95 protein-coding genes, 1 tRNA gene, 1 pseudogene and 1 riboswitch (2 of these 98 running past the window's edge) are annotated in these 115343 nt (G+C 65.1%); of the genes and pseudogenes, 55 read left to right on the plus strand and 42 right to left on the minus strand.

Annotated elements, in window-relative coordinates; translation table 11 throughout:
* From G5C50_RS03825 to G5C50_RS03850, 7 genes and pseudogenes are all read left to right on the plus strand, one after another.
* Positions 1-754: the final stretch of a glycoside hydrolase family 71/99 protein gene (locus G5C50_RS03825; RefSeq protein WP_165065190.1), read on the plus strand. Its footprint begins 1001 nt before the window's first position; only the last 754 of its 1755 coding nucleotides appear in the window; its start codon lies beyond the left edge, outside the window; its stop codon occupies positions 752-754.
* Between the two features lie 30 nt (positions 755-784).
* The gene (locus G5C50_RS03830; protein WP_206107572.1) at positions 785-2311 is read left to right on the plus strand and encodes a sulfatase; all 1527 of its coding nucleotides are present in this window, start codon (positions 785-787) and stop codon (positions 2309-2311) included.
* 419 nt (positions 2312-2730) lie between these two features.
* A pseudogene (secA, locus tag G5C50_RS33135) lies at positions 2731-4968 on the plus strand (preprotein translocase subunit SecA); the annotation flags it as partial.
* Positions 4969-5520: 552 nt separating this feature from the next.
* Positions 5521-6312 carry an SEC-C metal-binding domain-containing protein gene (locus G5C50_RS33140; protein WP_407673484.1) on the plus strand — a complete coding sequence of 264 codons (792 nt, stop codon included), beginning with the start codon at positions 5521-5523 and terminating at the stop codon, positions 6310-6312.
* 285 nt (positions 6313-6597) lie between these two features.
* The gene (locus G5C50_RS03840; protein WP_165065195.1) at positions 6598-7908 is read left to right on the plus strand and encodes a 3-deoxy-D-manno-octulosonic acid transferase; all 1311 of its coding nucleotides are present in this window, start codon (positions 6598-6600) and stop codon (positions 7906-7908) included.
* A gap of 137 nt (positions 7909-8045) precedes the next feature.
* Entirely contained in the window at positions 8046-8393 is a 348-nt protein-coding gene (locus tag G5C50_RS03845) for a DUF3467 domain-containing protein (RefSeq protein ID WP_165065198.1), read from the plus strand.
* A gap of 343 nt (positions 8394-8736) precedes the next feature.
* Positions 8737-13374 (plus strand): hypothetical protein, encoded by a 4638-nt coding sequence (locus tag G5C50_RS03850; protein ID WP_165065201.1) that lies wholly within the window; start codon positions 8737-8739, stop codon positions 13372-13374.
* Between the two features lie 89 nt (positions 13375-13463).
* On the opposite strand, the gene G5C50_RS03855 is transcribed toward G5C50_RS03850, so the two are convergent.
* From G5C50_RS03855 to G5C50_RS03865, 3 genes are all read right to left on the minus strand, one after another.
* Positions 13464-15257 carry an L-fucose isomerase gene (locus G5C50_RS03855; RefSeq protein WP_165065204.1) on the minus strand — a complete coding sequence of 598 codons (1794 nt, stop codon included), beginning with the start codon at positions 15255-15257 and terminating at the stop codon, positions 13464-13466.
* A gap of 131 nt (positions 15258-15388) precedes the next feature.
* On the minus strand, positions 15389-16660 hold the full coding sequence (locus G5C50_RS03860; RefSeq protein ID WP_165065207.1) for a M24 family metallopeptidase: 1272 nt from the start codon (positions 16658-16660) through the stop codon (positions 15389-15391).
* Between the two features lie 194 nt (positions 16661-16854).
* A complete protein-coding gene (locus G5C50_RS03865; RefSeq protein ID WP_165065210.1) occupies positions 16855-17748 on the minus strand; it encodes an alpha/beta hydrolase in 894 nt (297 codons plus the stop codon).
* Positions 17749-17816: 68 nt separating this feature from the next.
* On the opposite strand from G5C50_RS03865, the gene G5C50_RS03870 reads away from it, so the two are divergent.
* The 3 genes from G5C50_RS03870 (at position 17817) to G5C50_RS03880 (ending at position 20541) form a co-directional block, all read left to right on the plus strand.
* On the plus strand, positions 17817-18308 hold the full coding sequence (locus G5C50_RS03870) for an L-2-amino-thiazoline-4-carboxylic acid hydrolase (protein ID WP_165065213.1): 492 nt from the start codon (positions 17817-17819) through the stop codon (positions 18306-18308).
* 116 nt (positions 18309-18424) lie between these two features.
* Positions 18425-19813, plus strand: coding sequence for a protein kinase domain-containing protein (locus tag G5C50_RS03875; RefSeq protein ID WP_165065216.1), 1389 nt, complete (start codon positions 18425-18427; stop codon positions 19811-19813).
* 47 nt (positions 19814-19860) lie between these two features.
* Positions 19861-20541, plus strand: a complete 681-nt coding sequence (locus tag G5C50_RS03880) for an HAD family hydrolase (protein ID WP_240906950.1) — start codon at positions 19861-19863, stop codon at positions 20539-20541.
* On the opposite strand, the gene G5C50_RS03885 is transcribed toward G5C50_RS03880, so the two are convergent.
* The 6 genes from G5C50_RS03885 to G5C50_RS03910 form a co-directional block, all read right to left on the minus strand.
* A complete protein-coding gene (locus G5C50_RS03885) occupies positions 20507-21409 on the minus strand; it encodes a purine-nucleoside phosphorylase (protein WP_165065222.1) in 903 nt (300 codons plus the stop codon). The two genes, G5C50_RS03880 and G5C50_RS03885, sit on opposite strands and share 35 nt — an antisense overlap.
* Positions 21406-22791 (minus strand): NupC/NupG family nucleoside CNT transporter, encoded by a 1386-nt coding sequence (locus G5C50_RS03890; RefSeq protein ID WP_206107573.1) that lies wholly within the window; start codon positions 22789-22791, stop codon positions 21406-21408. Before G5C50_RS03890 ends, G5C50_RS03885 begins: the two co-directional genes overlap by 4 nt.
* A gap of 43 nt (positions 22792-22834) precedes the next feature.
* Positions 22835-24154, minus strand: coding sequence for a thymidine phosphorylase (locus G5C50_RS03895; protein ID WP_165065225.1), 1320 nt, complete (start codon positions 24152-24154; stop codon positions 22835-22837).
* A 30-nt stretch (positions 24155-24184) separates the two neighbouring features.
* Positions 24185-24820, minus strand: coding sequence for a uracil phosphoribosyltransferase (gene upp / locus G5C50_RS03900; RefSeq protein ID WP_165065228.1), 636 nt, complete (start codon positions 24818-24820; stop codon positions 24185-24187).
* A gap of 172 nt (positions 24821-24992) precedes the next feature.
* Positions 24993-26414 (minus strand): arylsulfatase B, encoded by a 1422-nt coding sequence (locus tag G5C50_RS03905; RefSeq protein ID WP_165065230.1) that lies wholly within the window; start codon positions 26412-26414, stop codon positions 24993-24995.
* A gap of 3 nt (positions 26415-26417) precedes the next feature.
* Complete coding sequence (locus G5C50_RS03910; RefSeq protein ID WP_165065233.1) at positions 26418-27230, minus strand: DUF5131 family protein; 813 nt, start codon at positions 27228-27230, stop codon at positions 26418-26420.
* A gap of 185 nt (positions 27231-27415) precedes the next feature.
* Between G5C50_RS03910 and G5C50_RS03915 the strand changes: the two genes are divergently transcribed.
* The 3 genes from G5C50_RS03915 to G5C50_RS03925 are packed head-to-tail and all read left to right on the plus strand — an operon-like array spanning position 27416 to position 29785.
* Positions 27416-28372, plus strand: a complete 957-nt coding sequence (locus tag G5C50_RS03915) for an MBL fold metallo-hydrolase (protein WP_165065236.1) — start codon at positions 27416-27418, stop codon at positions 28370-28372.
* A gap of 31 nt (positions 28373-28403) precedes the next feature.
* Positions 28404-29156, plus strand: a complete 753-nt coding sequence (locus tag G5C50_RS03920; protein WP_165065239.1) for a UDP-2,3-diacylglucosamine diphosphatase — start codon at positions 28404-28406, stop codon at positions 29154-29156.
* On the plus strand, positions 29153-29785 hold the full coding sequence (locus G5C50_RS03925; RefSeq protein WP_165065242.1) for a PHP-associated domain-containing protein: 633 nt from the start codon (positions 29153-29155) through the stop codon (positions 29783-29785). Before G5C50_RS03920 ends, G5C50_RS03925 begins: the two co-directional genes overlap by 4 nt.
* Here G5C50_RS03925 and G5C50_RS03930 read toward each other — a convergent pair.
* The 7 genes from G5C50_RS03930 to G5C50_RS03960 all read right to left on the minus strand — a co-directional run bounded on the left by G5C50_RS03930 (position 29766) and on the right by G5C50_RS03960 (position 37673).
* Positions 29766-30947, minus strand: a complete 1182-nt coding sequence (locus G5C50_RS03930; RefSeq protein ID WP_165065245.1) for a rhomboid family intramembrane serine protease — start codon at positions 30945-30947, stop codon at positions 29766-29768. The genes G5C50_RS03925 and G5C50_RS03930 overlap by 20 nt on opposite strands.
* Before the next feature lie 54 nt (positions 30948-31001).
* Positions 31002-31589, minus strand: a complete 588-nt coding sequence (locus tag G5C50_RS03935; RefSeq protein WP_165065248.1) for a DUF1802 family protein — start codon at positions 31587-31589, stop codon at positions 31002-31004.
* Positions 31586-32584: an NAD(P)H-dependent glycerol-3-phosphate dehydrogenase gene (locus G5C50_RS03940; RefSeq protein WP_240906951.1), complete on the minus strand. Its 999-nt coding sequence runs from the start codon at positions 32582-32584 to the stop codon at positions 31586-31588. Before G5C50_RS03940 ends, G5C50_RS03935 begins: the two co-directional genes overlap by 4 nt.
* A 1-nt stretch (position 32585) precedes the next feature.
* Entirely contained in the window at positions 32586-33926 is a 1341-nt protein-coding gene (locus G5C50_RS03945; RefSeq protein WP_165065251.1) for a (Fe-S)-binding protein, read from the minus strand.
* 1 nt (position 33927) lies between these two features.
* Complete coding sequence (locus G5C50_RS03950; protein ID WP_165065254.1) at positions 33928-35184, minus strand: FAD-binding oxidoreductase; 1257 nt, start codon at positions 35182-35184, stop codon at positions 33928-33930.
* A complete protein-coding gene (locus G5C50_RS03955) occupies positions 35181-36095 on the minus strand; it encodes a hypothetical protein (RefSeq protein ID WP_165065257.1) in 915 nt (304 codons plus the stop codon). The genes G5C50_RS03950 and G5C50_RS03955 overlap by 4 nt, the downstream gene beginning before the upstream one ends.
* A gap of 108 nt (positions 36096-36203) precedes the next feature.
* Positions 36204-37673: an FAD-binding oxidoreductase gene (locus tag G5C50_RS03960; RefSeq protein WP_165065260.1), complete on the minus strand. Its 1470-nt coding sequence runs from the start codon at positions 37671-37673 to the stop codon at positions 36204-36206.
* 974 nt (positions 37674-38647) lie between these two features.
* Between G5C50_RS03960 and G5C50_RS03965 the strand changes: the two genes are divergently transcribed.
* Positions 38648-39913: a glycosyltransferase gene (locus G5C50_RS03965; RefSeq protein ID WP_165065264.1), complete on the plus strand. Its 1266-nt coding sequence runs from the start codon at positions 38648-38650 to the stop codon at positions 39911-39913.
* 7 nt (positions 39914-39920) lie between these two features.
* Here G5C50_RS03965 and G5C50_RS03970 read toward each other — a convergent pair whose 3' ends face one another.
* Positions 39921-43751: a HEAT repeat domain-containing protein gene (locus tag G5C50_RS03970; protein WP_165065267.1), complete on the minus strand. Its 3831-nt coding sequence runs from the start codon at positions 43749-43751 to the stop codon at positions 39921-39923.
* Between the two features lie 68 nt (positions 43752-43819).
* Positions 43820-44161, minus strand: coding sequence for a phosphoribosyl-ATP diphosphatase (locus tag G5C50_RS03975; RefSeq protein ID WP_165065270.1), 342 nt, complete (start codon positions 44159-44161; stop codon positions 43820-43822).
* 261 nt (positions 44162-44422) lie between these two features.
* On the opposite strand from G5C50_RS03975, the gene G5C50_RS03980 reads away from it, so the two are divergent.
* The 3 genes from G5C50_RS03980 to G5C50_RS03990 all read left to right on the plus strand — a co-directional run bounded on the left by G5C50_RS03980 (position 44423) and on the right by G5C50_RS03990 (position 47937).
* The gene (locus G5C50_RS03980) at positions 44423-44665 is read left to right on the plus strand and encodes a hypothetical protein (RefSeq protein ID WP_165065273.1); all 243 of its coding nucleotides are present in this window, start codon (positions 44423-44425) and stop codon (positions 44663-44665) included.
* Between the two features lie 339 nt (positions 44666-45004).
* A complete protein-coding gene (locus tag G5C50_RS03985; protein ID WP_165065275.1) occupies positions 45005-46564 on the plus strand; it encodes an oligosaccharide flippase family protein in 1560 nt (519 codons plus the stop codon).
* Positions 46565-46599: 35 nt separating this feature from the next.
* Positions 46600-47937, plus strand: a complete 1338-nt coding sequence (locus G5C50_RS03990) for a glycosyltransferase family 4 protein (RefSeq protein WP_240906952.1) — start codon at positions 46600-46602, stop codon at positions 47935-47937.
* An 87-nt stretch (positions 47938-48024) separates the two neighbouring features.
* Here G5C50_RS03990 and G5C50_RS03995 read toward each other — a convergent pair whose 3' ends face one another.
* From G5C50_RS03995 to G5C50_RS04005, 3 genes are all read right to left on the minus strand, one after another.
* A complete protein-coding gene (locus G5C50_RS03995; protein ID WP_165065278.1) occupies positions 48025-49356 on the minus strand; it encodes a protein-tyrosine phosphatase family protein in 1332 nt (443 codons plus the stop codon).
* A 98-nt stretch (positions 49357-49454) separates the two neighbouring features.
* The gene (locus G5C50_RS04000; protein ID WP_165065281.1) at positions 49455-50321 is read right to left on the minus strand and encodes a protein kinase family protein; all 867 of its coding nucleotides are present in this window, start codon (positions 50319-50321) and stop codon (positions 49455-49457) included.
* Positions 50322-50565: 244 nt separating this feature from the next.
* Positions 50566-50775, minus strand: coding sequence for a hypothetical protein (locus tag G5C50_RS04005; protein ID WP_165065284.1), 210 nt, complete (start codon positions 50773-50775; stop codon positions 50566-50568).
* A gap of 388 nt (positions 50776-51163) precedes the next feature.
* Between G5C50_RS04005 and G5C50_RS04010 the strand changes: the two genes are divergently transcribed.
* From G5C50_RS04010 to leuD, 6 genes are all read left to right on the plus strand, one after another.
* Positions 51164-52252 (plus strand): DHH family phosphoesterase, encoded by a 1089-nt coding sequence (locus G5C50_RS04010; protein ID WP_165065287.1) that lies wholly within the window; start codon positions 51164-51166, stop codon positions 52250-52252.
* Positions 52253-52649: 397 nt separating this feature from the next.
* The gene (locus G5C50_RS04015; RefSeq protein WP_165065706.1) at positions 52650-53696 is read left to right on the plus strand and encodes a DUF1559 domain-containing protein; all 1047 of its coding nucleotides are present in this window, start codon (positions 52650-52652) and stop codon (positions 53694-53696) included.
* 106 nt (positions 53697-53802) lie between these two features.
* Positions 53803-54522 carry a lipoyl(octanoyl) transferase LipB gene (locus tag G5C50_RS04020; RefSeq protein ID WP_165065290.1) on the plus strand — a complete coding sequence of 240 codons (720 nt, stop codon included), beginning with the start codon at positions 53803-53805 and terminating at the stop codon, positions 54520-54522.
* Entirely contained in the window at positions 54497-55438 is a 942-nt protein-coding gene (lipA, locus tag G5C50_RS04025; protein ID WP_165065293.1) for a lipoyl synthase, read from the plus strand. Before G5C50_RS04020 ends, lipA begins: the two co-directional genes overlap by 26 nt.
* Before the next feature lie 79 nt (positions 55439-55517).
* On the plus strand, positions 55518-56924 hold the full coding sequence (gene leuC / locus G5C50_RS04030; RefSeq protein ID WP_165065296.1) for a 3-isopropylmalate dehydratase large subunit: 1407 nt from the start codon (positions 55518-55520) through the stop codon (positions 56922-56924).
* A gap of 58 nt (positions 56925-56982) precedes the next feature.
* Entirely contained in the window at positions 56983-57645 is a 663-nt protein-coding gene (gene leuD / locus G5C50_RS04035) for a 3-isopropylmalate dehydratase small subunit (protein WP_165065299.1), read from the plus strand.
* Here leuD and G5C50_RS04040 read toward each other — a convergent pair.
* Both G5C50_RS04040 and G5C50_RS04045 read right to left on the minus strand, forming a co-directional pair.
* Positions 57626-58690: a cytochrome d ubiquinol oxidase subunit II gene (locus G5C50_RS04040; RefSeq protein ID WP_165065302.1), complete on the minus strand. Its 1065-nt coding sequence runs from the start codon at positions 58688-58690 to the stop codon at positions 57626-57628. The genes leuD and G5C50_RS04040 overlap by 20 nt on opposite strands.
* Complete coding sequence (locus G5C50_RS04045; RefSeq protein WP_165065305.1) at positions 58690-60021, minus strand: cytochrome ubiquinol oxidase subunit I; 1332 nt, start codon at positions 60019-60021, stop codon at positions 58690-58692. The genes G5C50_RS04040 and G5C50_RS04045 overlap by 1 nt, the downstream gene beginning before the upstream one ends.
* A gap of 483 nt (positions 60022-60504) precedes the next feature.
* Here G5C50_RS04045 and G5C50_RS04050 point away from each other — a divergent pair, with 483 nt between their 5' ends.
* The 4 genes from G5C50_RS04050 (at position 60505) to G5C50_RS04065 (ending at position 64110) form a co-directional block, all read left to right on the plus strand.
* Positions 60505-61227 (plus strand): phosphoadenylyl-sulfate reductase, encoded by a 723-nt coding sequence (locus G5C50_RS04050; RefSeq protein ID WP_165065307.1) that lies wholly within the window; start codon positions 60505-60507, stop codon positions 61225-61227.
* Positions 61228-61275: 48 nt separating this feature from the next.
* Positions 61276-61695 carry an RrF2 family transcriptional regulator gene (locus tag G5C50_RS04055; protein ID WP_165065310.1) on the plus strand — a complete coding sequence of 140 codons (420 nt, stop codon included), beginning with the start codon at positions 61276-61278 and terminating at the stop codon, positions 61693-61695.
* An 87-nt stretch (positions 61696-61782) separates the two neighbouring features.
* Positions 61783-63504: a bifunctional sulfate adenylyltransferase/adenylylsulfate kinase gene (locus tag G5C50_RS04060; protein ID WP_165065313.1), complete on the plus strand. Its 1722-nt coding sequence runs from the start codon at positions 61783-61785 to the stop codon at positions 63502-63504.
* Positions 63505-63822: 318 nt separating this feature from the next.
* Complete coding sequence (locus G5C50_RS04065; RefSeq protein ID WP_165065316.1) at positions 63823-64110, plus strand: hypothetical protein; 288 nt, start codon at positions 63823-63825, stop codon at positions 64108-64110.
* 79 nt (positions 64111-64189) lie between these two features.
* Here the strand turns inward: G5C50_RS04065 and G5C50_RS04070 are convergent, their stop codons facing one another.
* The 8 genes from G5C50_RS04070 to G5C50_RS04105 form a co-directional block, all read right to left on the minus strand.
* Positions 64190-64492 (minus strand): Dabb family protein, encoded by a 303-nt coding sequence (locus tag G5C50_RS04070; RefSeq protein ID WP_165065319.1) that lies wholly within the window; start codon positions 64490-64492, stop codon positions 64190-64192.
* 37 nt (positions 64493-64529) lie between these two features.
* On the minus strand, positions 64530-65648 hold the full coding sequence (mtnA, locus tag G5C50_RS04075) for an S-methyl-5-thioribose-1-phosphate isomerase (RefSeq protein WP_165065322.1): 1119 nt from the start codon (positions 65646-65648) through the stop codon (positions 64530-64532).
* Positions 65645-65956, minus strand: a complete 312-nt coding sequence (locus G5C50_RS04080; RefSeq protein ID WP_165065325.1) for a hypothetical protein — start codon at positions 65954-65956, stop codon at positions 65645-65647. Before G5C50_RS04080 ends, mtnA begins: the two co-directional genes overlap by 4 nt.
* A 120-nt stretch (positions 65957-66076) precedes the next feature.
* On the minus strand, positions 66077-67195 hold the full coding sequence (ald, locus tag G5C50_RS04085) for an alanine dehydrogenase (RefSeq protein ID WP_165065328.1): 1119 nt from the start codon (positions 67193-67195) through the stop codon (positions 66077-66079).
* A gap of 148 nt (positions 67196-67343) precedes the next feature.
* Positions 67344-69614, minus strand: a complete 2271-nt coding sequence (locus tag G5C50_RS04090; protein WP_165065331.1) for a helicase-associated domain-containing protein — start codon at positions 69612-69614, stop codon at positions 67344-67346.
* 20 nt (positions 69615-69634) lie between these two features.
* The gene (locus tag G5C50_RS04095; protein ID WP_165065334.1) at positions 69635-69859 is read right to left on the minus strand and encodes a hypothetical protein; all 225 of its coding nucleotides are present in this window, start codon (positions 69857-69859) and stop codon (positions 69635-69637) included.
* Between the two features lie 37 nt (positions 69860-69896).
* On the minus strand, positions 69897-71615 hold the full coding sequence (locus G5C50_RS04100) for a DNA repair helicase XPB (RefSeq protein ID WP_165065337.1): 1719 nt from the start codon (positions 71613-71615) through the stop codon (positions 69897-69899).
* Positions 71616-71737: 122 nt separating this feature from the next.
* Positions 71738-72484 carry a hypothetical protein gene (locus G5C50_RS04105; RefSeq protein ID WP_165065340.1) on the minus strand — a complete coding sequence of 249 codons (747 nt, stop codon included), beginning with the start codon at positions 72482-72484 and terminating at the stop codon, positions 71738-71740.
* Positions 72485-73241: 757 nt separating this feature from the next.
* Positions 73242-73360, plus strand: a riboswitch (SAM riboswitch).
* Positions 73361-73553: 193 nt separating this feature from the next.
* On the opposite strand from G5C50_RS04105, the gene thrC reads away from it, so the two are divergent.
* The 7 genes from thrC to G5C50_RS04140 all read left to right on the plus strand — a co-directional run bounded on the left by thrC (position 73554) and on the right by G5C50_RS04140 (position 81409).
* Positions 73554-74840, plus strand: a complete 1287-nt coding sequence (gene thrC, locus G5C50_RS04110) for a threonine synthase (RefSeq protein WP_165065708.1) — start codon at positions 73554-73556, stop codon at positions 74838-74840.
* Positions 74841-74912: 72 nt separating this feature from the next.
* Positions 74913-75182, plus strand: coding sequence for a MoaD/ThiS family protein (locus tag G5C50_RS04115; protein ID WP_165065344.1), 270 nt, complete (start codon positions 74913-74915; stop codon positions 75180-75182).
* 53 nt (positions 75183-75235) lie between these two features.
* Positions 75236-76291: a ThiF family adenylyltransferase gene (locus G5C50_RS04120; protein WP_165065347.1), complete on the plus strand. Its 1056-nt coding sequence runs from the start codon at positions 75236-75238 to the stop codon at positions 76289-76291.
* A gap of 23 nt (positions 76292-76314) precedes the next feature.
* Positions 76315-77469, plus strand: a complete 1155-nt coding sequence (locus G5C50_RS04125; RefSeq protein ID WP_165065350.1) for an aminotransferase class V-fold PLP-dependent enzyme — start codon at positions 76315-76317, stop codon at positions 77467-77469.
* A 118-nt stretch (positions 77470-77587) separates the two neighbouring features.
* Positions 77588-78811, plus strand: a complete 1224-nt coding sequence (locus G5C50_RS04130; protein WP_165065353.1) for a glycosyltransferase family 2 protein — start codon at positions 77588-77590, stop codon at positions 78809-78811.
* A gap of 265 nt (positions 78812-79076) precedes the next feature.
* On the plus strand, positions 79077-80081 hold the full coding sequence (gene gap, locus G5C50_RS04135) for a type I glyceraldehyde-3-phosphate dehydrogenase (protein ID WP_165065356.1): 1005 nt from the start codon (positions 79077-79079) through the stop codon (positions 80079-80081).
* 137 nt (positions 80082-80218) lie between these two features.
* Complete coding sequence (locus G5C50_RS04140; RefSeq protein WP_165065359.1) at positions 80219-81409, plus strand: phosphoglycerate kinase; 1191 nt, start codon at positions 80219-80221, stop codon at positions 81407-81409.
* Positions 81410-81490: 81 nt separating this feature from the next.
* Here the strand turns inward: G5C50_RS04140 and G5C50_RS04145 are convergent, their stop codons facing one another.
* Entirely contained in the window at positions 81491-81859 is a 369-nt protein-coding gene (locus G5C50_RS04145; protein WP_165065361.1) for a hypothetical protein, read from the minus strand.
* A gap of 104 nt (positions 81860-81963) precedes the next feature.
* A complete protein-coding gene (locus tag G5C50_RS04150) occupies positions 81964-82521 on the minus strand; it encodes a CAP domain-containing protein (protein ID WP_165065364.1) in 558 nt (185 codons plus the stop codon).
* Positions 82522-82635: 114 nt separating this feature from the next.
* Between G5C50_RS04150 and G5C50_RS04155 the strand changes: the two genes are divergently transcribed.
* Complete coding sequence (locus G5C50_RS04155) at positions 82636-83481, plus strand: exonuclease domain-containing protein (RefSeq protein ID WP_165065367.1); 846 nt, start codon at positions 82636-82638, stop codon at positions 83479-83481.
* Positions 83457-84155 (plus strand): (5-formylfuran-3-yl)methyl phosphate synthase, encoded by a 699-nt coding sequence (locus G5C50_RS04160; RefSeq protein ID WP_165065370.1) that lies wholly within the window; start codon positions 83457-83459, stop codon positions 84153-84155. Before G5C50_RS04155 ends, G5C50_RS04160 begins: the two co-directional genes overlap by 25 nt.
* Here the strand turns inward: G5C50_RS04160 and amaB are convergent.
* Complete coding sequence (amaB, locus tag G5C50_RS04165; protein WP_165065711.1) at positions 84152-85672, minus strand: L-piperidine-6-carboxylate dehydrogenase; 1521 nt, start codon at positions 85670-85672, stop codon at positions 84152-84154. The genes G5C50_RS04160 and amaB overlap by 4 nt on opposite strands.
* 122 nt (positions 85673-85794) lie before the next feature.
* On the opposite strand from amaB, the gene G5C50_RS04170 reads away from it, so the two are divergent.
* Entirely contained in the window at positions 85795-87105 is a 1311-nt protein-coding gene (locus G5C50_RS04170; RefSeq protein ID WP_165065373.1) for an SGNH/GDSL hydrolase family protein, read from the plus strand.
* Between the two features lie 413 nt (positions 87106-87518).
* On the opposite strand, the gene G5C50_RS04175 is transcribed toward G5C50_RS04170, so the two are convergent.
* The gene (locus tag G5C50_RS04175) at positions 87519-87941 is read right to left on the minus strand and encodes a secondary thiamine-phosphate synthase enzyme YjbQ (RefSeq protein WP_165065376.1); all 423 of its coding nucleotides are present in this window, start codon (positions 87939-87941) and stop codon (positions 87519-87521) included.
* Positions 87942-88129: 188 nt separating this feature from the next.
* Between G5C50_RS04175 and G5C50_RS04180 the strand changes: the two genes are divergently transcribed.
* From G5C50_RS04180 to G5C50_RS04195, 4 genes are all read left to right on the plus strand, one after another.
* Positions 88130-88273 (plus strand): hypothetical protein, encoded by a 144-nt coding sequence (locus G5C50_RS04180; protein WP_165065379.1) that lies wholly within the window; start codon positions 88130-88132, stop codon positions 88271-88273.
* Between the two features lie 325 nt (positions 88274-88598).
* Entirely contained in the window at positions 88599-89732 is a 1134-nt protein-coding gene (locus tag G5C50_RS04185; RefSeq protein WP_206107574.1) for a glycosyltransferase, read from the plus strand.
* Between the two features lie 4 nt (positions 89733-89736).
* Positions 89737-91512 carry a lipopolysaccharide kinase InaA family protein gene (locus G5C50_RS04190; protein ID WP_165065385.1) on the plus strand — a complete coding sequence of 592 codons (1776 nt, stop codon included), beginning with the start codon at positions 89737-89739 and terminating at the stop codon, positions 91510-91512.
* 27 nt (positions 91513-91539) lie between these two features.
* Positions 91540-92493, plus strand: coding sequence for a hypothetical protein (locus G5C50_RS04195; protein ID WP_165065388.1), 954 nt, complete (start codon positions 91540-91542; stop codon positions 92491-92493).
* A 4-nt stretch (positions 92494-92497) separates the two neighbouring features.
* Here G5C50_RS04195 and G5C50_RS04200 read toward each other — a convergent pair whose 3' ends face one another.
* The 3 genes from G5C50_RS04200 to G5C50_RS04210 form a co-directional block, all read right to left on the minus strand.
* A complete protein-coding gene (locus G5C50_RS04200; RefSeq protein WP_165065392.1) occupies positions 92498-92863 on the minus strand; it encodes a 4a-hydroxytetrahydrobiopterin dehydratase in 366 nt (121 codons plus the stop codon).
* Between the two features lie 74 nt (positions 92864-92937).
* Positions 92938-93738, minus strand: coding sequence for a 3-methyl-2-oxobutanoate hydroxymethyltransferase (gene panB, locus G5C50_RS04205; RefSeq protein ID WP_165065395.1), 801 nt, complete (start codon positions 93736-93738; stop codon positions 92938-92940).
* Entirely contained in the window at positions 93728-95215 is a 1488-nt protein-coding gene (locus tag G5C50_RS04210; RefSeq protein WP_165065398.1) for an ArnT family glycosyltransferase, read from the minus strand. The genes panB and G5C50_RS04210 overlap by 11 nt, the downstream gene beginning before the upstream one ends.
* A gap of 193 nt (positions 95216-95408) precedes the next feature.
* Between G5C50_RS04210 and G5C50_RS04215 the strand changes: the two genes are divergently transcribed.
* Positions 95409-95843: a CBS domain-containing protein gene (locus G5C50_RS04215; protein WP_165065401.1), complete on the plus strand. Its 435-nt coding sequence runs from the start codon at positions 95409-95411 to the stop codon at positions 95841-95843.
* A gap of 9 nt (positions 95844-95852) precedes the next feature.
* On the opposite strand, the gene malQ is transcribed toward G5C50_RS04215, so the two are convergent.
* Together malQ and G5C50_RS04225 are read right to left on the minus strand one after the other, a co-directional pair.
* Positions 95853-97478 (minus strand): 4-alpha-glucanotransferase, encoded by a 1626-nt coding sequence (malQ, locus tag G5C50_RS04220; protein WP_165065404.1) that lies wholly within the window; start codon positions 97476-97478, stop codon positions 95853-95855.
* 45 nt (positions 97479-97523) lie between these two features.
* Complete coding sequence (locus G5C50_RS04225) at positions 97524-98330, minus strand: alpha/beta fold hydrolase (protein WP_165065407.1); 807 nt, start codon at positions 98328-98330, stop codon at positions 97524-97526.
* A 192-nt stretch (positions 98331-98522) separates the two neighbouring features.
* On the opposite strand from G5C50_RS04225, the gene G5C50_RS04230 reads away from it, so the two are divergent.
* From G5C50_RS04230 to eutC, 11 genes are all read left to right on the plus strand, one after another.
* Positions 98523-98595: transfer RNA gene (locus tag G5C50_RS04230), tRNA-Glu, on the plus strand.
* Positions 98596-98780: 185 nt separating this feature from the next.
* A complete protein-coding gene (locus G5C50_RS04235; RefSeq protein ID WP_165065410.1) occupies positions 98781-100310 on the plus strand; it encodes a hypothetical protein in 1530 nt (509 codons plus the stop codon).
* A gap of 126 nt (positions 100311-100436) precedes the next feature.
* Complete coding sequence (locus G5C50_RS04240; RefSeq protein ID WP_165065413.1) at positions 100437-100994, plus strand: sigma-70 family RNA polymerase sigma factor; 558 nt, start codon at positions 100437-100439, stop codon at positions 100992-100994.
* Positions 100994-102670, plus strand: coding sequence for a LamG-like jellyroll fold domain-containing protein (locus G5C50_RS04245; RefSeq protein WP_165065416.1), 1677 nt, complete (start codon positions 100994-100996; stop codon positions 102668-102670). The genes G5C50_RS04240 and G5C50_RS04245 overlap by 1 nt, the downstream gene beginning before the upstream one ends.
* A 52-nt stretch (positions 102671-102722) precedes the next feature.
* On the plus strand, positions 102723-104855 hold the full coding sequence (locus G5C50_RS04250; RefSeq protein WP_165065419.1) for a family 78 glycoside hydrolase catalytic domain: 2133 nt from the start codon (positions 102723-102725) through the stop codon (positions 104853-104855).
* A 147-nt stretch (positions 104856-105002) separates the two neighbouring features.
* On the plus strand, positions 105003-105530 hold the full coding sequence (rsfS, locus tag G5C50_RS04255) for a ribosome silencing factor (protein WP_165065422.1): 528 nt from the start codon (positions 105003-105005) through the stop codon (positions 105528-105530).
* Positions 105531-105571: 41 nt separating this feature from the next.
* Positions 105572-107290, plus strand: coding sequence for an arginine--tRNA ligase (gene argS, locus G5C50_RS04260; RefSeq protein WP_165065425.1), 1719 nt, complete (start codon positions 105572-105574; stop codon positions 107288-107290).
* A 35-nt stretch (positions 107291-107325) separates the two neighbouring features.
* Entirely contained in the window at positions 107326-109155 is a 1830-nt protein-coding gene (locus tag G5C50_RS04265; RefSeq protein WP_165065428.1) for a beta-propeller fold lactonase family protein, read from the plus strand.
* Positions 109155-110570 carry an ethanolamine ammonia-lyase subunit EutB gene (locus G5C50_RS04270; RefSeq protein WP_165065431.1) on the plus strand — a complete coding sequence of 472 codons (1416 nt, stop codon included), beginning with the start codon at positions 109155-109157 and terminating at the stop codon, positions 110568-110570. Before G5C50_RS04265 ends, G5C50_RS04270 begins: the two co-directional genes overlap by 1 nt.
* Positions 110570-112078, plus strand: a complete 1509-nt coding sequence (locus tag G5C50_RS04275; protein ID WP_165065433.1) for an amino acid permease — start codon at positions 110570-110572, stop codon at positions 112076-112078. The genes G5C50_RS04270 and G5C50_RS04275 overlap by 1 nt, the downstream gene beginning before the upstream one ends.
* Positions 112075-112845: an ethanolamine ammonia-lyase subunit EutC gene (gene eutC / locus G5C50_RS04280; protein WP_165065436.1), complete on the plus strand. Its 771-nt coding sequence runs from the start codon at positions 112075-112077 to the stop codon at positions 112843-112845. Before G5C50_RS04275 ends, eutC begins: the two co-directional genes overlap by 4 nt.
* A gap of 4 nt (positions 112846-112849) precedes the next feature.
* Here the strand turns inward: eutC and G5C50_RS04285 are convergent, their stop codons facing one another.
* A complete protein-coding gene (locus G5C50_RS04285) occupies positions 112850-113986 on the minus strand; it encodes an ATP-grasp domain-containing protein (protein WP_165065441.1) in 1137 nt (378 codons plus the stop codon).
* A 76-nt stretch (positions 113987-114062) separates the two neighbouring features.
* Positions 114063-114410, minus strand: a complete 348-nt coding sequence (locus G5C50_RS04290; RefSeq protein WP_165065444.1) for a DUF6370 family protein — start codon at positions 114408-114410, stop codon at positions 114063-114065.
* A gap of 313 nt (positions 114411-114723) precedes the next feature.
* Here G5C50_RS04290 and fae point away from each other — a divergent pair, with 313 nt between their 5' ends.
* Positions 114724-115218, plus strand: coding sequence for a formaldehyde-activating enzyme (fae, locus tag G5C50_RS04295; protein ID WP_165065714.1), 495 nt, complete (start codon positions 114724-114726; stop codon positions 115216-115218).
* 80 nt (positions 115219-115298) lie between these two features.
* Positions 115299-115343 carry the beginning of an NAD(P)-dependent methylenetetrahydromethanopterin dehydrogenase gene (locus G5C50_RS04300; protein WP_165065447.1) on the plus strand. Its footprint extends 831 nt past the window's final position, so 45 of the gene's 876 nt are visible here — the first part of the coding sequence; it begins with the start codon at positions 115299-115301; the stop codon falls past the right edge of the window.

Genomic DNA, 115343 nt, shown 5'->3' on the forward strand with positions numbered 1-115343 from the left:
GGGGGGCGTGAAGGTCAAGCCGGGCGGCACCTTCTTCGTCGACCAGTTCTCGCCCGAGTACAGCCGCGACATCGAGCCCATGAAGGGGGGCTTCGGCGACGCGTATTACTACCAACTCGCCTCGGAGATCCGCCGTTACAAGGGAGTTCGCAAGCTGGATGACGTCTCCAAGGTGAAAGTCCGGATCGACGGCTTGTTCGAAGACTGGAAGGCCGCCTCGCCTGAGTTTCGCGACACCCTGGGCGATCCCGCCCACCGCCGACACGCCGGTTGGAAGAACGAGCCGGAGTTCGTCAACGAAACCGGCCGCAACGACCTGATGGCCGCGAAAGTCGCCCCCGGCGCGGAGTTCGTCGACTTTTACGTGAGGACCCGAGAGCCTCTGACGGCTCCCGGCGAGCACTGGATGACGCTCTTGATCGACGTCGACGCCGACGCTCGGACCGGCTGGCTTGGCTACGACCTCGTCGTGAACCGGGAAAAGCCGGCCAACGGAATGACCTCGATCGAGCGGTTGAAGTCGGACGGCTCCCGAGAGAGCTTAGAGGCGGCGGCGGCCGTCGCGTTTGCCGGGAACGAGTTGGAACTCGCTGTGCCTCGGTCGATCCTGAATACGGGCGACCGGAAACGCGTGGTCCTGGACTTCAAGTGGGTCGACGGTATCGTGATCGGCGGCGAGGCCTCCAAACTGACGAAGGATGGAGACGCTGCGCCGAACGACCGCTTCAACTACCGCGCAGCTTGGGGCGACTGAACTCAAGGATTCTCTGGCGAGGAGACGGTAATGAATCGAGGGATGGTCGGCTCCACATTCGCGGCGCTCGCCGTTGCGTTGGTCTGCGGTTCTCCCGCCCTGCTCGGCGAGGAACCCGCGAAGAAGGCCCAGCCGAATGTCTTGTTCATCGCCGTGGATGACCTGCGGCCGGAATTCGGGGCGTACGGCCAGTCGTACGTGAAGACGCCGAACATCGACCGCCTCGCGTCCCGAGGCGTGACCTTCGATCGAGCCTACTGCCAGCAGGCGGTCTGTTCGCCTTCGCGGTCGAGCTTGCTGACCGGGATGCGGCCGGACTCGACGAAGGTCTACGACCTCGTCACCCACTTCCGCGTCGCTCTCCCTGAGGCGGTGACGCTGCCTCAGTTCTTCAAGGAGAACGGCTATTTCGTCCGCGGCATGGGAAAGCTCTACCACCCGGGATACGACGATCCGAAGTCGTGGTCGGTCCCCTGGGAAACCGAGCAGGCCGTCGGCTACGCGCTTGAGGAAAACCGGAAGGCGCGTCAGGAGAGCGTCGCCGCGGCGAAGGCCGCGGGCAAGACGGCCAAGGCCGCCAATCAGGCCGGGCGCGGTCCGGCTTACGAAGGGGCCGACGTCTCGGACGAGACCTTCCTCGACGGCAAGATCGCACTGAAGGCGGTCAAGGCGCTTCAAGAGCAGGCGGATCGGCTGAAGACGGACGACGCCCGGCCGTTCTTCCTGGGGGTCGGCTTCGCCCGCCCACACCTGCCTTTCGTCTCTCCCAAGAAGTACTGGGATCTGTACGACGCTTCGACGATCACGCTGGCTCCGAATCCTTTCCGCCAGGAAGGCGCTCCGGAATACGCCGTGCTCGACAGCGGCGAGCTTCGAAACTATTACGGGATCCCGAAAAAGGGGCCGGTGCCCGACGACCTCGCCCGCACCCTCAAGCATGGCTATTACGCGTCGATCAGCTACATGGACGCCCAGGTCGGCAAGGTTCTCGACGAGTTGGATCGTCTCGGTCTGCGCGAGAAGACCATCGTCGTCTTCTGGGGAGACCACGGCTGGAAGCTGGGCGAGCACGCCGCCTGGTGCAAGCACTCCAACGTCGAGCTGGATACGCGCGTCCCCCTGATCGTCGCGGCCCCAGGCGTTGCTCCGGCCGGCGCTCACTCGAAAGGCCTCGTGGAGTTCGTCGACATCTATCCGACGCTCGCGGATCTCGCCGGTCTGACCCCGCCGAAGGAACTCGAAGGGGCCAGCTTCGCCCCCCTGCTCCGCTCGCCCGACCGGGCATGGAAGTCGGCCGCCTTCAGCCAGTATCCCCGTGGCCCTCAGAAGTTGATGGGTTACACGCTGCACACGGATCGCTACCGGTTGACCGAGTGGGTCGCTCAGGCGAACCACGCGAAGGTGGAGGCCGTGGAACTCTACGACCTCCAGACCGACCCGCAAGAAAACCACAACATCGCCGCCGACCCGGCGCAGGCTGAGACCTTGGCGAAGCTCACCGCCCAACTTCGGGCCGGCTGGCGATCGGCTGTCCCGGCCGTTGAGGTCAATCGCTGATCGGGTCCGTCGACCTCAGACGCGGGTCTGGCCGACGGCGACAAAACATCGCGTCAAACATGGGGCCATGACGGAACGCTGGTTCGTCGTGGCCTCTCTCATTGCACGTTGGGAAAGTGCCGCAAAGCGTCGCTCCGGTCTGGATCGGACGACGTAAGATTACTGAGGCGGCCGGGCCGGACCGTGGCGTCCGGGGTCTTGACGGGCGATGAATGATGCGCCAGACGTCCTATGAAGGGATCGGCGGCGCTTCAGACGCCGGCTCCGTCGCGATTGACGGATTCGGCGGCTCCGTTGTAAGATTCAGTATTGCAAAGACTTGTGCAACGTGTCATTCGCACGGGGATCATGCGGCAATGGAAGTGCTGACCGAGCTTTGGGATAAGACGACCGACGCGCTCTCCGCCCTGTCCGAGGGGGTGTCGGAAGGGCTCGTCCGGATCTTCGGCAGCTCGAACGAGCGACGCATCCGGCAGATGCGGCCGATCGTGGCTCGGATCAATGAGCTGGAACCCTCGTTTCAGACGCTCTCCGACGACGAGCTGAAAGCGCGGACCGAGGAGTTCCGCCGCCGCCGCGCCGCCGGCGAAACGCTGGACGAGCTGCTGCCCGAGGCGTTCGCCGCCTGCCGCGAGGCTGGCCGCCGCTACATGAACATGCGGCATTTCGACGTCCAGTTGATGGGCGGCATGGTGCTGCACGGCGGCAACATCGCCGAAATGGTCACCGGCGAAGGCAAGACGCTGGTCGCCACCCTGGCCGCCTACCTGAACGCACTCGACGGCAAGGGCGTCCACGTCGTCACGGTCAACGATTACCTGGCCCGTCGCGACGCCGAGTGGATGAGCCCGCTCTATCAGGGCCTGGGCATGTCCGTGGGCGCGATCCAGTCCGAAATGGACTCGGCCGAGCGCAAAGAGATCTATTCGCGCGACATCACCTACGGCACCAACAACGAGTTCGGCTTCGACTACCTCCGCGACAACATGAAGCCGACCGCGGAGTTGCAGTGCCAGGGCGTGCTCCACTACGCCGTCATCGACGAGGTCGACAGCATTCTGATCGACGAGGCCCGGACCCCGCTCATCATCTCGGGCCCGGCCTTCGACGACGTCCGCAAGTACGCCGAGGCCGACCGCATCGCCCGGCTGCTGAAGCGGGACTTCCACTTCGAGGTCAAGGAAAAGGAGCGGACCTGCCACCTGAACGACGCCGGCATCCGCGAGGCTGAGAAGATCGCCGGTCTGGAGAGCTTCTACACGCCCGGCAACATGGAGTGGCCTCACCTCATCGACAACGCCCTGAAGGCGCACCACCTCTATCGTCGGGACCGCGACTACGTCGTCCAGCAGAACGGCGAGGTCGTCATCGTCGACGAGTTCACGGGGCGCCTCATGGTCGGCCGCCAGTGGTCGGACGGCCTCCACCAGGCCGTCGAGGCCAAGGAACGGGTCCGGATCAAGGAAGAGAACCAGACCCTCGCCACGATCACCCTGCAGAACTTCTTCAAGCTCTACAAGAAGCTCTCGGGCATGACGGGCACCGCCATGACCGAGGCGAACGAGTTCTACAAGGTCTACGGGCTCGACGTCGTCGCCATCCCGACCAACCGCGGCCTGAGCCGCGTCAACTACCCGGACGTGATCTTTCGATTCGAGCGCGAGAAGAACAAGGCGCTCGTCGACGAGATCAAGGAAGTCCACGCCACGGGCCGCCCGATCCTCGTCGGCACGGTCTCGATCGAGAAGTCGGAGGAGTTGTCCGACTTCCTCAAGCGGTACGGGATCCCCCACGAGGTCCTCAACGCCAAGCACCACGAGCGCGAGGCCGAGATCGTCGCTCAGGCCGGTCGCCGCGGCGCCGTGACGATCGCCACCAACATGGCCGGCCGCGGCACCGACATTATCCTGGGCGGCAACCCCGAATTCATGGCCTGGTTCGACCTCAAGCGCGAGACGAACGAGGACGGCCGGCTCGTCTACGAGACGCGGCTCGACGTTCCTCACGACGTCTGGCACAGGGCCGTCGAGAAGTATGAGGCCGAGATGAAGTCCGAGGGCCGCGAGATCGCCGCTCTCGGAGGCCTGCACATCATCGGCACCGAGCGTCACGAGAGCCGCCGGATCGACAACCAACTCCGCGGCCGCTCCGGCCGTCAGGGCGACCCCGGCTCGTCGCGGTTCTTCCTGGCTCTCGACGACGACCTGATGCGGAAGTTCGCCGGCGAGTGGGTCTCCGCCGTTCTCACCCGGCTGGGCATGCAGGAAGGCGAGGCCATCGAAAGCAAGATGGTCAGCCGCCGCATCGAAGGCGCCCAGAAGAAGGTCGAGGAACGCAACTTCGACATCCGCAAGAACCTCCTCGAATACGACGAGGTCATGGACGAGCAGCGCAAACGCGTCTACTCGTTCCGCCAGGCTCTGCTGGAGGGGTCCTCCCCCAAGCAGCGGATCCTGGAGATGATCGACGGCCAGGTCGACGATGCCGTCGGCCGATTCCTGGCCGACGATTACGGCCAGGCCAGCTTCGCCGAGTGGGTCTCCCAGCGCCTCGGCGTGGACATGACGGCCCGCGACTTCCGGGGCGTCGATTTCGACGACGCCGGCGAGATCGTCCGACGTCGCGGCGAACGCCAGCTCTTCGAGTCGATCCGCGAGGCCATCGAGGAGAACCTCTCCCCCGACGCCGAGCCCGCCGACTGGACCTGGGGCGCCCTGGCGAACTGGGCCAACAACCGATACGGCCTCGACATCAAGGAAAAGGAACTCCGGAAGTTCGAGCACCGCGACGGCGAAGACGTCGACGTCGAGCGCCCCGAGCTTGAAGAGTTCATCCACGAACGGGCCAAAGCCTCGATCGACAAGCTCGACCTGAGCCCCGCCAAGGAGCTGCTGGCGCCGGACTGGGGCCGCCGCACCCTGGCGGACTGGGCCCACCACAAGTTCGGCATCACGGCGGACGCCGCGAGCTGGAAGGGCCTGGACCGCAATCAGATCGCCCGCGATCTCAAGAAGACGGCCCGCGAGGTCTACGTCACGAAGGAGGCGGAGCTTCCCGTCCGAATCGCGGCCACGCGGTTCCTCGGCGATCGCTCCCACGCCGCCTCGCAGACGCCCCGATACGACCGCGAAGGTCTGGCCGCCTGGGCCTCGGAGCGGTTCCACAGCGTCGTCGACGCGTCTGACATCCAGACGATGCTTCGGCCCGAGATGGAAGCGTTCCTGATCGACCTGGCCCGCAAGAAGTACGAGGGGGCGAAGCTCTCCGAGGAGCTGACGACCCGCCTGGACGCCGTCTTTCCGAAGTCGGCCTCTCGCGATAAGCACCCCATCGCAACCGACTCAAAGGCCATCGCCGGGCTGCTGGATTGGGCCCGCAAGGCGATCGGTTACTCGGGGACGGACGAGGAATTCGCGGCGCTTTCTCCCGAGGACGCCCGCGAGACCCTCGTCGCCGCGCTCGACGCCAAGATTCGGCCCGAGATGCGGGAGATGGAGAAGGTTCTGCTTCTCCAGATCCTGGACGCGAGCTGGATGGAACACCTTCGGGCGATGGACCACCTGCGGAGCTCGATCGGGCTGCAAGGGTACGCCCAGATCGATCCCAAGGTCGAGTTCAAGCGCGAGGGTATGCGGATCTTCGGCGAGATGTGGAACGGCATCGCCGACCGCGTCACCGACCTGATCTTCCGCGTCGAGCAGTTCGACCCCGAGTTCCTCTCGTACCTCGGCTCGCGCTGGAAGCTGGAGCGAGCCCAGACGATCCACGGCGCGGAGGCTGCAGCCTCATCGCTGGCCGCCACGCCCTCGCTCGACGCCGGCGACGGCGTCCGACAGGCTCAGGACGACGCCATCGAGGCCTCTCAGACCTCCGACAAGCGGAAGGAACCCGTCCGCAACGTTGGAAAAAAGGTCGGTCGGAACGACCCTTGCCCCTGCGGGTCTGGAAAAAAATTCAAAGCCTGCTGCATGCGGAAGGAGTCGTCGGTCGATACATTCTGATCGACCCGCGAACTTGTTGCAGTCGGGTGAATTCCACCGTGACGCGAACCTTCGCGTCACGGGAAATGGATCACTAGCCGTCTGGAACCAAGCTCTTAGGACGAATCAGCGGGCATCCAGGTTCGCTGATTCGGCCGCTTCGTCGCAACCCGCAAGGTCAACGTGCCTCGGTCTACGTTTCCGGCGACACACGGGAAACGAATGAGCTGGGCACGCTGATTGCTCTAGGAGCATGCGTCTCGTCGAGAGGACCCCTTGCTCTCTATCGGGAAAGGATTCCCCGGGATGCCGCTGGTCTTGAACGCGATCTACGTTGCGATGCTGGTTCTGCTCTCGCCCGTGCTTGGCTATCGAATGATCCGCTCGGGCAAGTATCGCGACGGGCTCTGGGAGAAGTTCGCGGGAGACGCCCCGAACCGGATCGGCGACGGCCCCTGTCTGTGGTTCCACGCCGTGAGCGTGGGCGAGGTTCTGCTGCTCCGTCCGCTGGTCCGTGAGATGGCCCGGCGGCGGCCGAACTGGCAGGTGGTGATCTCGACGACGACCCCCACCGGCCTGGCGGTCGCACGACGGACCTTCCCGGAGCTGATCACCTTCTACGCGCCGCTCGACTTCAGTTGGGCCACTCAACGCGCCGTTGGGCGGATTCGTCCCACCGTGCTGGCTCTCGTCGAGTTGGAAGTGTGGCCCAACCTGATTCGCTCCGCCAAACGGGCGGGGGCGAAGGTGGCGATCATCAACGCCCGGCTCAGCGAACGGAGCCATCGGGGCTACCGGCGAATTCGCGGCCCGCTCGGCCCGACGCTGCACCGAATCGACGCCGTGGCCGCCCAGGACGAGGATTACGCCCGTCGGTTCGTTGATCTCGGCATTCCCGCCGAACGGGTCAGCGTCACCGGATCGGTGAAATACGACGGCCTGGAGAGCGATCGCAACAACGCCCGTACCCGGGAGTTGCGCTCGGAGTTGGGGCTGTCGACCGCCGACCTCGTCTTTGTGGCCGGCAGTACGATGGAAGGAGAGGAGGCGGCTGCGCTCGAGGCTTATCGAGCGGCCAAGAAGGATCATCCTCGCCTTCGCCTGATTCTCGTCCCGCGTCATGCCGAGCGGTTCGACGAGGTCGCCCGCTGGCTGGAGACGGGGGGAGAACAGGTCGTCCGCCGCAGCGAAGGGCGGGTCGAGCCTTCGTCGCCTGGTCTCAACGCTCCGGTGGTTCTGATCGACACGATCGGCGAGTTAGGAGCCGTCTGGGGCCTGGCCGACGTCGCCTTCGTGGGCGGGAGCCTGCTGCCGGGCCGCGGGGGCCAGAACATGATGGAGCCGGCCGCCTATGGGGCGTCGGTGATGTTCGGTCCGCATACCGCCAATTTTCGCGAGACGGTCGCGCAACTCCTGGCCAGGAACGCGGCTCGGCGTGTGGCGGGGCCCCGTGAACTGGCGCTCCATCTCTGTGAGGACCTCGACGAACCGGAGGCTGCGGCGGCTCGCGGCGAGGCGGGGCGTCGGTTCGTTCTGGCCCAGCATGGGGCCTCGGGACGGACGCTCGTCGAACTGGATCGACTGGTGGAATCGTCGTACGCCCAAAAGTCGGCTTGATCGGTTTTTTTGTTTCGCGATAGTCTGCACTTGATATCGTGGACCCGGGACCGAGAGATCGCCGTGGGCTCTCCTCTCCTGGGCACGGGCCTGGATTCCCGCACGGCGGACCGAGACAGAGATAGGATGGAGCTGAGATGAGCGAGCCCGAATCCTCCCAGCAGCCGGTCACGACCGAGGTCATCGTCGACGATTCCTCGACGGTCCCCTCGTACTCGAACTTCTGCCGCGTGACGGCCACTCCCGAGGAGGTGATCCTCGATTTCGGCCTCAACCCGCAGCCGTTCGCCCAGGGTCGTCAGGACGTGAAGGCGAACCAGCGGCTGGTCATGAACTTCTACACCGCCAAGCGGCTCCTCACCGCGCTGGGGATGACCATCCAGCGGCACGAAGGGACCTTCGGCCAGATCGAGCTGGACGTTCGCCGTCGCGCTCACATTCCGCAGCCGGGCGCGCCGACCGGCCCGAAGGGCGTCGTCGAGTAAGCCGCTCTTCGCATCCGCCTTGCTGAGAAACCACGCCACGAGGCCGCGGCCGGGGAACCACCCCGCCGCGGCCTCGTTTGTTTCCCCTCGCCGCGGCATTTCTCCTCCTCACGTCGAATTTGTCGATAATTCGGCTTGCATCGTTCCTTTCGCTGATCGAGGTCGCCCTCTGCGGCCGATGCTGATGGTAAGAAAAGATCCGCGTGCGCCGGTTGCAGCCCGGGGTCGGGTCTTGCCGGATGTTTCGGCTCATCATCAAACGCCGGGTGCGCCGATACTGAGGACCGCCGGGTGTCTCGGCCTCGGTTCAGGACGGACGAGTCCAGCGTTAGGAGATAATGGAATGTCTCAGCCATCCCGACCGCGGGCGCAGAGCCCAGCGCAGCGGCGAAACCGCACCATCAAGCTTGAGGGAGCCACCCCGCTTGAAGCACGTCCCCTGATGGCTCCCGTCGTCCCAGTCTACCCGCTTGAAGCCACCTTCACTGCGGCGACGACCCCGACGAACTCGTTCCTGGGTACAGTGGTGGTCGACTCGAACACCACCGCGACCACCCTCAGCAGCCCAGCGCCGATCACCTCGGTGGCCGAGCTGACGCCGCTGTCGTCGTTCGGCGGCGACATGGTCAAGGTCGAGGCTGGGCCGGGCGGAGTCTTCGGCAACGGACTCTACGCGATCTCGCGAGGGGCCGGGGGCAACACGAACGCCGTCAACAGGCCGGGGGTCATCTACCGGGTCGACCCCGCCACGGGCAAGGCCAGCGTGTTCTTCGACCTGAACACGGTGATGAACCAGCTCGATCCCACCAACGCCCTGAACCGGGACGGCTCCAATCCTGCCGCCGCCTCGCTAGGCGGCGCCACGACCGGCGGGACCGACACGACGGGCTACGCCAACTGGTACGACATCACCTTCGACCGGGAAGGCGTCATCGACGGCACGCCCTCCATGTTGGTCTCGGTGGCGGACCGGAACGACCCGGCGAAGAACGCGGTCTACCGGATCAGCGCCGACGGCACCTTCCTGGGCGCCTACGTGACCCTGACCGACGGCCAGGCGGCGACCAAGTTCAACATCAACCCGACGGCCATTGTCGTCCCCAGCGCGGAGATGCAGAACACGATCCGAGGGCTGGTGGCCGGCAGCGGCATCAGCTCGACCGGCGGAACTCTGGCGGCTCTGTACTTCAACTCGAACGAGTACTCGTCAGGTCAGGTGATCTCGAACGCTTCCAGCCTCCCCAAGGGGGTGTCGGAGACCGGCCTGAGCGCCGGGACGATCGCGGGCATCACCCAGGCGAACATCGACTACTTCTCGCCGCTCTACTCGATCTTCACCGACTTCGGCACCCCGTCCGGCGGCGGAATCGTCGCCACGCCCGGAGTCAGCGGCGTCCAGGGCTCGAACGGCGAACTGCTGATCGCCGGCCCGGCCAGCTACGATCCGACCACCGATACACTGGTCCCCGACTACACGTCGTTCCTCACGACCCCCTTCCGGCGGTTTGAGGACATTGCATTCGACCAGTACAGCTACTTCGCGCAGGCGGTCCCCCTGACCGCGACGGCGGCCACGACCGGCGCGAGCTCGACGACGTATACGGTCTCCGGTACGGCCACCTACGCCGGCAACCTGTTCGTCAGCGACCTGGCGACCGGATTGTACGTCACGGTGACCTCGGTGGCCGAGGGCGACATCCCCGCCGGCGTGTCCGTGAACGTGCCCGTCCAGGGCAGCGGCGTGATCGGCATCCAGAAGGCCGACCCGTCCCAGCCTTACAACGCCGTCACGAATCCCCTGGTGCCGATCGTTACGAACGGCAACACCACCGGCGGCTCCAACATCGGCGGCCGAATCGTCCGGATCACCCCGGATGGCCTCATGACGACGTTCGCCCAGGGGTTCGACACCTCGGGAGCGCAGGACTACACCAGCTTCCTCGATTCCGAGTTGAGCATCACGTTCTCTGCGGACGGCACCGTGCTGTACGCCTCGGACGGCGACGGCATCTGGCAGTTCAAGACGACCTCCAGCCTCGCCGGGTCGACCTCCGGCACGATCGTCGGCCTGAACGACCTGCGGACCTTGGGCGTTCCCTACGACGGCCAGGGGAGCGCCGTAGCGGTTATCGACACCGGCGTCGACTCCCTCTCGTCTCCGTTCCGCGGTCGCGTCGCGAACGGCACGAACGTCTATAACAATGGAACCGGCACCCAGGACCTCGCCTCGGGGCCGCTCACGACGACCGGGAACAATAACAACAACAATGGAGGCAACACCGGAGGTAACACTGGCACCACCGGCGGTTCCACCAACCTGGCTAACACGTTCGACGGTCACGGAACGCCCGTCGCGGGCGTGGTGGCGCAGTTCGTCCCGCAGTCGACGATCGATCCTGTCTCGATCTTCTCGCCGTGGTTCGGGTCGGTCAGCTTCACGCAGACGGGAAGTACCAACAACGGCGGCAACAATAACGGCGGCGGCAACAATAACAACAATAACAACACGACCCTCTCGGCGACGGCCAACGCACTGACCTCGACCAATGCGGTCTACCAGGGGCTGGCTTACGTCGCGTCGCACCCGTACGTGAACGACCCGGTGCGGTCGGGCCAGGTCTCGCGCGTCATCGCCTCGACCCTGGCGTTCGGTACGACCCAGACGTGGACCAGCGAGGCGCAGGCGTATCGCAACTATCCGCAAATCGTCATCGCCTTGAAGCTGCAGCTCAAGAAGTTCCGCTCGCTGGGCATCGCCCCGATCGCGGCCGCCGGCCAGTTCGGCTCGCCTCTCGGCCTGACTTCGGGCGGCACGACCGGTAATACCGGCGGCGGCAACACCGGCGGCACGACCACCTCGAATGGCACCGGATTGTTCCGCAGCAATGCGGACAGCGCAGACATCGGCGACAACAACGGCATGTCGATGCCGGCGATCCTGAACGAGACGCTCTCGGTCACCGGCACCTATCCGTTCCCCTACACGACGGACGCGACGACCACCCCGTTGAATACTCCGACGGGTGTGATTCCGTACAATCAAGGGCCGGTCCTGGTCTTCCAGAACTCCTTGACGATCGGCGGAGGGTCGACGGACAGCAACGTTACCTCCGGCATCAGCGCCGGGACGAATAACACCAACGTCGCCGCAAACGTCACCGCCTTTGCCAACTCCGACTTCAACATCTGGGCCGACCGGATCCCCGGCTCTGTCAACAGAGGTATCACGACGGACTTCGCCGCTCCGTCGATCGACGTCCCGACGTTCCGTCGTCGATTGGACACCACGACGATCTCGGGCACGACGACCACGACCAACGACGATGCGAACCGCCTGACGTTCACTCAGGTCGGGACCTCGATGTCGACGGGCATCCTCACGGGCGCCTACTCCATGGTGTCCTCCGCCCTGAACTACTGGACGAACCTGAACAAGGCCCAGGGGCTCACGGCGGATGCCTACCTGACGACTCCGGTCGGCGTCAATTCGCTGAACTTCGGCGCCCACGGGATCGGCGACCTCTCGGCCTACAACAATCCCGACGGGATCAACGGCATCCTCGCCTGGACGGCCGTGCCTGTCTACGACGTGAACGACGGCTCCAGCGTGGCAACCCCCGCGCTGCTGAGCACCACGGACAAGCAGAACAAGTTCGAGGGCGCCAACGTGGCCCCGGCCTACGCCCGGGTCTCGATCAGCAACGCCATTGCCGCGATCGAGGGGACGGAGGCTCTCAATTACCTGATCTCCAACAACTACCTGACGCTGATCGACGCCAACAACGACGGCCTGATCACCGCCCAGGAAGTTCAAAGCTTCACCGATACGGCCGCTACGAAGGGGCTGGCCGAGGCCGGCGCCATGGCCCGCCTGCTCGGTGGAACGGCGTCCTACGCCCAGCCAGATGTGGGCATCAACAACACGGCCTTCAACGAGAACCCGGACCAGGCCGGCGCCCTTCAGCGTCGCTTCAACTTCTTCGACTACGTCGCCAACGGTAAGCTCAACGGCGCCGTCAGCATCGACAGTCTGAAGATGCTCGCCGGCACGCTGCTGCCTTCGGCGGACGCCTACGTGATCGTCGACCGTCAGCGGGCCTCGGCCAACGGCTTCCTGGTCGATCCCCAGGCCCAGCGGAACACAACGGCCCTGCAGCACAAACTCCCGCAGTTCATGTGGGTGTCCAAGGCGCAGGTCGCCAAGTTCCGCGGCATGAACCCCAACCGGTTCAAGATCAATCGGAACGAAGCACCAGGCACTTACCTGCCGTACTACACCCTGTTCGACTCGGGTGGTACGACCTCGAACCGGGTCTCCACTCCCGTCGTCACGACCAAGACGGTCAACGGCGAGACGATCCGGGTGCTCAGCTACAAGCAAGGCGCCGTCATCTCGAACAACACGTCGAGCAACTCGGGCACCACCACCTCGTCGACCGACACGTCGACGAGCACGAGCACGACGACGACCAACACGCCAACGACCGGCACGACCACGACCAGCACGACGCCGGCCACGTCGACCTCGACCGACAGCACGACGCCGACGACCACGACCACCTCATCCGACACGTCGACGAGCTCAAGCTCCTCGACGACGGACCAGAGCAATCAGGTTGTGGCGGCCTTGCTGGACCTGGCGAGCAAGAACTCGTCGACCGCCACTTCGACGACTCTGGGAACCGCCACGCCGATGGCGGCCGTCCAGTCCGACTCCCCGGCGACCACGGGCGTGGCCGCTTCGACCACCACCGCCGCGGCGACCTCAACGGCCGCCGTCTCGACCGAGGCCCCAACGACGCCGACCGTGACGACCACGCCGGCCGCCGCGACGACCTCGGCAGACCTGACCACCCAGCAGCAGGCCGCCGCCCAGGCCGCGGCCGCCAAGGCCCTGGCCTACAAGAAGGCCAAGGCCGCTCAGAACAGCAAGAGCACCCTCTCGAAGCTCTGGGACGACATCAAGAGCCCCTTCTCTTGATCCAGGCTTAGCGACTCTCGACGATCCGTCCTTCCGGCCGGCCCAGGTCCTTCGCGGACCTGGGCCGGCCGTTTTTCGTGGGCGAAGGCTCAGCCGTAGAGTGGGCCGAACGTCGCACACGCCCGGTAATCCGCGGCCTGAGGCTCGAGCGCTCCGTACAGGCTCCAGACGCTGGGGCGGAACAGCTTGTCGGCCGGAATGTTGTGCATCGCCACAGGGATTCGGAGCATGGACGCCAGCGTGATCAGGTCGGCTCCGATGTGGCCGTAGCTGATCGCGCCGTGGTTCGCGCTCCAGTTCGCCATGACGCTGTAAACGTCCGTGAACGGACCCTCGCCCGTGGTCCGAGGGACGAACCAGGTCGTCGGCCAGGTAGGGTTGGTCCGCTCGTTGAGCGTTTCGTGGACGTCGGGCGGAAGGTCGACCGACCAGCCTTCGGCGACCTGTAGCACGGGGCCCAGGCCCTGCACCAGGCTCAGTCGGTTCATGGTCATGGGCATTCCGCCCTTCGACAGGTAGCACGAGGAATAGCCGCCGCCTCGGAAATACTCCGAGATCGCGGGGGGCCAGCTCGTCGCCGTCAGGCAGGCGTTGACCTCGTCGGGGGTGATCTCCCAGAACGGCTTCATGACCGGAGCGCCGTTGCGGGTCTGCCGGCCGGTGCCGTCGAGCGTCGCCGCGCCCGAGTTGATCAGGTGGATGAAGCCGCCGGCGGCCAGGCCCTCCAGCGACTTGCCGGTCACACGACGGACGGCTTCCGCACTCCAGAACGTGCGGACGTCGGCGAAGATTTGCGCGGTGTTCGTCAGCAGATGGTTGAACAACATGCCGACGCCGTTGAGGCAGTCGTTCTCGGTCGCGAACATGAACGGGGCCCGAACGCCGTTCCAGTCGAAGGACGAGGTGAGGATGGCTTCTGGGAAGTCGCCGTTGGGGGAGTGGTCGGTCCACGCCCGCTGACCCTGGAAGCCGCCGGAGATCGCGTTGCGCCCCAGCGCCTCCTCGCCGTAGCCCAACTCGGCGAGTCGCGGATTGCCGATCATCAGGTCGCGGAAGATCAGCGTCATCTTGACGACGGTCCGCCAGTCCTCGGCCTTCGCCTCGGCTGACTTTCGCGACGCCGGCGGGTTGTAGTCCTTCCCCTCGGGGCAGTGTTTCTTGACCCAGGCGAGCGCCTTTTCGAACTCGTCCGGATCATAGATCTCTTCCTCGATCCGCCGCGTCACCTCGCTCATGTCGACGCACTCGACCCGCATGCCGAGGTGGCGTTCGAAGAGCGGTTGATCGACGATCGAGCCGGCGATGCCCATCGAGACGCCGCCGAGCGACAGATAGGACTTTCCCCGCATCGTGGCGACGGCCAGCCCCGAACGGGCGAATCGGAGGAGCTTCTCCTGAACGTCGTCGGGAATCGAGACGTCGCCCGCGTCCTGGACTTCGCGACCGTAGATCCCGAATGCCGGCAGCCCCTTCTGATTGTGGGCCGCGAGGACCGCCGCCAGGTAGACCGCGCCGGGACGCTCGGTGCCGTTGAAGCCCCAGACCGCCTTGGGCGTGAGCGGGTCCATATCCATGGTCTCACTGCCGTAACACCAGCAGGGAGTGACGGTCAACGATACGCCGACGCCTTCGCGCGCGAACTTATCAGCGCACGCGGCAGCCTCGGCGACGCCGCCGATGCAGGTGTCGGCCACCACGCATTGGACCGGCTCGCCGTTGGGGTGACGGAGCCGCGAGGTCAGGAACTCGGCCGCGTTGCGGGCCATCCCCATGACCTGATCTTCCAGCGATTCCCGCACGCCCCGACGCCGGCCGTCGATGACAGGTCGCACGCCGATCTTGGGAAGGCGACCGATCCAGGGGCTCTTGACGCTCGCGTTCATGACTCGCTTCCTCGGCTACGCCCAAATCGACGCGCGCAAGGTCACGATGGGAGTATCGCGGCCAGTCCGAGGCGCGTCTCACTCCCTTGTACCGGTGCGGAAGGCCGGTGGAAACCGGGTGGCGGCAGGGCTCAGCGTTCGAGGATGCCGGGGCGAGGGAGGAGGTAACCCTTAACGCAGACCTCGACCTGCGGCCACTGCTGAGCCGCCGTGACGACCTCGAAGCCGCGCGAGTCGACGACGATCGTGTCCTCCGACCGCGCCGAGCCGACGCTGGGATTCCAGCAGACGGCCATGTTCGGCTCCAGCTTCAGCGTGCTGTCGGGCGTCAACAGCGCCTCGCGGGGAGAGTAGCCGATCAACACCCCCTGATAGTCCAGGGTCCACTCATGGGGTGCGTTGAACTTCTCGTAGATCCGCCGAGCCCGGCGGAAGACTTCGGAGACCGTCTCTTCAGGACGTGAGAAGTAGATACACGTCGCGTCGACCATCGCGGCGAGCGTGTGGTTCGCCCGGAAGTCCTCTTCGGCCGGGCCAAACGACACGCTCCGCGTCACCGAGGCGCAAATTCCATGACGCCGGCCCGTGACGGTGATCGTCGCCCGCTTGAGAATCGGCTCGGCCTTGAAGGTCGGCTGGCGATACCGATTCAGGCGGTCGTCGCTCACGACGCGAAGATCGACGGGGGCGACCCCCTCGCGGATCAGCCTGTGGGCCAGGTGGCCGGCGACATCCGCCTCGCGTTCTCCGCGATCGAAGTTGCGACAGGTCGCCTCAACGGCCAGGCTCAGGGTTCGGCCAAGCTCCCGGAGCCGTTGTCGTTCCAGAGGCGTGAGTCGGCGGCGAAGATCACGAAGCGGGTCAAGCGCCCGCCGCCACTGGGTGCAGCCTTCCGAGCCCATGTCGGTGGCGTACCGCTTGTTGTGGCAGAGTTCCGCCACCACACGGTCGGGATCGTCGAACCAGGGACGCTCCTTGAGCTGGAACCCCAGACCCGCCAACTCTTCCTCGAAAACGCGGCAGCTCTGGACGTTGTCGGCGATGACAGCCCGACAGTCACGATTGATGAAGAGCAAGATCGAGCTGTTGTCCGACCAGTACTCCTGAGCCAGTTCGCCGCCCGAGGTGAACCAGGCGACCGAGTCGGACTTGCCCAGCACGACCGCGTCCTGGTTCGTGCGATCCAGGAACTCCCGGATTCGGTCGTGCTTGAGATCGACGTCCTCGCGACGACGCTTTCGCTCGACGTCGCCATGATCGCTGGCGGGGTCCGGGACCGCGGGGAGAGAACTCTTGGACGGACGATCGGCCGCCGTCTCCAGGATGCGGTCGACGACTTCCGCGTCGACGACTTCGTCCGCGACGAATCCGACCGGAGCGCCGATGTACAACTCGGTCGACACGACATCACCCCCAGCCCAACGCGAACCATGACCGTCAACGCCTCGAACGAGGCGGTCAGTCGAGGGGAAACCCTAGCGAGTTTGGTATCTTAAGGTCTTCGGGAATGGTGTTTCATATCCTTCCAATTGACACCGCCGATTGCAAGTACTTATTGCCTCCAATCGACAAAACCAGGAATGCACGCAAACAAGCGTCACGATGACGCGAGGCCGTCGTTCAAGGTCCGTTGTCGCCAGAAATCATTAAGAAAACCAAAGATTTCTGGTGTTAAATCGACCGCATTCGGCGCTCCCACCCGAAGCTCAAACCCATGGCGAGCCTCCGGGATGACTATGAGGCGATTGAAGGTGCCCTTCTCTTTCAGCCTTTCATGCATCTTTCGGGCCTGATCGACGGGCACCCAGGCGTCGTCGCCGCCGTGGATCGACAACGTCGCCGGCCCAGACGCCTCCACGTGATTCAGGGGCGAAGCCTCTTTGAACAGGGCTGGATCGTTTCCCAGGAACGTTCGGACCGGGTCGTGACGAAGCCGACGCTCGGAGACGAGATCCTCCAGATTGTAGGGCGTAGACAGACATACGGCCGCGGATACTTGTGGATCGATTTGAGCCGCCCGCGCCGCCAGGAGGCCGCCGGCTGAGGTTCCCAGCATGGCCACGCGGGTCGTATCGAGCTGGAATTCATCGGCTCGATCGAGAATGTGCTGCAAGGCGGACCGTACATCCTCAAGAGCCCCGGGCCAACTAGGCGCTCCCGGTCTGGCGAGTCGATAATCGACGACGGCGACCGCGAATCCCCCCCGCGCCAGGGGAGCGAACTGCGGGCCGTACTCCGTCCGCGAGCCACCCGTCCAGCTCCCGCCGTGGATCGCGACGACGAGCGGAAGCCGATGCGGATCGTCCGTCTGCTTTAGCGGGAGAAGGAGATCGTACCTGAGGGGCTCGCCGGCGATGGACTTGTAGGGGATACCCTGAATCACCCTAAGATCAGACGCCCAAGGGGTCTGCGGGTTCCGCGAACTCGCGGCGATGTGGACCGTAACCGCCAGCGTTAGGAGCCAGCCGATCCCTCGCAGGGTGGTTGCCATGGCCTCACCGACTTCCTGGGAATTCGATCTCGATCGTCCTACCTCAACCTTACTACGGAGTCGGCCCGATGGCGGATCAGAAACCAATCTTGCCGCTTCTCCAGCAGCGTGAGATCGAGGCCAGGATCGTCGGTCCGCTGATGCGGGCCTTCGCCGACGCTTTCGGCCGCGAGCCGACCCTGGAGGTCCTCCGCGGGGTGATCGTCGACCTGGCCCGCCAGGGAGGGGCCGACCTCGCCCAATCGCTCGGAGAGAGCTCGCTGGAGGCGTTCGCGACGACCCTCGGACGCTGGTGCGAGAACGACGCGCTGGAGATCGACGTGCTCGAGCAGTCGGACGAGCGACTCTCGTTCAACGTCGTCCGCTGCCGCTACGCCGAGATGTATCGTCGGCTGGGGCTCGAGGATCTGGGGGCGTCGCTCTCCTGCGTCCGTGATTTCGCCCTCGCCGAGGGATTCAGTCCTGAGATTCAACTCGAACGCACCCAGACGATCATGCAGGGCGCTCCATACTGCGACTTTCGTTTCCGCCGCGAGAAGCGCACTTCCGACCCGGCATGAGGCCTTCAAGACGATCGCGCGGCTTGTCGGTCGTGCTATAATGTGAACCGAAAACTCGCCGCGCCTCAGTTCCGGCGCTCGCCGGACGCCGCGGGATTCCCGGTGATTGGATCCCGATGCCCAGCACCTTCGTCGGAAACCCCGCCCCTCCCTTCGACCTTCCGTGCACGAGGCGTCCCGACCCGTCGCGGAATCGGGCGCGTCTGGTCGATTACAAGGGGCGATGGCTCGCGCTGGTCTTCTATCCACGTGACTTTTCGATGGTCTGTCCGACCGAGTTGATCGGACTCAGCCAGCGCGTCGAGGAATTCCGCGATCTCGGCTGCGATCTGCTCGGCGTCAGTTGCGATCCCGTCGAACTGCACGATCGCTGGATTGCGACGCCCAAGTCGCAGGGGGGGCTCGGAGGCTTGAACTTCCCCCTCGCCAGCGACGTCGACGGCGAGATCTCCACGGCGTACGGCGTTTTCGATCCCCGTCGGAACCTGGCCCTCCGAGGGACGTTCATCGTCGATCCCGAGGGGATCATCCAGTACGAGGTGATCCACAGCCTCAGCATCGGACGACGGAGTCAGGAGGTCCTGCGAGTCCTCACCGCGCTCCAGTCCGGCGGCCTCTGCCGCGAGGACTGGATGACGGACGGGTCGAACATCGACCCCTACCAGATCCTCCAGCCGGGCAACATCTTTTCCCACTACCACCTGGACTCGGAGATCGGAGCGGGGACGTTCGCGCGGGTTTACCTCGCACGCGACCTCCAACTCGACCGTCCCGTCGCGCTGAAGGTCTTCAATCGCGACTGTCCCGTCACGCCCAGCACGGCGCTGGCGGAGGCGCGATCGGTCGCCGCGCTGAACCACCCCAACATCTGCACGATCTATGCGGTCGACGACGCGGCGGGGTTGCCGGTGATCGCGATGGAGTACATCCAGGGACGAACGCTCTCATCTCGGCTGCGAATGGAGCGACCGCCGATCGACGACCTGCTGCATCTGGCCCGTCAGATTGCCGGAGGCGTCGCCGCGGCGCACGATGCGGGGATCATTCACGGCGACCTGAAGCCGGACAACATCATGGTGGCCGACGACGGGCTGGTGAAGGTCCTGGACTTCGGCCTGGCTCGTCGCGTCGACAGGCTCGGGCCGGTCCAGACGGATGAGACCAGCGAATTCGGCATCGCGGAGAACGGCGACGGCTTGTTCGGCACGCCGCGCTACCTGGCTCCCGAGCAGACCCTGGGCGATCCGGCGACGTTCGCCAGCGACGTCTTCTCCCTGGGGATCGTCTTCTACGAGATGGCCACGGGCATACCGGCCTTCACCGAGGGGAACGTCCTCCAGGTGATGCATCAGATCCGCAACATCGACGCCGACGCCATGGCCGTCGCCGCCGGCGAGCCCTTCACTCCCCTGCTCCGCTCGATGCTCGTCCCCGATCCCACCCGGCGCGACGTCCCGATGCGCCGAATCGTCGCCGAGATCGACGCCGTCTGCGAGTCGGTTTGACTCGCCGCAAGTCCCACTGTTTCGTCACTCCCACCCCGGAGCCCTCAGTGCCCCTCGCCATTTTCGACCACGACGGCGTTCTCGTCGACACGCTCAAGCTGCATCAGGACGCCTGGGTCGCCATGGGCCGAGAGTCCGGCCTGCCGATGACGCCGGAATTCATCCTCGAAACCTTCGGCATGACCAACGCGATGATCCTCCGGAAGGTCCGGGGCGAATCGCTCTCCGACGAGGAAGTTCTCGCGTACTCCGACCACAAGGAACAGCTCTACCGCGATCTGGCCCGAGGCACGATCGTGCTAATGCCGGGCGTTCGACCGTTTCTCGACGCCCTCACCGAGGCCGGCGTGGAGATGGCGATCGGCTCCAGCGGCGTCCGGAAGAACCTGGAGCTGACCGTCGAGGAGTGCGGGCTCCACGGTCGATTCAAGGCGATCGTTGCCGGCGAGGACGTCACCCGAGGCAAGCCCGATCCTCAGGTCTTCCTCCTGGCCGCCTCGCGTTCGGGGGCGAAGCCCGAGGAGACCGTCGTCTTCGAGGACGCCCCCGTCGGGATCCGAGCGGCGAAGGCGGCGGGGATGCTGGCTGTCGGAGTCACTTCCAGCCATGACGCCGACGCCCTGCAAGCGGCTGGCGCCGACCTGATCGTCGCCGACCTGTCGCAATGCGATGTCGCGGATCTGCTCGCCCGGCTCAGTCCGGCCGGTAGGTGGGATACTCCCCGCTGAGGCCCTCATTCCCCGGCGTGACTCCCGCGAGCCGGAGGACGACCCGACGAATCAGCTTGCCGATCATCGGCGTGGCCTTCTCGCCGGCCTCCAAGACGTCTTCATGGCGGATCGGCGTGGGGAGAACGCCGGCCGCTGCGTTCGTCACCAGCGCGAGGCCCAGAACTTCCATACCCCCGTGCCGGGCGACGATCGCCTCGGGGACCGTTGACATTCCCACCACGTCCGCCCCCAGGGCGCGGAGCATCCGGATCTCCGCCGGGGTCTCATAGCTCGGGCCGGGGAGGCAGGCATAGACGGCCGAGACCAGGTGCACTCCCAGTCGCTTCGCCTCCTCCTTGGCCATGTTCCGCAATCGCTTGGAATAGACCTCGGTCATGTCCGGGAACCGTTCACCGAGCCTGGGGTCGGCGGGACCTCGGAGCGGGTTCGCGCCGATCAGGTTGAGATGGTCCGACAGGCAGACGATGTTGCCCGGCCGTAAATCGGCCCGGACGCCTCCCGTCGCGGCCGTCAGGATGACCGTCTTCACGCCCAGCCGCTGGAGCACGCGCATCGGAAACGTGACGGCGCGGAGGTCGTGGCCCTCGTAGAAGTGGAACCTTCCCTGCAACAGGAGAGCCTCGGCGCCGTCGACCGAGCCGAAGACCACGTTGCCGGCGTGTCCCTGTACGGTCGTAACGGGGAAATGTGGGATCTGAGCGTACGGAATCACCTTTCGGTCGCCGAAACGCTCCACGAGCCCGTTCAATCCAGAGCCCAGTACGACGGCCACCTGGGGCGACCTGTCGCCGGCCGCCCTGCGAATGACCTCGGCCGCTTCATCGGCGGAGGAGAGCAAATCGTGGGGATGGCTGGACTGGCTCATAGAAGGACTCCCGCAATGCACGCCGAAAGGAAATTCGCCAGAGTGCCGGCCAGGAGCGCCCGGCCTCCAAGCCGCGCCAGATCCTTGCGACGCTCCGGAACGAGGGCTCCGATCCCGCCGATCTGGATCCCGATCGAGCTGAGGTTGGCGAAGCCGCAGAGGGCGAAAGAGGCGATGACGGCCGATCGCGGATCCAGGCTCGCTCGGATCCCGTCGAGCTTCTGAAACGCGATCAACTCGTTGAGCACGGTGCGCGTCCCCAGCAGACCACCCACAGCGCGGCAGTCGTCCCAGGCGACGCCCAGCATGTAGGCGACAGGCGCCATGATCCAGCCTAGTAGATCCTCCAGCGAGGTATTCAGCCGGCCCAGCCCGAGGTTCACCAGCGCGACCAGGCCCACGAAGGCGATCAGCACGGCGGCGATGTTGAGCGACAGGCTCAGACCGTCGCGAGTCCCCCGAGCGGCGGCGTCGAGGATGTTGGAGTCCTCGCGATCGTCATGGTGTCGGATGCCGCCGAGCGTTTCAGGCGTCTGAGTTTCGGGCACGAGCAGTTTCGAGAGCAGCACGGCGCCGGGGGCGGTCATGACGACGGCGGTCAGGACGTGCCGGGGCTCCACGTGGTAGGCGAAGTAGGCCGCCATCACGCCCCCCGACACGTGGGCCATTCCGGCCGTCATGACGGTCATCAACTCGGAGTTCGTCAGTCGAGCAAGGTAGGGCCGGATCGTCAGCGGGGCCTCCGTCTGGCCGAGGAACAACGAGGCCGCCACGTCGAGCGACTCCGCCCCGCTGATCCCCATCAGCCAGGCCATCGCCACGGCGAAGGAGCGAACGACCCACTGCATGATCCCCAGGTGATAAAGCACCGCGAAGAGCGCCGCGACGAAGATCACCGTGGGGAGCACGCGGAAGGCGAAGACGAAGCCCGCGGGGCCGTCCGCCTTCACCAGCGCCTCGCCGAACACGAACCGAGCCCCCTCCAGGGCGCATTCGAGGACGGACTCCACAAGCTTGCCGGCCTCCTGGAGCAATCGAACACCGGCCGGGGCGCGGAGGACCAGGATCGCGAAGATCCACTGCAGCGCCACTCCCCAGAAGAGGACTCGGCGCGAGATCGCCCGGCGGTTCTCGGAGAAGATCACGGCACCGACCAGGATGAGAGCCATCCCCAGCAGTCCGCGGAGCCGGTTCGCCCATTCGCCGAGACTGAGATCGCTCCTGACGTCCGTTTTGGGGGTCGCCTTGGAGACGTCGGCTGCTGGAGGATCGGCCGCGGACGGAACAGGGGCGGGAATCGTACGTCCTTCCTCGATGCTCGCTCCAACGCGCGGCGACATCGCCGCGGCTGCGAGGATCATGACGGCGATCAGCATTCGCATCGACCAGTTCCTCGCGAACGACCTTGAAACACTCGGCGAAACGTCAATCGACCCCAGCGACCAATCGGTCGACGATCGTCGTCGGCACGTCGACGCGGTCCGCCGAGAAGTGATAGGCGTCGGCGATCATCTCCGAGGCCCGTTCCAACTCCGCCTCGTCGTTGACGAGGATCGTGCAGAGCGATTCTCCGAGGTCGACGAGGTCGCCGACCTTCTTGTGCAGAATCACCCCCACGGCCGGATCGATCCTGGAATCGACCTTCGCCCGTCCTGCTCCGAGCAGCATGGTGGCGACGCCGATGGGACGGGAATCGAGCTTCGAGACCCGGCCGACCCGATCGGACTTCAATTCGATCGTCCGCTTCGGTTGCGGCAGCAGTCCGGGATCATCCACGATGCGGGGATCGCCCCCCTGCGCGGCGATCAGCCGACGAAGCCGCTCAAGCGCCGATCCGTCCTCGATCGTCCGCTCGCAGGCCCCGCGAGCCTCCTCGATGCTTTTCGCCAGGCCGGCGAGGAGGACCATCTCCGCGGCCAACTCGATCGACAGGCCCATGAGGTCGTCAGGCCCCTGACCGCGCAGGCATTCGAGGCTCTCAACGACTTCGACCGCATTGCCGACGGCCCGGCCGAGCGGCTGGTCCATTCGGGTGATGAGAGCGACGATCTTCTTCCCCATCTTATGGCCGACGTCGCACATCGTCTCGGCCAGGAGCATCGAGTCTTCCAGGTCCGGCAGGAACGCGCCGGAGCCCGTCTTCACATCGAGGACCAGGCCGTCGATCCCTTCCGCCAGCTTCTTCGACATGATCGACGCGGAGATGAGCGGGATCGACTCGACGGTCGACGTGGCGTCGCGCAGGGCGTAGAGGAACTTGTCGGCCGGGGCGATCTCCTTCGTCTGGCCGATCAGGACGAGGCCGGTTTCCGCGAGGATCTCCCGGTAGCGGTCGAGCGTCACGTCGACGCAAAAGCCGGGGATCGATTCGAGCTTGTCGAGCGTGCCGCCCGTGTGGCCGAGGCCACGGCCGGAGACCATCGGCACCATCACGCCGGCCGCGGCCGCGATGGGCGCGATGATGAGCGAGGTCTTGTCCCCCACGCCTCCGGTGCTGTGCTTGTCGATCTTCGGACCGGGAATCGCCGAGAGGTCGACGATGTCGCCCGACCGCATCATCGCGTCCGTCAGGGCGGCGGTCTCGGAACGATTCATCCCCTTGAGGACGATCGCCATCAGCAGAGCGGACCACTGGTAATCGGCCACGGCGCCGTTGGCGATCCCCTCGACCATCCAGTTGATCTCGGCCGTCGAAAGCGCTTCACCCTCGCGTTTCTTCCGGATCACGTCCACGGCGCGAACCATGTCGAACTCCTCGATGCGTTCCGACCGTCGTCAATGGTCCGGGCTGGTGGCGAACTGGCGGTCGCCGGCGTCGCCTAGACCCGGGTAAATGAAGCCGATCTCCGTCAGCCGCTCGTCCACCGCGCCGACGTGGATGGGGACGTCGGGCATCGCCTCGCGCATCCGGGCGATCCCTTCGGGCGCGGCGATGAGGGAGAGGAGCTTCAGTCGCGGCACCCCGGCGGACTTGAGGATCTCGCACGTCCGCACGGCCGAACCGCCGGTGGCGAGCATCGGATCCACGACCAGACCGATCGTGACGCGCGGCTGTTTGGGGAACTTGTTGTAATACTCAGTCGGCTTGAGCGTCGCCTCGTCGCGGAAGAGGCCGATGTGCCAGACCTCGGCTTCCGGGAGCAGCTCAATCAGGCCGTCCGCCATCCCCAGCCCGGCGCGGAGGACGGGGATGATCCCGACCACGTCGGCCAGCGCCTGACAGGGAGAGGGGCCGAGCGGGGTCTGGATGGTGACGTCGCGCGTCGGCAGATCGGCGGTCGCCTCCTGTCCTAGCAGAAGAGCGAGGCTTCTCACGAGCGACCGGAACTCGGGCGGTTTGGTGCGGGAGTCCCGCAGTGCCGCGAGCTTCTGGAGAACGATCGGATGCGACGACGCGAATACCGACGCCACGGGGCCCTCCTCTCACGTCGTTCCAGGCGCGAAAGAACCCCGACCGCGCGGAATCGCGGAAGAGACCAGGCCCGACGCGCCTTCTGGAAATGCGCTGGATCACGAGGGGAGTCGCGATCCTCGCATTCTGTCCTATTCGGCGCGCCGGTGCCAGGGGCATGAGCAAGCGAGATCAGTCGGTCTGACCCCAGACGCGAGGGGCCCGGAAACCGGGCGGCATGGGGGCGGCCTTCGGCGGAACGGCCTGAGCGGCCAGGGCGTCGTAACGCGCCCGCAGCTCGGCGACCTTCGCCGGATTCTTCGCGGCCAGGTCGTTCTTCTCGTAAGGATCGTCGACCAGGTTGAAGAGATGAGGGCGGTTGCGCTCCGCATCGGGTGCGGCGGCGGCGTCGTCGGCCTCGCCGTCGTCTCCGCCCGCACCGGCGGGGCGGCCGACGATCAGCTTCCAGTCGGCGACGCGAACGGCTCCGTTGCGCGGAGTCGTGTTCAGCAGGATCGCGTCGTGCGGGGTTCCCTTGCCCTCGGCGATCGCCGGCCAGGCGTCGCGACCGTCCAGCGGCAGGGACTGCTCGGCTGGCGCGCCGGCGAGTTTCATGAAGGTCGGAAAGAGATCGACCATGTGCAAGGCGGCGTCCACCGTTGAGCCGGCCTTGATCTTGCCAGGCCAGGTCGCGAACGCGGCCACGCGCACGCCGCCTTCGAAGAGTTGCCCCTTCGCTCCTCGGAGCGGGCCGTTGCTCGTCACCTTGCCCGGTTGCGGGCCGCCGTTGTCGCTGGAGAAGACGATCAGCGTGTTCCCGGCGATCCCCTTGCGATCGATTGCCTGGGAAATCTGGCCGACCGCCTCGTCAAGCGCCGCGAGCATCCCCGCGTAGGTCCGACGGGGCTCCGCGAGCTTGGCGTAGGGCTCTTTGTACTTCGCGGGGACCTGATGCGGCGCGTGGACGGCGTTGAACGGGACGTAGAGGAACAGCGGCTTCGTCGTGTCATGCTCGGCGACCAGCCGCGCGGCTTCCTCGCCGATCAGCGTGGTGCTGTAGCCCTTGTCGTGGTTCTCCTTGTCGTCGCGATGCCAGTCGTGGCCGCCGTCGCGCTCGTGGGTGTTGTAGTCGAGCGCTCCGTTGTAGTGGCCGTACTGGTGGTCGAACCCGCGATGCGTCGGCAGATACTCGGGCTGAAAGTGCCCGAGGTGCCACTTGCCCACAATAGCCGTCTCGTAGCCGGCTTCCTTGAGCGCCTGGGGAAGCGTCCGCTCATTCAGCGGCAGGCCGTAGCGCGCCCAGGGGCGGACGACCCCCACTTGAAGGCCGTGACGCATCGGGTAGCGCCCGGTCATCAAGGCGGCGCGGGTCGGCGAGCAGACCGGCTGGACGTAGAAATGCTCGAGCTTCGCACCGGCCGCAGCCAGTCGATCGAGGTTCGGCGTCTTGATCTCGGACCCATGCCAGCCGACGTCCCCCCAGCCCATATCGTCGGCCAGGATGACGACGATGTTGGGCTTCGGCGCGTCGGCTCCGAAGGCCGTCGCAGACGCCATGAACGCGGAGGCGAGCCAGGCCCACATCACCGGCCGACGTCGTGTCTCGATCCTCATGAATCAACTCTCCACTCTCGATGAAAACCCCTTCGACTCCAACTCGGCGATCAACTTCGCCCTGCATTCGCGATCGAGAATCGGGTGCGGGCTGGGCGGCGGAACCTCGTCGTAGGTTCGGCCGTCGATCTCCCTGCCGGTCCTTCCCTTGCGGACTCCGCCCCACTGTTTGAAGAAGAAACGAACTCCCGCCGCGGCGCATTGGTCGCGTAGAGATTCAACCCACTCCTTCGCCATTGGTCTCGCGCCATGACCGCTTTCGCCGCCCACGATCATCCAATCGATGCCCGACAGGTCGATCTCGCCCAGATCTTCGAGCAAGGGCTCGACCGACAGAAACCGGACGGCGGCGGGTGCGGAACGGAGGTGCTCGATCCGCGGTAAGCCATGACGGCGGTTCTCGACGCTCACGCCCCACCAGATGTGTCGGGCCGACGCAAGCTCGTGAAGAGGGCCCGAGAGCATCGCGGCGAGCCGCTCCGACCGCTTCGTCAGCACCTGGTACGTGTTCCAGTCGGCGGTTCGCATCACCTCGGCGACCTTCAAGACGTATTCGTCGGCGACGTCCTTGTGGAAGAGGTCGCTCATGGAATTGACGAAGACCATGCGGGGCTTCGACCACCGGAGCGGATCCAGCAGCTTGTGCGGGACCAATCGCAGATCGAAGCCCTGCTCATAGGGATGCCCGGGGACGCCTCGGAAGCGTTCCGCAAAGGTCTCGGCGTAGCAGTGGGCGCAGCCGGGCGTGATCTTGGTGCAGCCCCGGACAGGATTCCAGGTGGCGTCCGTCCACTCGATTTTGGTGTTGTCGCTCACCCGAGATCCCTCCGCAAAGGCTCCGGGGAGCCGCCGACATTGTACCAGGGAGGCGTCGCGGGAGGGCGCCGGCCGAGGGACCGGCCTTGTGAGAAACGGCTGGATCGATATACACTTGGTCCGTTCGTTCTGGACGGATCGCCCGGCCGCGCCGCGATGTTCACGGAGCGAGGTAGCAGCCTTTCATGACGTTCCAGTTCGCGGTACTCGGCAGCGGCTCAAAGGGCAACTCCGCGTTGTTCCGCCACGGCGGCGCGGGGATCCTGATCGACGCCGGGCTGGGCGTCCGCATGACGACGGAAAGGTTGGCGAGCGTCGGTTGCGACTGGTCTCACCTCGCGGCCGTCGTTCTGACCCATACCCACGGCGATCACGTCGACACCAGCGTCTTTCGCGCTCTCTCTCGTCGCGGCGTACCGCTTTATTGCCACGAAGGCCACCATCACGAGTTGGCCGGCGATCCAGGCTACGCGGCGCTCGACCGCCTCGGACTCGTCCGGTTTTACGACGAGCGTCCGTTCATGGCCCCGAGCGGGTTCCGCATCGAACCGGTCACCGCATGGCACGACGGCGGGCCGACCTTCGGCTTCCGCCTGGAAGCCGGCGCCGGCGGAAAGCGAAAGGGCATTTCGGTCGGCTATCTGACCGACACGGGCACCTGGAGCGATGAGACGGCCGAGGCCCTTGTCGACGTCGACGTCCTGGGCGTGGAGTTCAACCACGACGTGATGCTGCAGCGGACCTCGGGCAGGCACCCCGCTCTGATCGCGAGGAACCTCGGCGATCGAGGCCACCTCTCCAACCGACAGGCCGCCGACCTCGTCGCCGCGATCCTCTCGCGGTCGCGACGGGATCGGATCGCCCATCTCGTCCTCCTGCACCTGAGCGACCAGTGCAACCGGCCGGAGATCGCTCTCCGCGAGGCCGGAGAGGCGGTGCGCGAGAGTGGACGGCAGGTCTTCATCCACGCCGCCCGGCAATCTCCGGCGCACCCGGATCTGAGTTTGTCCCCGGCTCGCTCCAGGTCCCATTGGCGGCCGGACGTCGCCGGCGTCCAGGGTATCGCCCGATCGACCAAGTCGCGCCGGCGTCCGGCTGAAGCCTGTGCGTTCCTGCCCGGACTGAATCTCGAAAGTTCATGACCGTCGACGTCCGACGGCCGGAGAGCGTCCGTTGAGCGATTATTTCCTGAGCGACGTTCACCTGCGGGACGACCGCCCCGAACGTGGTCGCCGGCTCGTTCGTTTCCTTCAGCGACTGAAGCCAGGCGAGGACCGCCTGCTCATCGCCGGGGACCTGTGCGACTTCTGGATGGGCTCTCGCAAATCGTCCGAGGAACTCGCGCGCGACGAGGCGCTTTCCAGGCTGGCTGAGTTTTCCAGGGCTGGCGGCTCTCTCTCGATCCTTCCGGGAAACCACGACCGCTGGCTCGTCCCATTTTATGAATCATCGCTGCGGGCGACGATCTTGACCGAGCCCTACGAGATGGAGAGCTACGGCCTGAGAGTCCACATCGTCCACGGCCACCTGCTGGGCGCTCGGCGGATGTGGAAGGCCGCGATGGAGTCTCGCGAGTTCTTCCGGGCCTTCGGCGCCATTCCCTCGTCCATGGCGAAGCCGCTGGACGACCTTCTGGAGACGCGCAACCGACGTGGGCTGGAAGACGACGAACGACGCCATCTGGCCGTCTTCCGCAGCTACGCCGACAGCCTGAACGGAGTGGACCTGGCCGTTTTCGGTCACGTCCACCGCGCCGTTGACGAAGCGGGCTCTCCCCGGATGATCGTCCTCGGCGGCTGGCAGGCGCGTTTGAGTTATCTCAAGATCGACGCCGACGGAGCGGTCTTCCACGTCGAATCGGGCGAGGTCGACGAGCCGACCTCCACGGACTCCCAACGGGCTGAACCGAGCAACGTATCGCCATGAAATTCGATCACCACCTCCACACGTCCCGCCACTCGCCCGACAGCGTTATGGACCCCCTGGAACTGCTTGAACGAGCCCGGGAGATCGGCCTGGACGGCGTCGTCATCACGGAGCACGACCACCAGTGGGCTCCGGCCGAGTTGGCGGAACTGGCCGCCGAGGCGCGAGGACTCAAGGTCTTCTCCGGCGTGGAGGTCTCGGCGCGCGAGGGGCACTTTCTCGTTTACGGCCTGCCGGACCTGAGCGACGTGGGGCCTGGGATCAGCGTCGGAGAACTCCTCAAGGTCGTCAATCGCCGAGGCGCGGCGATCGTGGCTGCTCATCCGTTCCGATGGCTGCAGCCCTTCGACGAGATCGTCGGGAGGTACGGCCCGGCGTTTCACGGGGTCGAGTTCGTCAGCAACAACGTGACGGCTGAGACCCGAGCCCTCGCCGACGCCCTGTTGCAGGCCTCGCCGATGCCCCGAACGGGCTCGTCGGACGCTCACGACGTGGACACGTTGGGTTGTTACTACAGCGAGGTCGAAGGACCCGTGGAGACGATCGCGGATTTCGTCGCCGCGCTTCGGCGGGGAGCCGTGCAACCGCGTCACCGCAAAGGGGCGCGGCTCACTTCAGGGCCGGTTTGAACGGCATCCCCATCAGGTTCGAGCGGAACGATGACGCGTCGATCGCTCGAGCCGACGGCCGAGGTCCAAAGCTCGACGTCTTGACCGGGCGCTGCGTCCTGCGTCCGAGCCAGTAGGCTCTGAGCCGACCCTCGACCTCCTTACGGATCGGTATGCCGACGGCGTCCAGGTCGTTGCGGAAGGTCTCGATCTCGGCCTTCGTCGCCGGACGTCGACCGAATTCCCCTGCGAGGGCCAGCAACCGTCGATACGAGACGCGAGTCGGCGGTCGATCGAGAATCGGGGCCTGGTTCCGAAGCATCGATTCCAGGCCGCGCGCGTCGCCGCCGAACTTCGTCCAGAAACCGACGCCCTGAAGTACTCGGTAGGTCGTGAAGTAGGCGTCCAGCTCCTTGCGAAGCCGCAAGAAGGCTCGGTCGTCCTTCTCGAATCGGTCGGAACGGACCTGAGCGGCGACCCCGGCCATGATCAGCAGGAGCCAGCCGAAACCCACGAACCACGTCCAGGGGCGTCCCCTTCCGGCGAGCAGCCAGCGGTGCGCCAGGCCGATCGGCAGCCCGGCCAAGGCCCCGCCGGCGTGGCCCCAGTTGTCGATGTATCGCGGGAAGGCCAGCCCGAGCGCTCCCGTCATCATCAGAGCCTTCAGCATATACCAGGTCAACTCGCGGTCGCGGAGCGACTTCGACGCCCACCCCGCCGTCGCGAAGAGGCCGATCAGCCCCATGATGACGACCGACCCGCCCCCGGAATGGACCAGCGGACTCGCCCCCATGGCCTGCCTCGCCAGGGCCGAGAGGAGATTGCCCCCGACCCCGGTGATCCCATAGACGGCCGTCAGCGTCCACGGCCCGTACCATGACTCCAGCAGCGAGCCCAGCAGGTAGAACGCGAACAGGTTCATCCCGATGTGGATGACGCTGTAATGCACGAAGTTGCAGGTAATCAGCCGCCAGTACTCCCCCGCGGCCAGGTCCTGGAGCGTCAGGTCGCCGAAGCGATGGGCGTCCCCCATGCCCGACATCAGAACGCCCATCATCGAAGGGGCGGGGACGTCTCGCCGGTGGTCGGCCAGCATCGCAAGGAAGACGACGACCCAACTCAGGCTGAACAGCACTGTGGCGGGATAATCTCGGATTTCGCGGAGGACGAGGCGGGGATTCATGCCGTTCTCGGGAGGTCGCGAGGCCGATCCGGAAACGCCTTCCAGGTCGCAAACTTATTCTAGCTCACCGTCGCGACGATGCGACCCGATCGCGGCGCGGAGTCGCTCCTGGGCCGATTGCCATTTTTCGTCGCTGAGCGCCGAGACGAGTCCGCTGGTCGAGATCGGCGAGTCCAGATGAATCCACGTCTTGCAGCCGAGCTGTTCGACCGAGGGACGGATGACTTCTGCCTCGGCGCGGTCCCAGACGCGGACGCTCAACACCCACAGCCCCGGTCGGCGGTAATGGAACCGCTTGTGCACGGTTTCGTCGGTCCACACATGAAAAGGCTCCAGCCGGTCAAGCTCGTCCTCGCGCTCGATCAGGTGAACCGAGTCGACGACGGCCAGCGATCGGATCAGGACGAGCGAGGCGTCGGTTAGATTCTCAACCGGGGCCGGCTCCTCGCGAAGACCTTGTTGAGCCTCGTGGATTCGAGTGGGGTACAGCCAGAAGACGCGATGATCCGGCGTGAACCGCCCCCCCTCCTCGGCGATCCCCCCTTTTCGGAGGATCACCGTTTGTCGGCCCGAGGCGAGCGCCGCGCAGACGCCGCTCCATTCCTTGAACCCGACGTCGCACGTGGGAGGGACGTCATTCACAGTTGAGCCTCGTCCTTCGGGGTCCTGGTCATCAGGTCGACGACCGCGGCGTGGGGTTGTTTGCCCTCAAAGAGCACCTGATGCAGCTCATGGGTGATCGGCATGTCGACTCCCAACTGCAACGCCAGCGCATGGACGCTCCGAATCGTCGGAACTCCCTCGGAGACGTTGACCATGCTGCCGAGAATCGTTTCCAGAGACTCGCCCCGCCCGATTCGGGCGCCCACCTCGCGGTTCCGGCCGAATGGGCTGAAGCAGGTCGTGACGACGTCCCCGACGCCCGCCAGGCCGTAGAAGGTCTGGAGTCGGCCCCCCAGCCGAACGCCCAGTCGGGCGATTTCGACGAGTCCACGCGTGAGCAGGGCGGCCTTGGCGTTGTCGCCGATTTCCAGCCCGTCGCAGACGCCGGCTGCAATCCCCAGGATATTCTTGAGGGCCCCGGCGACTTCAGCCCCGACGGCGTCGCTGTTGCGGTAAAGGCGGAACGTCGCGTTGCTGAAGGCCGATTGAACCGACTCGCAAAACTCAGCCGACGGCCCCGCGACGACCAGCGAGGCCGGCAGACCTCGCGCCAGTTCCTCGGCATGACTCGGTCCGGTCAATACGGCCGTCTCGCGCGGGCCGAGGCATTCGGCGATGATCTGCGTCGGCCGCGCGAAGGTGCCGAACTCGATCCCCTTCACGACGCTGAGCGTCGGCACTTCCGCCGGTACGGTTGAAGCGAGAGCCGCTAGCGTTGACCTCAGGTAGGAGGTGGGAATCGACGCCACCAACAAATCCGCCCCTTCAACCGCCTCGGCCGGGTCGCCGGTGATGGTGATTTCCGCGGGGATGACGACCTCGGGAAGGTGGCGAGCATTGCGCCGCGTTTCCGCCATCAGACGGGCGCGTTCCGGCTCGCGGACCCAGAGCCGCGCATCGGCGCCGGCGCGGGCGAGGACCATCGCCATCGCCGTCCCCATGCCGCCGCCGCCGAGAATCGCCACCCGATGCACGTCAGGCCTCCCCGCGATAGGCTCGGTCGAGCAGGTCGACCGGATGCACGACCTCGATGGCGAGCCCTTGCTCGCGGATTTGACGGGCGATCTGAAGCGTACAGCCGATATTGCCGCTGGCGACGACCGCCGCGCCGGTCGACTCGATATTAGCCAGTTTACGACGTCCCAGCCGCTGCGACATTTCCGGTTCGGTCAGGTTGTACGTCCCCGCCGCGCCGCAGCAAAGCTCGCTCTCCGGGAGCGGGACCAACTCCAGGCCGGGAATCAACGACAGGAGTTGCCTGGGCTGGGCTCGGATCTGCTGGGCGTGGCAGAGGTGGCAGGCGTCGTGATACGTCACCTTCTGCGAAACCGCGTGCTTCGGCGCGATCGGTCCGAGTTCGACGAGGAACTCAGACACATCCTTCACCTTGGCGACGAACCGGGCGGCTCGCTCGTGTTCCTCGGGAGGCAGAATGTGCTCATAACCCTTGAACATCGCCCCGCAGCCGGCCGCGTTGACGACGACGGCGTCGAGGCCATCGACGTCGAAGGCGTTCATGTTTTGCAGTGCGAGGCTGAGCGCGGGAGTCTCGGCACCAGAATGGTAATGGATCGCTCCGCAGCAGGCCTGACTGCGAGGAATGACGACCTCACAGCCGTTCTGCTGAAGGACCCGTGCCGTGGCCGTGGTGGTCTCGGGCGTCATCACGTCGGTCACGCAGCCCAGGAACAGCCCGACGCGAGCCCGTCGAGGGCCGATCGCCGGCAAGACTTCGGGGAGGTTGGAAGCGGGGCCGAGAGTTGGAACCATCGCCGCCATGTTTCGAAGCGTGGGCGGCAGGAGGTTGAAGAGTCCGCTGCGTTCCAGAGGCTTCATCAACCCGAGCTTCTGGAGCAGCCGGACTGGCAGTAGCGCCACGCGGACTCGGCGGGCGTAGGGAAAGAGGCGATGCAGAACCAGTTTCTGGAGCAGGCTGAGGCCCGCGCCCGGAGGCGCGTCGCGGAGCATCTCGATCTTGAACGGCTCGATCAGCTTGCCGTATTGAACGCCCGACGGGCAGGCCGTTTCGCAGGCGCGGCAGTCCAGGCATAGTTCGAGGTGCTTGCGGACTTCGGGGCTCATCCCCAGGCGGCCGTCGACGACGGATCGCATCAGGTAGATCCGGCCTCGCGGGCCGTTGTTTTCGTCGCCAGTCTCGACGTACGTCGGGCAACTCGCCGTGCAGAGTCCGCAGTGGATGCACTGCTGGAATAGCGGATACGAGACCCGCTCGGAGAGCCAGGCCAGATCGACGCCCGACTCGCCATCGCTGGGGGCCGTGCGCGGGTTCGTCTCTGCGGTCGACTGCGTATTCATCTCAAGCCTCGCCGACGAACCGGCCGGGATTCATCAATCCGATAGGGTCGAGCGCCTGCTTCACGGCCTTCCCTAGAGCCCAGTCTGGCCGAGGATCGCCCCAGACCCGCAGCCGCGGCTTCCAGGCCGTCGGGCAGCACGTAACGACGAGCGCCCCCGAATCGCGCACAGCCTGAGCCCGGGCGGCGGAGACCGCCTCCACGGCCTGGTCCTCGTTCCAGTCGCCCCGAGCCCGCATCCGAACCACGCCGCTCCCCGCGTGAGCCTGCACGGCCCACCGCTCGGGATCGAGCGCCGCCATGAATCCGGCGACCCGCGACGGTCGCAGGTTCGCCGTGCAGGCGAGCAAGGCAGGACCCGCCTGGAAGTCGGTGAGGGCCGACCAGAGGGGGGGCGTCTCATCGTTCCGAAGGACGTCGACTCCGCTGGTCTTGCCGGACAGGAAGTGCTCGACCTGCCAATCGACCGAGGCGGCGTCGTCCTCGATTCCGAGCACGAAGGTCCAGGAGCCCCCCTTCAAGCCCAGGGCGTCGCCGATGATCGCCGCGGCCGAGGGATTCAGGAATTCGACGGCGACCGGACGAGTTGAGGAGGCGTCGAGCGAGGCGAGGTTGGCGTCGAGCGTCGTCGGCTCGTCGACCGGCAGCCAGATCAGGGCCGACCCGCCCGGTTTGGGCCGAACTTTTAGAGTCGCCTGAGTAATCACGCCGAGTGTACCGAGTGAGCCGGTCAGCAGCTTGGGGAAGTCGTAGCCCGCGACGTTCTTGACGACCCGACCGCCCCCCTTGACCTCCACGCCCTTCGAGGTGACGAACGAGACGCCGATGATCGAGTCGCGCGGCCTTCCCTGCCCGTATCGTCGGGGTCCGAAAACCCCCGTCGCCAGCGCCCCGCCGATCGTCGCCCGGTCGGCCGTTGGGACGTCGAAGAGGAGTCGCTGGTGATGTTCGGCGAGCACCGATTGGAGCGAGGCGACGTTGAGACCGCCCTGGACGGTGATCGTCATATCGGCGTGGGGGTAGTCGACGACCTGCTTGAGAGCCGTCAGATCAACCGCAACGCCAGGACGCGCAGGAGTTCCGCCGTAGTCGAGAGCCGTTCGGCCGCCCTGCGGGTAGACGGCCCCTCCCGCCTCAGCCTCGGAACGGACGACCTCGCAGAGGTCTTCGACGCTGTGAGGCTGATGAACGGCGAGGGCGCGGCGGCCGTCGCCCAGGGGCGGCAGGTCGGGAGAATCCGGCCAGGTCGATCGAGTCACTCCCCTTCCCCCCGCTCTTGCCCGGACGGAGCGGCTTCAGCTCCGGAGAGGATGCGCTCCACCTTGTCCTGGACTGCGCGGATCGCTGCCACGGTGGCGTCGTCGAACGCGCCGGGCCAGGCCTCGGTGAGCAGCACCTGAGACTCGAGCGCCAGCCGGTAGAGGGCGTAGGCCAGGCGACGATCGAGGCCCGCCGAGCCGCGGTTCTCCTCTTCCAGAATGCGCAGAGCGGCCAGCAATTCGGCCGTGGAGGCTGGGGGAACCTGTTCGCCGCGGCGCAGGTGGGCGAGGAACCCGTCGAGGTCTCCTCCGCCTTCGCCGACGTGTTTCCAAACGATGTCCATGGCGCGTCCGTCGGGGATTTCCGGTTCGTAGCTGCCAGCCACCTCGGGCTCGGAACGGGGGCCGATTTCCAGGCGAACCGTTTGAGGGGCTTCGGCCGGCGGGGTGGGCTCGCTCAGCAAGGCGTCGTCCGTTTCGATCGCCGGGATGTGGACCAGGGGAACGGTGAGCGCCGGAAGATTCTCCGCGTCGGCATCGTCGGGTCGTGACGATGACGCCGGCCGGCCGTCCTCGCGCCGCCTGTTCCACTCGGCCAGATAGTTCGGATCGTCGGCGATCTCATCCAGGCCCGAGAGCGGCGAGCCGCGCTTCTCTTCGACCTCTGTCACCTGCCGGCGCGTTCGCTCTTCTTCGAGAGCCTGGACCAGCAGCCGGGAACAGTATTCCTGAATCGTGGGGATCTGTTCGAGGCCGGCCAGCAGTTCAGCCAGGTCGAGGTAGCTGCCGGGAAGATAAAGCGTGAGCCGCTGGATCTCTTCCTCGAAGCCGGGGAGTTTGTGCTCGCGCGAGCCCGATCGAAAAACGGGGGGGAGCCGCCTCCAGCGCGAGAATCGATTCTTATCCCCCACGTCCGTCGTCCCTCCCCGGGGCGGCCTCTCACTGACCTTGTCGACGCAGTGAAGGTTGCGACCCATGAACATCATACGCGCTGCCGAGCCGACCGCGAAAGCCATGCGTTACGCGGGAGCGCGACGTCCCGGCGAACTGCGCTCGATGCAGTGGCCGCCGGTCGGAATCTTCTTGTGAGGGCTGCAACGATTCTCCCGATTCAGGGCGTCGTGCACCGAGGCCATCGCTTCGAGGTCGTCGGCGGAAAACAGCTTCGGCATCATCGCGAGCTTCTCCACGCCGATGCCATGCTCGCCCGTGACGCTCCCTCCCAACCGGATGCACTCGTCGAGGATTTCATGGCTGGCCTGAAGGGCGCGACGAACCTGGTCGGGATCCTGCTCGTCAAACAGAATGATCGGATGGAGGTTGCCGTCGCCGGCGTGGAAGACGTTGGCGATCCGGATATTGGTACGCTCGGAAACGCCCTCCATGAATCGGAGGATATGCGGCAAGGCGGTGCGCGGGACCACGCCGTCCTGGGTGCAGAACGTGGGGCTGACCCGGCCGATCGCGCCGAAGGCCATTTTGCGACTCTTCCAGATCGCCTTGTACTCGGGCTCTTCGCGAGTCCGCCAGGCGATGGCCTTCTCGACCTTCCCGTGGTGGGCCTGGACGATCTCGGAAACGGCCTGGGCCTCGTGATCGAGCCCGGCGTCGACGCCGTCGATTTCGATGATGAGGACCGCCCCGGCGTCGACGGGGAAGCCGAACTTGAAAGCGGCCTCGACCGCCCGGATCATCAGGTTGTCGATCATCTCAAGCGCCGCGGGGACGATGCCAGCGGCCACGATTCCGCTCACGGCTTCCACCGAGTGTTCGACCGTATCGAAGACCGCCAGGAGCGTCCGGCCCGCCTCGGGGTCGCGGCACAGATTGACGATCACCTTGGTGACGATCCCGAAGGTCCCCTCGCTGCCGACGAACAGGCCGGTGAGATCGAAGCCCGGCTGGTCCTCGACCACGCCGCCGAGCTGGACGATCTCGCCTTCCGGCGTGACGTACTCCACCCCCCGGATGTGGTTGACGGTCACACCGTACTTGAGGGTGTGCGGACCTCCCGCGTTGGTCGCGACGTTCCCGCCGATTGTGCAGGCTGTCTGGCTCGACGGATCGGGGGCGAAATGCAGTCCGGTGCCGGCAAGCGCTCGACTCAGCCAGACGTTCACAACGCCGGCCTCAACGATGGCGTAACGGTCGCGCGTGTCGATCTCCAGCACGCGCTTCATTTTCGTCAGACTGATCATCACGCCGCCGCCGACCGGGAGCGTCCCTCCCGCCAGGCTCGTCCCGGCCCCTCGCGGCACGAACGGGACGTCGTGGCGGTTGCACAGCTTGACGATTTCGGCCACCTGTTCGGCCGAATTCGGAAACACGACCACGTCTGGAACGGCCTTCTCCACAACGTAGCCGTCGCACTCGTAGACCACCAATTCATCGCGACGATGTAGAACGCCTTCATCGCCCAGCAAGGAGCTCAACTCGGCGACGAGAGTGGTCGAGGCGAGCGAAGTGGAAGGAGCAGCAGTCGTGGCCATATCGCAGCGATCCCAGGCGGAGGGTCGTGGAGAATGTCTCGGCCGATTCTATCGGTCACGGTCAAAGCCTGCCATCGGGCTCATGATGAGAGCTCCGACAGATCAAGCGACCTGGGTGTAACTTCTACATGGAGCGGCGACCGCTTGGGTTGCACACGGCGGAGGAGAAAGGGGACTGGCTCCCGGCGCGAGCGCCTCGGCCCTTGGTATCGACCTGGCGGCCGGGTGCCTGTCCCCTTTCTCCGGAGCCAAGGGGGACAGGCACCTCCGCTGCGCTGCGGAGCCAGTCCCCGTTGACCCCTCCGGTCTGTGTGCAACCCGAGCGGTCAGCGCTCTGGAGCGAATCGCGGCGGGCGTGCTCTTTGACATCGCGGTTGGATTGCAGAGGACCTCGCGAGTGGACCGAGGCCGGCGACACATCGCGCGCGAGTCCCCTGATGGGAAAGTGATGGGAAAGGCGTCCCGGTGCGGCGGACTTCGCTTCTGACTCTCCTCACGGATCACCCCTGAAGGTGATCGGCAGGCATCGGCGACGTGGACCGAGGAGTATCGACTTTCGGATCAAACGAAGCCACCGGGGAAACAGAACGTAAAGGGTTTCGGAGATGGATCTTCGGGGTTCATCCCGATCTCGGAAACGCGCGCGAACGAAGCCAACGGCCGAAGCCGTTGCAGAGGGGATCACTGGTATTCCCGGGTGAGGGGGATTCCGTCTTCCTGGCATTGGCCTTCGACGACGAGAATCGGTGAAACGCGCGAACGAAGCCACGGGAATCCTGAACGCAAGGGCTTTGACGACATCGGGTTGACATCTGAAATGGTGGAGGATCCTTGAATCGAACGAACCCGAGATCGATGCCACTCCCCCCGCGACGGAGCATCTGAAGGGAGGGCTGAGTCGACTTGCCCTCTCAGGGAGGATCGAGTAGGTTCCGCGCTCATTCATTCGCGAGGCGGGCAGGGAGGAAGCCGGCATGGAAGCCAGCATCCGAGAGCGTACGTTCGAAATCACCAAGGGCGAGGCCGACGCGAACTCCGAAGAGCCGCTCCCCCAGGCGCTCCAGGGACTTCGGATCGCCCTGGTCCATGACTGGCTCACCGGCATGCGGGGCGGCGAGAAGTGTCTGGAGGTGCTCTGCCGCGCCTTTCCGGACGCTCGCCTTTTCACCTTGATCCATCGCCGAGGAGCGACAAGCCCGGCGATCGAGTCCATGGCGATTCGGACGTCGCCGCTTCAGAAGGCTCCAGGCGTCTTTCGCTACTACCGGCACATGCTCCCCCTGATGCCCGCGGCGGCCTCGACGTGGCGGATCAAGAACGTCGACCTGGTCGTCAGTCTTAGCCATTGCGTCGCCAAGGCGGTCCGGGTGCCGGCCGGAACGCCCCACGTCTGCTACTGCTTCACGCCGATGCGTTACGCCTGGGAGGGTCGCGACGCTTATCTGGAGGGTTGGTCGGATCGTCCCATCCGCCGCGCGGTGGCCCGGACGATGCTGAACCGCCTCCGCGAGTGGGACCGATCGACGGCCGTCCGCGTCAGTCAGTTCGTGGCGATCTCAGAGACCATCCGACGTCGGATCGCGGCTTGCTATCTCCGCGAGAGCACGATCGTTCAGCCTCCCGTCGACGCCGATTACTATCATCCCGAATCGGGAACGGATCGCGAGGATTTCTATCTGATCGTCTCCGCGCTTGTCCCTTACAAGCGAGTCGACCAGGCGATCGCGGCCTGCCAACGGTCTGGCAAGCGGCTGATCGTGATCGGCGCAGGGCCTGACCGCAGCCGATTGGAAGCCGCGGCCGGACCGACCACGACGTTTCTGGGCTGGCAGTCGGATGAGGTCATCCGCGACCACTATCGACGCTGCCGCGCCCTGCTCTTCCCCGGCGAGGAAGACTTCGGGATCGTGCCCGTCGAGGCTTTAGGATGTGGGGCGCCGGTCATCGCCCTTCGACGGGGAGGGGCTTCGGAAACCGTCCCTGATTCATGCGGTCGGCTTTACGACGCCCCCACGGTCGACGCCCTGGCGGCGGCCGTCGAAGGCTGGGAGGCTGATGGTCGACCGCACGACCCAGCCGAGGCCCGAGCCCGCGCCGAGTCGTTCGCACTCCCGGTGTTTCGACGCCGGTTGCTCGGCGTCCTGGCGGACTCTGTGACGACTCGGGAACGCCACGCGGGCGTGCCGAGACCTCACATCGCCGCGCCGGGCGTCGCGGAACGACGCCGGCGCGACGGTTGAGGAAGGGTCAGGGCTTCGTCGTCGGCTGAGCCGGCGAGGCGACCCGCGGGACCGACTCGAACAGCGCGATCAGGTCGGCGATGTCCTGATAGCTGAGCGGGTCGAGCAACCCCTCGGGCATGACCGAGATCGTCGAGGGCTTCTGCTCCTCGATCTCGTTCTTGGGGATCGAGATCTTCGAGCCGTCCGGGACGAGCAGGACCATCGTGGGGCCATCGGCCACGACGGGCATGCCGCTGAGGATACGGCCGTCGGAGAGTGCGACGGTGATCGGCTTGTACTGGTCGGAGATCACCTTCGAGGGCGTGACGATCGAGTCCAGGATGTCAGCCGGTTGGAACCGGCTGTTGACCGTCGAGAGGTCGGGGCCGAGGCCCTGGCCCTTCTCGCCGAACTTGTGGCAGTCCAGGCAGCGGATACGCTCCATGACAAGCGTTCCGCGCTTCGGCGAAGCGTTCTTCATGACGTCCGCCTGAAGGACGTTGCGGACGAGGTCGGCGAGGTCGCGCGACTTCGCCGCGGCGGCCATCGTCTCGGTCGTCGCCGGGCCGTTCGGGTGCTTGGCCTTGTAGGCCCGATCCCAGAAGGCGAGTTCCTTCTCGTAGTCTCCGGCGTCCGGGGTTCCGGGCTTCCCTAGCCACTTGTTCGCGATCTGCCGAATCGGCCCGCGCAACCCCGGCTCGGCTCGGCGGGCCAGACGGATCAGCGAGGCGGGAGCCTCGGCGCCATCGGGCGTCCCGTCGATGCGCTGAAGGGCTCGCAACAGCAGCCGCAGCGTGTTCTCGTCCCGGGAGTCGAGAGCCGCGGCCAGCGTCGGCAGGTCCTCCTTCGAGGGCCGTTCGGCCATGGCCCGGATGAGCCGTTCCCGACTTCCCGGGTCGGCCGCCATCAACGACCGGATGGCGACCCTCGCCGACTCACTGGAGCTTCGGCCGAGCCGCTCCAGGATCGTCCCCTTCAGGTCGTCGGCCTGAGGGCCCTTCGCCTTGGCCTGAACGAGCCTTTCATAGAGGCCGGTCAGCGTCGCCACGCCGGCGGCGTCCTTCTCCACGTCCATCTCACGGACGAGGACGCGGGTCGGGAAGGGATGGGCCTCACCCTGGGCGAGCAGTTCCGCCCGCTCCTCGGGGGTCACGACGGGGAGCCAGTCTCGGAGCATCATGTCGAGGAAGCCGAGATAGCTGTAGCCGCCGTCCCACGTGCAAGCGCGGTCGAACCACTTCCAGAATTGCTTCTTGGAGGCCGAATCCCAGCCCGACTTGATCGTCCGCAGGCAGTACGTGTCGTGGATCTGCGAGACGGTGTCGGCCACGGCTTCCTGATGGGCCAGGATCGCCGGGACGGCCTTCGGTTCGTCAAGGAAGGCAAGGAGCTTGGCGACCTCGCGATTGACCGGCGTGTCCACCTTCTCGGAGAACATCGCCAGCAGCCGGGGACGGAACTCCCTGGAAGCCGAAACCTCCGCCTTGCTCGGCCCGAGCAGATAGGTGAGCTGAATCAGCCGGAGCAGATCGAGCCGCAGGTCGGAATCGAGGTTCTGCTGAAGCAGGCTCAACTGGCGAGCGAACAGATCGCTCTGAGCCGCCTGGTCGAATTTCGTCCCACGGACAAGGGCGAGCATCGCTTCGAGTTGCGAGCGAGTTCCGTCGACGGCCAGCAGGGCGTCGCGGTACTTCGCGGGATCCGCATGCTCGATCGCGGTCCGAGCAGCAGACCGCAGGAATCGATCCGAACCGCCGAGGAGCGGCATCAGCGCGGCGGCGGGGATCGTCTCGCCCGGCTGCTGCATCAGCGACTCGCAGGCGTGCCGCTGCACGAACGGATCCTTGTCGCCGAGGGCTTTCGTCAAGGCCTGTCGCGAGGCGTCGGTGGCGTGGTAGCCCAGCAGCGAGACGGCCCGTCCGCGAACAGTGGCGTCAGCGTCGGTGGACAGGGCGATCAACAGCGATTCCGAGGGGGCCGGTCCGTGCTGCTCCATCAGGTCGAGGGCCCGAGCTCGGTGAGCGGAACTCGTTCGACCGGAGGCGTCGCGAGCCGCGGCCTCGAGTCGGGTCTTCCATTCACCCTCATGGGCGGCTTTGAGCTTAGCGACCTGCTTGCTGGAATAGCTCGATAGAGGGGAGTCGATCTCCAGGGCAGCGGCGAGGAAATCGGACGGGGTCGACTTCGGGCTCGCCGCGCGGGTCGACTTGAGACGGAAGAGGCCCCCCTGTGTGCCGCGACCGCCCGTGGTGAAGTAGACGCAGCCGTCGGGGCCCGTCTCGATGTCGGTGCAGTTGAGCGGCTGGCCGCTGACCATCTCCTGGGCCTTGCCGCTGTAGGACGCGCCGTCCTTGGTCAGAGCGATGGCCAGAATTCGGCCCTGAGACCAGTCGCAGATGAAGAACTGGTCGCGATATTCCGCCGGGAACTGGCTCCCCTGATAGAAGGTGACGCCGGTGGGGCTGCCGCGACCCAGGTCGATCGTCGCGGGGAGGCTGTCGAAGTAGTAGGCCGGCCAGTCGGCCGAGCCGTTCCGCCAGCCGAGTTCGCCGCCGATCGGGCAGTGGTTCACGCGGACGGGGCGATACCAGGGAACGCCGACGTCCCACTCCATGTCGCTGTCGAAGGTGAAGAGTTCGCCCTGGCTGTTGAAGGCGAAGTCGTACTGGTTGCGGAAGCCGCCGACGACGCGCTTCCAGCTCTTGCCCATGTCGTCGCTGCGATAGATCTCGCCGCCCGGCGCGAGGATCCCGGCTGCGTGGCCCCGCGAGTCGTTCATGTGGGGGAGCAGCTCGCCCTCGTAGGCGATGTTGAGCGGGCTGGCTGGATCGATCGGCGGTTTCAGATGCGAGTGATTGCCGCTGTTGTAGTAGAGCCGGCCGTCCGGGCCGATCATCACGGCGTGGGGGCCGTGTTCGCCCATGCCGCCGTTCACGCCTCGGATCAGCTCGGCCTTCTCGAAAACGCCGTCCTTGTCCGCGTCGGTGAGGCGATGCAGACCGGGCTCGTTAGGGCCCTGGCCCACGGCGTAGAGCGCATCGCCCGCGAAGTGGAGGCCCTGGCAGTTGGTGACGGCCGTTTCGATCACCACCGCCTTCTCAAAGACGCCGTCGTGATCCTCGTCGACGAGTCGGGCGATGGGACCACGCTCAACCGAGACGCAAGGCGCGCCGTCGGGGTCGAACGTGAAGGCGATCACGGAGCCCGTCACCTTCGGACTGGCCGCCGTCTCAACCTTGAATCCTTCGGGGGTACGGAATCGATCCGCAGCGTCGCCGAGGCCGAGCGCGAGTCGTCCCCAGGGTTCGACGCCGAACTCGCCGAGATCCACGGGGGCAGGCCAGCGGGAGTCGTCGAAGTCGAGTCCCTTCCAGGAGTCGTTGGGAGGAACGTCGGGGACGGCTCTCCAAGTCTGGTTGGTGTGGACGGGCGCTCCTTGCCCCAGCGGCAAAGCCCCGCCGGAGACGAGAAAGCCAGCGCGACCAGGCGCTTCGTTGGAAGCCCAGGCGGCCAGGACGTGTCGCCCCGCGCCGATCTGAACGTCGACCTTCTCAGGGTTCCGCCAGTCCTCTCCACCCGCGACCTTGCGGCCGTCCAGGAACAGCTCGAAAGCGTTGTCGGCGGCGGCGAAGAGCGAGAGACGCGACGGCTCCTTGACGACGAAGTTCTTGCGGAAATAGCAGCGTTCCGCGGGAATGCCGTGGGGATCGGCAAGCCCCGATCTCCAGATCCAGTGCGGCGCAGCGGCTTCCTGGCCTCGCACCGCCACCGCGGCGCTCGCGCCCAACAAACACGCGGCCGAGAGCATGAACGCCCATGCGCCTCGCCCCCGGTGTAAACGTTCGTCCCACACCATGCGTCTCTCCAACTCGGGGACTGTGTCGAACCGATTCGACCGGGCGCACGACAAGCCCGGACCGCTCGTCAGGCCTTGGGTTTCCGCGAGGCCTTCTCTTCGAGGCCGCTGACGCCGAATCGACGGTGAAGTTCAGCCTCAACGTCGGACCAGTCGAGATCGCGATAGCCGAGCATCACCGCGGCATGGAACACGAGGTCGGCGACTTCCTTGACGAGGTGTTCGCGACCGGCGTCGCCGGGCTCGTCGCCCGCTTCGACGACCTCAGCGGCCTCTTCGATGATCTTGGCGCCAATCGCCGCAACGCCGCCGTTCATCAGCTTCGCCACGTAGGACGGTTTGGTGGACGTCTGAGCCTTACGCTCTTCGATCACCTTCATCAACGAGGCCATCACCGATGCTTCCGCCATGTTCAACCTTCCTGCATCACCCCCGTGAGAACGAGGGCTCAGTGCGATCCCGACCGCCTGCGAGACAGGATAACAGGGAGGACGACGATTCCCACAAACTTTCTGGGTTTCGATTGCGACACGCTCGTAAAGACTTACGTCGTGGCGAAACGCCTCGGCGACCAGAGGTTTGGATGCGCCGGCGCGTCATCGTAGACTGTGGGGAAACCGCTCGCGGCTCGCCGGAGAAACCCGCGAGACACGCGCGAAGGGAGGCCAAGCATGCACGACGAGGATCAGATACCGATCTGGCTGTTCATCGGTGGAATCCTGACGATCTACGGCCTCCTGATTCTGGGCGCAGGGCTCTATGCCTTGATCTCGCCTCCGCCCGCGGACGCCCGAGTCGCCCTGTTCGACCTTCATGCCGACGTTTGGTGGGGACTTCTGATGTCGGGAGTCGGGCTAGCCTACGTCGTTCGCTATCGGCCTCGAAAGCAGCACGCGACCAGAATGATGGATTGATGACGAGGTTGCCCGACCCAAGGTCGAATTGACACCAGGGTGGCTTGCACCTACGATGCCGGCCTTCAGGGCCCTTGGAAACAGGCGCCGACTGCGATCCTCGTGATTTTTTTGGCGCGCGGATGCGCGAGTCATCAGGAGATTACGAGTTACGAGAAGCCTCCGATCCGGATGCACCGTCAGCATCACGTGACTCATGAGCAATTATCGATCCGGAGCCTAGACTAGCTAAGGTGGAGAAGACGCGAAGACCGATAGAACGTGGAGTTGTGAGTGCGAGCTGATGGAGCTCACAAGGAAGCGAGCTTAGCTCGAGCCCTCAAGGAAGTGCCTTCTCGAATGGCGAGCCCGACACTCAGCAAGCCAAGACCGCGACCGTCGACGCCCCTGAAAACGGCTCGGCGGGGACGCTCGAACGAGACCGCGGACGCGTCATGTCCACGCGCCCGGGGACGTCGGATCGCTTCTAATGTCGCCTACCTGAGTCTTGCCGAGCTTTTCTGTCGGGCCTCGTCGGTTTTCGTGACGCTGGCCTTGATGAAAAGGTTGGGCGGCAGCGGTTACGGACGGGTCGAATTCGCCTTCAGCATCGTCTTCTGGCTCGTGCTCCTCGTTCGAGACAGCAGCGACGTCATGGTGGCGAGGGAGCTTTCTCGCCATCCCCGCCTCATCAAGCCGCTCGTCGACCACGTCCTGGCGTTCAAGTCGCTCCTGGCTCTGACGCTCTTCTCCGCCCTGTGGCTCGGCGGCTGGCTGACGCTGAAGGATCCCGCCGACGTCTCCATCCTGACGCTCTACGGGCTGCTCCTCTTCACCACCGCAATCGGGCTCGACTTCGTCTATCGAGGGACGGAGCGGATGGGGTTGCTGGCGGTTTCGCTGTGTCTTCGGACGATGTTCTACGGGGCGGGCGTGCTGGCGTTCGTCGGTGACGCGACGCGGATCACGTGGGTGCCGATGTTTCTTGCAGTCGGCGAGGCTGGCGGCATCGGGCTGATCTGGTTGAGCTACCTGCGTCGATATCGCATGCCTCGCCCGCGATTCAGCCTGCGATTCATCACGATTCTCCTCCATCGCGGCAAAACCGTCTGTGCGATCCAGCTCTCCCAGGCGCTCATCATCGCCGCGGACGTGCTGGTCGTTGGGATGACGAGCGACTGGGGAGACGTCGGGCGTTATGGGGCCCAGTACCGAATCGTCACGGTGTTCCTGACGTTCGGCCTGATCGTTCAGCACGCGACGTTCCCGACGCTCTCGCGCCTCTGGCGACACCACCCGGACGCCGGACGCGTGGCTCTCGACTCACTCGTCGAGGCCCTGCTGACGTTCATGATCCCGCTGGCCGTGGGCGTCACGATCCTCGCGGAGCCGCTCGTCGGCCTGCTGGGCTCATCCGACTATGATGGTGCGGGGTTGCTGCTGGCCGTCGGCATCTGGCGGGCGCCGCTGCTGACAATCGCGTTCTGCTATCAGACGACTCTCATCGCCCTGAACCGTGAGAGTGTGGGGGTCGGTTCGCTGGTTGCGGCGGCGATTGGGATCGGGCCGCTGGTCTACCTCATGAGAAGCCAGTTTGGGCTCGTCGGAGCGACGGCGGCCGTGCTGCTGATCGGCCTGACTCTCGTGATCGCGGGCTATCAGAGCCTCGCTCGCGAGGGCAGACAGCCAGCCTGGCATCACCACCTGGGGAGACCGCTGCTGGCCTCCGCTGCGATGGTTCCCGTCTCGCTGTCGCTGGTCCGCTGGAACGTCGGTGCGGCGGTTGTCGGCGGAGCACTCACGTATCTAATCATGCTCGTCGCCACCGGCGGCCTGGCGCGGACCCGAAGCTGGCGAGCCGCGTTTCATCCCCATGACGCCGTAGTGACAACGGTTTCGGCCGACGACCCTCCCCTCTGATCCGACGACTGGGCTCGCGCGACAGGAGGTCGCCCTTGAAATTCTGCATGATTACCACCTTCTTCGGGCCCCACAGTTTCGGCGGGGACGCCGCTTACGTCGATCGGCTCTGCCAGGCTCTTTGCCGTCGCGGTCACGCAGTCCACGTCTTCTACTGCGTCGACGCCTTCAACGCCGTCCGCGGCGAGCATCCGCTCCGCGCGTACACTCCGACTCCCGGCCTTCACCTGCACCCGCTCGAGAGCGGCTACGGCACGCTCTCACCGCTCGCGACGCAGGCGACCGGACGGCCGTTCTTCAAGTCTTCGGCGCTCCGGGAAGTGCTCGACGCCGACGACCTCGACGTCATCCACTTCCACAACATTTCGCTTGTCGGCGGCCCCGGCGTTCTCGGCCTCGGAGCCAACAAGTCGGCCGTGCGGATCATGACAGCGCATGAGCACTGGCTGATCTGCCCGATGCACCTGCTCTGGAAGTACGACCGCAAGGCCTGCGACTCTGCTTCCTGCCTGAGATGCTCGATCGCCGGCAAGCGGCCTCCCCAGGCCTGGCGCTACACGGGGGCGATCCCTCGGGCGATGAGCAACCTCGACGCCCTGCTCTTTCCAAGCGCTCACGCGCTCCAGGAACACCGAAGCCGCGGCGCCGATCGTTGGGCGCCGCTCGTCCACCTCCCCTACTTTCTCCCCGATGACTGGTCCGGTGGGATCGAGGACGAGGAGCCGTCGCCGACGGAGCGGCCTTACCTCGCCGCTGCCGGCCGGCTCGTCGCGATGAAGGGCTTTCAGCGACTCATCCCGTTGATGAAGCATCTCCCCGAGGCCGACCTTCGGATCGCCGGCACGGGCCCTTTTGAGGCCAAGCTCAAGAAGCTGGCCGAGGGGCTGCCCAACGTTCGGTTCGAAGGGCTCCTCGGCGGCCGCGGGCTCGCGAGTCTCTTTCGAGGAGCACGGGCCGTCGTGGTGCCGTCGCTGTTCCCGGAGACGTTCGGATACGTCGTTCTGGAGGCCTTCGCGACCGCCACGCCCGTGATCGTACACGAAGGCGGCGGGGCCATCCGTGAGACCGGCGTGGAAAGCGGCGGCGGACTCGGATATCGCACCGACTCCGAGCTCCTCACCGCGATGCGCAGGATGGTCCATGACGAGGACCTCCGAGCGGAAACGGCCTCGCGCGGCTTCTCACAGCGGATCGGTCCTTGGTCGGAGACCGAGCACGTTCACCGCTACTTCGAGCTGATCGCCGAGCTGCGGGAAAGCCGCCGCGCCGGGGTTCGGACTCGAACGGATGGGGCTCACAGCCACGTCGCGGTGGGCGATCTCAAGCGTAGCGTCTCCAGCCGATTCGAGAGCGCCGATCAAGAGGCACTCTAAGGTTGCAGGCGGGAGGCGGCCCGGCGACGGGCGGTTCGCGCCGCCCTGCACTCCCGTTCGCGGCCGGGCCCGTCGATAGCCAGGTCGTCAGCGCTGAGTTGAATCCCGGCGGGAGCGAGCGAGCATTTGTTCCAGGGGATCGGGCGTCCCTTCGGCGTTCTTGCGGAACAGCCTTGCCGTGGGATCTTGCGCCCATCGATCAGCCGCGAGCCGAGGGAGCATGCGGTTGTAGAGCAGGGTCACCGATGATTTCGGGCGAGAGCCTCGATGACGCTCGATCTCTTTGACGGCCTCGGCGAGCGGCCATCCCATGCTGGCGAACCGATACATACCGACCCAGGCCGGTGATCGGTCCATACTGGCGTGGCAATGCACCAGGACGGGCCAGTTGGCGGGATCGTCGGCCAGCGCCAGGGTCCTGGGAATGCTGTCGATGCCCGTCGGATCCTCGGGAGGCTGCGTATAACAGGCGATCCCGTTCTCGCGGGCGAACGCCTGTTCGTCGGGCCAATGCGGGCTGCCCTGACTGGTGAACTCAGGGAAGAGGTTGATGATCGTCTTGAACTGGTAACGGGGCTGGGCCAGCTTCAACCCAGCGTAGGTCGGCATCGCGCTAAGGTAGAGTCGACCCGGGATGATCTCCTTGAGCCTACCGATGGGACGCTGATACCAGAAGAGCCCCCGCCCCAGCACGTCCAGTCCGAGCGAAACGGCGATCAGCGCGACCGCGACGAACGCGCCTCGGCGTCTCACCGGGGCCTCGGGTGCGAGTCGCAGCATCGCCAGCGCCCAGGCGAGCACTCCCCACACGTAAACCCATCTGGGCCAGTACCCGAAGGGCTCACGATCGATCCAGGGCGTCTGACGGAGCACGATCAGCACCGCAGCGACGGCCATCAGAGCGAGGACGTTACGGCTCTTCGCCAGGGCGATGAGAGAACGAAATTCCCAGGGGCGCGCGGCCAGACCCACGATCACGACCAAAGCAAGCGCGGAGAGCCCCAACGTTACGCGCTGAATTGAAGGCGCTCTGTCGTCGAAGATCGTCCGCCAGCCCAATCCATACCAGCCGTCGAGCAACGGGCCTGGAGTTGAGGCGTGCCAGAATGCCGTCAGAGAGAGAGCCAGCGCCGCATATCGTAGGCGGTTGCGAGGATCGCGAGCACACCCCCAGGCCGACAGCACCAGGGCTGCGGAGGAGATGTAAACGGCCACGCAATCGATCGTGTCGCCAGCCTCAGCGAGTCGATACGCCGCCGGCGGGTATGTGTTGTAGGTCTGTCGTTCGACCCGTGGGAATTCCGGATCCACGTCGTGCTCATAGACGAGAATGGACCAAACCGCCGGGAGAGTGGCCAGAAGCAGGAAGATCCAGGGCCACATGCCCCGCCGGTCGGAATGCTCGATTGGCTCGGTCAAGGGTCGACGCCCCTTCCATGGGTCCCGCCGCCGGCCGAGCAGAAGTGCGCGGAGCGGACGAGCGGCATCGCCCGATGATCGCGATCATGAGAATTTCGTCAAGCCGCTCGTCGTTCAGAAGCCGTCGTATCGCGCAGAGCATGTTCGGCGAATTGTTCGGATTCGACGCGTCCCCGTCCGGTTCGCACCCCCAGTCGAACGAGCAAGCGCCGACGCAACTCGCGAACGGGTCGAGCGATGAATCGGTGGGCCTTGATCCACCAGGGTCTGCGAGCGGCGATCAACGTCTCGCCGAAGCCGCACTGATCCGGGCGGCAGCGAGCCCAGTGCTTGTTGAGGTGGTAGACGTCGCTTCCCATCAGAATGGAGAAGATCGGCTTGAGCGGCAGCCATCGCGGCCAGTCGACGCTGATCTGGAAGTCGAAGAGGCAGGGGCGGCCCTGAGCGTCCACCAGGACGTTTTCGCGCTTGTGGAGATCAACGTAGACGATCCGTCGATCGTGCATGGTCTGCAGGAGAGAGCGAAGCGTTGGGAAGAAGTCGTCTCCCACGGTTTCACGATCTCCGAGAGGGTGTCCCTCGAAGTACTCTCGCGCGACGCCGTTCCGCTGCAAAACGCCGTTCTGAACGACGGGTCCCGCCTGCGGCGGAATTCCAGGAATGCCCGCCAGCTTGCGCAGGATGCGCGACTCGCGACGAGCCGTTCCCAACCCCACCCAGAAGAGGGGCACGCCGAAGGCGGACGACTTGCGATGAAGCTTGACGACTCTCCGTTGACCGGCAGGCCCCTCGTAGAGGGCCGTCGCTGCCCAGGAGTCGTGCTTGAAAAGCTCGACGAGCCGATGGGGCTCGCCGCCGACCTCCAGCGTGTCGGGGGGAGCGTCGTTTCCGAGAGCCCGCAGCCAACGGGGTCTGGGACGACTCGGCTCGTTGCGATCAATCCGTCCGGGTTTCGTCCTTGACATGCCGGCTGGCTTCCTCATCGCATCTTTCATGCACGTCGAACCACGAACCACGCAAAGAGTTCTTCGGCTCGGAGGGAGGATTCCGTTAGCATCCCTGCTCGAAATCTCCCGATGATCGCTTTCATCGCTCAAATCCGAGTTTTCAGCAAGAGCGACAATCAAGAGTCGGGCCGCGCGCATAAAAACCGCCGGGGACATTCCCGGCGGCTGGAGATCTCGATCTGGTTGATACGGTGTCCAGCGATCAAGGAGTCGCCGGCTTCTCGGCTGGGGCGACGACGGGAGGATTCTCGCCGGTCGTCTTCACCGTATCCTTGTGTTCGATCTCCGTGGTCCCACCAGGACCTTTGATCTCTTCGTGCTGGGTCACGGAAGAGGTTTCGCCACAGCCGACTGCAAACAACGAGGCCGTCAGCAGGCCGGCGGAAGCGAGGTAAGTGAGCGACTTCTTCATGGGATTCTTCCTCGTGCTTGGACTTATTGAAAGGGACAGCAACCATCGACCTCGAAAGAAGGCGTTACGACGGCCGCTGATTGTCGTTAGGGTAGAAAGCAATCGACATGCCCATGTGCGTCGATCTACGGTGGAATTCCTTCGTTCCTCACGGCCTGAGATCGCCAGCGACGACGCTCGCCTGGTCGGTGAGGCAACGAATTGCACCTACGAAGGCGCCGTCGTTCCCCACCGCGCCGACCTTTGAATGGAATCGAGGGATGTGACGTATGGCGGAGGCGCAGTCAGGTGGCTTAGACTCGATGTTTCGAGACGACAGCGGGGGTCGGCTCGCGCGACGGTTGGGCCGATTCGCATGCGTCCCCCGGTCGCGAGGGCTCGGGGAACTATGACCGGCGAGAGCGATTCAGACCTCGACTCCGAAACGACGGATCACCCGCGCAGGGCCAAGTCGGACCGACTGCTGGCGATCCTGGAGCCTTATAACCGGGTGGTCGTCGTCTCCCACGTCAATCCGGATCCTGACTCCCTCGCGAGTATGCTGGCGATCCGGGAACTCGTTGAAAAGTGCCAGCCGGGGAAACCCGTCGTCCTCACCGTGGACGGAATGATCGCCCGGGCGGAGAACCGGGCCATGGTGGAGATGATCCCCATCCCCCTGGTGCCCGTCAAAACGGTCGCGCTGGATCGTGAGACGGCGGTCGTGATGGTAGACACTCAGCCTCACACCGGTCGGCGGTCGAGCGAGAGCGCGGTCCCGCAAGTGGTCATCGATCACCACGAAACCGGCGGGGATCTGGAAGGGGTGCTCTTCCATGACATCCGGACGCACATGGGGGCGTCCAGCACCATCGTGGCAGGCTACCTGCTCGAGCAGAAGGTAGTCGTCTCGCCGCAGTTGGCGACCGCCCTGCTCTATGGCATCGAGTCCGAGACGACCGGGTATCCTCGAGAAGCGTGCTCGCTCGACGACGGCGCTCTGGTCTGGCTCTTTCCAAGAGCCGATAAGGAACTGCTGGCGCGGATTCGGAACCCCAGGCTGCCGCAGAGCCACTTCGCGACGTTCCACCGAGCCCTTTCCAACGCATTCCTCTACCGCGATCTGATTTTCGCCTGGTGCGGGACGATCACCCAACCGGACATCGTCGCTGAGGTCGCCGACTTCTTTGTTCGCTTCGATCAGGTAAACTGGGTCCTCTCCGCCGGCCTGTTCGAGGACGGCTTGAAACTGTCGCTTCGCGCGACGGGTCTTGGCGGCGAGGCCGGCGAAGTGCTCCGGGAAGTACTCGAGGGAATGGGGAACGGCGGGGGCCACGACAAGCGAGCCGGAGGGCTCGTTCAGCTGGCCGACGCTTCACCCCGGGCTGTGGAGGGAGTACTTACCGAAATCCGCCGACGGCTGCTTGCCCGACTGGATATCGACGAACACCAGGGACGGAGATTGCTGGATGACGACAGCCGGATTCCCCCTCCCTGAATCATCATGAGTGAATGCGAGTTGCAACGAGCGCATCCACGATGTCGTTCACAATTCGTAGGCAATCGATCAATCCGGTGTTTATCCCCAGATAAGGGACGTTATATTTGGGGGGGCTGGTTGGACTACTCCGAAAGATATAGCGGATCGTCACATCGAAAGCACCGGCTTCTCACACCTCTGGCACGAAATAAACGCCTCTGGACTTGGAGCGGAATGGACCGAACCAATCGCCTCTTGCATCGTATGCTTGGATCGAGATAACGGTGATTTGAAGATGTGGCACTCGGAGGAGTAGGCATCCGATCGGCGACGGCTCAATCACAGTGCACAACGATCGAATGCTCTGATCCAAACTGACACGCAACTGATCGAGCGGCGTTGGAGTCGACTTCTGATGAAGGGTCGGAGTCGAACAGGTTTTACACTGATCGAGGTTCTGGTGGTGGTGTTCATCATCGCCGTCCTCCTCGCGCTTCTCCTGCCGGCTATTCAGTCGGCGAGGGCGGGCGCACGCCGTCTTCAGTGCACCAGTAATCTGAAACAGCTTGGACTCGCCATTCACAATTACGAACAGAGTTGGGGTGTTCTCCCTCCCCCGATCCTCCTGTTGGCGGCAGGCTCGAAAAACACCCCCGTCACCAAGGGGTGGAGCGCCCACTCACGGCTGCTCCCTTACATGGAAGCCGGGGCCCTCTACAACACCCTGAACTACAACGCCAGTTATGAAGATGCTCCCAACACGACGACGGCCGGAGTGAACGTCACGATCTTCATGTGCCCTGGCGATTCCAACTGGGGTCATGTCGCCACGTCGGGGCTGTCTGCGTTCTCAATGTTTCCGAGCGCAGCGCCATCCAACTACGCGGCCTGCACGGGCGACTGGTATGTCTGGGGAGGTCTGGGGATGAGCCCGAACCGGTCGGCGTTCACTCCCAACCAGAGTCGTCGTCTCTCGGAGTTTCAAGACGGTACGAGCAGCACGCTTCTGATGAGCGAAGTGTTGACTCAGCAGTTTCAGTTGACGGAGTGCGGCAGTGGGTTGGCTGCGCTGAGCCCGGCGGACGTGCCAGGAACCGACGTGCCAGCCCCCCAACGGGCGATCGTCAGGGGTGAGAGCACCTGCACGCCATGGGTGTTCGGTCATTCGTTCTGGGTGGCAGGGGGAGTCGACCAAACGGGTTTCACCACAGCGGAGCCGCCGAACTACAAGCTGACCTCGCAGCTGTCGCCAGGACAGGAACTCGACATGATCAGCACGCGAGAGTGGCTGGGAGGGCCGACCTATGGGGCGGTCGTCGCCCGAAGTCGGCATAACGGCGGAGTGAACTCACTGATGGGCGATGGCTCCGTGAGATTCATCAAGGAGACGATCAATTCCGGAGTGTGGCGGGCGATAGGGACGATCGGAAGCGGCGAGGTTGTCGACGCCTCTGGGTTCTGATCGAATCTCGTCGGGATGGTATAATTGAAGCGATGGTACCGCCGCACCAGCGAACGCCGGGGCGGCTTTGTCGTTTTCAGGCCGTGTCGGTCGAGGAACGTCGCTCGTGAAACCGCCGCTGGAAATCTATCTGCTCGGCGCGGTGGACTTCGCCGAGGTCCAGCAACTTCAACGACGGCTGGTCTATGAGCACGGTGAACGCGGCGGCGCAACTCTCTTGCTCTGTGAACACCCCCCCACGCTGAGTGTGGGACGCTCCGGCAGTCGCGCGCATGTCGCCGTCGACGACGGCGCTCTCGCTGCCATGGGGATTCGAACGCACTGGGTCAATCGAGGAGGGGGTTGCGTCCTTCATCTTCCGGGTCAACTCGTCGGTTACTTCATTTTTCCCCTCGACCCAATGGCTTCGCCGGCGATGGCGCACGTCCAACGACTCCAGCGAATTCTCCTCAACGTTCTTGAAGAGTTCGAGTTGAAGGGCGGCGTGCATCACGATCTCGGCGGCGTTTACCTGGGCTCGTCGCGGGTGGCGTCGATCGGGGTGGCGGTTAGTCGAGGGATCGCCTATCATGGATTTACGCTCAACGTCGGTCCGTTCCTCGACCTGTTCGACGCACTCGTCGAGCCCGGTCCCGGCGGTTTGCTCCTAAGGCAGACCTCGATGGAATCCCGCCGTCAGCGGCCCGCGCCGATGCCGAAGGTGAGGGAGGCGATCGCACGCCACGTTGAGTCGGTGTTTGAGCTGGATCGGCATCACGTTTATACGCATCATCCGCGATTAAGGCGGAAGGTCCTGACCCATGCTTACGCTCCCAGTCCTGGATGAACGTCCGGACGAACGGGAACCCTCCTCATGCGGCTCCTCCGCTCCTCAGGTCGTCGAGATCGGCCGGAAGCCGAGGCGACTTCCTGAGTGGCTCAAGCGACCGATCCCTTCCGGCGGAGGGATGTACTTCGCGCAGAAGTTGGTCTCGGAGCTGGGGCTGGAAACGATCTGCGAGTCAGGCAAGTGTCCGAACCGCTCCGAATGTTGGAGCCGACGGACCGCCACCTTCATGATCCTGGGCGAGACCTGCACCCGCCCTTGCGGCTTCTGCGCCGTGAAGCGAGGCCGGCCGGAGGCGGTGGCCGAGGATGAGCCGGAGCGCGTCGCCGAAGCCTGCGCCCGCATGGGCCTCCGCCACGTCGTCATCACGTCGGTCACGAGGGACGACCTGCCCGACGGCGGCGCCGATCACTTCCGCCGCTGCATCCTCGCCGTCCGCGAACGGACCGGCGCGACGATCGAGGTCCTCACGCCCGATTTCAACGGACGGGAAGACCAGGTCGCCATCGTGCTCGAGGCTCGGCCCGAGGTCTTCAACCACAACATGGAGACGGTCGCCCGCCTACAGCAGTACGTCCGTCGCAAGAGCCAGTACGAGGTGAGCCTTCGCGTCCTGGAGGTCGCCAAGAAGATCAGCCCGGAGACCCGCACCAAGAGCGGCTTGATGCTCGGTCTGGGCGAAACGACCGGCGAATTGATGGACACTCTGGCCGACCTTCGGTCGATCGACTGCAACCTGCTGACGCTCGGTCAGTACTTGCAGCCCTCGCCGAGGCACCTGCCTCCTGAGCGTTACCTGCCGCCGGCCGAGTTCGACGAACTCGGCCGTCTGGCTCGTCAGATGGGCTTCGACGAGGTCGCTAGCGGCCCCTTCGTTCGCTCCAGCTACCATGCCGATGAGATGGCCCGGGTCTGACCGCAAGCGAACCCGAACCCTAACATCGGCCTCTCTCCCTTGTCATCCCCTTCCGACGATCTCCCGAGGTGGATCGGTCATGCCAGCGACATTGTTTCAGAAAGTCTGGGACCGTCACGTCCTGTCCGTCACCAATGAGGCGACGCTCCTTTACATCGATCGCCACCTGGTTCACGAAGTGACCAGCCCTCAGGCTTTCGATGGGCTTCGCCTTGCCGGGCGGAAGGTCCGCAGGCCCGACCTCACCTTCGCCACCATCGATCACAACGTCCCGACCGAGAATCAGCTCGACATCCGCGACCCGCTCTCCAGGCGGCAGGTCGAGACCCTGCGCTCCAACTGCCAGGAGTTCGGGCTGAACTTCTACGATATTCACAGCGGTCGGCAGGGCATCGTGCACGTCATCGGCCCCGAGTTGGGAATCACCCTGCCGGGGACCACGATCGTCTGCGGCGACAGCCACACGAGCACCCACGGGGCGTTCGGCGCGCTGGCGTTCGGGATCGGCACGAGCGAAGTCGAGCACGTCATGGCGACTCAGACGCTCTGGCAGGGCAAGCGGCCTGCCGCGTTGGGCGTCGAAGTGACCGGCACGCTGGGCCCGGGTCTCGAACCCAAGGACATCATCCTGGCCGTCATTCGGGCCATCGGCACCGCCGGCGGCACGGGAACCGTCATCGAGTATTACGGGCCGGCCATCCGCGCCCTCTCGATGGAAGGCCGTTTGACGATCTGCAACATGTCGATCGAGGGCGGCGCCCGCGCGGGTCTGATCGCGCCGGACGATGTCACTTTCGAGTATTTCAGCAAGGTCGACCGCCCCTACGCACCCAAGGGGAAGGATCTTGAAGCCGCCATCGCCGACTGGCGGACGCTCGCGACCGATCCTGACGCGACCTTCGATTCCCACGTCTCGATCGACGCCTCGAAGCTCGTCCCCCAGGTGACCTGGGGCACGAACCCAGCGATGACCGTGGACGCCGACGGTCACATCCCGACGCTCGACGAACTTCCGAGTTCCCTCCGCGCCGAGGCCGATCGGGCCTTCACTTACATGGGCCTGACCCCAGGCACTCCGCTCGATCAGATCCCGGTCGACGTGGTTTTCATCGGGTCGTGCACGAACGGACGAATCGAAGACCTCCGCGCCGCGGCCAAGGTCATGAAGGGCCGAAAGGTCGCTCCGGGCGTTCGCGCGTTGGTTGTGCCTGGCAGTGAGCAGGTCAAGAGCCAGGCCCACGCCGAGGGGCTCGACCAGATCTTCCAGGAAGCCGGCGCCGAATGGCGCGAGGCTGGTTGCAGCATGTGCTTGGCGATGAACCCGGACAAGCTCCAACCCGGTCAACGAGCCGCGAGCACCAGCAACCGCAACTTCGAGGGTCGACAGGGACCCGGCGGTCGGACGCACCTGGTCAGCCCGTCGATGGCTGCCGCGGCCGCTGTGACCGGTCGGTTCACGGACGTCCGCCGACTGCTGGACCGTTGACCCACGTCGACCATCGTCGAGACACAAGCCACGATCGATCGAACGAGAGACGAGATTCATGAAGCCCTTTACCGTCCATCGGGGCAAGGTCGCGGTCCTGGACTGGACCGACGTGAACACCGACCTCATCATCCCCGCACGTTACCTCAAGCGGATTGAGCGCGTGGGCTACGGCCCGCTTCTCTTTGCGGACAAGAAGTACGCGGCCGGCGGCGCTCCGCCGATCGACGAACCGGAAAAGTGCGGACCGCTCGATCCGGCGTTCCCCTTGAATCGACCTGAGAATCTGGGGGCGACGGTCCTCGTCGTCGGCAAAAACTTCGGTTGCGGTTCGAGCCGCGAGCACGCCGTCTGGGCCATCGCCCAGGCGGGATACGCCGTCGTCATCGCCCCTGGCAAGGACGAAGGTTTCGCCGACATCTTCGAAGGCAACGCCCTCAACAACGGCCTGCTCGTCGTCGAAATCACTCCGACCGAGTGGGAACAGATCGCCGAGATGTCCGGCCCCGGCGGTGCAGAGGCCGTCGTCGACCTGAAGTCGCAGACCATCACCGTTCAGAAGGGCGCGGCGACTGTGGAGGTTCCCTTCCACATTCCCGACACCCGCCGTGAACGGCTCCTGAAGGGGCTCGACTCGATTTCCGAGACGCTGCTCCTCGACGCCGACATCAATCGCTACGAACAGGCCGCTCCCGCCTGGCTCAAGCCGGCGTCGGCGTGACTGAGTCGTCCTCGCCCCGTCGCCGCTGTGGAAACGTGTGTCCCTTAAACACGCGAAACAGATAAACGAGCGACGGGATGAGGATGATCGACCCGCACCCCAGCGCGATCAGCAACAGCTTGAGTACGATCGGCGGAGCGGTGCTCTGCGCGACGTCGATGTGCGGCGGGACGATGTAGGGGTATTGGGCCATCCCCGCCCCCCACAGAATCAACGCCGCCTGCACGACGGCCGCCAACCGGGCCGTGCCATATCTTCGAAGGACGAGTGCGACCATTGCACCGATCGCCGCCGCTCCGGTGGCAAATCGAAGCGGTGCTCCCCACCTCGATCGATCCAGCCCTTCATAGATCAGCGGCGCGTTCGTACGGGCCAGCAGATAGACGACCCAGGCGATCAATCCCAGCGAGACGGCGGAAGCCAGCGCCTTGGATCGAAAGTCCTCCTGGAGATCTCGGTCCGACGTCTCGGACGTGAGATAGACTGCCGCCAGGTAGGCGAACAGGTTCAGAGCGAACAGTCCCACAGCCAGTGGGAAAGGCTGAAGCCACGTCGAGAACAGTGGAATCGCGCCGCCGGCCTCGGCCGCACGTCCCGGCTCCCCGGTCGCGATCGCGCCGATCACGGCGCCGAGGAGGATCGGCGTGACGACGCTCGGGATTGAGAAGACACGATTCCACCGCTGTCGGGCAAGCTCGGTGGCGTCGTAACTTCGGAAGGTGAACGCCGACCCCCGCAGCACGATCCCGATGAGCATCACGGAGAGCGGCACGTGCAGCGTCGTCATCACCACGGTGAAGGCCGCTGGGAAGGCCGTGAAGAGGAGCACGATCACGACGATCAGCCAGACGTGATTGGCCTCCCAGACGGGACCGATCGCCCTGGCGATCAGGTCGCGCTGGGCCTGCTCTCGAGGTCCCCGAGCCAGGAGGTCCCAGACCCCCGCGCCGTAGTCGGCGCCGCCCAGCAACGCATAGACGATCAAGGACATGAGCATCGCCGTCGCGACGCCTTCGGCGGGGGGGATCGTCGTCAGGAAACCCATCAGTGGAAACCCTCCGCGGAGGTCGTGAGTTCATCCGCCCGTGGACTGCTGCGGAACTGGTGCAACAGGAGGAGGACCACGACAACTCCCAAACCGGCATAGAGCGCCGTGTACACGAGCAACGAGAACCATAGCCCCGGAACAGTCGTCACGGCCTCGGTCGTGCGCATGACTCCCTGGATGATCCAGGGCTGTCGGCCGACCTCGGTGACCGTCCAGCCAGCCTCGATTGCGATCATCCCCAACGGGCTCGCCAGCGCGGCGGCCCAGAGGAACGGCGAGGACGTTGGCACCCGACCAGAACGCCACCAGGAAACGGCGCCCCACAGCGCGACCCCTGCCATCGCCATTCCACAGGCCACCATGAGCTGGAACGCCAGGTGGACGACGACGACCGGCGGCCTCTGGTCGCTGGGGAACGCATCAAGGCCTTTGACCTCGGCGTCGGGGTCGTTGTAGGCCAGAATGCTGAGACCGGCGGGGATTTCCAGCGCGTAACGCGTCGTCTCGGCCTTCGGATCGGGGAGGCCGCCGATACGAAGCGGAGCACGACGCTCTGTCTGGAATTGCCCCTCCATCGCTGCCAGCTTCGCGCCTTGTGTTTCCGCGACGACCTGGGCGGCGTAATGGCCGCTCAAAGGCTGGAGCAGAGAAGCGCCGCCGCCGATCGACAAGGCGATCCCCAACGCAGCGCGGTGGAACGGGTTTTCGCGGTCCTTGATCAAGAGAATCGCATGAACGCCCGCCACCAGAAGACCGGTCGCAGCGTAAGCCGCCAACGTCATGTGAAGCGCCTCGCTGATCATCGCCGGATTGGCGAGCGCCGCGATCGGATCGATCTCGACGGCCTGACCATGCAGCAGCCTGAACCCGGCCGGCGTGTTCATCCAGGCGTTGACTGACAGAACGAGCGCACCGGAGGCCGCACCACTGACCGCCACCAGCAGTCCCGACAACCAATGCGCGATGGCGGGGATGCGATCCCAACCGTAGATGTAGACGCCAAGGAAGATCGCCTCGGTGAAGAAGGCAAAGCCCTCCAGCCCGAAGCCGACGCCGATGATTGGACCGGCGAATTTCATGAACGGGGGCCACAGGAGCCCCAACTCGAAGGATAGGACGGTTCCCGAAACCGCACCGATGGCGAAAAGAATCGCCGCCCCCTTCGCCCAACGTCGAGCCAGCAAACGGTACTCGGGGCCGCGACCCCGCAACCAGCAGGCCTCTGCCACGCACATCATCAACGGCAGTCCGATTCCGATGGCGGCGAAGATGATGTGGAAACCGAGCGACATCGCCATCTGAAGGCGAGCAGCCAGAAGATTCGACATGGCTCCTTCGATCTCGTTTTGTTCGATGACTTCAACGGATGGTCAGACGTTTCGTATAGGCCTGAGACTTCGATCGAGGTGTGACTCGCTCCGCCTCTTTCCAGGCGTCCCTCATTCGGACAGGAACGCGCCTCCCCCCAAAGCATGCCGAGATCGACGAGAATCGACCAGTTCGACCAGACGATTTTTTCAGGAATTTGCGAAATATTCGGCCGGCGTGATTCTCTTACCGCTTGGTTTTGCGGTCTTCATCGTCCTACTCCCGGAGATCTGAAGGCTGAATGGAGAAAGTGAATGCGGCGACGTCGCCGGAGGGCCTCTGGCAACATATTCTAACAGGGTCGCGGCCGTTTCAAGTCGCTTCCCCGTCGGGAGTCCCGTCCAGCAGGGCTTGATATGAGGGAGGGCCTAAAGTTGACTTTGATGCCAAAGTTACTTACCATTAGGCCGGTTCGAACGGCCCTCCTGGAGTCTTGACGAGTCATGGCTACCGTGACGGAACTCTTTTCGTCGGAAGACATTGCCGAGGCGAACAGGCTTCTCTCCACCGCCGCCCCCACGGAGATCCTGAAATGGGGAGTGGAGCGGTTTGGGTCGCGGCTCACGATGGCCACGGCGTTCGGACCCGAAGGCTGTATTCTGATTCACATGCTGGCGGAGATGGGAGCGGGCGTCCGCATCTTCAACCTGGACACCGGCTACCAGTTCCCTGAGACGCTGGCGTTGCGGGAACAACTGATGGAGAGGTACGGCGTCGAGATCGAGTTGATCTCCGCCGAAACGACCACCGCTGAGTACGAACGGCAGCACGGCGGACCGTTATACGTTTCCAACTCAGACCAGTGCTGCTATGATCGCAAAATCGTTCCTCTTCGCCGCGCCCTGATCGGCTACGAAGCCTGGATCACGGCGATTCGAGCTGATCAATCCGCGGCGCGAGCGCAGGCGAAGACGGTCGGCTGGGACGCCAAGTTCAGCCTGGTGAAGGTGAATCCGCTGTTGAAGTGGACGCGGCGCGACGTCTGGGCGTTCATCGTGTCCAACAAGATCCCGTACAACCCTCTTCACGACCAGGGTTTCCCTTCGGTCGGCTGCTATCCCTGCACGAGGGCGGTCGGAGCGGGCGACGACGAACGGGCCGGCCGCTGGGCCGGCCAGGCCAAGACCGAGTGCGGTCTGCACTCGCTGGACAGCAGCCAGCTCTGAGATGAACTTGTTAAGGCCGGCGTGCTACGGCTTGAGGCCCAGGACCCGATGAAGGTATCCGCAAAAGCCGAGTACGCCTGTCTCGCCGTGCTGGCTCTCGCGCGGCAGGGTCCAAACGCCCCTCCCCTCCGTATCCGCGACATCTCGGAATCGCACGGCATCCCCGAGCGTTATCTCGTCCAGATCCTGCTTCACCTGAAAGGGGCGGGGCTGGTCGTCAGCACTCGGGGAGCCTCCGGCGGCTATCAACTCGCGAAACACCCGGAGTCGATCTCCATTCGAGAGATCCTCACGGCTGTCGACGGTCCCGACGACTCCTCACGCGAAACGCCCACGGCGGACCGTCGCGCGGCGCAAATCCTGAACCGTCTCTGGGATCGAGTCCGTGAGGCCGAGCGAGCCGTTCTCGACCAGACTACCGTCGCCGCGCTCGTCGCGCAGGCGACGCCTCACGAATGGACCATCTAAACCTTTCCCCTTCGGCCATGGATACCAGGCCGATTCGATAAGCCAGGGAGATTTCCGATTAGCGCCGGGAGCGGGACGAAAGGGACTTTGAATACGCCTTACGGCGGGAAACTCGTCGACCTCATCGTCAGTCCCGAGCGTGCGGCGGAGATGAAGGCGGCCGCCAAGGATCTGGTCAGTCTGACGCTCGACGAGCGGGGTGTCTGCGATCTCGAACTCCTCAGCGTTGGAGGCTACTCGCCGCTGAAGGGTTTCCTGGGGCGGGCCGACTACAAACGGGTCGTCCACGAACAGCGCCTTGCAGATGGGACGCTCTGGCCGCTCCCCGTCGTACTCCCCGTCAGCCCGAATGAGGGTGTGTCTGAAGGGAAGCCTCTCGCGCTCCGAGACGTCTACGGCAATCTCCTGGCGGTCCTTCACGTCGAGGAGATCTACCGCGTAGACAAACAGGCGGAGGCTCTCCACGTCTACGGGACGATCGACGAGAGGCATCCCTCCGTCGCCTACCTCAGCCGTATCTCCGACCACTACGCCGCGGGTCGCCTGGAAGTGGTCCGCACGCCGCCTCACTACGACTTCGTCGACCTGCGTCAGACGCCCTCTGAACTCAGGGCGTACCTCGACTCCCTGGGATGGTCCCGAGTCGTCGCCTTTCACACGGACGCGCCATTGCACCGTCCCCAGGAAGAAGCGACGAAGCGGGCCGCCCAACAGATTGGGGGGCTGCTGATCCACCCAGTCGTGGGAGTGACCCGGCCCGGCGACGTCGATCACTACACCAGGATCAGGTGCTACCGCGCGCTCGTCGACGATTACTACGAGCCAGGCTCAGTAGCGCTTAGTCTGCTCCCGTTCGCCACGCGCATGGCCGGTCCACGTGAGGCGGTCCTTCACGCGATCATTCGCCGAAACTACGGCTGCACCGACCTGATGGTCGGCCTCGACCATGTCGGTCACGGCCTGGATTCCGCTGGAAAGCCCTTCTACGAGCCCGACTCCGCTCAGCAAGCCCTGGCGACGTTCGGGGAGGAGATCGGCATGGGGATGGTCGTTACCAGCCCCATGGTTTATCTCCCCGACGTGGACCGTTACGAGAGCGTCGACGATGTTCCGCAAGGGGCGAAGACCGCTGTCCTTTCCAGCGATCAGATCCGCGAGGAGTACCTCGCGCGGGGTCACCAACTCCCCGGGTGGTTCAGCCGTCCCGCCGTCGCGGAGATTCTTCAGGAGACGCACCCGCCCCGCTTCCGTCAGGGCCTGACGATCTGGTTCACCGGACTCTCGGGGTCGGGGAAGAGTACGGTCGCCCAGGCCCTCGTCGAACGGCTGGCCGAGTACGGTCGCAACTGCTCGTTCCTCGACGGCGACGAGATTCGCACCCATCTTTCCAAGGGGCTCGGCTTCAGCAAGCAAGACCGCGACATCAACATCCGTCGCGTCGGCTACGTGGCCGGTCTGGTTGCACAGCATGGCGGCACCACGCTCTGCTCGGTCATCAGTCCGTACAAGGCTGGTCGCGACGAGGCGCGGAGAGCCTCGAAGGGGAACTTCATCGAAGTCTACTGCTCGACTTCGCTTGAGGTCTGCGAACAGCGTGACGTGAAAGGCCTGTACGCGAAGGCCCGCGCAGCGGTCGCCGCCGGAAGTCCTCTCGGCTTCACCGGGATTGATGACTCCTACGAAGCTCCCGACAACGCCGAGGTGGTCCTGGATACGGGGAAACAGGGCGTTTCTGAGTGCGTCGAGGCGATCGTGCAGAAGCTTCTAGGACTCGGCTACATCTTGCCCCACGGCCATGCGTCCCTCTGAACCCGAAACGGACGAGTGTGGGTTGTCGACGCTCAGGCACCGCTGGAGCCGTCCACGCAAGCGCCGTCTGAAAGTCGATTGACCTATCTCCCTGCAGGTCGAGAACCCTCGACCCAACGAGCCAGTCGACGGACTCGCTGGTCCTGAACGGGGGATAATCCTAGAGGCGCCTTGCCGCCGATGCGGTAAGAGTGAATATTAAAAGATAAGAATCAAAGCCCTAGGGTCGTAGGGCTTGAGCACCACCGCGACTCCATCCGTTACGGATGCGCCAATGACCGCGACGGTCTCCTCATCGAGGGAACTCGCCGGAGGCGTATGCGTCCGATCTCGATCATGGACGGGTCGCCTCAGGACATTTCACAAATGCGCACTCTCTTCACTCTGTTCACCGCGGCGGTCCTCAGCATCGGCCTCTTTACTGGCCTTGGTTGCGCCGGTAACGCACCAATGGATCCCGCCGATGAGGCCAAGCTCGTTCAGGACCAGAACGCCGCGATGGAACGCAACCATGCCTTACATAAGGAAACGAAAGCCGGTGCGCATAAAACGGCGAGGCGCTCAAGTTCAAGCGCATCGCCGGAGGCTCAGTACAAGGCCGATTGACCCTGGCTTGGAGAGCTGAACTCCCGATTCCCGCGATGGAAGCCGGGAGTTCACCGCCCTTGATTCGACACGCCCCGTCTCAGAGATCGGCGTCGAAGACGCGGACCTGCTTCCACTCGTGTTTGTTCTCTTCGATGAATTTTAGGTGCCGCGGCGCCACCTGATAAACGTCGTGAGCAGCCTTCGATTCGAAGACGACGTGAAGAACCACGTCGAAGGCTCGATCGTTCACGGGACGGTCGAGCTCCTTGTTCAACGTGCCGACCCCGAAGAAGACCGTTCCCGGATGGTCGGTCAGATACTTGCGACAGGCGGCGAGGAGCTTCTCGACGCCAGCCGGCGACGAATCGTGCAGGCTGAAGAAAACGCTGTGGGAGAGCATCGGTCGGTCCAGTGGGAAGAGCGAGGAGGGATCGGATTCAAGAGGACGCTCGGGCCGTCCCCATCAAGGTCCGGACGGTATGGGAGTCGACGGGGCTGATGACCCCGCGTTCCGTGATGATTCCTGCGAGCAGATGAGCGGGAGTGACGTCGAACGCGGGATTGTAGACGGCGACGCCCTCGGGAGCCGTGCGGCGTCCGAAGCCCTCGGTCACCTCGCGAGGGTCGCGCTCCTCGATCGGAATCCCCGTCCCGTCGGTCAAGCTGAGATCGAAGGTGCTCGACGGCGCGGCGACATAGAACGGGATGCCGTGGGCCTTCGCGAGAACAGCGACGCCGTAGGTGCCGATCTTGTTAGCCGCGTCGCCATTGGCCGCGATGCGGTCGGCTCCGACGATGACTTTCTGGATCTTGCCTTCCTTCATGACCTGTGCGGCCATGTTGTCGCAGATCAGCGTCACGTCGATCCCACGTTCCACCAACTCCCAGGCTGTCAGTCGGGCACCTTGGAGAAGCGGCCGGGTCTCATCCGCGAAGACGCGAAGGCGCTTCCCCTGTTCGTGAGCCGAGAACATCACCGCCAGGGCGGTGCCGTAATCGGCCGTGGCGAGCCCGCCGGCGTTGCAATGCGTGAGGACGCCATCGCCATCGGTCATCAACTCGGCTCCGTGACGGCCGATGGCCCGGCACATCGCGCGGTCCTCCTCGGCGATGGCGTGAGCCTCGTCCAGAAGGCTTTCAAGGAGAGGCTGTCGACCGGCCAGCGCGGCGTCTCCCGCGGCCTGCATACGGTCGAGCGCCCAGAAGAGATTGACCGCCGTCGGTCGGCTGGTGCTGAGGTGGGCCGCTGCCTGGGAGAGCGCCTGTCGAACCGTGTGGGGATCCGAGACCCCTCTCGATCGAGCGCCGATGACGGCTCCGTAGGCCGCCGCGACGCCGATGGCCGGCGCTCCGCGAACGCTCAAACGCTTGATGGCCTGCCAGACCGACTCGACGTCGTCGCAATCGATTTCGACGAACTGAGTCGGCAGCAGAGTCTGATCGATCATCCGAAGCCGCCCTGTCGCGGCGTCGCCAATCCACTCGACGGTTCGGAACGTCGTTCCGGCCCCCTCGCGGGGGCCGGATTGAGTGACATCGTCGCGGACGACGCTCATTCCTCGTCCTCGTCCAGATCCTCCTCGTCGTCCCCCTCGGATTCCTCAGGGTCGATCCACGAGTAGAATTCGGCGTAGACGTCCCAGATGCTGAGCAGGGCGTTGCGGACGTCGCCCGGCTTGAGCTGGGCGTGAGCGCCAGAGTAGCCGGCCACCTCGGAGGCGATCTTCAGCAGCTCCAGATTCTGACGCCGCATTTCCAGGAAGATCTGGCTCTGGGTGTCGAGTTCGAGGGCCTCTTCGAGAGCCTCCTCGACGTCGTGCTCATGGTCGTGATCGTGGTCGTGGTCATGATCGTCGTGGCTCATCGGCGTGGCGGCTCCTTGTATTGCCGATCGAGAGGGATGGGAGAAGCCGGACCGGCATCGACGTCGAACATCGAGCGGCGACGATCCGGAGCGGTTTACGAGAGACTCGATGACTTGGGTTCAAACCGAGACGATGGCTTGCCAGTCGTCGAAAGGAAGCCCGAAGGTCCTGGCGACGGCCTGGTTCGTGACCCGACCGTAACACACGTTGAGCCCCTCGGCGACTCCAGGGTCGCGTTCGGCGACGGCTCGCCAACCGTGTTTAGCGAATTGGAGGACGTAAGGGAGTGTGACGTTGCACAGGGCGTAAGTGCTCGTCCTGCCGACCGCGCCGGGCATGTTCGTGACGCAATAATGGACGACGCCGTCGACGACGTACGTGGGCGAGTGGTGCGTCGTCGGTCGACTGGTCTCGAAGCAGCCCCCCTGATCGATGGCCACGTCGACGATCACCGCGCCGGGTTTCATCCGCGAGAGATCCTCACGGCGAACCAGTCTGGGCGCCCGGGCGCCGACGACCAGAACGGCGCCGACGACCAGATCGGCCGCCTCAACGGCCTCGCGGATCGTGTGCCGGTCCGAGTAGAGGGTCGTCACGTTCTGAGGCATGACGTCGTCGAGATAGCGGAGACGGTCGAGATTGATATCCAGGATCTTGACGTTCGCGCCCATGCCGGCGGCGACCTTCGCCGCGTTCGCGCCGACGACGCCGCCGCCAAGGATCGCGACCTCGGCCGGAGCGACTCCAGGCACCCCGGCGAGCAAGATCCCGCGCCCCTCCTGAGGCCGTTCCAGGAATTTGGCGCCCTGCTGGATGCTCATCCGGCCTGCGACCTCGCTCATCGGCGTCAGCAGCGGCAGGCCGCCGCGAGCGTCGCGGAGGGTCTCATAGGCGATCGCCGTTGCTCCACTCTCGATCACGGCGCGGGTCAGCGCCTCGTCGGCGGCGAAGTGGAAGTACGTGAAAAGCGTCTGGCCGGAGCGCATCCGGGGCCATTCCGCGGCCAACGGCTCCTTGACCTTCACGATCATGTCGGCGCGGGTCCAGATGTCCGCCGCGTCGGCCACGAGCTCCGCGCCGGCGGCTTCGTACTGAGCGTCGGCGAGGCCGCTCCCCTGCCCTGCACCCGCCTCGACGAGGACCTGATGACCGGCGTGGGTCAACTCCTCAACGCCCACCGGCAGCATCGCGACGCGATACTCGTCCGCCTTGATCTCCTTGGGCACACCAACGATCATCGGCCCGTCTCTCCCACCTCGGAACACCGTCCCGAGTTTCGGCGTCGTGCGTCTCAACACGACGATTCCTCATAAACATTCGATCAGACGGCGGGCCCTGAATCAAGGGCCCGGCTCTCGACGTCCTCCGCCGGTCGTTTCGTCCTTCTCAACTCAGCTCGAACTCCACGCCGAATCGCTGAAGTGCAATCCGGAGACGATCGAGCTGATCGTCCGAAACGACGACAGAGACTGGACCTAGCCGCTCGCTGAGAAGGGGCCCGGTCTCGGGGTGTTGCATGATTCCGTCAAGCAATTCGGCCGAGGGGGCCGTGAGAACCAGAAGCCGTCGAGCGGGCCAGGGCCTCCGTCCTTTCGCTTCCGTCGGCCGCATCATCAGGCGGACGGCCGGGGTGGGGGCTTCGCCTGTACGGCGGAGAAACCAGTCCGCCAGGAGAACGGGAGTCAGGCCCGCCTCGGCCGCTCGGCCGAGCGTCGTCGCGGTCACACTGAAACGCCTTCGAGATACGCCCCGCCCGGGTGAGGGGGGATTTCGTTCCTCATCGGCGAACCGCGACAATTCCGCCTCGACGAGAAGATCCGAGCGAGCTGGGTCGAGCGTGAGCGTGACACCGTCGGCCTCGACCGTAACGCAACGCTCAGGGGGAAGGCGGTAATCGCGCGATGCTGTTGTGCTGATCCGCGAGGTGGGAACTTCCTGGGGATTCTCGACCAGGATGAAACGGTCGCCTACCGGGACGAAGGGACGACGAGCAAGCCCTTCGGCGGTCCACGAGGCAATCGCCTGGTCTCGTTCCGCCGCGCCGTTGAACTCGATCAGAGTCGCCGATGAATAGAAGGTAACCTGCTCGCGGCGGTCGGCCCAGCGGTCGACGGCGTCCTTGACGGCGCTCGGTAGGACGCGCTGGCTGTGCCTGGCCAACGTCTCCTGAATCTGATGCGGAGAAAGGCCCCACTCCAGACCCATCGTGATCGATTCCTGAGTCAGCCTCAGTTCGACCGCTGCGCCGATCTTGAACCACCAGGCGAACTGACTGAGTCGACCGATCAGTGGGGGCGTCAGCCCCTGGCGATAGGCGATGACTTCCAGGTTGGGCTGCACGAACAGGAAGTGCTCAAAGGTCGGCCGAGCGGGGGGCGGCGGCCCCATCGCCAGGACGTATCGGCCCAGGGCCGTGAGCTGGACGACGCGCTTCCGCGAGCCGTCCTCCTCCCCAGATCGGACCAACCCGAGAGTGTAAGCGCCTCCCACCAGAATGCGTTCGAGAACGCGAGCCGCTTGCGCTTCGCGCGACGGGCCTGCACCCTTCTTCGCCGACGCTCGCCCCCGTCGCTGGCCCGTCGGATTGGATTCGTCATTGAACCCGACGCGCTCCCAGCCTGGTGTCAGCATATCGAGCCGCGCGGCGAGCTCGTCCAACGTCGTCCAGGCGTCGGGCTCCAAGGTCGCCAGCCAGAGCAGGACGGCTGGACGTAGGAAGACCACGGGCGCGTCGGTCTCCGAACCGTCCTCGGCCGCCTCCATGGTCTCGTTCCAACTCCGCAGCCCGAGCCAGGCGGAAGCGACCATCTGAGGGAGGTGTACCGCGTTCTCGGTCCAGAACTCAGCGGGTGCGGCGTTCAACGACTCGTCGGACTGGTCGACATGGATCAAGCCGACGCGGCGGGCCAACCCCATCCAAAGGGTCGGGAGCGCGGGGAGCTCGACCAGAGCGTCGTCGATGGGCGCGGAGAGGACGCCGTCTTCTTCGATTCGCTCGCGATCCCGCTTGTAGAGCACTCCCTGCTGGGTGCGCCGGAGGGGACCGGCCCCAGTGCGTTGCCAGAGCGCGCCCAGCCGCAGGATCGCCTCGAGGCCGTCTGACTCTCGCACCTGCACGACGCTCGCGGCGGTTGTCAGTGGCGGATCGGCCGGAGGTCTGAGCTTGGCGACGTGGACGAGCGCCGGATGAGGCCAGATTTCGGCGAGGCTGGCGGATTCGGTCGAGAGGGATGAGGGATCGACCCCGGGAGCTTCAAGCGGGGCCTCCAGGACGAGCAGACCTCGGCGGAGGAGACTGTCGACGACCTCGCCGTCGAGGCCCAGCGCCGCCGTCGCGTGGCGGAGGCCGGCCAGCGGCCAACTCCGCGATTCCGTCAGGCCGAACAGGCCGAGGGTCAGTCGATCCCCGTCGGACAACTGCTTCCGAATCGCGGCGGACGATATCGGATCGTCCAGCATCTCGGTCAACTCGGCGGCGAGGGTCGAGGACCGCATGGCCTCCGACTCGTGCCCTCGCTCGGCCGCGATCGACCGCAAGGTCGGGAACGGCAGCCGCGCCAGGAGCGTCCGGAAGACGAAGCGAGGGTCGGCGTCCGCGGCGAACAGTTCGGGAGGTCGTCCTCCTCGATCGGCGGAGCTGCTGGGTGTCGAGGCCATGTGGTCGTCTTATCCTCGGCTCAGCGCACGACTCGCGGGGTATGTCCCATCTTCCGTAGCTCATCGACGGCGGCGTCGGCCTCGTCCGGCTTGACCAGCAAGACCGTCTCGGAAAGACGAGCCAAAATCAGACGGGCGAGGGCCTTCCTCGCGAGCAGCTCTTCGGCGAGCACCGCTTCAGCCGTGCGAATCAAAGTCACGTTCCTGTGGAGTTTCACCGGGGTCCGTGTGTTCGCTCGCGTCATCGGGCGTATCCAGCGTCGATAAAAATCACTTGTAACGTCACCCGGTGGCCTTGCTCGGATTCTGGATCGAATGGTCGAGGTCCGACTCGTCGAGGATCTCGTAACTATAGCCTTGCTCAGTCAAGAAGAGCTGCCGGTGATGGGCGAAGTCCATCTCACGAGTGTCGCGCGTCACCAGCGTGTAGAAGCAGGCGGGGCGCTCGCCCTCCTTGGGACGGAGGATCCGCCCCAGACGCTGGGCCTCTTCCTGACGGCTGCCGAAGGTTCCGGAGACCTGGATCATGACATTGGCGTCAGGCAGGTCGATCGCGAAGTTGCCCACCTTGGAGAGAACCAACCTGCGGATCTCGCCCTCGCGGAACCGTCCGTAGAGTTCCTCACGCTCGGAATTCGGCGTCGAACCGGTGATGAGCGGAACGTCGAATCGCTCGGCGAGACGCCTAAGCTGTTTGAGGTACTGGCCGATGATCAGAACGCGATCCTCGGGATGATCGTGGCGAATCAGAAGGCGCTCGACGATCTCCTCCTTCACCGGATTCTCGCTGGCCAGGCGGAACTTGTCGCGCCATTCGGCGATGGCGTATTCCATTCGCGCGGCGGGCGGCAGGCCGAGGCGGATCTCATGGCACTGGGCCTCGGCGATCCACCCTCGCGATTCGAGCACTCGCCAGGGGACGTCGTACTTCTTCGGGCCGATGAGGCTGAAGACGTCTTCCTCGCGGTGGTCCTCGCGGACGAGAGTGGCCGTCAGTCCCAGTCGCCGGCGGGCCTGAATATCAGCGGTGAATCGAAAGACGGGGGCCGGCAGCAGGTGGACCTCGTCGTAGATGATCAGGCCCCAATCCCGGCTGTTGAAGAGGCCGAAGTGGGGGAAGTCGCCGTCCTTCTTCGGCCGGTAGGTGACGATCTGGTAGGTCGCGAGCGTCACCGGGGCGATCGTCTTCGATTCGCCCGTGTAGGTTGCGACCTGGGATTCATCGAGATCCGTTTTGTCGAGGATCTCTCGCCGCCACTGCTCGACCGAGGTCGTGCTGGTGGTCAGGACGAGGGTCTCGGTTTTGATCTCGGCCAGGGCGGCGATCCCGACGATCGTCTTCCCCGCGCCGCAAGGGAGGACGATGACTCCAGAGCCCCCCTTGACGTCGCCGCCGGCGTGGAACGTATCGACGGCTCCCCGCTGGTAGTCGCGAACCTGGAATGAGCTGCCAGACTTCGCGACATCGCGAAGCGCCACGGCCAACGCCGCGCCCTGGGCGTAGCCGGCAAGATCCTCGGCCGGATATCCAACGGCGATGAGCCCCTGCTTGAGGACGCCCCGGTCCAGGTCACCCACGGCGAAGCTGACGTCGTCAAGACGCTCGCCGAGGTACTCGCGCACCCCCTTCTGTCGAGCGAGTTCCTCAATGAGCGGCTTGTCGGCGGCGATCAGCCGCAGGATCCCATCGACGCGCCGCAGCTTCACCCTCCCGTAACGGCCGACCAGATCGCGAAGATCGGCGGGCAGGCTCGTGGGCAGCGGGAACTTGGAATAGGTCTCCAGCGCCGAGACCATTTCGCCGGCCGACATTCCTGCGGCGGCGGCGTTCCAGAGCGAGAGCGGCGTCAATCGGTAGGTGTGGATGTGTTCGGGGCTTTTCTCCAGTTCGGCGAACGGCGCGATGGCGTCGCGGGCCTCGGCGTGCAGCGGGTTGTCCACTTCCAGGAGGATCGTCTTGTCCCCCTGGACGATCAGCGGGTTGGCCGGGTTGTACTGCATGGGCTCCTTGCCGGATCGAGTCGAGTCGAGTGGGCGGGACGAACAGGCCGTCGAGTCCGCGTCGCCTGGACCATGGAACGCGAACGTTCCATGTTAGACGGCCGCGACCACGAGTGGCAAGGTCACGACCCCCCTGGCGGAAGCTCGACCCGGACTCGATTCCGGTACAACCCAGCGCAATGGCCGACGCAGTCCCATCCCCGACCTACCGAAGTCGCCGCAAGAGTGATGTAAATCGACGCCGAAGAAGCAGCCTCATCTCCCGACAGGCAGAACTCAATCGCATTGACGGGCGCGCCCCATCCTGCCGTCGGAGACAGCCGTGTGTCGACCTGGGACGACCAGTCTTCCAGCACGATCTTCGCGACTGCGGCCCCCTGATCATGGAGGGTGATCGACAAAGGTTCCGATCGTCCCAACCGACCCGACGCCAGTTCGTGAAACGGCCCCTTCTCTCCGCTGGTCGCCTCAACGACCCGGAATCGGCTCGCTGCGTCCAGAAAGGCGAATCGCAGGGGGCGTCCGAACGGGTAATCCATCGGACGAACTTCGACCTGCGTCTGGGGGCAGGGCGAGAAGCTCAGGGAGAGTCGTTTGTGCCCTGAGAGGTCGATGTCGCAGAAAGAGTTCAGGTGAGACCAAATCGTCTGCGGGAGCCTCGCCGACGCATCCATCTGGACCACGCCATCGGCCAGCGCCTCGACGCGGAGCGAAGCTTCGTAGTCCGCCTTGTACAGAAGGTCGAGGCCATGCTCATGCGACTGGGCTCCGATCAGACTCAGGACTCGGCCTTCGCGAGTCCGTGCCGGGACGAAGACGGTCGGAGCACCATCAGACGATCGTTCCAGAAACCGCAGGATCGGTTGCACCGTGATCCTCAGAGGCGACTTCCGGAGCGTCGTCGAAGCGTCGCCTGGGCTGACGAAAACGTCCTCCCCTATCCCTCCCGAGATCTCTCCGACGCCCCGAATGCGACCGAGATCCAACGCAGTGCCAGCCGGCTGCGTCTGGGCCGAGTAAGGTCTCAGGAGCACGGGCAGAGTCGCGCCGAGGAGGAGCCCGCCGAGCATCGCTATCCGCACACGCCATCGAGGGGCTGTCGGAGCATTTCGAAAGTATGTCGCGAACCCGATTGCCATGAGCAGACCGGCCGCCAGTGGGAAAGCGGCGGCCTTCGCGAACGTCGTCGGAAAGACGACGCGGCTCGAGACCGCTCCGGCAACCCAGAGCGTTGGAAATACGGCAAGCACAACCCGCAAGGCGTCCATGCGACCGAGGCAAGCGGCGGCGAGACCGAGAACGACCCAGATCTGAATCGCGATCGGGAGGATCGAATTCGTCCAGAATCGAGGATGAGCCGTCGGAAAGCCCGCCGGCGCCAGCCACCACCACGCGACCCCAGCGATTCCATGCCCCGCCAGGACGAACAACCACAAGATTCTCCAGGGCGCGGCCATCGCTTCCGCCTCGAGGATTCTGAAATCAGCAGTCCCGTTCTCAACGACAAACGTAACAGATAAACGAAAGGCTGCAACGCCGACAGCCTCGGGCGAGCGATTTCATACGCCCTCCCTTGACGACGAAGGAGCCATCGCCTTAGACTGACTCACTCACAATTCGGCGCGCATCTTATCCAGAGTGGCTGAGGGAAGGGCCCGACGACGCCACAGCAACCGGTCCACCGACGAGGTGGATGCTGGTGCTAACTCCTGCCCATAGCCTTCCGTTCGAATCCCGGACGACATCCGGGAACGACGGAACAGGCGAAACATGGGATAGATAAGATGGTCTTCGGCGGCGGCGCTACATCGTGGCCCCGCACCCGATCCCACCTCATCCCCCATCCCGTTCCCTGGATTCGATGCGTCTCGAAGCGGACGGCTGTTTCGCCGACCGCGTCAGCATCGCGAATCTCCCTGGATACGGGGGTTGAAACTGGTGTCAGGCGAACTGGTCACGGGTCTGAAGTGTCGCCTCTGCGGCAAGATGTACCCCAAAGAAGCTCTCAATTTCTGCACCGAGGACTTCGGGCCGCTGGAAGTGGCCTACGATTACCAGGCCGTCAGCCGAACATTCTCCCGCGAGGCGATCGCGACTCGCCCCAAGACCATGTGGCGTTACCGCGAGTTGCTCCCGATCGACGGCGAGCCGACCGTCGGCCGTCACGTCGGCGCGACCCCTTTGATTCGTGCCGATCGACTGGCGAAGGAGCTGGGCGTCGCCGAGCTTTACATCAAGAACGACGCGGTCAATCATCCATCGCTCTCGTTCAAGGACCGCGTCGTCGCGGTCGCCCTCTCGAAGGCCGTCGAGCTTGGATTCGAGACCGTCGGGTGCGCCTCGACGGGGAACCTCGCCGGCAGCGTCGCCGCCAACGCGGCGGCGGCGGGGCTCGACTCCTACGTCTTGATTCCCGAGGGGCTGGAACAGGGCAAGGTCCTGGGGGCGACGATCTACGGGGCGAAGGTCGTGGCCGTCCGCGGCAATTACGACCACGTCAACCGGCTTTGCTCGCAGATCGCCTTCCGCTACGGCTGGGGATTCGTGAACGTCAACCTCCGCCCCTTCTACGCCGAAGGGTCGAAGTCGATGGGCTTCGAGATCGCCGAGGATCTCGGCTGGCGCGTCCCCGACCACGTCGTCGCGCCGATGGCCGGAGGCAGCCTGATCGGCAAACTCCACAAGGCGTTCCGCGAGCTAGAGTTGCTTGGGCTGCTCGACGGCCCCGTGAAGACGAGGATGTACGGCGCCCAGGCGACCGGCTGCAACCCGATCTCCAACACGGTGAAGACGGGGGCCAACAAGGTCAAGCCGGTGCGCAACCCAGACACGATTGCCAAGAGCCTCGCCATCGGCGACCCGGCGGACGGCTGGTTCGCCTCCAACTTGATTCGCGAGACGGGCGGCTGGAGCGAGGACGTCTCCGACGAGGCCATCGTCGACGCCATGCGCCTCCTCGCCGAAACCGAAGGGGTCTGGGCCGAGACCGCGGGCGGCGTTACGCTGGCCGTTGCCCGCAAGCTGATCGAAGAAGGCAAGATCGACCGCAACGGCTCGACCGTCCTTTGCATCACGGGAAACGGGCTGAAGACCCAGGAAGCTCTCCTCGACCACCTGCCCCGCCCCGTCGTCATCCAGCCGACTCTCGAGGATTTCGAGGCGATCGTGGATCAGCGGGGCGACTTCCCCGCGATTCCCTCCGACACGCTGCTCGCCGCGAAGTGAAGCCACGGTAGGCGAGCGATTCCATCAAACATTCCGAGTCCGTTTCTCCGTCCGACGATCAGGAACCTCCCCATGCCGCTCGTTCGAATCCCCACTCCGCTGCGTCCTCAAACGGGAGGGCTCGACAAGGTCGAAACCGTCGGAGCGACCGTCGGAGCCGTCCTGGCCGATCTCGGCCGCCAGCATCCGTCGATCCAGGAACGTCTCTTCGACGGCGCTGAGCTTCGCAGGTTCGTCAACATCTACGTCAACAACGAGGACATCCGCTTCCTCGACGAGCTGGATACGCCCGTCGCCGAGAAGGACGAGGTCAGCATCATCCCCGCCGTCGCCGGCGGCTGACCTGATAGTTCCAACGATCGACCCGAATTCGCCCGCCCGGAGCCCGACCTGACATGGCCGCCCCCGCCTCGACGACTCCCGACCCGCTCGACCGCTACTCGCGACAGGTCCGTTTCCCCGCGATGGGAGAGGACGGCCAGCGAGCCCTCATGAAGAGCCGGGTTACGCTCTGCGGGTGCGGCGCGCTCGGGACCGTGCTGGCGAATCACCTCGCCCGCGCGGGAGTCGGTCATCTTCGGATCATCGACCGGGATTTCATCGAGACCCATAACCTCCAGCGTCAGATCCTTTTCGACGAGCAGGACGTCGCCGACAACCTTCCCAAGGCCGAAGCCGCGGCGCGGAAGCTCCGGCTCATCAACAGCAACATCGAGATCGAGCCTGTGGTCACGGACATCGACCACACCAACGCCCTCGACCTCATGGGCGACGCCGACCTGATCCTCGACGGCACCGATAACTTCGAGACCCGCTACCTCATCAACGACGCCGCAGTGAAGCTTGGCAAGCCCTGGATCTTCGGCGGCGTGATCGGCGCCGAGGGTCAGACGATGACGATCATCCCCGGCGAGACCCCCTGTCTCCGCTGCGTCATCGAGACGGCCCCCCCGCCCGGGATGACGCCCACCTGCGAAACGGCCGGAGTGCTCGGTCCGGCGGTCTCGGTCATCGCCTCGTTCGAGGCCATGGAAGCGCTCAAGGTCCTCACGGGGGCGAAGCAGGCGTACAACCGCGACCTCATCATGGTCGACCTTTGGGACTGGACCTTCCGCCAGCTCAAGATCTCGGGACTGCTCGGCAAGGTGGACTGTCCCTGCTGCAAGCACAGGAACTTCGAGTGGCTGGAAGGGGCGATGGGTTCGCACACGACGGCCCTTTGCGGTCGCAACGCGGTGCAGGTCGCCAGCCGTCGGCCCGAGCCGCTGAAGTTCGGCGAGATGGCCGAGCGGCTCAAGGGCGTCGGCGAGGTCCGCCACAACGCCTTCATGCTCCGGTTCGCCACCGAGGGCTATGAGTTCACCGTCTTCCCCGACGGTCGAGCCATCATCAAGGGGACCAACGACATCGCCAAGGCGAAAACCCTCTACGCCCAGTTCGTGGGCGCTTGATCGTCCGTTTCTCGGAGTCCGTCATGATCTACCTGGACAACGCCGCCACCAGCTTCCCCAAGCCCGAGCCGGTTTATCAGGAACTCGACCGCTTCGCCCGCACGTCGCTGGCCAACCCCGGCCGAGCGGGGCATCGCATGGCCATGGCCGCCGAGAAGACGCTCGACGACGTCCGCCACGCCCTCAACCAGTTCTTCCGCGGCGAGTCGCCCGACCGCTGGGCCTTCACGCTCAACTGCACCGACGCCCTCAACATGGCGATCAAGGGCGTCCTGCGCGACGGCGACCACGTCGTGCTGACGGATCTGGAGCACAACTCGATCAGCCGTCCCATCCGCGCCCTCGAGAAGGCTGGTCGGATCACCTCGACCCGCGTCGTCTCGCGCGAAGGCTACGTTACAGCCGAGGACGTCGCCGCGGCGATCACTCCCAAGACCCGCCTTGTGGCCATGACGCACGCCAGCAACGTGCTGGGAACCGTCCAACCGATCGAGGACGTGGCGAAGGCCGTTCGCGCCGCCGACGCACTCCTTCTGATCGACGCGGCCCAGTCCGCAGGCGTGGTTCCGATCGACCTGAAGGAAACGCCGATCGACCTTCTCGCTCTCCCCGGCCACAAGGGGCTCTACGGTCCGACCGGGACCGGGACCTTGTATCTCGGCCCCCGAGTCGATGGTCGGGTCAATGCCTGGCGCGAAGGAGGCACCGGAGGCGATTCGTCGAGCGAAACCCAGCCCGATCTTCGGCCTTACTTCTACGAGGCGGGCTCGCCCAACGTCCTGGGCGTGGCCGGCCTGGGCAAGGGCATCGCCTGGGTCGCCGAGCGTGGAGTCGAGGCGCTCCGCAAGCACGAGGTCGAACTTCTCCAGCAGGTCGTCGATTGGGCGGAGCACGCCGACGGCTGGCGCGTCGCGGGACTTTGGGACCCTGAGCGGCACGCGGGGGCTCTCTCGCTGTTCACGCCGGAGGGGATCTCTCCGCAGGAGTTGGCCGGCATCCTCGACGTCTCATTCGACATCGCCGTTCGACCGGGACTTCACTGCGCTCCTTACATCCACCGGAATCTGGGCTCGTTCCCGGACGGGCTGCTGCGACTCTCGCCGTCGCCGTTCACAAGCCACGACGACATCCGGCAATTCCTGGACGCCTTGTCGGAGATCACGGCAGGCGTCGTGTGAGGACCTCGGGGTTTCGCCGAGAGCTGCGTTCCGCATAAGATTGAGGCTGCCGCTCCTCGTCGACGCGAGGGGCGACGGCCTCTTTCTCGTAGGGTTTCAAACGAAGGATTCCCGCCCGATGTCGCTCGCCGGCCTGTTCGCGGTCCTCGTCATCGGCCTTAATTTGCTCGCCCTGCCCTTCGTCCTGATGCTGCTCCTTTCGGCGGTGTCAGCGATGTTCTCCTCGCGGAAGACGAAGCTTCTTCAAACTCCGGAATCACGCTTCCTCATTGTCATTCCCGCCCATGACGAACGAGTCGGCATCGCCCAGACCGTCCAGAGCTGCAGGGCGCAGGACTACCCGATCGAGCGTTTCTCAGTCCTGGTGATCGCCGACAACTGCACCGACGACACCGCGGCCATCGCGGAAGCCGAGGGCGCGGAGGTCGTCGTCCGCCAGACCCCCGACAAACGCACGAAAGGATACGCCCTTGAGTATCTGATCGAGCAGCTCCAGGCTTCGGGCCGGTTCGATCAGCTTGAGGCTCTCGTCGTCATCGACGCCGACACCGTCGCCTCCGCCGACTTGCTGCGAAAGTTCGACGCCAAGATTCGCGAGGGGCACGACTGGATTCAATGCTACTACACGGTCGCGAACGCCGACGCCTCGTGGCGGACGCGGCTCATGACGTACGCCTTCAGCCTGGTTAACGGCGTCGCCCCGTTCGGGCTCTTCAAGCTGGGCCTCAGCTCGCCGCTGAACGGCAATGGGATGTGCTTCACCACTCGGGGCCTGCGTCGCGTTCCCTGGAAAGCCTATGGACTCGTCGAGGATTACGAGTATTCCTGGATCGTCCGGATGGCCGGCGAGCGGATCGCCTTCGTCCCGGACGCGACCGTGAAAGCGACGATGCTGGAACAGGGAGGCGAAGCCGCCGCCAACCAGCGTCGGCGCTGGGAGTTCGGCCGCAAGGAGATCAAGAAGCGGCTCTTCTGGAAGGTCCTTCGCGACCGCCGCATGGGACTTCTCGAACGCCTGGCGTCGGCCGTCGAGTTGAAGACGCCGCCGATGATGAAGTTGCTGGCTGGTCTGGCGTTTCTGGCGATCTTGAATATCATCGCGGCTCTGGCGTTCGCCGATCCGCTGGTTCATCCGGCGGCATGGGTCCTGTTGGGCTCGTGTCTCTTGATGATCGCAGCGGTCGGGCTGTACGCTCTGTCGCCGTTCGTCGTCTTCGACCTTCCGCTCAGCTATCTCGGGACTCTGGCGTACATTCCGATCTACGCGATCTGGAAATTGACCATCAAGCTCGGCGAGAAGCCGACCCAATGGGTACGGACCGCCCGTACCGCCGAGCGCTGAGGTGCGAGGCCTCCCTTCCGCCGCGGAACGGAGGTGCATCTTGTAAACCCCGTTAGAATGCTGTCAGATGGGGTCGTTGCCAAGGGTTCTGGGAAGGGCGAGTCGAGGTATCAAGGATGCGGCTGACCCGCATCCCGCCATCCACTCAAAGTCCCCGTTCGGTCGACCCGAACGCCGGCCCTTTTTGTGGGCAAGTTCGCATACGCTCTGATGCGGTCGCGCTCTCGTCTGACGCGTCCGTGGGCGTTGCAGGAGAAGAAAATCGATGTCCGTTCGCGTCGGTATCAACGGTTTCGGTCGCATCGGGCGCCTGGTCTTTCGAGTCCTGGCCCAAAACCCCAGCAAATTCGACGTCGTCGCGATCAACGACCTGGCTGATCCCAAGCACCTGGCTTACCTGCTGAAGTACGACAGCGTTCACGGCCCGTTCGACGGCACCGTCGAAGCGGCTGAGAAGGCCCTGATCGTCAACGGCAAGAAGATCGCGATCACGTCCGAGAAGGACCCCGTCAACCTGCCGTGGAAGTCCCTCGGCTGCCAGATCGCCCTTGAGTCGACCGGCTTCTTCACCAGCAAGGAGCAGCTCAAGAAGCACCTCGACGCCGGCGCCGACCGCGTCATCCTGAGCGCCCCCGCCAAGGATGAGCTGGACGCCACGATCGTTCTGGGCGTGAACGACTCGGTCATCAGCAAGGACCTGAAGATCGTCTCGAACGCCTCCTGCACGACGAACTGCCTGGCCCCGCTCGCCAAGGTGCTCAACGACACCTTCGGCATCGAAAAGGGCCTGATGACGACGATCCACGCCTACACGAACGACCAGCGCGTGGCTGACCAGATCCACAGCGACCTCTACCGCTCCCGCGCTGCGGCGATCAACATGATCCCGACCAAGACGGGCGCCGCCAAGGCCGTCGGCGAGGTCATCCCCGAGCTGAAGGGCAAGCTCACGGGCTTCGCCATGCGGGTTCCGGTTCCCGACGGCTCGGTCGTCGACCTGACCGCGATTCTCAAGAAGAGCGTCACCAAGGACGAGGTCAACGCCGCGGTCAAGGCCGCCGCTGAAGGCCCGCTCAAGGGGATCCTCGAGTACAACCCGGATCCGATCGTCTCCAGCGACATCGTCGGCAACCCCCACTCCTCGATCTTCGTCCCCGACCAGACGATCGTCATGGACGGCACGATGATCAAGGTCCTCTCGTGGTACGACAACGAGTGGGGCTACTCGAACCGCACCGCCGAGCTGATCGAGAAGCTGGGCGCCCTCTGACCCGACTTTGATCCACGACGGCGGGGGGCTCTTCCGAGCCCCCGCCCTCTCATCCGGCCCGCTTCGACGCCGTCCCCGGTCCACCGGGGCCCGTGACGGAGCGGGCCTTGTTTCTATACTCCCATCAGGATACTCCGATGCCCAAGCAGACGGTCCGCGACCTCGACGTGAAGGGGAAGAAGGTCCTCGTCCGGGTCGACTTCAACGTGCCCCAGACCAAGGACGGCGAGGTCGCCGACGACCGCCGGATCCGCTCCGCCCTGCCGACGCTCAAGGACGTCCTCGACCGCGGCGGCTCGCTCATTCTCATCAGCCACCTCGGCCGCCCCAAGGGCGACCCGGCCACCGACGCTCCGTTCAAGCTCGACAAGGTCGCCGCCAAGCTCTCCCAGTTGATCGGCAAGCCCGTGGAGAAGGCCGACGACACGGTCGGCCCCAGCGCCCAGAAGCTCGCCGCCGACCTGAAGCCCGGCGGGATCCTGGTACTGGAGAACGTCCGCTTCAACAAGGGCGAGAAGAAGGGGGACCCCGAGTTCGCCAAGGCCCTCGCCTCTCTCGGCGACGCTTACGTCAACGACGCCTTCGGCACCTGCCACCGCGACGAGGCCTCGATGGTCGCCCTCCCCGAGCAGTTCCCGGCCGACAAGCGGGCGATCGGCTTCCTCGTCGAGAAGGAACTCAAGATCCTCGACACCCTCCTCAAGAACCCCGGCCACCCTTATGTGGCCGTCATGGGCGGAGCGAAGGTGTCGGACAAGATCCTGGTGATCGAAAGCCTGCTGAAGGAGGTCGACAAGATCCTCGTCGGCGGGGCGATGACCTACACCTTTCTGAAGGCCCAGGGTCACGAGATCGGCAAGAGCCTCGTCGAACTGGACAAGCTCGAAGTGGCCAAAAAGCTGCTCGAGACGGCCGGCGGCAAGATCGTGCTTCCCGTCGATCACCTGATCGCCGACAAGCCGAGCGAAGGCGCCGAGACCAAGGCCACCGAAGGCGTCGACATCCCCGAAGGATGGTTCGGGATGGACATCGGCCCGAAGACGATCGCCGAGTACGCCAAGATCATCAAGGAAGCCGGCACGGTCGTCTGGAACGGGCCGATGGGGATGTTCGAGGTCGAGGCCTTCGCCAAGGGAACGAAGGCCGTCGCCGAGGCCCTGGCCGAGTCGAACGGCGTGACCGCCGTCGGCGGCGGCGAGTCGGCCGAGGCCGTTGAGAAGTTCGGCTACGCCGAGAAGGTCAGCCACGTCTCGACGGGCGGCGGCGCCTTCCTCGAATCGCTCGAAGGCAAGGCGTTCAACTCGATCAAGGTCATCCCTGATCGTTGATCCTCGCTGCCGCGACGAGACGACGAGGCCCGCGCGACCCGACACTCCGGGTCGCGCGGGCCTGTTTCGTTTTGTGTTCGATCAGCGATGGACTTCGACAGTCGGAGCCGTGCTGACGACGGCCGGAGGCGCACCGGTGAAGATCTGACGGACCTCGCCGACCATGCCGGCGGGGACGCCGATGAAGGTGGCGGCCGCGGCCTTCACAACCCGGTTATCGCCCGAGGTGTCCCAGTATTCGCGGGGCTTGTAGAGCAGCGGGTGGCGATCGACGACCGACGAGGCGGTCGTCGTCGCGGGGGCGTCGAGATAGGCCTTGTCCTCGGCGTCGAGGCCGGAGAGCACCGGCTCGTTGGCGATGCTGCGCCGCTTCCCCGCACCGTGGCAGCCCGCCGTCGTCAGAACGGCCGCAGCCAGGATCAGGTACGCGATAAACCTTGACCTGTTCATGATCCTCCGTCCTTACGTCGGGTCGACGCGCATGTGTTGGCGATCCGGTCGTCCCTCCCGGATCCACCTCAAACATATCCGACGGATTTGGAGCGAGCCGGCGATCATCGCCTTGCAGGGAGTCCGAATGTAACGCACCAGTACGGCGTACCGTCTTTGCCGGCTGCGTAACCGAACCCTACCTGGCTGAATCCGCCCTGGATGTTCTTGCGGTGCGGGGGGCTCGTCAGCCAGCCTCGCATCACGGTCTCGGGAGTGTAATGGCCGTAGGCGATGTTCTCGCCGCATCGCCTGTAACGATAGCCCAGCCTTTGAATGCGCTCCGCGACGTCCGACCCGTCCGCGCCGGTGTGCGTCATCTTGGCTCGCGCGGCCATCTCCTCCGCATGCGCCTGAGCCGCTTCCTGCAGGATTCGACTGACCTCCAATTTCGGCGACTTCTTCTCAGCCCGGGCGCGGTTGTGGAAAGTCAGAAGGGACTCCCGCACCTGATCCAGTTCCATGGGGCCAGGTCGATCGGGCCTCGGCCAGGGTGCATCCAGATCGTCGGGCGTCGTCAGCGGCTTCGGCCAGATCTGGATCGAGACGCAGCCCAAGGTCACCGACAGAACGACTGCCAGGGCCGCAAACACTCCGGTCGATCGGAATCTGACGAATGACATGATCGGGCGGTGCACCAGGACGGGACGAGAGTCGAAGCATGGGCGAATCGACCTTCACATGCGTATCATACTCTAGGGATCACGATCGAGCCTTCCCGCCTTCTGAATCGCCGCATGCCAAATTCCTGTCACTTCATCGCCCTGGACCTTGAGACGACCGGGCTCGACCCGCGCTCGGATCGAGTGATCGAGATCGGGGCGTTGATCTGCGACGGGGAAGGGAGGACCCTCGAGACCTTCGAGCGGCTGATCAACCCCGGCCGTCCGATCGGTCCCCTGGCGTCCCAGATCAACGGGCTCTGCGACTCGGATCTCATCGGCGCTCCCCCGGCGAGCGTCGTTCTCGCCGAGCTAAACGAGCTGTTGCGTCGTGCGGAAAACGCCCCGCTGATCGCCCACAACGCAGCCTTCGACGCCGGCTTCCTGGGCATGGAGTTCACACGATCAGGAATGTCGATCCCGAATCGCCCGGTCCTGGACACGCTGCCGCTGGCGCGCTCGGTGCTCCCCGATCTGGAGAGCCACAGGCTCGATCGGCTTGTCGCCTACTTCGGGACCGGAGAGAAGGCTCGACATCGTGCGTTGGCGGATGCGAAAGCCGTAATAGATTTGTGGTTCCGCCTCGGCGGCCCGACGACGCCCCAGGCCGCGAGGGTCTCCTATCCGCTCCATGACGGGTCGCAGCCGGCGCCTCCTCCCCTCGGTTGGGAGCGGCTCGACGAGGCTGTCGCTCGAGGGATTGCCGTCCGCATCGCCTACACGGGAGGCTCGCGGGGGGAGGCGCCTCGCGTGGTGACCCCCCGGGCGTTCGCCCATCGCGGCGGCATCGCTTACCTGGTGGCCAGGTGCCATATCGACGCGATCGATAAGTCCTTTCGGCTCGATCGAATCCGTTCCTACGAGGTCCTCGAAGAGCAGCGAAGGGGTGGCGAACCGTGGCGCGATTGCTCGTCAGCGTGAGGTCGGCCGAGGAGGCGAAGCGGGCTCTTGCTGGCGGGGCCTCGATCATCGACGTCAAAGAGCCGTCGAATGGATCACTCGGACGTGCAGCCTTCGAGACCTGGCGCGAGGTCTACCACGTTGTTCCCGCCGGCCTGCGGATGAGCGTCGCTCTGGGCGAACTTTCTGAGTGGCTCGGTGACTCTCAACCCGAGGTTCCGCCGAAAGCGCTCGACGGTGTCCGCTACTGCAAGGTGGGCTTCGCCGGCGTGGGCCCGAACTGGGTTGAGGAGTGGGCGGGTCTGGCGGATCGTCTGAACGCCCCTCGCGTTCAATGGATCGCGGTCGTCTATACCGACTGGAAGGCCGCCGGTGCTCCGTCGCCGACCTCGATCTTCAACACCAACTTTCGCTTCAACGGGGTCCTCTTCGACACCTGGGACAAGTCGAAGCCCGCTGTATGGACCTCCGAACTGATCGACCTCGCCGCGGAGTTCCGGGAAGATCAAAACGCCCTGGCCGTCGCCGGCGGGCTCACACGCGAGAACCTTGATGTGATCGCCGCGATCCGCCCCGACATCGTGGCGGTTCGCGGCGCGGTCTGCGAGGGGGGCGACCGCTTGCGAGACCTCGACCAGAGCCGCGTTGAGCAGTTGGCCGAGGTCGTCCGCAAGCTGCCGGAGCCTCGCCGTTAGCCGACGTCGAACCGGACGCCCTGTGCGAGCGGCAGCTCGGCGCCGTAGTTGATCGTGCAGGTCTGCCGACGCATGTAGGCCTTCCACGAGTCGGAGCCGGCCTCACGACCGCCCCCGGTGGCTTTCTCGCCGCCGAACGCCCCACCGATCTCCGCCCCCGACGTCCCGATGTTGACGTTGGCGATGCCGCAGTCCGATCCTTCGGGCGACAGGAATCGCTCGGCCTCCAGCAGGTCGCGGGTGAAGATGGCCGAGGTCAGCCCCTGCTCGACCTCGTTCTGGATCGCGATCGCCTCCTCGATCTCGCGATAAGGCATGGCGTAGAGGATCGGGGCGAAGGTCTCCTCGCCGACGACCGCCATGCCGCGCTTCGCTCTGACGAGGGCGGGCTCGACGAAGCAGCCGGGACGGTCCAACCGCTTGCCCCCGACGACCACCTTGCCCCCCTGCTCCTCGGCACGCCGCAGGGCCGACTGCATGGCCTCGACGGCCTGCTCGTGGATCAGCGGACCGACAAGGACGCCGTCATCCCAGGGATTGCCGATCGGCAGCGTCGGATAGGCGCGGGCCAGCCGGTCAACAACCTGCTCATAAACCGATTCATGGACGATCAAGCGTCGCGCAGTCGTGCAGCGCTGGCCAGCAGTGCCGACCGCGGCGAAGGCGATCCCGCGAATGGCCAGGTCGAGATCAGCGCTCGGGGCCACGATCACCGCGTTGTTGCCGCCCAGTTCCAGGATCGTCCTCCCGAGCCTCCGGCCGACGACCTCCGCCACATGATAGCCCAGGCGGCAGCTTCCCGTCGCCGAGATCAACGGCAGCCGGCCGTCGTTGAGCATGGGCTCGCCGACGTCCTCAATCGACCCCAGACTGAGGTTGAAGACGCCGGGGAAGCCTTCTTCCTCGGCGACCCTCGCGACGATCTTCTGGACCGCCACGGCCGTCAAAGGGGCGAGCGGCGAGGGTTTCCAGATCACGGTGTCGCCGCAGACGGCCGCGACCATGGCGTTCCAGGCCCATACGGCGGCCGGGAAGTTGAACGCGGTAATAACGCCGATCGCGCCGAGGGGATGCCACTGTTCCATCATCCGGTGACGGGGCCGTTCGCTGGCGATCGTCAGGCCGTAGAGTTGTCGCGAGAGGCCGACGGAGAAGTCGGCCATGTCGATCATCTCCTGAACCTCGCCCTCACCCTCGGAGCGGATCTTGCCCGTCTCCAGGGTGATCAGCAGGCCCAGGTCGGCCTTGTACTTGCGAAGCTCGTTGCCGATCTTGCGGACGACCTCGCCGCGGCGAGGGGCGGGGGTCATCCGCCACTTCTTGAAGGCTCCGACGGCCTGGTCGACGACCTCCTCATAGACGTCTCGGGTGGCGTACTTCACACGTCCCAGCGTCTGGCCGGTTGCGGGGTTGTCGGAAGCGATGACCTCGCCCTTCGGGTCGTCGACCCAGCGGACGTGGCACGCGCCCGACTCCACCGAACTCAGTCCCAGCCGATCCAGGAGGTCCTCAAACATCATCCGTCTCCAATCGTTCCCCAGCGATGGCCGACCAAACGGACCATTCTACTGTCTCCGGGCAAATTCGGGGATAAGATCGAAGGACGCGACCCCATCCGATCGATCGAGAAGGCCCCTCCGTGTTGCACCGATTCCCTTTCCAGGCCAAACGCCCTCCTCTGCACCAGCGACGCTTTCGGTTCGCCGAGCGCGGGGATCGACTCGCCCGACGGTTCAAGCGGTGGATTCTGGGCCTCACGATGGCGACGCTCTGCCTGCTCGTCTTGGGAACGGCAAGCGGTCGCTATGCGGCCTCCTGGACGTTCGGGAAGCTGCATCGCGGTTTCGCCTGGCTCACGGGCGACTCGAACGACCGTTCGTGGATCGACGCTGATTGGCGCCGCCGTCGGCTCTTCGACATGGACCAGGCCCGTACCAAACTGACGACCGCCTACGACGCCTACGATCCCAGGATGCGGCTCCTCGTCGACGCCGCCGGGCTGGACCCGGAACACGCCCTCCTGCGGTGGGGGAACTTCGACAAGGCGTTGCTCCTCCCCTCCACCGTCTACGAGCCCGACGATTCAGGCCGCTCTTACCGCTTTCGTCCCCAGACCAGGTCGATCTGGGTACGCAACATGAAAAGTCAGGGGGGCGTGCTGGCTTACTTCCAGCTCCCCGACTCCCCGGCAAACCGAAAGCTCGCCGAGGAGGCCAGCGCGGTCGTGGTCGTCGAGTCGGTCCAGAACACCAACTCGTGGGGACTCCGCGGCGGCGAGCCCGACGTTTCAGCCGAGCTTCGAGGCATCGTCCTTGGCGATTCCTACATGCAGGGCCTCTTCGTGGGCGACGACCAGACGCCCAGCGAGTGCCTGAAACGCGTCCTGGCCGACCGCAACAAGTCGCGGGTCGAGATCCTGAACACGGGACACCTGGGCTACTCCCCCGAGCAGGAGTATTTCACTCTGCTGGAATACGCGGAGCGTTTCCCTCCCCAGTTCGTGATCCTGAGCCTCTTCGCCAATGATTTCGGCGACCTCTTCGAGGTCCTCGAAGGCCGGGCGGACTGGGAAGAGAACCGTCACTGGATTGGGAGGATCGTCGAACTCTGCCAGAAATGGAACATCCCCTGCCTGGTAGTCCCCGCACCCTGGGTGAACCACGTCGAAGGAGCCCGGCAGACAGCGCATTACCCCGGGCGGGTCCCCGATATCATCCCCTCGGGAGCGATCTACTTCGATCCGATGGAGGACTTCATCGAGGCCGAAGCCCGAGAAACCCTCCGGCGACTCTCCCAGGGTGAACCGACCAGTCCGAGCAGTCTGTTCAACGGCAAACTCGGCGACGGCCATTTCTCCGTGCTCGGCTGCCAGATCTGGGCCGGGGCCGTCGGCCGCCGCCTGGGGTTGCTGCTGGATCTGCAACGCGCCGGATCTCGTCCCAGACAGTAGACCGACTCAGGCTGGCGGCAGGATCCTCACCGGGTCTGGGCGATTGGGTTTGGATTGGCTTCGATTGCGGCCGCTCGGTCACACCTGAGTCGGCTGCAAAGCTAATCAGCAAAGGAATTTGCGATTGCCGACCGTTTGGCTTCGATTGCCAAACAACTCATCCTTCGACTGGTTGCATTCCATGCCGATCTGCGTGGCATCGCATCCTCGACGGTCTCGGACCGCCCATTACGAGCTTCTGATTTGCCAAAGAGCCGAGGTACTGAAACGACCTCTACATGGATGGTACGACCGAATCGCCGGTCCTTTTCGTTGATCGCGTGAACAGACTGGGCGGTCAGGGCGCAAATTCAGAATCTCCGGATCAGGGCGATGAGTCCGAAAAGGAGGCTGCCGAGCCCCGGTGCTGCTGCCTACTCTCCGATGATCTTCACGAGCACTCGCTTGGGACGACGGCCGTCGAACTCCCCGTAGAAGATCTGTTCCCAGGGGCCGAAGTCGAGCTGGCCGTTGGTAACGGCGACGACGACCTCCCGTCCCATGATCTGCCGCTTCATGTGGGCGTCGGCGTTGTCCTCGCCGGTTCGGTTGTGCTTGTAACGGGTCGGCGAGGCATCAAACGGGGCGAGGGCTTCGAGCCACTCCTTGTAATCCTCGTGCAGGCCCGACTCGTCGTCGTTGATGAAGACCGAGGCGGTGATGTGCATGGCGTTCACGAGCACGAGCCCCTCCTTGACGCCGCTTCTGTGGACGAGGGCCTCGACCTCGGGCGTGATGTTCACGAAACCCATACGAGCGGGGAGGTTGAACGTCAGGTGTTCCGTCAGCGATTTCATGGGGATAGTCCCCTGGCGGAAGCGTGAGAGGGAAGCACGGGACGACCTCCTTGTCGTCCATCGGCGGACTTGCTGCAAATGGAAGAAGCCGCGCCGATCCTCCTTCCTGAACGTGGGGTCTCCCCCAGTTCCGGACGGCGGGCCGTGCTCCTGGTACGCATTGGAAGGTGCGGCGACAGCCGAGGTGCATGCCTGGGTGGCACCGGCGGCTCGATGTCGTCCTGAACTGCAATTCAGGGTTTTATCATGATCGCTGCTTGAACGCGAGCAGCAGCTTCTGGGGTCTGGCCGAGCACAAGGGGCAGAACCGGCTGTTCATCGCCGGAATGTGAAGGGAGAAGCCTACAGCGATCTACTCTGAAATGTCTCCTCAGAGGCGGTTGCCGCTCGGTCGTTGCGAACCTTCGATTGAGACATCCGGGCTGGCGGCCGGACTACCGATCGCGAGACGCCTGGTCAGTCTGCAACCCATGAGCAGACCGCTGTGCCGTGGGATCGGTGGGCCTGACTCAGCAGGCTTAACTCTTACTCACTTTAATGCGTCCGCTTCGGGGTTGGTTGTTTTGGAGGTTCGGATTAAGATTCCGACGTCGACGGCCGACACGGAGAGGCTGCAGACTCCGAAGCATGGTCGCCCGAACCGTCACGGAGGACGGGATGAGACTACTCGCCCTGGTGGACTCGCCTGACCATGTCTGTTGCCGATACCGGGTTCGCGCGTTCGAATCCGCCCTTCGCGACGTCGGATGCACGTTAACGTGCGAGTCGTTGGAGCGAGGCCTCTTCCCCAGGCTTCGCCAACTTCGTTCAGCGGCCCAGTACGAGGCCGTCCTGATACAACGTAAGCTGTTGCCTGCCTGGCAATTGGCTCTCTTGCGTCGAAACGCGAGACGACTGGTCTTCGACTTCGACGACGCGGTGATGCTCCGGGACTCGTTCGACCGACGCGGCCCACATTCGGCTCGTCGTCGGGCGCGGTTTGCGAGAATCGTCCGCGCAGCCGACGTCGTGATCGCCGGCAACGACTATCTGGCAGACCAGGCCCTGCGAGCGGGCGCCTCGGCCGAAACGGTCTGCACGATTCCAACGTGCATCGATCTCAGCCGCTACGCCGTCAAATCGGCGAACCAGCGCGACGGGCCGCCGGAACTGGTCTGGATCGGATCTTCGAGCACGTTGAAGGGGCTCGAAGAACGTCGCGACCTCTGGGAGCGGCTGGGTGCGGAGATTCCCGGCCTGCGTCTCCGCGTCGTCTGCGACCGGTTTCCGCGATTCCAGAACGTCGAGGTCGTGGAAGTTCGCTGGTCAGACGTCGATGAGGCTCGCGACCTTGCGATGGGCGACATCGGCGTCGGCCTGATCCCGGACGACGACTGGAGCCGCGGCAAGTGCGGGCTCAAGATCCTTCAGTATCAGGCCGCGGGCCTGCCGGTGATCGCCAACCGCGTCGGCTCTCACCTGGAGATGATCGAACCAGGAGAGACGGGCTTTCTCGCCGACGATGTCGGCGAGTGGGCGGCGGCGATCACGGCCGCGGCCGATCGTTCGTCCCGCGCTCGGATGGGAGAGGCCGCCCGACGGCAAGTCGAGGAGCAGTATTCGACGGCCGTGTGGGGCCCAGCGTTCGCCGCCGCCGTGACCGGCGTGGACCTCCGAAAGTCCGGCGCGGAAGCACGCAGTCATTCGTACAACCCATGTTTCAACCGGGAGAAGCCGTGGGCCGTCGGCGGCTCACGAGCGACGCCCGCCGCCCCTTCGTCCGGGCGAAGGGTCCGACGGGGATCGGAATAGCACCATGACCGCAATCCTTCCCACCATCCCGGCGAGGTCGTCGGATCACCGGATGTTCAAGCCCCCCGAATGGACCTTCGTGCGGGCCGGCGACGTCGGCTGGTGGCTCCAGGGCCGCTGGCGCGACTCGTTGCTCGACGCCGACGGGCTGAGGCTGGAGCAGTGGCGCAGCGAGGGCCGGCTTGAGATCGTGAAAGAAGGACCGCATCGCGTCGTCTATCGCGTGCAGCTTCCGGATACCGCGGTCTACATCAAGCACTACCTCGTTCCCGATCGACGCGCCAAGTATCGCCAGTGGTTTCGGCGGGGGAAGGGCCGCAACGAAGGCAAGCGATCCTCGCAACTCGCCTCGATCGGCGTGCCGACGATCTCGCCGATCGCGCTCGGTGAACGCCGCCGTCGTGGCTTCCTGTTCGATAACTTCCTGATTACGCGCGAGATCCAGGACGCGCCGCCACTGGACGACTTCGTGGAGCAGGAGTTGCCCAACCTGCCGGAGCCGCGACGTTCCCGCCTCCGTCATCGGCTCGCGAAGGCCATGGGGATCCTCACCGCGAAGCTCCACAACGCGGGCCTGCTGCACATCGACTTCCACCCCGGCAATATTCTGGTGCGGCTTGGACCCGGCGACGAACCCCAACTCACGATGATCGATCTGGACGCGCTCCGGACGTCCAAGAAGCTGAGCTGGCCTCAGGCCCAACGCAACCTCGCGCTCCTCGACCACTACTTCTGGACGCGAAGCACCCGCGTCGACCGGAACCGATTTCTCAAGGCGTATCTCCAGGCTCGCGAGGGCGCTCCGGACTCCGTTCGCGACTTCGCCGTCGGCGTCGAGACCGCAACCCGGCGCTGGGCGGAGCGGCTCTGGCGACGTTGGGGAAAGCGTTGCCGGTCCACGAACAAATACTTCTACGTCTCCAAGTCGAACAACGCCCTTTGCATCGCCTCGCGCGACCTCGACCCATCGGAGGTCGCCCCACTGCTGGTCGATCCCGACGCGGCGTTCAACGCTCCGGGGGTGAAGGTCATCAAGGATTCTCGGACGACCCGGCTGATCGAAGCGACGATGATCGTCAACGGCAAGCCGACGCCCGTCGTCTTCAAGAGGTTCAATCGCAAGAAGTGGATCGACCCCGTGCTGGCCATTTTCAGGCCGTCGCGTGCCTGGCGCTCCTGGCAAGCCGGCCAGCACCTCTCCGCTCGCGGCATCCCCACGCCTCAGAACCTGGCGTTCGTTGCGAGGCGTCGTAAGCCCTGGTTCTCGCCGTTCCAGGGGGTGCTGCCGCACGAGACCTACCTGATTACAGTCGAGCAACTCAACGCGTCGACCCTCTCCGAGCACGTCTACGAGGTCTTGCCGGAGTTGGAGGGAGATGCGCTGCACGCGGAGATCGAGAGACTGACCCAGGCGCTGGCGTCGCTGGTTCGGCTGCTCCACGATCGATCGCTCTCGCACCGTGATCTAAAGGCTTCCAACATTTTGATCCGCCGCGACGCCGAGCCGGGCGAGAGCATCCTCTCGCTCATCGATCTCGTCGGAGTGCGACTAAAGGCTCCGTTGCCGATGCACCGTCGCGTGCAGAACCTGGCGCGGCTCAGCGTCAGCCTGGCGGACGCTCCCGGTCGAACTCGCACGGCGTCGCTCCGCTTCCTTCGGGCTTACTTGCCGCATCGCCTTCAACAGACCGACGAATGGAAGGCCCTTTGGCGGGCCGTCGAGGCAGCCTCGTACACGAAGAAGGCCCGTAATCGCCGCCGCGGTCGACCGTTGTCTTGAACGGTCTCCCTGGAGGAAGGATTCTCCATGCTCACACGCCCTGAGATCCTCCGGCGGCCCCTGCGCCTCGTCTGGCTGGCGTTGCTTCTGGCCGCGAGCGGTTGCTCCACGATCGCGAAACGGGAGCCCTCGCTGCTGCCGACGGCCTATGAACTCAAAACCGGCCCGTTCGTCGTCCATTCCAACGAGGCGATGAAATCCGACGTCCCCGCCGTGCAGGCTCTCGAACAGCTTCGAGGCGATCTCGCGAAGCGTTTGAAGGGGAGCCAGGGCGAAGCCGAGGACAAGGGGCCCATCGAGGTCTACGTTCTCGACGACCGCAGCTCATTCCTCCATCTGCTTCGGTTTTACTTCCCCGAGTTACCGCCGCGCAGGGCGTTCTTCCTGGCCCAGGGAGACGAGCGGATCGTCTACACGTACCAGGGCCCGATGCTCGAAGAGGACCTACGACACGAGGCGGCCCACGCTCTGCTCCGAGGGCGCTTCGGCGACATCCCCCTCTGGCTTGACGAGGGGCTCGCCGAGTATTTCGAGGTCGGTCCTGACGACGTGCACGACCGCGAGTCCCGATTAGCCAAGCTGGAGGCGGACCGCAAGGCTGGGTGGAAGCCCGATCTCGCCCGCCTGGAAGGTCTCGCCGAGGTCCACGAGATGAAACCGCGCGACTACCGCGAGGCCTGGGCCTGGGTCGATCTGATGCTTTCCGACTCAGGTCCGGGATCAGCGGTTCTGGTGGACTATCTGAGCGTTCCGAGCGACCGTCGATCGTTGGCTGATCGCCTCGAATCTCGAGGGATGAACGGTGAGTCGCTGCTCGCCCACATGGACGGGCGACCTCTCAAGCTCATTGCACGGAAGCCGGCGGATCGCCCGGATCGAGCCGTGCGGATGCAGGATCGGGATCTCGAAATTCCTCGTCGGCTTCAAGAACCGAGGCGGCCGAGTTTCCTCCGCCGCCTCGGCGAATTCCTGGGCTTCTGACGGCTCAGTGCGACTTCTCCTCGATCGGGATCGTGTTGATCTTGGCCGCGAGGATGAAGTCGTTCTCGGTCAGGCCGCCGACGGCGTGGGTCGTGATCTCAACGGCCACGTTGCGGTACCCGGCGAGGTGCAGGTCGGGATGATGGCCCTCGTCCTCGGCCAGCTCGCCGACCTTGTCGAAGAATCGGAGGCCCGCGACGAAGTTGCGCGCGCGCCACTCGCGACGAATCCGCTTTCCGTCCGCGCTGAGAGTCCAGCCCGGCACGGTTTGGAGCAATTCAGCAACGTCTCCCTGTGCGAGCGGAGGGACCCCACCCTCGCACGGGATGCATTTCTTGGTGGTCAGGTCGGTCAGGGTTGGCGTGCTCATGGTGAGACTCCCCTGGTGGCGATGGTTCGACCCGGCGAAACTAAGCATGCGAACGCCGCGCCAGGCGCGAAGCCTCAGTGAAAACTCTCGGAATCGCCCGGGAATTCGCCCGAGCGGACGTCGGCGACGTACCGAGCTGCGGCCCCCTGCATTAGTTCGCCGATTTCAGCATACCTCCGCGCGAACCTGGGCCGAAAGCCCTCGATCAGCCCGAACATGTCGTGAACGACAAGGACCTGACCGTCGCAACCGGGGCCTGCACCGATGCCGATGGTCGGAATCGGGATCTCAGCGGTGATCGTCTCCGCCAGCGGGGCCGGAACGCATTCGAGGACGACGGCGAACGCGCCGGCCTCGACGATCGCCTGGGCGTCCGCCCGGATCGCGTCCACCTGACGCTGGACCTTGAACCCGCCGAACTTGCGGACGGATTGCGGCGTCAGGCCGAGGTGAGCCATGACGGGAATCTCCGCGTCGACGACGGCCCGGATCGTCGCCGCCGATCGCCGGCCCCCCTCCAGCTTGACGGCCTGGCAGCGCGTTTCTTTGAGAATGCGGCCGGCGGAACGGATCGCATCAGCGTGCGAGGTCTGGTAGCTGAGAAAGGGAAGATCGGCCACCACGAAGGCTCGCTTGGCCGCCCGGGCGACCATCTCCGCATGGTAGACCATCTGATCGAGCGTCACGCCGAGCGTCGTCTCACGCCCCTGGACGGTGGTTCCCAGCGAATCGCCGACGAGGAGGCAGTCGACGCCGGCGGCGTCCAGCCATCGGGCCGTGGGAAAGTCGTAAGCGGTCAGGCTGGTGATCTTCCGACCCTGCTTCTTCCAGGCGCCGAAATCCAGAACGGTCACGGGGCGGTCTTCACTGGCCATCGGTCGCAGGCTCGTCGGGTTCAAGTTTGGCCAGGACGAAGTCGTAGTGTCCCGGCATCAATTTATAAATATGCGCGAGCGACTCATTCAGATCGAAGCGCAATTGATCGCTGGAATCGGCGTTCAGGTCGGCCGCCCATCGAGCGCCGTTGCGGCGGTAGAGATCGATCAACTCGATGGGGGAAATCAACTGACCTTGCGGCTCCCACTCGGAGGCGGCGCGGGTGGCGGCGGCCATCGTGTACTCCAGCCGACAGCCGCGACGATCGGCGTAGAACAGCAGGGCCTCCGGCGCGACGATCAGGTCGTCCTTCCCCGTCGCCTCGGCGAGTTCCCTCCCTGCTTCAGCGATTCCCAACCATTCGTCGGGAGTGCGCCAGGTTGAGTCGGAGGCCGCGAGGGCGAGCAAGGCGAATCCGACGGCCGCCGAGAATGCGACCCCAGGCCGCCATGAGTCGAGCCGCGCCCAGACGAGTCCCAGCCCGGCCGACGCCACAGGCGCGAGGCACAGCCAGTAGTATTCATGGTGCAGCTTGGATGCGAGCAGGGCCATCGTCGCAATCGCCAGCCCAGCCCAGGTCCACCAGAGTCGGGTCGTCTGGGATTGAACGGAGGACAGGAAACCACAGACCGCTCCGAACAGCCCGAACGGAGTGAACGCCCGCAGCAGGAGAAATCGGCCGGCTTCCTGCCACGTGTCCCATTCCGCCAGAGCTGCCAGACCGACCGCGGCCATCCAGATCTCCCGATTCTCAGCCGAAGCCCTTGAGCCGGAGGTCTGCACGAGGTGGTTGGCCCAGAGATACCAGGCGATCGTCGGCAGCAGAACCGAGCCGCAAAGGAGCGCTGACTTGAGGTTCCGCCGGGGAAGGACGGCAAGGAAAGCCACGGCCAGCAAGTAAGCAGCGGTCGCCTTGGCCGCGATTCCAACGGCCAGCAAGATCCAGCCGCCGACTGTGAGCAGTCGCCTTCGGCTCGATGTTGCGGCGAGATCCCAGCAGGCGAGCCCCGCCGTGCAGGCGCCCAGCATGAGGGCGTCGGGCTGAAAAGCTCGGCCGTAGCGGATCGTGATGGGGAGCATTGAGAACGCCGCCGCCGCCGCGAGCGCAGCTTCCTCGCCCGCGCGTCGCTTGACGAGGGCATAAATACCCCAAGCGCAGAGCGTCGCGGCGAGGGCCGACGCCAGGCGTCCACTCACGTCGAGCGGCAGTCTCGTTGCTTTTCGTAAACCCACGACGAGCGCCTGATAGATGGGCGGCTCAACGGGGAAGTAGTTCGGAAAGGGACCTGTCTCGAGTCGTGGGTGCAGGAAATCGCCGTCGCGCTCGAGATTCCGGGCGACCATCGCCGTGGGAATCTGGCGGCCCACGTAGTTCTCGACGATCGGTTGAGAAGGGTGCAAGGACCGCAGCACGAATCCGGCCGCGAGCACGAGGACCAGCCTTGCGAGCGCGCCTGGGCCCAGGGTTCCATCCATCAGCGCCGGCTCCCGATTCGTCGCAACGTCTTGCATGAGAGTGCGCTCATTTCGCGAATGAGGCGTAAAATCGGTTGCTTCCCAAGGATCGGCGTGTCACGATACGACGAATCCCATCTCGCTTCCAGGTCCCAGACGCGGGCGGTTCTCGCCTCTGCGTCGGACTCGCTTCCAATCCCGTCAGGAGGTCGCCATGCTCGTGAGCGAAGTTCTCGACATGAAAGGCCGTCGGGTGGTCACGATCGATTCAGGGGCGAACGTCCAGGAGGCCGTCGCCAAACTTGTACAGCACAACGTCGGCTCTCTGCCGGTGGTCGACGATGCCGGCCGACTCATAGGGGTCTTCTCGGAACGAGACGTCCTCCGGTTGATGCACCACAGGGGAGAGGGCTTCGGCCGCACGCAAGTCTCCGAGGTCATGACCTGCAACCCGGCCACGTGTCGCGTCGACGACACCGTCGAACAGGTCATGGGTCTCATGAGCGAACGCCGGATCGCCAAGGTGCCGATCGTCGAGGACGACGAGTTGGTCGGCATTGTTTCGGTCGGCGACGTGGTCAAGGTCATGTACGAGAAGGTCTCCACGGAGAACCACCACCTTCTATCTTACATCCAGGGAGGCCTCTAAGGGCCGGCCTCATGTGGTTGAAGTCGAGGAGTCTCCGCGGATTTCCTCCGCGGAGGACTCCGGCTTCAGCTCCGCCGGCAGATCGGAGGGCTTCTTTCGGTGCAGGTCGTGGGTTTTCGGCAACGTGCCGTTCCAGCGGCCGAAGAGGGCCGTCAAGTCCGCCAACCTGTCCTCCTCGGCCGCCGTGGGCCGATCCGGCAGCATCCGCCATCCCCAATTGCCTTCGCCCCGTCCGGGCACATTCATCCTGGCCTGGCTGTCCAGGCACAAAACATCCTGCATCGGCGCGACGGCGATGTCCGCCACCGATCCCCAGGCTTGACGGATGAGATCCCAGGGGAACTCCGCACCGTCTGTGCCGACGAACCGGAGGGCGAATCGGCGCTCTTCCTCGATCTCGTCGAGCGACTGAGTCGACTCCACGTGCTGACTGGTGAGCCAGCCCAGACTGGTGTCGTTGTCGTGCGTCCCCGTGTAGGCGACGCAGTTGGGGACGTGACGGAAGGGGAGATGCTTGTCAGCCTCGGGATCGTTGGCGAAGCCGAACTGGAGTACCCGCATCCCCGGCAGGTCGAACTCGTCGCGGAGCGCCTCCACCGGCGGCGTGATCAGCCCGAGGTCCTCGGCAATGAAGGGCAGATCCGGGAAGTGTTTCCGAAGCGCCGTGAAGAGCGCGGGCCCCGGGCCGGGCACCCACCGGCCGTTCACGGCGGTCTCGGCGCCACCGGGAACCTCCCAGTAAGCCTCAAAGCCTCGGAAATGGTCGATGCGGATGAGATCCACCTGCTTCAGCAACGCTCCGATGCGATGCGACCACCAGGCGTAATCCTCGGCGGCGTGCGCCTCCCAGTTGTACAGAGGGTTGCCCCACAACTGGCCGGTCTCGCTGAAGTAGTCCGGCGGGACGCCGGCGACGAACGTCGGCTTGCCTTCAGCGTCGAGGAAGAAGAGGTCGGGACGCGCCCAGACGTCCGCGCTGTCGTGGGCCACGAAGATCGGAATGTCTCCGATCAACTTGACGTCGTGAGTTCGGCACGTCTCCCGGAGCGATTTCCACTGGAGGTCGAAGACGAACTGGACGAATTCGTGAAACCGGACCGCCTCGGCGGATTCTCTGGCGAAGTCCTCCAGCGCGGCCGGGTCGCGGAGCGCCAGTTCGGGCTCCCACTGAAACCACGCGCTGCCGTTTCGCACCTCCTTGATCGCCATGAAGAGGGCGTAGTCCTGGAGCCACTCCTTTTCCTGGGTGATGAAGCGGTGGAAGTCCGCGTCCGCCGGGGAGAATCGGGAGAACGCCCTGGAAATCAGGCCGTTCTTCACGCGGATCGCTTCGATGAAGTCGACCTCCTCGGTCGGCTCCACGGGGTCGGGCAGCTCGGAGGGTAGGAGCCAACCGCGATCAACCAGGCCCTCGGGGCTGATGAGCAACGGGTTGCCAGCAAAGGACGAGTGAGACTGGTAGGGCGAATTACCCGCCCCCGTCGGCCCGAGCGGCAGGGTCTGCCACCAGCGCTGGCCGGCCTTCGCCAGTGTTTCGACGAACCTGTGAGCCTGCGGTCCAACGTCCCCGACTCCGAATGGGCCGGGAAGCGACGTCGGATGCATGAGGATTCCGCTCGACCTGGGATGTCTCATCTTCGCCCTCTCAGGGAGTCCTATCCACGGCCGAAAGGGCCCGGTTCAGCCCGTCGACTGCAGGAACCGTTCCAGCGCGTCCCGGAAATCGCCCTTGTTCTCAATGTGCGGCATGTGACCGACGCCTGGCAGCACTTCCATCCGAGCCCCCGGAATGCACTCGGCGAGTTCGCGAGCGATCGTCGGGGGGTTGATCAGATCGAGTTCACCCGTCAGCACCAGACAGGGGATGTTGAGCTTCTCGAGCCGGCCCCGCGCTTCATGGGTTGTGGCTGCCCGGGCCTGCCGGGTGAAGGCGGCGGCGTCCTGGGGCCATGGATTGCGTTCGGCGAAACGGATCAGCCCCTGGATCTGCTCCATGTGCTCGTAGAACGGCGGCGCGACCAGCCAGGGGAGCGTTCCGATCGAGAAACGCGCTGGGTCGTCCCCAGCCAACTGGCGGAGCTGGATCCACGATTCCACCACCCCCTTGCGCCAGAGGCTCGCCCCCGCATGCGTCGAGACCAGCACCATTGATTTCAGGAGTTCTGGATGACGGATCGCCGTCTCCTGGGCGACGAGTCCGCCGAGAGACTGCCCCACGACGTGGACGGGTCCGGTCCCAAGCGCCCGGAGCCAGGCCGCGACGTCGTCGGCCATGTCGGCGGTCGTGTAGGGGGCGTCGGCCCGCCAACTGCGGCCGGCGTCCCTGGAGTCGAGAGCAAGCGTCCGGCGCGAACGGGCGAAGTGCCGCTGCACCAGGCTGAAGGCCCTGTGGTCGCCGCCGAGGCCGCTCAAAAAGACCAGAGGCTCTCCGCCTTCTCCCACTTCCTCATAGTAGAATTCGCGACCGTTCAGAGATTGGATGGGCATCAGCGATCCCGGGCTCGACCGATCTCAAGGCGCGGGCCGCCGCCCACGCACATCCGTGATAGCGTATGTCGAACTGATGCCAGAGGAAAGTCGTCCTCGGGAAGGTCGCGGCCAATCGCCCTGATTTCCCCGGATTCCCCCCGAACCCTTGACGCTCGGCGATCGTCGAGTAAGATAATTCTCGTGCCAGCCGCCCCCATCGTCTAGCGGCCTAGGATACTTGGTTCTCAGCCAAGGGACCGGGGTTCGAGTCCCCGTGGGGGTGCTTTGAAAGAGGAAACGACGTCCTTTGCGGCGTCGTTTTTTCATGCGCAGTTCTCCCCTGCGCTCCGGCCTCCTCGATTCCGGCCGTCGCCTTCCCCCGGGCGTACTCTATAGAATCACTTTCGGACGACATCGCCGTCGGCCTACTCCACGTCCAACATACTGCACTCGGAAGCGGGGAGCGGCATGGACGAACCACTTCTCCACGCCATTCAGCGGATGATCGGCCGCCTGACGGCGTTAGCGCGCGAAGACGAAGAGCTTCGAGCCGATCTGCACAAACTCGGCGAAACGCTCATCAAGGCCGCCGCTCCATGCGATCGAACCGACGAAGAAGCAACCGAGACGCCCCCCGTCGACGTCGCAAGCATCCCCACGCCCGAAACCCCGGCGGAGCGGGTCGTTCAGACTCCGCTGCCCGAGCTCACGCTGGGCCGAATCACGCCACCCGCGCCGCGGGCCGAGCCACCAACCACGTTCCGGAACAGCCGCGACGTCGAGGACGAGGATCTGGAGGCGATCGAGGCGCGTTGCCGCCTTAAGGCCGAGGGGCTTCGCTGGGCCTGGGATCGGCGTAGTTCAGACCTTGGTTCGGCCGAGACCGCCGCGAAGGATCGAGACATCATCGAACGCGCGAAGGGCCTGGAGTGCCAGCTTTGGATGAACTCCCCACACTTCCGTGTTCCAGCCGATCCAGGTCGGCTTGATGAGGCTGCCGGTTGCTTCGAAGCCGTTGCGGCGGCGGTGGCCCTCCTGCGTGGGCTTCTCCAAGAGGCCGGAACCGATCACAGGCTCTTCAAGTCCGGCCTGGAGTTGCTTGCCGAGGCGCAATCCGGACTCCGCATCGCGATCGACCGACTCGACGGCCGCAAGGATCCGGATCAGTTCGCCGTTTACACCTGGCTGAGAGGCGTCGCCTACCGCGAGCAGATCTACCTGCCCCGATTCATGACGCTGGATCGGCCCGCCGATCCGGCCGACCATCAGGTCGTCCTGGAACGAATTCGTCGTCTGCACTCGGATCGAGGCGACATCCACCGTCAGACGCGCGAGCGAAAGTCCCTTTTCGGCAAACTCCGATACCACGCGCGACGGGCGCGCGAGGGCCTCGCCGATGAGCACGACTGGCAGAAGATCAATGTAACCCTCGATAACTTGATCGCCGCCGGCGAGCCCCCCAGCAGCGTTGAGATTCGCGAGGAAGTGCTGCCGATCGTCGATCAGCTTCCAGACGTCGGCGAGCCGTCGCGCGGGCTCGTCCTGGTTCTTCGCGAGATCGACTCCTACCTCGCCGCCCGCCGCACGACCAGCGAATCAGACCAGCAGGCCGAGGAGCCACCGACTCCCGACGTGGCCGAAGCTGCCCAACTGCTCGAAGGGAAAACCGTCGTACTGATCGGCGGCGCATGTCGCCCGGGTTCGGAGCGTGCGCTCTGCGAGGCGTTCCGACTGAAGGAGTTAATCTGGGTCGAAACCCGCGAGCATGAATCGATCGAGCGTTTCAAGCCGTTCATCGGGAGATCGGACGTCGCTCTGGTGATTCTGGCCATTCGATGGTCGAGCCATTCCTTCGCTGAGATCAAGCCGTACTGCGATCTTCACGGCAAGCCGCTCCTCCGTCTTCCCCGGGGGTACAACCCCAATCAGGTGGCCAGGGAACTTCTGGACCAGTGCAGCGAACGGCTTCGCGACACTTCTGACGACTCGAACGCCTGATCGTCTGTTCACAAAATGAGCGATGATCGCTCGTCCTGAGTTGCCCCCCCTTGAAAAACCGCCTGCGCCCGGGGGATTATCTGTGAGACGTCGACGTCGGCGGCGAATCATAGAGGTGGAACGTCCGTGCTGACATCAACCGAGATCGACGAGGTCATCGACCAGGTCTTGCGCGGCCACCGCGACGCTTTCCGTTTCATCGTCCGTAGTTACAGCCTGCCGATTCGAGCCTACATCGCCAGCCGACTGCGTCGCGCCGACGACGTGGACGACCTCACCCAGGAGGTTTTCATCGCGGCGTTTCGCGATCTCGCCCAGTATCACCCTGGGGGCGACTTCGGTGCCTGGGTCCGGGGCATCGCCCGCCACAAACTGAACGACTATTTTCGGAGTACGACGCGACGGACGCAGGCCCATGAGCGGTTCCGTCTCGATCTCGCCTCCTCGGTCGAGACCGAGCTGGACGCAGCGGCGACCTGCGAGCCGAGCGATTCCATCGAAGCCCTCTTGCGCTGCATTTCCCGGCTTCCGGAGAAATTGCGGCGAGTCGTAAAGTCGGGGCTGGACGGCGACAAGCCGGCCAGCCTCGCGGAAGAATTGGCCACAACCGTGGGCGCCGTCTACAACCTCCATTATCGCGCCAATCAAGTGCTTCGCGACTGTGTGAAGAAAGAGTTGAGTTGATGGACCCGGACCTTCGAGACCTGCTGGCGGCCTGGCGCGACGACCGCGCGGACCTCGACGACGCGGAGCAGGAGCGATTGCTCCAGCGTCTCCACGCGGACGAAGAACTCCGCCGCGCCTTCGCTGCCGAGCTCTGGATGGACGCCAAGGTCCAGGCCGTACTCACGCCCGAGCCGAATTGGCCCGCGCTCGACGCCTTGATCGACGGTCGCGACGCCGTTCCGTCTCCGATTCCGTCGATCTCGCCGCCAGCGTCGCTCGTGAATTCCTTCCCGTTCACGACTCCACTGCATCGCCGCCCCTTTCTCAGGGCGGCTGCTGCGGCGATTCTGGTCGCGGCGGCCCTCGCGGGCTACTTTCTACGGCCTCGTTCCGAGCCGACCCCTGTTCCACAGATCGCCAAAACCTACGAGAAGGTCGACGCGACCTCGGGGCTGGCGATGATCGTCAAGCTGGACGATGTGAATTGGGGTGCTGGAGACGAGGCCCACCCAGGCGAGGGGGATATCCTTGCTCCTGGCCCGCTTCGCTTCGAGTCGGGCCGAATGATGATCTCCATGCTCACGGGCGTCACCATGGCCGTCGAGGGACCCGCCGAGCTGGATCTCGTGTCGAACGACAAGGTCGTCTGCAAGATCGGGAAAGTCCGGGTTCGCTCCACCGCGGGGAGCCGAGGTTTCATCGTCGCCGGCCCCGATTCCGCCGTTCTCGACCTGGGAACCGAATTCGGGATGAACGTCTCAAAAGACGGGAAGTCTCGCGCCCGGGTGTTCGACGGGGTCGTCGAATCCGCCGTCACGGCCCCGGACGGCAGCCCTCAGCGCACTCGCCTCTTCACCGAGAATCAGGCGTTCGAGATCAACCCGTCGGCAGGCGCGATCGAGAAGATCGAAGAGGTCGACGAGTTCCTGTCAGCGACGAAACTGCAAATACCTCCGCTGAATCTGGCCCCCAGCTACTCAGCGGCCGTTCGCGCCGATGAACCGTGGGGATACTGGAGGTTCGAGTCGATCGAGGAAGCGACGACGCCTAGCGAGGTCGCGGGTCGTCCCGCGTTCAAGGTGATCGGTCCCATTCACACGGTCGAGGCTGGGCCCGAGGATCGTTGCCTGGAATTCCCCGACGGCGACGGATTCCAGTTGCTGGAGTTCCCCGAACTCTGGAGGCCGACGTGGGAGACCGGCTTCGCCTTCGAGTTCTGGGCCGCGCCGGAGAAGATCAACCACAGCAGCCTGGTTTCGGTGCTCGACACCGTGGGGACGGACAGCCATATCCTGCTGCTGGAGATGACCGCGCGGAACCTGCTGCACAAACCGGCGTCCGTGCGATTCCTCCACCGCTGGCCCCCCGGTTGGAGGGGCGGGGACAATCTTTACTCGCAAACGCCCTACGTCCCCTACCGCTGGCACCACGTCGTCGCCCAGTTCCACGAGGGGAAGCTGGAGGTTTACCTCAACGGTCGACCGATGCCGTCGCTGTCCGTCGCGGCCGAGCATGCCGATAAAGGCTTTCGATTCATGCTGGGCCGACTGACCAGCAAGACCGGGCACGGGATCTCGATCGATCGGAACTTCGTCGGGAGACTGGACGAGTTCGCCGTGTATGATCACCCGCTCTCCCTGGAACGAATCCAGGAACACCATCGCCTGGGGTCCAGCGCCGCCCTGAAACCTTAAGCGCGGCGGTGCTTGATCGCAGCTCGCTCGCCTCCTCTCCGGAGTCTGCATCATGCGTTTCTCGCTGCTGAGGTCGGTCGTCCTCGTTCCGTTAGCCCTCTCCTCGACGTTGGCGAGTGGGGCCGCCCCGCTGGAGCCCGCCCCCGCGGGCTTGATGTGCGAGCTGCTGGCCTATCCCGAGAGGACCGCGATCACCGATCCCAGCCCCGAGTTCTCGTGGATCGTGCGATCCTCGGGGAAGGACGACGTGCAGACCGCCTATCAGATCCGCGTCGCCGCAACGGTCGAGGCGCTGGAGCGTCCCACCGACGCTCTCTGGGATTCGGGAAAGGTCGCCTCCGACCGGAGCGTCGCCGTTAGTTACGCCGGGCGGCCGCTTGAGTCGGATCGAACCTATCACTGGCAGGTCCGCACCTGGAACAAGGACGACCACGAGAGCGGCTGGTCGACTCCCCAGGCCTTCCGGACCGGGAAGCTCGCCCCGGCGCATTCGACGGCCCTCTATCCGCTTGAGCAGGTCGAGATCGCCCCAGCCTCTGTGACTCGGACGGCCGAGGGCCGCGACTTTTTCGACTTCGGTCGCTCGGCCTTCGGCGGTCTCAAGCTGATGCTGACCGCGCCGGCGGGGGGCTCGAAGGTCGTCGTCCACCTCGGCGAGAAGCTTTCGGCGCCGCAGACGATCGACCGCAAGCCTCCGGGCTCGGTCCGGTATCAGCGCGTCGAACTGACGCTCCAGCCCGGCAAGCAGACTTACATCGTCCCCTTCCGGGCCGAGGACAAGCGTCGGATGCCGGACGCGATCGGCGCGGTGATGCCGTTCCGTTACGTTGAGATCGAGGGCGCCGCGGGGCCGCTCGATCGCGAGTCGGCCCGGCAGGTCGCGGCGTTTTATCGATTCGACGACTCAGCCGCGCGGTTCACCTCGTCCGACGCCCGGCTGAACGCGGTCTGGGATCTCTGCAAGTACTCGATGAAGGCGACGAACTTCTGCGGCGTGTTCGTCGACGGCGACCGCGAACGGCTCCCGTACGAGGCCGACGCCTACATCAACATGCTCGGCTACTACGCGTGCGACCGGGAGTTCACGATCTCGCGGCACTCTCACGAGTACCTGATGGTGAACCCGACCTGGCCGCCGGAATGGAAACACCACTCCGTCTTCATGGCGTGGTTCGACTACCTCTACACCGGGGACGCCGAATCGCTGGCCGCCTTCTACGACAAGCTGAAAGGCGAGAAGCTACTGGCCGACCGCGCTCGGGGCGACGGCCTCCTCGACACCAAGGGCCTGCGCGACCTCGTCGACTGGCCGATGTCGGAACGGGACGGCTATGAGATGAAACCCGTCAACACCGTCTACAACGCCTTCTACGCCCGGTCGCTCTCGCTGATGTCCGAGATCGCTGCGGCGCTCGACAAGTCCGAAGACGCCTCAAAGTTCCGCGCCGAGGCCGCCCGCGTCACCGCCGCGATTAACGAGAAGCTCGTCGATCGAGCGACCGGCCTCTACGTCGACGGCGAGGGATCGAAGCATTCCTCGCTTCACGCCAACATGTTCCCGCTGGCCTTCGGGCTCGTCCCGGCCGAGCGGAAGGCGAAGGTGGTCGACTTCGTGAAGTCGCGCGGCATGGCGTGCAGCGTCTACGCCGCGCAGTACTTGATGGACGCCCTCTACGACGCCGGCGAGGCCGATCACGCTCTGTCGCTGACCACCGCGAAGAACGACCGCAGTTGGAGCCACATGGTCGAGGGAGTCGGCACGACGATCGCCCTGGAGGCCTGGGACCAGAAGTACAAGCCGAACCAGGACTGGAACCACGCCTGGGGAGCCGCTCCGGCGAACGTCATCCCCCGCAAGCTGATGGGGATCGAGCCCACCGAGCCCGGCTTCCGAACCGTCCGGATCCGCCCCCAGCCCGGCGACCTGAAATGGGCCGCCATGGTGCTGCCGACGATCCGGGGGCCGATTCAGGCGGATTTCACTTCCGCTCCTGCGGAATTCGTCCTCAACGTGGATCTGCCCGCCAACATGAAGGGCCGCGTGGAAGTCCCCCGACCCACCGCCGCCGGCGACGTCAAGGTGACCGTCGACGGGTCTCCCCGCGAGGTGAAGACGGAGGGAAACTTCCTGGTCCTCGAAGGAATTGGGTCGGGACAGCACCGGATCGTCCGGACTTCGCACTGATCCGGTGGTCAGGCGGGGGGCGCATCGATTAAGCTGGTGAGCGACCGCCCCGCGCGGATCGCGAACCCGGCGACGCCACGCCGGGTCCGTCATGCGCGGGCGGGACTCTCCCAGCGCCGTCGTCGAAGCCCTCTTCAGGAAGCCGGAATGTCCGAGAACGAAACCCCCGCAGCCCCCTCGCCGGAGCCCTCGACCGACGCGGCCCGCGCGCGCGTCATCAAAGCGCGGTCGATCCGAGAAGCGCAGGACGCGACCGTCCCCGAGGCCGTCGAACGTCGGAACCCGGAGCGGTTGGCGGTCGCGCTGGAGCACTCCAAGTTGGCGGCGCAGATCGCCGACGACAACCGGGCCAAGGACATCCTGCTCCTGGATCTCCGCAAAGCCACCCCCCTGCTCGACTACTTCGTCATCGCCACGGCGAATTCTCGGCGGCAGGCCAATGCCATCGCCGGCGAAATCGACGCTGAGATGAAGAAGCTCGGCGAGCGGAAGCTGGGGATGGAAGGCGAGGAGGAAGGGAGCTGGATCCTCATCGACTACGGCGACTTCGTGGTCCACATCTTCTCGGGCGAAGGCCGCAGCTATTACGCCCTGGAGGAAATCTGGGGAGACGCCCCGCAGGTCCCCTGGCGCAAGGAAGGGACTTCCCCCCCCACCGCCGAGCCGTCGGCCTGAACGCCCCGTAAACCGTCTGGAATCCCCGCGGATCTCGCCTCATGAACGTCTTGAACCAGTTGCGGGCCGCCTTCGGAGCCGTTACGCCCGAAGGGGGCGACCCGCAGGGCTTCGCCGCCGCCGTTCGACCCGCCAACGACTCCAAGTTCGGCGACTACCAGGCCAACGGCTGCATGGGGCTGGCGAAGGCCGCGAAGAAGAACCCGCGCGATCTGGCGACGGTCGTCGCCGAGGCCGTCGACCTGGAGCCCCTCGCCGGAAAGCCCGAGATCGCCGGCCCAGGCTTCCTCAACGTCCGCCTCCACGACGAATGGATCGCCAATCAGCTTGAGGATCTTCTCCGCGACGGCAAGCACGGCCTGGAATCGCCGAAGCAGGCGAAGACCGTCGTCGTCGATTTCTCGTCGCCCAACGTCGCCAAGCCGATGCACGTCGGCCACATCCGGTCCACCGTGATCGGCGACAGCCTGGCGCGGATCTTTGAGGCCCTGGGGCACAAGGTCGTCCGCGACAATCACCTGGGCGACTGGGGCTCCCAGTTCGGCATGATCCTCTGGGGGTGGAAGAACCACCGCGACGAGGCCGCGTACGACGTCGATCCCGTCGCCGAGCTGGCCCGCCTGTATCGTCTCGCTCAGTCGAAGATCAAGGGGGGCGACAAGGAGGTTGAGGAAGCGGCCCGCGCCGAGACCGCCAAACTGCACGCCGGCGACCCCGAGAATCGCGAGTTGTGGAAGCGGTTCATGCCCTTCTGCCTGGCCGCCCTGCAGAAGATCTACGACCGGCTGGGCGTCCGCTTCGACGTGGAGCTGGGCGAGAGCTTCTACGATCCCATGCTGGCCGACGTCGTGACCGACCTGGAGAAGAAGGGGATCGCCGAGGAGAGCGAAGGGGCGACCGTCGCCTTCGTCCAGGGGATGAAGGCCCCCTTCATCATCCGCAAGCGAGACGGCGCCTTCAACTACGGCACCACCGACCTGGCGACCATCCAGTATCGGGCCCAAACCTGGGATCCCGACCAGATGCTCTACGTGGTCGACACCCGCCAGGGGGACCACTTCAAGCAGCTCTTCGACGTGGCCCGCCGCTGGGGGTATACGAAGGCCGACATGGAGCATGTCGCTTTCGGCACGATCCTGGGCGCCGACCGCCGACCCTTCAAGACCCGCGACGGCGACGTCGTCGGCCTGGAATCTCTGCTGGACGAGGCCGTCGCCGAGGCCCGAAAGGTCGTGGACGCCAACAGCGGCGACCTCGAGCCCGAAGATCGGGCCCGCATCGCCGAGATCGTCGGCCTGGGCGCCATCAAGTACGCCGACCTCTCGCAGAACCGTCTCAGCGACTACGTCTTCGACTGGTCGAAGATGCTGGCCATGAACGGCAACACGGCCACCTACCTCCAGTACGCCTACGCTCGGATTCAGAACATCTTCCGCAAGGGCGAGCTGCGTCCCGAGTCGATCCGCGAACGCGCCCCGGCCATCCTCCTCTCCCACCCCGCCGAACGAGCCCTCGGCGTTCGGATGCTCCGGCTGCCCGAAGTCCTGGAACTGGCCGCGTCCGAGCTGAAGCCCAACATCCTGACCGACTACCTGTTCGACCTGGCCAACGCCTACAGCACGTTCTACGAAGAATGCCCGGTGTTGAAGGCCGAGTCGGCCGAGCGTCGCGACAGCCGGCTCGCCCTCTGCGACCTGACGGCCCAGATGCTGAAGTTCGGCCTGGCCCTGCTGGGCATCGACGTCGTCGACCGCATGTAATTCCTGCCCATTCCCGCGCGACGGAGCCTCCCGCCATGAGGAAGATCGGCCCCCCGATGCTCGTCACGCTCGCCGTCGCCGCCCTGGCGACGGCGACCTTCACCGCCGCCGGCGACGACGCCGCTCCGGCGCCTCACCGTTCGCCCATCGCCCTCTCGCTCTCCACCGACGGCCAGCGACTGCTGACCGCCAACCAGACCGCTGGCACGGTAAGCCTCGTCGATACGGCCGCGCGGAAGGTGCTCGACGAGATCGAGGTCGGCGACAAGCCGGCCGGCGTCGCGTTCGCACCCGGCGGCCATCGCGCTATCGTCGCGAACTGGTACGGCTACGACGTGGCCGTGCTGGAGGTGAAGGACGACAAGCTCCGCGTCGCCGGCCGGATCGAGGTCGGCCCCGAGCCCCGTGGAGTCGCCGTACATCCGGACGGCAAGACGGCGTTCGTGGCCGTCGGCGTGGCGGATGAGGTCGCACGAGTCGACCTGGACGACCTCAAGGTGACGGGCCGCCTCGCGGTGGGCCGGGAGCCCCGGGGCCTCGCGCTTTCGCCCGACGGCAAGACGCTCGTCGTCGGCGACGCCCGCTCGCGCGAGGTCTCCGTGGTCGACGTCGACGCCTTCAAGGTCGCGAAGACCGTCGGGATCGAGGGGGAGAACCTGCGCCAGGTCGTCGTCGCGGCCGACGGACGCTACGCGTACCTGGTCAACATGAAGAACCGCCAGTTCGCCACCACGCGGAACAACATCGACCAGGGCTGGGTCCTCGGCCAGCGCCTGACTCGGATCGACCTCAAGAAGTCCGAGCCCTATGCCACGATCACCCTCGACCCTCGCGGCAAGGCCGCGGCCGACGTCCACGGCGTCGCCGTCAGCCCGGACGGTCGCTTCGTCGTCGCCTCGCTTGGCGGCACCCACGAGCTGATGATCCTCCGAAACGCGCCCGACGTCCTCCCCTGGCGCGTCAACGGCTCTCGCGACCTGATTCAGCCCGAACTGCTCAATGACCAGAAGGGCCGGTTCCGACGCGTGCCTCTGGGCGGCCGGCCGACGGAGCTGGCCTTCGCACCCGACTCGAAGACGGTCTACGTCGCCAACTACCTGGGGGACTCGGTGCAGATCGTCGACGCCGAGACGGGCTCGCTCCTCGGCGAGGTTCCGCTCGGCTCGCCGTCGACGCTCTCGTTGGCCCGGAAGGGAGAGATCCTCTTCCACGACGCCACCCGTTCTTTCAACCAGTGGTATAGCTGCAACACCTGCCACAGCGACGGCCACACCAACGGGCTGCACTTCGACACCTTGAACGACGGGCGGCAGGATCTCAGCAACGCCCACGAACGGAGCCGCAAGAAGGTCCCGACCCTTCGGCGCGTCGCGCAGACCTCGCCGTGGACGTGGCATGGCTGGCAGACGAGCCTGGAAGACGCGACCATTGAATCCTTCACCAAGAGCATGCAGGGGATTAAGCCAACCGACGAGGAAACGCGGGCGATGGTCGCCTTCCTCGAATCCCTTGAATTCCCCCGCAATCCCTACAAGAACGCCGACGGCACCCTGAGCCCTGAAGCCGAGCGCGGCAAGGCCGTCTTCACCTCGGCCAAGGCCTCCTGCAATACCTGCCACAAGGGACCTGAGTTCACCGACGGGAAGATCCACGTCGTCGGCCTTGAAGAACGGGACGACGTCTATGAGGGCTACAATCCTCCCTCGCTTCGGGGCGTTTATGACAAATACCCCTATCTCCACGACGCCCGTTCGGCGACGCTTCGCGACGCTCTTTCCGGCCCTCATTCCACCGAGTTCGTTGGCACGGGCGAGTTGAGCGAGCAGGAGCTTACCGACCTCGTCGCCTACCTCAAGTCGCTCTGATGAAGCTCTCGACGACCCTGCGCGGCGAGTGTTTCGTCTTCCGAAACCTTGCCGACGTCCTCGCGAAAGCCAACGAGGAAAAGTCGGGCGACCAGCTCGCCGGCATCGCCGCACGGACCGAGCGGGAACGCGTCGCCGCCAAGATCGTCCTCGCCGAGTTGACGCTCGGCGAGATCGTCGACAATCCCGTCGTGGATCCCGACGAGGACGAGGTCAGCCGCCTGATCCTGGATTCCATCGATCAGAACATCTTCACCAGGCTCCGAGCCTCCACGATCGGCGAGTTCCGCGAGTGGATCCTCGACGACGCGACGACCGGCGAGGCTCTTGCCTCCGCTCGAACCGCGATCACGCCCGAGGTTGCCGCGGCGGTCGCCAAGCTGATGAGCAACAAGGATCTCGCCGTCGCAGCGGCGAAGATCCGCAACGTCAGCCGTTGCCGCAACACGATGGGCGAGCGCGGGGTGCTCGGTATCCGAGTTCAGCCCAACCACCCGACGGATGACCTTGCGGGGATCCTGCTCTCCGCCGTGGACGGCCTTACGTTCGGCTGCGGAGACGCCGTCATCGGCGTGAACCCGGCGACCGATTCCGTCGACGTGGTTGAGAACATCCTTCGCGGCCTGGCTCGCCTGATTGACGTCTTCGCCATTCCAACGCAGGCCTGTTGTCTGGCCCACGTCACGACGCAACTCGCCTGCCTCGATCGCGGGGCGCCGGTCGACCTCCTCTTCCAGTCCGTCGCCGGGACGCAGGCTGCCAACCGAAGCTTCGGAGTCGACCTGGCCATGCTCCGCGAGGGCCGCGAACGCGTGTTGGAAAGCCACGCCGCGCGCGACGTCCGCTGGGTCGGTTCTCAGGTCATCTACTTCGAAACCGGTCAGGGGAGCGCCCTGTCCGCCGGAGCGCATCACGGCGTCGACCAGTTGACGCTCGAGGCTCGGGCTCACGCCGTTGCGAGAGCCTTCGACCCGTTCCTGGTCAACAGCGTCGTCGGCTTCATTGGTCCCGAGTACCTCTTCGACGAGCGCCAGATCATCCGGGCGGGGTTGGAGGACCACTTCGTCGGCAAGCTGCTGGGACTGCCGATGGGTGTCGACGTCTGCTATACGAATCACGCGGCGGCCGACCAGAACTCAGCCGACAACCTGCTGTTGCTGCTGGCCGCTTCGGGCTGCAATTTCTTCATGGGCGTCCCCTGCTCCGACGACGTGATGCTCAACTACCAGTCGACGAGCTATCACGACGCGCTCGCCGTTCGCGAGCTGTTCCGGCTGCGGCCTGCGCCCGAGTTTGAAGCCTGGATGATCGAGCGTGGACTCGGAGTCGGCGGCTCGCGTCTCGACCATGAAAGGGCTCGTCGACTCGCACTGGAAGGGGTTGAATCCATCCTCTCGGAGGCCGGGAATCACTGATGAACTCGAATCACGAGGCCGAATCCGACGCTCACCGTTTGCGCCGGCTGGGCTACAAGCAGGAGCTGGCCCGACGGCTCAGCGGGTTCTCGAACTTCGCGATCTCGTTCTCGATCATCTGTATCCTGGCCGGCGGCGTCAGTTCGTTCCATCTTGGTCTCTGCAGCGTCGGGGGGGCGTCGATTGGGCTTGGCTGGCCGCTGGTCGCCCTCTTCTCGCTCGCGGTGGCCGCAACGATGGGGCAACTCGCCTCGGCCTTTCCCACGGCTGGGGGCCTCTACCATTGGGCGGCGATCCTCGGGGGTCGAGGATGGGGATGGGCGACCGCCTGGTTCAATCTCGCGGGCTTGATCACGGTTCTGGCTGCGATCAACGTCGGTACATATCGAACGGCGGCGACGGCGCTCGGTTACGCCGTCGGCGGGGAGTCGTGGAGCGAACACCTCGCCCAGATTCTCGTCGTGGTTGCGATCACCGCGTCGCAGGCGGCGATCAACCATCTGGGAATCAGCGCGACGGCGAAGCTCACGGACTTCAGCGGCTACTGGATTCTGCTAATCTCGGCGCTCCTGACGTGCTGCCTGATCGGCTTCGCTCCGTTCCTCGACTTCTCCCGGCTCGTGGAGTTTCGCAACATGAGCGGCGAGGCCGGCGGCGGCGTGTGGCCGTCGACCGAGAGCCTTGCCTTGCTCTTCGCCCTGGGGATGCTGCTGCCCGCCTACACCATCACGGGATTCGACGCCTCAGCCCACGCCTCGGAGGAGACGCTCCACGCCTCAGAGGCCGTTCCGCGGGGCATTGTCCAGTCGGTCCTGATCTCGGGGGTCGCGGGATGGGTCTTGCTCTCGGCCGTGGTGCTGGCGGCACCAAGCGTGCCTGAAGCAGGCGCGATGGGCGAAGGCGCTTTTCCGTGGATTTTGCACGGCGTTTTCCCCACCTGGCTGGCGTCGTCGTTTGCGGCGGCGATCGTCGCCGCGCAGTACCTTTGCGGGCTGGCGACCGTGACGTCGGCCTCGCGGATGGCCTTCGCGTTCGCCCGCGACGGCGGCCTGCCGTTCTCTCACTCCGTGCGCTGGGTCTGCCCGAAGCGTCGCTCGCCGGCCGTCGCGATCTGGGTCACCTCGACCGCGGCCGTGCTATTCACCCTCTACACGCCGGTCTATTCGACGATCACGGCAGTCTGCACAATATTCCTCTACCTCTCGTACGTCCTGCCGAACATCCTGGGTGCGAGAGCTTACGGCAAGACCTGGACGACGATGGGTCCCTGGAGCCTGGGCCGTTGGTACAAGCCGCTGGCCTGGCTGAGCGTGTTGGGTTGCATTGGGCTGATCGGCGTCGGAATGCAACCGCCCAACGATCGTTCGATCTGGGTCGTGGGCGCGATGGCGCTCGTGTTGGCGATGGTCTGGTTCTCCGGCGAGCGTCATCGGTTCCCGGGTCCGCCGATCCTCCGCGAACGAACCGCCGACGTCCCCGAGGAGCCGGCTGCGGCCGTGACTTCATGAGCGACGTCGCACCAATTCCTGAAGGCTCGGATTTCCTGCGCCGCGTGCACGAGCGGACCCCCGCGCGGATTCTGACCGGCCGCGCCGGCGGCTCCTACAAGACGAGCACCTGGCTGGAACTCCGGGCCGATCACGCCGCCGCTCGCGACGCCGTCCGCGACGAACTGGACCTGGAGCGAGACTTCGACAGAGCGTTCCTCGACCGCTGGGAGCTCTTCGAAGTGGCGACGCTCGCCGCCACGAAGGATGAGTACCTGCTGCGTCCCGACCTGGGACGATCTCTGCGCCCGGAGGCACGCGAGGCGATCGTCGCGAGACGACCTCGCGGGGCGGACCTCCAGATCGTCCTGGGAGACGGCCTGTCCGCCGCAGCCTTGATCGCGCAAGCGCCGAGCTTGCTGCCGACTCTGGCCGAGGCGACAGCTAGGATCGGCCTCAACCTCGGTGCTCCGTTCTTCGTGCGACGCTGCCGTGTCGGCGTCATGAATGACGTGGGCGAGTTGCTCAATCCGGCCGTCGTGGTGCTGCTGATCGGCGAACGCCCGGGCCTCGCCACGGCGGAGAGTCTCTCGGCGTACCTGGCGTATCGGCCTCGGCCGGGCGACGACGACTCGCGCCGAAACCTCATCTCGAACATCCACGCCCGAGGCGTGCCGACCGAGCAGGCAGCCGCACGGATCGTCCACCTCGCACGTCGCATGATCGGCGAACAAACCAGCGGCGTGGGCGTCAAGGAAACGTGGACGCCCAGCCTTCCCTCGGCCTGAGTTTTCAGGCCTCGCGGCTGCGTTCGAGCCGCTCTCGTCGCAGCTTCACGCTCTGTTCAAGGCGTTCGCGACAGTCCTGGGCAGTGCGTCCCATGCGGAGGATCGTCAGGACGGGCTCGCCGGCCTCGATCACCGTCCCTGCAGCCGGGAGATCGGCGACCCAAGGCGGTCTGTAGTCCTCGCATTGCCAGTCGTGGTTGTTCTCGCCCTGAAACCTCAAACGGCATGGAGCATACACGACGGCCTTGCCGTAGACCCACGCATCATGCAACGGCCTGGGACCCATTCCCAGTTCGTCGTTCAGGCACGCCCGGATGTGGTCGGCAAGAAAGGGACGCTGGTAGACGGCCTCATACAGCTCCACCGAGGCCGTGTAGCGCGGGTTGACCTCGATCGTCCAGGGGACGTCGTCGTTCAGGATGAAGTCGACCCCGAAGAGTCCGACCAGACCGAAATCAGCCGCCAGTACATCCCCCACCCGGCGGACAGTCTCCGTGGCCCCTCCGACAGGCCACGGGGCGATATTGCCGCCGTACAGGAAAGGCGTATCCGGCGGTCCAGGCAATTGCAGGGCCGTTCCGATCAGTCGGGACTTCCCCGCGGCGGCAACGAAGAGAGCAGAGTACGTCTCGCCCTCGATAAACCGCTGGCAGTAATCGTCGGGGCCGGGATCGTTCGTCGCCGCGCCCTCCCATTGGACGCTCACTCCTCCCGCGCTCACTCGCGACTTCCTCAGCCAGCGGCCGGCGCTCTTCCTCGCCTCGGCCGGGATGCGAAGTTCGGGGGCCGGCAAACCCGCCTTTCCGAGAGACGCTGACACGAGCCAGGGATCGCGCACTCGGCGAAGGACTTCCGGCCCGTTGCCGAGCCGCCGGCCCACCCCGGAAAGACGCTCCACCAGATCGGGACGCCCCTCCATCGATCCGGTGTACAGCCAGTGAGGGCATCCGAACGAAGCGGCGGTGCGTTCCAGGTCGTCGGCGTCGCGATCGGGATCGAACCGAGCGACCGGCCAACGTTCGGCCAGGTCGGTATCGGCGAAGAGGTCCATGCAACGCGGGCGCAACCCAGCGCGATACGCGGAGAAAGCAGCCGCGCGGGCGGTCGCACCGATAATCAAGACTTCATCTACGCCATACATGAAAAAACCCCGCCCCGGCTGGACCGCGGCGAGGCTCCTGGTGGCGCCGGACGTAACGTCCGATCCCTGAAGGGCGTCAATCGACCTTCGCGATCTTCTCAGTCGGGGTCAGGATCTTCTTGCCGTCCTTCTCGACGCACGTCCCGACGACCTTGACCTTCACCGGGCTCTCCTTCTTGGCCCCACAGATGCCAAGGCCGGTGTGCGCATCCTTGAAGAACTCGTTCTTCTCCAGATAGTACTTCGTCTTCTTGCCGTCCTTCTCGACGGTGACGACGTTCTGGCAGGTCTCCGTCTCGCTGAGGGCGCATTTGGCGCAGAGGCCTTCGCCCTCGATCGTGATCTTCTTGCCGTCGTCGGCCACAGCGACGCCCAGGCCGATCGTCAGGACGCCGCAGACGGCGAGCATCAAGAGCTTGTGCATCGTTCTTCTCCGTAGGGGGGGAAGTCGGGAGCCGGGCCGGGCCGCGGCCGAGGAGGGATCCTCGAATAAGGGCCGTGGTGAGCCCGCTCGACAAGTATTCAACCATCTGGGACGACGGGAAACAACGGGTTTCGACACTCTCGCCGGTTCTTCCGGGGGGTTGCCCGCCGGGAGGCGTACGTCTATCATGCGGGTCTCGCCCGCGCGTCACTCGTTTGGAACGTGCGGAGTTCGATTGCGCGGCGGCGGTTTCGACGAACGTCGCGCGAGTTCCTTTTCTCTCTTCCGGGAGTGCGACGCGATGGCCGGCGATATCCTTATGAACATCGGCGAGGCTCTGGTTGGCGAAGGCAACGAGATCGCCCACATCGACCTCTTGATCGGCAAGAAGGACGGCCCGGTCGGCGTCGCCTTCGCGAACGCCCTGGCCAACCAGTCGCACGGCCACACCAACCTGCTGGCCGTCCTCACGCCGAACCTGCTCGCCAAGCCGGCCACCGTGATGATCACGAAGGTCACGATCAAGGGGATGAAGCAGGCCGTCCAGATGTTCGGCCCCGCGCAGTCGGCGGTCGCCAAGGCCGTCGCCGACAGCGTCGCCGAAGGCGTCATCCCGGCCTCCGCGGCCGAAGACCTCGTCATCGTCTGCGGCGTGTTCATCCACCCCGAAGCCGAAGACAACGCCAAGATCCTCAAGTTCAACTATGAGGCCACCAAGCTCGCCATCGCCAACGCGATGAAGAACGAGCCCAAGATCGCCGAGATCACCGCGAAGAAGGACTCGGTCGAGCACCCCTTCGCCAAGTGACGACCCCCGCCGACGCCGGCCGCGATCCCGCGCCGGCGTCGGCTCGCCTTCATCCCTCCCCACTGCGCGGCGAGACCGTCATGGCCGACGACAAAGCCTCGATCCTGATCCAGCTCGACGTCGAC

The sequence above is a fragment of the Paludisphaera rhizosphaerae genome (assembly GCF_011065895.1).
Classification (GTDB): Bacteria; Planctomycetota; Planctomycetia; order Isosphaerales; family Isosphaeraceae; genus Paludisphaera; species Paludisphaera rhizosphaerae.

Coding starts and splice junctions, on each gene's coding strand:
- G5C50_RS04115 (WP_165065344.1), top strand. CDS start 74,913: ATGCCGCTCGTTCGAATCCCCACTCCGCTGCGTCCTCAAACGGGAGGG.
- G5C50_RS04055 (WP_165065310.1), top strand. CDS start 61,276: ATGAAGGTATCCGCAAAAGCCGAGTACGCCTGTCTCGCCGTGCTGGCT.
- eutC (WP_165065436.1), top strand. CDS start 112,075: ATGAGCGACGTCGCACCAATTCCTGAAGGCTCGGATTTCCTGCGCCGC.
- G5C50_RS04090 (WP_165065331.1), bottom strand. CDS start 69,614: ATGGCCTCGACACCCAGCAGCTCCGCCGATCGAGGAGGACGACCTCCC.
- leuD (WP_165065299.1), top strand. CDS start 56,983: ATGAAGCCCTTTACCGTCCATCGGGGCAAGGTCGCGGTCCTGGACTGG.
- G5C50_RS04210 (WP_165065398.1), bottom strand. CDS start 95,215: ATGGATGGAACCCTGGGCCCAGGCGCGCTCGCAAGGCTGGTCCTCGTG.
- G5C50_RS03830 (WP_206107572.1), top strand. CDS start 785: ATGAATCGAGGGATGGTCGGCTCCACATTCGCGGCGCTCGCCGTTGCG.
- G5C50_RS03875 (WP_165065216.1), top strand. CDS start 18,425: ATGCCCAGCACCTTCGTCGGAAACCCCGCCCCTCCCTTCGACCTTCCG.
- G5C50_RS03980 (WP_165065273.1), top strand. CDS start 44,423: ATGCACGACGAGGATCAGATACCGATCTGGCTGTTCATCGGTGGAATC.
- G5C50_RS04130 (WP_165065353.1), top strand. CDS start 77,588: ATGTCGCTCGCCGGCCTGTTCGCGGTCCTCGTCATCGGCCTTAATTTG.
- G5C50_RS03965 (WP_165065264.1), top strand. CDS start 38,648: ATGGAAGCCAGCATCCGAGAGCGTACGTTCGAAATCACCAAGGGCGAG.
- G5C50_RS04180 (WP_165065379.1), top strand. CDS start 88,130: ATGCCTGGGTGGCACCGGCGGCTCGATGTCGTCCTGAACTGCAATTCA.
- G5C50_RS03905 (WP_165065230.1), bottom strand. CDS start 26,414: ATGAGGATCGAGACACGACGTCGGCCGGTGATGTGGGCCTGGCTCGCC.
- G5C50_RS04275 (WP_165065433.1), top strand. CDS start 110,570: ATGAACTCGAATCACGAGGCCGAATCCGACGCTCACCGTTTGCGCCGG.
- rsfS (WP_165065422.1), top strand. CDS start 105,003: ATGTCCGAGAACGAAACCCCCGCAGCCCCCTCGCCGGAGCCCTCGACC.
- G5C50_RS04215 (WP_165065401.1), top strand. CDS start 95,409: ATGCTCGTGAGCGAAGTTCTCGACATGAAAGGCCGTCGGGTGGTCACG.
- amaB (WP_165065711.1), bottom strand. CDS start 85,672: ATGTTTGAGGACCTCCTGGATCGGCTGGGACTGAGTTCGGTGGAGTCG.
- G5C50_RS04285 (WP_165065441.1), bottom strand. CDS start 113,986: ATGTATGGCGTAGATGAAGTCTTGATTATCGGTGCGACCGCCCGCGCG.
- G5C50_RS04070 (WP_165065319.1), bottom strand. CDS start 64,492: ATGCTCTCCCACAGCGTTTTCTTCAGCCTGCACGATTCGTCGCCGGCT.
- G5C50_RS03870 (WP_165065213.1), top strand. CDS start 17,817: ATGGCGGATCAGAAACCAATCTTGCCGCTTCTCCAGCAGCGTGAGATC.
- G5C50_RS04080 (WP_165065325.1), bottom strand. CDS start 65,956: ATGAGCCACGACGATCATGACCACGACCACGATCACGACCATGAGCAC.
- G5C50_RS04120 (WP_165065347.1), top strand. CDS start 75,236: ATGGCCGCCCCCGCCTCGACGACTCCCGACCCGCTCGACCGCTACTCG.
- G5C50_RS04000 (WP_165065281.1), bottom strand. CDS start 50,321: ATGTCAAGGACGAAACCCGGACGGATTGATCGCAACGAGCCGAGTCGT.
- G5C50_RS04175 (WP_165065376.1), bottom strand. CDS start 87,941: ATGAAATCGCTGACGGAACACCTGACGTTCAACCTCCCCGCTCGTATG.
- G5C50_RS04155 (WP_165065367.1), top strand. CDS start 82,636: ATGCCAAATTCCTGTCACTTCATCGCCCTGGACCTTGAGACGACCGGG.
- ald (WP_165065328.1), bottom strand. CDS start 67,195: ATGATCGTTGGTGTGCCCAAGGAGATCAAGGCGGACGAGTATCGCGTC.
- G5C50_RS03960 (WP_165065260.1), bottom strand. CDS start 37,673: ATGGCCACGACTGCTGCTCCTTCCACTTCGCTCGCCTCGACCACTCTC.
- G5C50_RS04065 (WP_165065316.1), top strand. CDS start 63,823: ATGCGTCCGATCTCGATCATGGACGGGTCGCCTCAGGACATTTCACAA.
- G5C50_RS03930 (WP_165065245.1), bottom strand. CDS start 30,947: ATGAATCCCCGCCTCGTCCTCCGCGAAATCCGAGATTATCCCGCCACA.
- panB (WP_165065395.1), bottom strand. CDS start 93,738: ATGGCCAGTGAAGACCGCCCCGTGACCGTTCTGGATTTCGGCGCCTGG.
- G5C50_RS03885 (WP_165065222.1), bottom strand. CDS start 21,409: ATGAGCCAGTCCAGCCATCCCCACGATTTGCTCTCCTCCGCCGATGAA.
- malQ (WP_165065404.1), bottom strand. CDS start 97,478: ATGAGACATCCCAGGTCGAGCGGAATCCTCATGCATCCGACGTCGCTT.
- G5C50_RS33140 (WP_407673484.1), top strand. CDS start 5,521: ATGGAAGCGTTCCTGATCGACCTGGCCCGCAAGAAGTACGAGGGGGCG.
- G5C50_RS03890 (WP_206107573.1), bottom strand. CDS start 22,791: ATGCGAATGCTGATCGCCGTCATGATCCTCGCAGCCGCGGCGATGTCG.
- G5C50_RS04045 (WP_165065305.1), bottom strand. CDS start 60,021: ATGTCGAATCTTCTGGCTGCTCGCCTTCAGATGGCGATGTCGCTCGGT.
- G5C50_RS03855 (WP_165065204.1), bottom strand. CDS start 15,257: ATGAACGCGAGCGTCAAGAGCCCCTGGATCGGTCGCCTTCCCAAGATC.
- G5C50_RS03895 (WP_165065225.1), bottom strand. CDS start 24,154: ATGGTTCGCGCCGTGGACGTGATCCGGAAGAAACGCGAGGGTGAAGCG.
- G5C50_RS04245 (WP_165065416.1), top strand. CDS start 100,994: ATGGACCCGGACCTTCGAGACCTGCTGGCGGCCTGGCGCGACGACCGC.
- mtnA (WP_165065322.1), bottom strand. CDS start 65,648: ATGAGCGTCGTCCGCGACGATGTCACTCAATCCGGCCCCCGCGAGGGG.
- G5C50_RS04125 (WP_165065350.1), top strand. CDS start 76,315: ATGATCTACCTGGACAACGCCGCCACCAGCTTCCCCAAGCCCGAGCCG.
- G5C50_RS04140 (WP_165065359.1), top strand. CDS start 80,219: ATGCCCAAGCAGACGGTCCGCGACCTCGACGTGAAGGGGAAGAAGGTC.
- G5C50_RS04235 (WP_165065410.1), top strand. CDS start 98,781: ATGGACGAACCACTTCTCCACGCCATTCAGCGGATGATCGGCCGCCTG.
- argS (WP_165065425.1), top strand. CDS start 105,572: ATGAACGTCTTGAACCAGTTGCGGGCCGCCTTCGGAGCCGTTACGCCC.
- gap (WP_165065356.1), top strand. CDS start 79,077: ATGTCCGTTCGCGTCGGTATCAACGGTTTCGGTCGCATCGGGCGCCTG.
- G5C50_RS04050 (WP_165065307.1), top strand. CDS start 60,505: ATGGCTACCGTGACGGAACTCTTTTCGTCGGAAGACATTGCCGAGGCG.
- G5C50_RS03915 (WP_165065236.1), top strand. CDS start 27,416: ATGACGTTCCAGTTCGCGGTACTCGGCAGCGGCTCAAAGGGCAACTCC.
- G5C50_RS04010 (WP_165065287.1), top strand. CDS start 51,164: ATGACCGGCGAGAGCGATTCAGACCTCGACTCCGAAACGACGGATCAC.
- G5C50_RS03985 (WP_165065275.1), top strand. CDS start 45,005: ATGGCGAGCCCGACACTCAGCAAGCCAAGACCGCGACCGTCGACGCCC.
- G5C50_RS04005 (WP_165065284.1), bottom strand. CDS start 50,775: ATGAAGAAGTCGCTCACTTACCTCGCTTCCGCCGGCCTGCTGACGGCC.
- G5C50_RS04095 (WP_165065334.1), bottom strand. CDS start 69,859: ATGACGCGAGCGAACACACGGACCCCGGTGAAACTCCACAGGAACGTG.
- G5C50_RS04225 (WP_165065407.1), bottom strand. CDS start 98,330: ATGCCCATCCAATCTCTGAACGGTCGCGAATTCTACTATGAGGAAGTG.
- G5C50_RS03975 (WP_165065270.1), bottom strand. CDS start 44,161: ATGGCGGAAGCATCGGTGATGGCCTCGTTGATGAAGGTGATCGAAGAG.
- G5C50_RS04190 (WP_165065385.1), top strand. CDS start 89,737: ATGACCGCAATCCTTCCCACCATCCCGGCGAGGTCGTCGGATCACCGG.
- G5C50_RS04265 (WP_165065428.1), top strand. CDS start 107,326: ATGAGGAAGATCGGCCCCCCGATGCTCGTCACGCTCGCCGTCGCCGCC.
- G5C50_RS03865 (WP_165065210.1), bottom strand. CDS start 17,748: ATGGCAACCACCCTGCGAGGGATCGGCTGGCTCCTAACGCTGGCGGTT.
- G5C50_RS04200 (WP_165065392.1), bottom strand. CDS start 92,863: ATGAGCACGCCAACCCTGACCGACCTGACCACCAAGAAATGCATCCCG.
- G5C50_RS03850 (WP_165065201.1), top strand. CDS start 8,737: ATGTCTCAGCCATCCCGACCGCGGGCGCAGAGCCCAGCGCAGCGGCGA.
- G5C50_RS04290 (WP_165065444.1), bottom strand. CDS start 114,410: ATGCACAAGCTCTTGATGCTCGCCGTCTGCGGCGTCCTGACGATCGGC.
- G5C50_RS03970 (WP_165065267.1), bottom strand. CDS start 43,751: ATGGTGTGGGACGAACGTTTACACCGGGGGCGAGGCGCATGGGCGTTC.
- G5C50_RS04015 (WP_165065706.1), top strand. CDS start 52,650: ATGAAGGGTCGGAGTCGAACAGGTTTTACACTGATCGAGGTTCTGGTG.
- G5C50_RS03845 (WP_165065198.1), top strand. CDS start 8,046: ATGAGCGAGCCCGAATCCTCCCAGCAGCCGGTCACGACCGAGGTCATC.
- G5C50_RS04195 (WP_165065388.1), top strand. CDS start 91,540: ATGCTCACACGCCCTGAGATCCTCCGGCGGCCCCTGCGCCTCGTCTGG.
- G5C50_RS04270 (WP_165065431.1), top strand. CDS start 109,155: ATGAAGCTCTCGACGACCCTGCGCGGCGAGTGTTTCGTCTTCCGAAAC.
- G5C50_RS04145 (WP_165065361.1), bottom strand. CDS start 81,859: ATGAACAGGTCAAGGTTTATCGCGTACCTGATCCTGGCTGCGGCCGTT.
- G5C50_RS04250 (WP_165065419.1), top strand. CDS start 102,723: ATGCGTTTCTCGCTGCTGAGGTCGGTCGTCCTCGTTCCGTTAGCCCTC.
- G5C50_RS04100 (WP_165065337.1), bottom strand. CDS start 71,615: ATGCAGTACAACCCGGCCAACCCGCTGATCGTCCAGGGGGACAAGACG.
- G5C50_RS03925 (WP_165065242.1), top strand. CDS start 29,153: ATGAAATTCGATCACCACCTCCACACGTCCCGCCACTCGCCCGACAGC.
- G5C50_RS03840 (WP_165065195.1), top strand. CDS start 6,598: ATGCCGCTGGTCTTGAACGCGATCTACGTTGCGATGCTGGTTCTGCTC.
- lipA (WP_165065293.1), top strand. CDS start 54,497: ATGCTTACGCTCCCAGTCCTGGATGAACGTCCGGACGAACGGGAACCC.
- leuC (WP_165065296.1), top strand. CDS start 55,518: ATGCCAGCGACATTGTTTCAGAAAGTCTGGGACCGTCACGTCCTGTCC.
- G5C50_RS04150 (WP_165065364.1), bottom strand. CDS start 82,521: ATGTCATTCGTCAGATTCCGATCGACCGGAGTGTTTGCGGCCCTGGCA.
- G5C50_RS04185 (WP_206107574.1), top strand. CDS start 88,599: ATGAGACTACTCGCCCTGGTGGACTCGCCTGACCATGTCTGTTGCCGA.
- G5C50_RS03945 (WP_165065251.1), bottom strand. CDS start 33,926: ATGAATACGCAGTCGACCGCAGAGACGAACCCGCGCACGGCCCCCAGC.
- G5C50_RS04040 (WP_165065302.1), bottom strand. CDS start 58,690: ATGGGTTTCCTGACGACGATCCCCCCCGCCGAAGGCGTCGCGACGGCG.